This window comes from Streptomyces sp. NPDC002795 (assembly GCF_042888725.1).
Classification (GTDB): Bacteria; Actinomycetota; Actinomycetes; order Streptomycetales; family Streptomycetaceae; genus Streptomyces.
In genome coordinates this window covers 57,672-172,297 of record NZ_JBIAQB010000001.1, presented here as the reverse complement: position 1 = coordinate 172,297, position 114,626 = coordinate 57,672, and the positions used below count along the sequence as shown (strand labels likewise).

Annotated in this window: 100 protein-coding genes (2 of these 100 cut by a window edge); 55 read left to right on the top strand and 45 right to left on the bottom strand. The window is 71.5% G+C overall.

Features of this window, described 5'->3' with window-relative positions:
• Window positions 1-152, top strand: partial view of a hypothetical protein gene (locus ACFYWS_RS00715; RefSeq protein ID WP_389267999.1) — the end only. 1,849 nt of this gene lie to the left of the window's left edge; only the last 152 of its 2,001 coding nucleotides appear in the window; its start codon lies beyond the left edge, outside the window; its stop codon occupies window positions 150-152.
• A 40-nt stretch (window positions 153-192) separates the two neighbouring features.
• Here the strand turns inward: ACFYWS_RS00715 and ACFYWS_RS00710 are convergent, their stop codons facing one another.
• From ACFYWS_RS00710 to ACFYWS_RS00700, 3 genes are read right to left on the bottom strand one after another with little or no spacing between them, the layout of a single operon-like run.
• Entirely contained in the window at window positions 193-1,842 is a 1,650-nt protein-coding gene (locus tag ACFYWS_RS00710; protein WP_389267997.1) for an acyltransferase, read from the bottom strand.
• On the bottom strand, window positions 1,802-3,142 hold the full coding sequence (locus ACFYWS_RS00705) for a glycoside hydrolase family 28 protein (RefSeq protein ID WP_389267995.1): 1,341 nt from the start codon (window positions 3,140-3,142) through the stop codon (window positions 1,802-1,804). The genes ACFYWS_RS00710 and ACFYWS_RS00705 overlap by 41 nt, the downstream gene beginning before the upstream one ends.
• Window positions 3,142-4,539, bottom strand: coding sequence for a glycoside hydrolase family 28 protein (locus ACFYWS_RS00700; RefSeq protein ID WP_389267993.1), 1,398 nt, complete (start codon window positions 4,537-4,539; stop codon window positions 3,142-3,144). The genes ACFYWS_RS00705 and ACFYWS_RS00700 overlap by 1 nt, the downstream gene beginning before the upstream one ends.
• 104 nt (window positions 4,540-4,643) lie before the next feature.
• Here ACFYWS_RS00700 and ACFYWS_RS00695 point away from each other — a divergent pair, with 104 nt between their 5' ends.
• From ACFYWS_RS00695 to ACFYWS_RS00680, 4 genes are all read left to right on the top strand, one after another.
• Window positions 4,644-5,126: a hypothetical protein gene (locus tag ACFYWS_RS00695; protein WP_389267991.1), complete on the top strand. Its 483-nt coding sequence runs from the start codon at window positions 4,644-4,646 to the stop codon at window positions 5,124-5,126.
• 21 nt (window positions 5,127-5,147) lie between these two features.
• On the top strand, window positions 5,148-5,462 hold the full coding sequence (locus ACFYWS_RS00690; protein WP_389267989.1) for a hypothetical protein: 315 nt from the start codon (window positions 5,148-5,150) through the stop codon (window positions 5,460-5,462).
• A 434-nt stretch (window positions 5,463-5,896) separates the two neighbouring features.
• Window positions 5,897-8,551: a family 78 glycoside hydrolase catalytic domain gene (locus tag ACFYWS_RS00685; protein WP_389267987.1), complete on the top strand. Its 2,655-nt coding sequence runs from the start codon at window positions 5,897-5,899 to the stop codon at window positions 8,549-8,551.
• Entirely contained in the window at window positions 8,548-10,068 is a 1,521-nt protein-coding gene (locus ACFYWS_RS00680) for an alpha-L-fucosidase (RefSeq protein WP_389267985.1), read from the top strand. The genes ACFYWS_RS00685 and ACFYWS_RS00680 overlap by 4 nt, the downstream gene beginning before the upstream one ends.
• Before the next feature lie 318 nt (window positions 10,069-10,386).
• Here ACFYWS_RS00680 and ACFYWS_RS00675 read toward each other — a convergent pair whose 3' ends face one another.
• Both ACFYWS_RS00675 and ACFYWS_RS00670 read right to left on the bottom strand, forming a co-directional pair.
• The gene (locus ACFYWS_RS00675; protein ID WP_389267983.1) at window positions 10,387-11,745 is read right to left on the bottom strand and encodes an MFS transporter; all 1,359 of its coding nucleotides are present in this window, start codon (window positions 11,743-11,745) and stop codon (window positions 10,387-10,389) included.
• Between the two features lie 150 nt (window positions 11,746-11,895).
• Entirely contained in the window at window positions 11,896-12,561 is a 666-nt protein-coding gene (locus ACFYWS_RS00670) for a TetR/AcrR family transcriptional regulator (RefSeq protein ID WP_389267981.1), read from the bottom strand.
• Between the two features lie 124 nt (window positions 12,562-12,685).
• Here ACFYWS_RS00670 and ACFYWS_RS00665 point away from each other — a divergent pair, with 124 nt between their 5' ends.
• Together ACFYWS_RS00665 and ACFYWS_RS00660 are read left to right on the top strand one after the other, a co-directional pair.
• Window positions 12,686-13,588: a shikimate dehydrogenase gene (locus tag ACFYWS_RS00665; protein ID WP_389267979.1), complete on the top strand. Its 903-nt coding sequence runs from the start codon at window positions 12,686-12,688 to the stop codon at window positions 13,586-13,588.
• 118 nt (window positions 13,589-13,706) lie between these two features.
• On the top strand, window positions 13,707-15,515 hold the full coding sequence (locus ACFYWS_RS00660) for a TIM barrel protein (protein ID WP_389267977.1): 1,809 nt from the start codon (window positions 13,707-13,709) through the stop codon (window positions 15,513-15,515).
• A 79-nt stretch (window positions 15,516-15,594) separates the two neighbouring features.
• On the opposite strand, the gene ACFYWS_RS00655 is transcribed toward ACFYWS_RS00660, so the two are convergent.
• Window positions 15,595-16,173 (bottom strand): DinB family protein, encoded by a 579-nt coding sequence (locus ACFYWS_RS00655; RefSeq protein WP_389267975.1) that lies wholly within the window; start codon window positions 16,171-16,173, stop codon window positions 15,595-15,597.
• Between the two features lie 83 nt (window positions 16,174-16,256).
• On the opposite strand from ACFYWS_RS00655, the gene glsA reads away from it, so the two are divergent.
• Entirely contained in the window at window positions 16,257-18,059 is a 1,803-nt protein-coding gene (gene glsA, locus ACFYWS_RS00650; protein ID WP_389267973.1) for a glutaminase A, read from the top strand.
• A gap of 15 nt (window positions 18,060-18,074) precedes the next feature.
• Window positions 18,075-19,295, top strand: coding sequence for a 4-hydroxybenzoate 3-monooxygenase (locus tag ACFYWS_RS00645; RefSeq protein WP_389267971.1), 1,221 nt, complete (start codon window positions 18,075-18,077; stop codon window positions 19,293-19,295).
• A 58-nt stretch (window positions 19,296-19,353) separates the two neighbouring features.
• Here the strand turns inward: ACFYWS_RS00645 and ACFYWS_RS00640 are convergent, their stop codons facing one another.
• From ACFYWS_RS00640 to ACFYWS_RS00595, 10 genes are all read right to left on the bottom strand, one after another.
• Complete coding sequence (locus ACFYWS_RS00640; RefSeq protein WP_389267969.1) at window positions 19,354-20,088, bottom strand: dienelactone hydrolase family protein; 735 nt, start codon at window positions 20,086-20,088, stop codon at window positions 19,354-19,356.
• A gap of 112 nt (window positions 20,089-20,200) precedes the next feature.
• Window positions 20,201-20,713, bottom strand: coding sequence for a hypothetical protein (locus ACFYWS_RS00635; protein ID WP_389267967.1), 513 nt, complete (start codon window positions 20,711-20,713; stop codon window positions 20,201-20,203).
• A gap of 151 nt (window positions 20,714-20,864) precedes the next feature.
• Window positions 20,865-22,442, bottom strand: coding sequence for a glycoside hydrolase family 13 protein (locus ACFYWS_RS00630; protein WP_389267965.1), 1,578 nt, complete (start codon window positions 22,440-22,442; stop codon window positions 20,865-20,867).
• Window positions 22,439-23,662 (bottom strand): Gfo/Idh/MocA family protein, encoded by a 1,224-nt coding sequence (locus tag ACFYWS_RS00625; RefSeq protein ID WP_389267963.1) that lies wholly within the window; start codon window positions 23,660-23,662, stop codon window positions 22,439-22,441. The genes ACFYWS_RS00630 and ACFYWS_RS00625 overlap by 4 nt, the downstream gene beginning before the upstream one ends.
• Complete coding sequence (locus ACFYWS_RS00620) at window positions 23,659-24,738, bottom strand: glycosidase (RefSeq protein ID WP_389267961.1); 1,080 nt, start codon at window positions 24,736-24,738, stop codon at window positions 23,659-23,661. The genes ACFYWS_RS00625 and ACFYWS_RS00620 overlap by 4 nt, the downstream gene beginning before the upstream one ends.
• An 8-nt stretch (window positions 24,739-24,746) precedes the next feature.
• Window positions 24,747-25,577, bottom strand: coding sequence for a carbohydrate ABC transporter permease (locus tag ACFYWS_RS00615; RefSeq protein WP_389267959.1), 831 nt, complete (start codon window positions 25,575-25,577; stop codon window positions 24,747-24,749).
• 1 nt (window position 25,578) lies between these two features.
• Entirely contained in the window at window positions 25,579-26,478 is a 900-nt protein-coding gene (locus ACFYWS_RS00610; protein WP_389267957.1) for a carbohydrate ABC transporter permease, read from the bottom strand.
• On the bottom strand, window positions 26,475-27,767 hold the full coding sequence (locus ACFYWS_RS00605) for an extracellular solute-binding protein (RefSeq protein WP_389267955.1): 1,293 nt from the start codon (window positions 27,765-27,767) through the stop codon (window positions 26,475-26,477). Before ACFYWS_RS00605 ends, ACFYWS_RS00610 begins: the two co-directional genes overlap by 4 nt.
• A gap of 119 nt (window positions 27,768-27,886) precedes the next feature.
• A complete protein-coding gene (locus ACFYWS_RS00600; protein WP_389267953.1) occupies window positions 27,887-28,909 on the bottom strand; it encodes a LacI family DNA-binding transcriptional regulator in 1,023 nt (340 codons plus the stop codon).
• A gap of 166 nt (window positions 28,910-29,075) precedes the next feature.
• On the bottom strand, window positions 29,076-30,311 hold the full coding sequence (locus tag ACFYWS_RS00595; protein ID WP_389267951.1) for an MFS transporter: 1,236 nt from the start codon (window positions 30,309-30,311) through the stop codon (window positions 29,076-29,078).
• Window positions 30,312-30,445: 134 nt separating this feature from the next.
• On the opposite strand from ACFYWS_RS00595, the gene ACFYWS_RS00590 reads away from it, so the two are divergent.
• Window positions 30,446-31,339 carry a LysR family transcriptional regulator gene (locus ACFYWS_RS00590; protein WP_389267949.1) on the top strand — a complete coding sequence of 298 codons (894 nt, stop codon included), beginning with the start codon at window positions 30,446-30,448 and terminating at the stop codon, window positions 31,337-31,339.
• A gap of 343 nt (window positions 31,340-31,682) precedes the next feature.
• Here the strand turns inward: ACFYWS_RS00590 and ACFYWS_RS00585 are convergent, their stop codons facing one another.
• Both ACFYWS_RS00585 and ACFYWS_RS00580 read right to left on the bottom strand, forming a co-directional pair.
• A complete protein-coding gene (locus ACFYWS_RS00585; protein WP_389267947.1) occupies window positions 31,683-33,335 on the bottom strand; it encodes a thiamine pyrophosphate-binding protein in 1,653 nt (550 codons plus the stop codon).
• 2 nt (window positions 33,336-33,337) lie between these two features.
• Window positions 33,338-34,141, bottom strand: coding sequence for a cyclase family protein (locus ACFYWS_RS00580; protein WP_389267945.1), 804 nt, complete (start codon window positions 34,139-34,141; stop codon window positions 33,338-33,340).
• A 69-nt stretch (window positions 34,142-34,210) separates the two neighbouring features.
• On the opposite strand from ACFYWS_RS00580, the gene ACFYWS_RS00575 reads away from it, so the two are divergent.
• Window positions 34,211-35,197, top strand: a complete 987-nt coding sequence (locus tag ACFYWS_RS00575) for a zinc-binding alcohol dehydrogenase family protein (RefSeq protein WP_389267943.1) — start codon at window positions 34,211-34,213, stop codon at window positions 35,195-35,197.
• Window positions 35,198-35,244: 47 nt separating this feature from the next.
• Here ACFYWS_RS00575 and ACFYWS_RS00570 read toward each other — a convergent pair whose 3' ends face one another.
• The 7 genes from ACFYWS_RS00570 to ACFYWS_RS00540 all read right to left on the bottom strand — a co-directional run bounded on the left by ACFYWS_RS00570 (window position 35,245) and on the right by ACFYWS_RS00540 (window position 43,356).
• Window positions 35,245-35,790: a DinB family protein gene (locus tag ACFYWS_RS00570; protein ID WP_389267942.1), complete on the bottom strand. Its 546-nt coding sequence runs from the start codon at window positions 35,788-35,790 to the stop codon at window positions 35,245-35,247.
• A gap of 93 nt (window positions 35,791-35,883) precedes the next feature.
• Window positions 35,884-37,422: a PucR family transcriptional regulator gene (locus tag ACFYWS_RS00565; RefSeq protein WP_389267940.1), complete on the bottom strand. Its 1,539-nt coding sequence runs from the start codon at window positions 37,420-37,422 to the stop codon at window positions 35,884-35,886.
• A complete protein-coding gene (locus ACFYWS_RS00560; RefSeq protein WP_389267938.1) occupies window positions 37,419-38,510 on the bottom strand; it encodes a DUF917 domain-containing protein in 1,092 nt (363 codons plus the stop codon). The genes ACFYWS_RS00565 and ACFYWS_RS00560 overlap by 4 nt, the downstream gene beginning before the upstream one ends.
• Window positions 38,511-38,574: 64 nt before the next feature.
• Complete coding sequence (locus ACFYWS_RS00555) at window positions 38,575-39,693, bottom strand: DUF917 domain-containing protein (protein WP_389267936.1); 1,119 nt, start codon at window positions 39,691-39,693, stop codon at window positions 38,575-38,577.
• A gap of 36 nt (window positions 39,694-39,729) precedes the next feature.
• A complete protein-coding gene (locus tag ACFYWS_RS00550; protein WP_389267934.1) occupies window positions 39,730-41,283 on the bottom strand; it encodes a hydantoinase/oxoprolinase N-terminal domain-containing protein in 1,554 nt (517 codons plus the stop codon).
• A gap of 12 nt (window positions 41,284-41,295) precedes the next feature.
• Window positions 41,296-42,711 carry a purine-cytosine permease family protein gene (locus ACFYWS_RS00545; RefSeq protein ID WP_389267932.1) on the bottom strand — a complete coding sequence of 472 codons (1,416 nt, stop codon included), beginning with the start codon at window positions 42,709-42,711 and terminating at the stop codon, window positions 41,296-41,298.
• A 114-nt stretch (window positions 42,712-42,825) separates the two neighbouring features.
• Complete coding sequence (locus tag ACFYWS_RS00540) at window positions 42,826-43,356, bottom strand: TIGR03086 family metal-binding protein (RefSeq protein WP_389267930.1); 531 nt, start codon at window positions 43,354-43,356, stop codon at window positions 42,826-42,828.
• Window positions 43,357-43,460: 104 nt separating this feature from the next.
• On the opposite strand from ACFYWS_RS00540, the gene ACFYWS_RS00535 reads away from it, so the two are divergent.
• Window positions 43,461-44,270 carry an SAM-dependent methyltransferase gene (locus ACFYWS_RS00535; protein ID WP_389267928.1) on the top strand — a complete coding sequence of 270 codons (810 nt, stop codon included), beginning with the start codon at window positions 43,461-43,463 and terminating at the stop codon, window positions 44,268-44,270.
• 21 nt (window positions 44,271-44,291) lie between these two features.
• On the opposite strand, the gene ACFYWS_RS00530 is transcribed toward ACFYWS_RS00535, so the two are convergent.
• The 6 genes from ACFYWS_RS00530 to xsc form a co-directional block, all read right to left on the bottom strand.
• On the bottom strand, window positions 44,292-44,576 hold the full coding sequence (locus ACFYWS_RS00530) for a cupin domain-containing protein (protein WP_389267926.1): 285 nt from the start codon (window positions 44,574-44,576) through the stop codon (window positions 44,292-44,294).
• A gap of 67 nt (window positions 44,577-44,643) precedes the next feature.
• On the bottom strand, window positions 44,644-45,072 hold the full coding sequence (locus ACFYWS_RS00525) for a VOC family protein (RefSeq protein WP_389267924.1): 429 nt from the start codon (window positions 45,070-45,072) through the stop codon (window positions 44,644-44,646).
• A 90-nt stretch (window positions 45,073-45,162) separates the two neighbouring features.
• A complete protein-coding gene (locus ACFYWS_RS00520) occupies window positions 45,163-46,623 on the bottom strand; it encodes a sodium:solute symporter (protein WP_389267922.1) in 1,461 nt (486 codons plus the stop codon).
• Complete coding sequence (locus tag ACFYWS_RS00515) at window positions 46,620-46,904, bottom strand: DUF3311 domain-containing protein (RefSeq protein WP_389267920.1); 285 nt, start codon at window positions 46,902-46,904, stop codon at window positions 46,620-46,622. Before ACFYWS_RS00515 ends, ACFYWS_RS00520 begins: the two co-directional genes overlap by 4 nt.
• A complete protein-coding gene (locus tag ACFYWS_RS00510; RefSeq protein ID WP_389267918.1) occupies window positions 46,901-48,580 on the bottom strand; it encodes an amidohydrolase in 1,680 nt (559 codons plus the stop codon). The genes ACFYWS_RS00515 and ACFYWS_RS00510 overlap by 4 nt, the downstream gene beginning before the upstream one ends.
• A gap of 82 nt (window positions 48,581-48,662) precedes the next feature.
• Window positions 48,663-50,489: a sulfoacetaldehyde acetyltransferase gene (xsc, locus tag ACFYWS_RS00505; RefSeq protein WP_389267916.1), complete on the bottom strand. Its 1,827-nt coding sequence runs from the start codon at window positions 50,487-50,489 to the stop codon at window positions 48,663-48,665.
• A gap of 233 nt (window positions 50,490-50,722) precedes the next feature.
• On the opposite strand from xsc, the gene ACFYWS_RS00500 reads away from it, so the two are divergent.
• Window positions 50,723-51,493 carry an IclR family transcriptional regulator gene (locus ACFYWS_RS00500; RefSeq protein WP_389267914.1) on the top strand — a complete coding sequence of 257 codons (771 nt, stop codon included), beginning with the start codon at window positions 50,723-50,725 and terminating at the stop codon, window positions 51,491-51,493.
• 3 nt (window positions 51,494-51,496) lie between these two features.
• On the opposite strand, the gene ACFYWS_RS00495 is transcribed toward ACFYWS_RS00500, so the two are convergent.
• Entirely contained in the window at window positions 51,497-52,969 is a 1,473-nt protein-coding gene (locus tag ACFYWS_RS00495; RefSeq protein ID WP_389267912.1) for a PLP-dependent aminotransferase family protein, read from the bottom strand.
• 231 nt (window positions 52,970-53,200) lie between these two features.
• Here ACFYWS_RS00495 and ald point away from each other — a divergent pair, with 231 nt between their 5' ends.
• From ald to ACFYWS_RS00475, 4 genes are all read left to right on the top strand, one after another.
• Window positions 53,201-54,316 carry an alanine dehydrogenase gene (gene ald, locus ACFYWS_RS00490; protein WP_389267910.1) on the top strand — a complete coding sequence of 372 codons (1,116 nt, stop codon included), beginning with the start codon at window positions 53,201-53,203 and terminating at the stop codon, window positions 54,314-54,316.
• On the top strand, window positions 54,313-55,731 hold the full coding sequence (locus ACFYWS_RS00485; protein WP_389267908.1) for an aspartate aminotransferase family protein: 1,419 nt from the start codon (window positions 54,313-54,315) through the stop codon (window positions 55,729-55,731). The genes ald and ACFYWS_RS00485 overlap by 4 nt, the downstream gene beginning before the upstream one ends.
• 149 nt (window positions 55,732-55,880) lie before the next feature.
• A complete protein-coding gene (locus ACFYWS_RS00480; RefSeq protein ID WP_389267906.1) occupies window positions 55,881-57,320 on the top strand; it encodes an amino acid permease in 1,440 nt (479 codons plus the stop codon).
• Between the two features lie 17 nt (window positions 57,321-57,337).
• Complete coding sequence (locus tag ACFYWS_RS00475) at window positions 57,338-57,646, top strand: hypothetical protein (RefSeq protein ID WP_389267904.1); 309 nt, start codon at window positions 57,338-57,340, stop codon at window positions 57,644-57,646.
• A gap of 12 nt (window positions 57,647-57,658) precedes the next feature.
• Here ACFYWS_RS00475 and ACFYWS_RS00470 read toward each other — a convergent pair whose 3' ends face one another.
• The gene (locus ACFYWS_RS00470) at window positions 57,659-58,315 is read right to left on the bottom strand and encodes a GntR family transcriptional regulator (protein ID WP_389267902.1); all 657 of its coding nucleotides are present in this window, start codon (window positions 58,313-58,315) and stop codon (window positions 57,659-57,661) included.
• A 283-nt stretch (window positions 58,316-58,598) separates the two neighbouring features.
• Between ACFYWS_RS00470 and argH the strand changes: the two genes are divergently transcribed.
• The 11 genes from argH to ACFYWS_RS00415 all read left to right on the top strand — a co-directional run bounded on the left by argH (window position 58,599) and on the right by ACFYWS_RS00415 (window position 71,273).
• Window positions 58,599-60,035 carry an argininosuccinate lyase gene (argH, locus tag ACFYWS_RS00465; RefSeq protein WP_389267900.1) on the top strand — a complete coding sequence of 479 codons (1,437 nt, stop codon included), beginning with the start codon at window positions 58,599-58,601 and terminating at the stop codon, window positions 60,033-60,035.
• Window positions 60,036-60,088: 53 nt separating this feature from the next.
• Window positions 60,089-61,003, top strand: a complete 915-nt coding sequence (locus ACFYWS_RS00460) for an ABC transporter permease subunit (protein WP_389267898.1) — start codon at window positions 60,089-60,091, stop codon at window positions 61,001-61,003.
• Window positions 61,003-61,785 (top strand): amino acid ABC transporter ATP-binding protein, encoded by a 783-nt coding sequence (locus ACFYWS_RS00455; RefSeq protein ID WP_389267896.1) that lies wholly within the window; start codon window positions 61,003-61,005, stop codon window positions 61,783-61,785. The genes ACFYWS_RS00460 and ACFYWS_RS00455 overlap by 1 nt, the downstream gene beginning before the upstream one ends.
• A gap of 23 nt (window positions 61,786-61,808) precedes the next feature.
• On the top strand, window positions 61,809-62,681 hold the full coding sequence (locus tag ACFYWS_RS00450) for an ABC transporter substrate-binding protein (RefSeq protein ID WP_389267894.1): 873 nt from the start codon (window positions 61,809-61,811) through the stop codon (window positions 62,679-62,681).
• A 3-nt stretch (window positions 62,682-62,684) separates the two neighbouring features.
• Window positions 62,685-63,557, top strand: coding sequence for a polysaccharide deacetylase (locus tag ACFYWS_RS00445; protein WP_389267892.1), 873 nt, complete (start codon window positions 62,685-62,687; stop codon window positions 63,555-63,557).
• A complete protein-coding gene (locus ACFYWS_RS00440; RefSeq protein ID WP_389267890.1) occupies window positions 63,554-64,450 on the top strand; it encodes a polysaccharide deacetylase in 897 nt (298 codons plus the stop codon). Before ACFYWS_RS00445 ends, ACFYWS_RS00440 begins: the two co-directional genes overlap by 4 nt.
• Window positions 64,447-65,802, top strand: a complete 1,356-nt coding sequence (locus tag ACFYWS_RS00435) for an MmgE/PrpD family protein (RefSeq protein ID WP_389267888.1) — start codon at window positions 64,447-64,449, stop codon at window positions 65,800-65,802. The genes ACFYWS_RS00440 and ACFYWS_RS00435 overlap by 4 nt, the downstream gene beginning before the upstream one ends.
• 152 nt (window positions 65,803-65,954) lie before the next feature.
• Window positions 65,955-67,403, top strand: a complete 1,449-nt coding sequence (locus ACFYWS_RS00430; protein ID WP_389267886.1) for a CehA/McbA family metallohydrolase — start codon at window positions 65,955-65,957, stop codon at window positions 67,401-67,403.
• Entirely contained in the window at window positions 67,400-68,404 is a 1,005-nt protein-coding gene (locus ACFYWS_RS00425) for an extracellular solute-binding protein (protein WP_389267884.1), read from the top strand. The genes ACFYWS_RS00430 and ACFYWS_RS00425 overlap by 4 nt, the downstream gene beginning before the upstream one ends.
• Before the next feature lie 21 nt (window positions 68,405-68,425).
• Complete coding sequence (locus ACFYWS_RS00420; RefSeq protein WP_389267882.1) at window positions 68,426-70,117, top strand: ABC transporter permease; 1,692 nt, start codon at window positions 68,426-68,428, stop codon at window positions 70,115-70,117.
• A gap of 16 nt (window positions 70,118-70,133) precedes the next feature.
• On the top strand, window positions 70,134-71,273 hold the full coding sequence (locus ACFYWS_RS00415; protein WP_389267880.1) for an ABC transporter ATP-binding protein: 1,140 nt from the start codon (window positions 70,134-70,136) through the stop codon (window positions 71,271-71,273).
• On the opposite strand, the gene ACFYWS_RS00410 is transcribed toward ACFYWS_RS00415, so the two are convergent.
• Window positions 71,218-71,907, bottom strand: coding sequence for a FadR/GntR family transcriptional regulator (locus tag ACFYWS_RS00410; protein ID WP_389267878.1), 690 nt, complete (start codon window positions 71,905-71,907; stop codon window positions 71,218-71,220). The two genes, ACFYWS_RS00415 and ACFYWS_RS00410, sit on opposite strands and share 56 nt — an antisense overlap.
• Window positions 71,908-72,084: 177 nt before the next feature.
• Between ACFYWS_RS00410 and ACFYWS_RS00405 the strand changes: the two genes are divergently transcribed.
• The 10 genes from ACFYWS_RS00405 to ACFYWS_RS00360 all read left to right on the top strand — a co-directional run bounded on the left by ACFYWS_RS00405 (window position 72,085) and on the right by ACFYWS_RS00360 (window position 86,366).
• Window positions 72,085-73,251, top strand: a complete 1,167-nt coding sequence (locus ACFYWS_RS00405) for an aminotransferase class V-fold PLP-dependent enzyme (protein WP_389267876.1) — start codon at window positions 72,085-72,087, stop codon at window positions 73,249-73,251.
• A gap of 30 nt (window positions 73,252-73,281) precedes the next feature.
• Window positions 73,282-74,787 (top strand): APC family permease, encoded by a 1,506-nt coding sequence (locus ACFYWS_RS00400; protein ID WP_389267874.1) that lies wholly within the window; start codon window positions 73,282-73,284, stop codon window positions 74,785-74,787.
• A 285-nt stretch (window positions 74,788-75,072) separates the two neighbouring features.
• Window positions 75,073-76,404, top strand: a complete 1,332-nt coding sequence (locus tag ACFYWS_RS00395) for an ABC transporter substrate-binding protein (RefSeq protein WP_389267872.1) — start codon at window positions 75,073-75,075, stop codon at window positions 76,402-76,404.
• On the top strand, window positions 76,401-77,381 hold the full coding sequence (locus ACFYWS_RS00390) for a carbohydrate ABC transporter permease (RefSeq protein ID WP_389267870.1): 981 nt from the start codon (window positions 76,401-76,403) through the stop codon (window positions 77,379-77,381). Before ACFYWS_RS00395 ends, ACFYWS_RS00390 begins: the two co-directional genes overlap by 4 nt.
• A gap of 29 nt (window positions 77,382-77,410) precedes the next feature.
• Window positions 77,411-78,223 carry a carbohydrate ABC transporter permease gene (locus ACFYWS_RS00385; RefSeq protein ID WP_389267868.1) on the top strand — a complete coding sequence of 271 codons (813 nt, stop codon included), beginning with the start codon at window positions 77,411-77,413 and terminating at the stop codon, window positions 78,221-78,223.
• Window positions 78,224-78,259: 36 nt separating this feature from the next.
• Entirely contained in the window at window positions 78,260-81,430 is a 3,171-nt protein-coding gene (locus tag ACFYWS_RS00380; protein ID WP_389267866.1) for an alpha-mannosidase, read from the top strand.
• 48 nt (window positions 81,431-81,478) lie between these two features.
• Entirely contained in the window at window positions 81,479-83,149 is a 1,671-nt protein-coding gene (locus ACFYWS_RS00375; protein ID WP_389267864.1) for a class I mannose-6-phosphate isomerase, read from the top strand.
• A complete protein-coding gene (locus ACFYWS_RS00370) occupies window positions 83,146-84,075 on the top strand; it encodes an ROK family protein (RefSeq protein ID WP_389267862.1) in 930 nt (309 codons plus the stop codon). Before ACFYWS_RS00375 ends, ACFYWS_RS00370 begins: the two co-directional genes overlap by 4 nt.
• A gap of 110 nt (window positions 84,076-84,185) precedes the next feature.
• On the top strand, window positions 84,186-85,145 hold the full coding sequence (locus tag ACFYWS_RS00365; RefSeq protein ID WP_389269423.1) for a LacI family DNA-binding transcriptional regulator: 960 nt from the start codon (window positions 84,186-84,188) through the stop codon (window positions 85,143-85,145).
• A gap of 45 nt (window positions 85,146-85,190) precedes the next feature.
• Window positions 85,191-86,366 (top strand): damage-control phosphatase ARMT1 family protein, encoded by a 1,176-nt coding sequence (locus ACFYWS_RS00360; RefSeq protein WP_389267860.1) that lies wholly within the window; start codon window positions 85,191-85,193, stop codon window positions 86,364-86,366.
• A gap of 4 nt (window positions 86,367-86,370) precedes the next feature.
• On the opposite strand, the gene ACFYWS_RS00355 is transcribed toward ACFYWS_RS00360, so the two are convergent.
• On the bottom strand, window positions 86,371-87,753 hold the full coding sequence (locus tag ACFYWS_RS00355; RefSeq protein ID WP_389267858.1) for a sugar porter family MFS transporter: 1,383 nt from the start codon (window positions 87,751-87,753) through the stop codon (window positions 86,371-86,373).
• Window positions 87,754-87,888: 135 nt separating this feature from the next.
• Between ACFYWS_RS00355 and ACFYWS_RS00350 the strand changes: the two genes are divergently transcribed.
• From ACFYWS_RS00350 to ACFYWS_RS00340, 3 genes are all read left to right on the top strand, one after another.
• Window positions 87,889-89,091 carry an ROK family protein gene (locus tag ACFYWS_RS00350; RefSeq protein ID WP_389267856.1) on the top strand — a complete coding sequence of 401 codons (1,203 nt, stop codon included), beginning with the start codon at window positions 87,889-87,891 and terminating at the stop codon, window positions 89,089-89,091.
• 61 nt (window positions 89,092-89,152) lie between these two features.
• A complete protein-coding gene (locus ACFYWS_RS00345; RefSeq protein WP_389269421.1) occupies window positions 89,153-90,628 on the top strand; it encodes a sulfatase-like hydrolase/transferase in 1,476 nt (491 codons plus the stop codon).
• Window positions 90,625-91,533 carry a formylglycine-generating enzyme family protein gene (locus ACFYWS_RS00340; RefSeq protein ID WP_389267854.1) on the top strand — a complete coding sequence of 303 codons (909 nt, stop codon included), beginning with the start codon at window positions 90,625-90,627 and terminating at the stop codon, window positions 91,531-91,533. Before ACFYWS_RS00345 ends, ACFYWS_RS00340 begins: the two co-directional genes overlap by 4 nt.
• Here ACFYWS_RS00340 and ACFYWS_RS00335 read toward each other — a convergent pair.
• Together ACFYWS_RS00335 and ACFYWS_RS00330 are read right to left on the bottom strand one after the other, a co-directional pair.
• Window positions 91,521-92,225 (bottom strand): B3/4 domain-containing protein, encoded by a 705-nt coding sequence (locus ACFYWS_RS00335; protein ID WP_389267852.1) that lies wholly within the window; start codon window positions 92,223-92,225, stop codon window positions 91,521-91,523. The genes ACFYWS_RS00340 and ACFYWS_RS00335 overlap by 13 nt on opposite strands.
• A 66-nt stretch (window positions 92,226-92,291) precedes the next feature.
• Window positions 92,292-93,128 carry an EamA family transporter gene (locus ACFYWS_RS00330; RefSeq protein WP_389267850.1) on the bottom strand — a complete coding sequence of 279 codons (837 nt, stop codon included), beginning with the start codon at window positions 93,126-93,128 and terminating at the stop codon, window positions 92,292-92,294.
• Between the two features lie 146 nt (window positions 93,129-93,274).
• On the opposite strand from ACFYWS_RS00330, the gene ACFYWS_RS00325 reads away from it, so the two are divergent.
• The 4 genes from ACFYWS_RS00325 (at window position 93,275) to ACFYWS_RS00310 (ending at window position 97,662) form a co-directional block, all read left to right on the top strand.
• Entirely contained in the window at window positions 93,275-93,847 is a 573-nt protein-coding gene (locus ACFYWS_RS00325) for a helix-turn-helix domain-containing protein (protein WP_389267848.1), read from the top strand.
• A gap of 136 nt (window positions 93,848-93,983) precedes the next feature.
• Window positions 93,984-95,408, top strand: coding sequence for a C4-dicarboxylate transporter DctA (gene dctA, locus ACFYWS_RS00320; protein ID WP_389267846.1), 1,425 nt, complete (start codon window positions 93,984-93,986; stop codon window positions 95,406-95,408).
• Between the two features lie 90 nt (window positions 95,409-95,498).
• Window positions 95,499-96,404 (top strand): LysR family transcriptional regulator, encoded by a 906-nt coding sequence (locus ACFYWS_RS00315; RefSeq protein ID WP_389267844.1) that lies wholly within the window; start codon window positions 95,499-95,501, stop codon window positions 96,402-96,404.
• Window positions 96,405-96,579: 175 nt separating this feature from the next.
• On the top strand, window positions 96,580-97,662 hold the full coding sequence (locus ACFYWS_RS00310; protein WP_389267842.1) for a tartrate dehydrogenase: 1,083 nt from the start codon (window positions 96,580-96,582) through the stop codon (window positions 97,660-97,662).
• A 129-nt stretch (window positions 97,663-97,791) separates the two neighbouring features.
• On the opposite strand, the gene ACFYWS_RS00305 is transcribed toward ACFYWS_RS00310, so the two are convergent.
• A complete protein-coding gene (locus tag ACFYWS_RS00305; RefSeq protein WP_389269419.1) occupies window positions 97,792-98,868 on the bottom strand; it encodes an endonuclease/exonuclease/phosphatase family protein in 1,077 nt (358 codons plus the stop codon).
• Window positions 98,869-98,969: 101 nt separating this feature from the next.
• Here ACFYWS_RS00305 and ACFYWS_RS00300 point away from each other — a divergent pair, with 101 nt between their 5' ends.
• The 8 genes from ACFYWS_RS00300 (at window position 98,970) to ACFYWS_RS00265 (ending at window position 106,074) form a co-directional block, all read left to right on the top strand.
• Window positions 98,970-99,674, top strand: coding sequence for a response regulator transcription factor (locus tag ACFYWS_RS00300; RefSeq protein ID WP_389267840.1), 705 nt, complete (start codon window positions 98,970-98,972; stop codon window positions 99,672-99,674).
• Complete coding sequence (locus ACFYWS_RS00295) at window positions 99,667-100,749, top strand: sensor histidine kinase (RefSeq protein WP_389267838.1); 1,083 nt, start codon at window positions 99,667-99,669, stop codon at window positions 100,747-100,749. Before ACFYWS_RS00300 ends, ACFYWS_RS00295 begins: the two co-directional genes overlap by 8 nt.
• Window positions 100,750-100,808: 59 nt before the next feature.
• A complete protein-coding gene (locus tag ACFYWS_RS00290; RefSeq protein WP_389267836.1) occupies window positions 100,809-102,317 on the top strand; it encodes an MFS transporter in 1,509 nt (502 codons plus the stop codon).
• Window positions 102,314-102,871 carry a helix-turn-helix domain-containing protein gene (locus ACFYWS_RS00285; RefSeq protein WP_389267834.1) on the top strand — a complete coding sequence of 186 codons (558 nt, stop codon included), beginning with the start codon at window positions 102,314-102,316 and terminating at the stop codon, window positions 102,869-102,871. The genes ACFYWS_RS00290 and ACFYWS_RS00285 overlap by 4 nt, the downstream gene beginning before the upstream one ends.
• A 126-nt stretch (window positions 102,872-102,997) precedes the next feature.
• Entirely contained in the window at window positions 102,998-103,714 is a 717-nt protein-coding gene (locus ACFYWS_RS00280) for an MIP family channel protein (RefSeq protein WP_389269417.1), read from the top strand.
• A 94-nt stretch (window positions 103,715-103,808) separates the two neighbouring features.
• On the top strand, window positions 103,809-104,423 hold the full coding sequence (locus ACFYWS_RS00275; protein ID WP_389267832.1) for a DNA polymerase ligase N-terminal domain-containing protein: 615 nt from the start codon (window positions 103,809-103,811) through the stop codon (window positions 104,421-104,423).
• Entirely contained in the window at window positions 104,420-105,424 is a 1,005-nt protein-coding gene (ligD, locus tag ACFYWS_RS00270) for a non-homologous end-joining DNA ligase (RefSeq protein ID WP_389267830.1), read from the top strand. The genes ACFYWS_RS00275 and ligD overlap by 4 nt, the downstream gene beginning before the upstream one ends.
• 2 nt (window positions 105,425-105,426) lie before the next feature.
• On the top strand, window positions 105,427-106,074 hold the full coding sequence (locus ACFYWS_RS00265; protein ID WP_389269415.1) for an endonuclease: 648 nt from the start codon (window positions 105,427-105,429) through the stop codon (window positions 106,072-106,074).
• Window positions 106,075-106,125: 51 nt separating this feature from the next.
• On the opposite strand, the gene ACFYWS_RS00260 is transcribed toward ACFYWS_RS00265, so the two are convergent.
• The 5 genes from ACFYWS_RS00260 to ACFYWS_RS00240 all read right to left on the bottom strand — a co-directional run bounded on the left by ACFYWS_RS00260 (window position 106,126) and on the right by ACFYWS_RS00240 (window position 111,071).
• On the bottom strand, window positions 106,126-107,124 hold the full coding sequence (locus ACFYWS_RS00260; RefSeq protein ID WP_389267828.1) for a transketolase family protein: 999 nt from the start codon (window positions 107,122-107,124) through the stop codon (window positions 106,126-106,128).
• Complete coding sequence (locus tag ACFYWS_RS00255; protein WP_389267826.1) at window positions 107,121-108,044, bottom strand: transketolase; 924 nt, start codon at window positions 108,042-108,044, stop codon at window positions 107,121-107,123. The genes ACFYWS_RS00260 and ACFYWS_RS00255 overlap by 4 nt, the downstream gene beginning before the upstream one ends.
• On the bottom strand, window positions 108,041-109,378 hold the full coding sequence (locus ACFYWS_RS00250; RefSeq protein ID WP_389267824.1) for an MFS transporter: 1,338 nt from the start codon (window positions 109,376-109,378) through the stop codon (window positions 108,041-108,043). The genes ACFYWS_RS00255 and ACFYWS_RS00250 overlap by 4 nt, the downstream gene beginning before the upstream one ends.
• A 62-nt stretch (window positions 109,379-109,440) precedes the next feature.
• Entirely contained in the window at window positions 109,441-110,325 is an 885-nt protein-coding gene (locus ACFYWS_RS00245) for an NAD(P)-dependent oxidoreductase (RefSeq protein WP_389267822.1), read from the bottom strand.
• Window positions 110,326-110,342: 17 nt separating this feature from the next.
• A complete protein-coding gene (locus tag ACFYWS_RS00240) occupies window positions 110,343-111,071 on the bottom strand; it encodes a FadR/GntR family transcriptional regulator (protein ID WP_389267820.1) in 729 nt (242 codons plus the stop codon).
• Window positions 111,072-111,258: 187 nt separating this feature from the next.
• Between ACFYWS_RS00240 and ACFYWS_RS00235 the strand changes: the two genes are divergently transcribed.
• Both ACFYWS_RS00235 and ACFYWS_RS00230 read left to right on the top strand, forming a co-directional pair.
• Window positions 111,259-111,915, top strand: coding sequence for a GntR family transcriptional regulator (locus ACFYWS_RS00235; RefSeq protein WP_389267818.1), 657 nt, complete (start codon window positions 111,259-111,261; stop codon window positions 111,913-111,915).
• 48 nt (window positions 111,916-111,963) lie between these two features.
• Window positions 111,964-113,241: an MFS transporter gene (locus ACFYWS_RS00230; RefSeq protein WP_389267816.1), complete on the top strand. Its 1,278-nt coding sequence runs from the start codon at window positions 111,964-111,966 to the stop codon at window positions 113,239-113,241.
• Here the strand turns inward: ACFYWS_RS00230 and ACFYWS_RS00225 are convergent.
• Entirely contained in the window at window positions 113,219-114,178 is a 960-nt protein-coding gene (locus tag ACFYWS_RS00225; protein ID WP_389267814.1) for an Lrp/AsnC family transcriptional regulator, read from the bottom strand. The genes ACFYWS_RS00230 and ACFYWS_RS00225 overlap by 23 nt on opposite strands.
• Window positions 114,179-114,323: 145 nt before the next feature.
• A protein-coding gene (locus ACFYWS_RS00220; protein ID WP_389267812.1) for a DHA2 family efflux MFS transporter permease subunit crosses the window boundary here: on the bottom strand, window positions 114,324-114,626 show its final stretch. The gene runs 2,040 nt beyond the window's last position; 303 of the gene's 2,343 nt are visible here — the last part of the coding sequence; its start codon lies off the right edge, out of view; the stop codon is at window positions 114,324-114,326.

Below are 114,626 nucleotides of genomic sequence, written 5' to 3'. Positions count from 1 at the left end.
GGCCGGGGGAGTGGGGCTTCCAGGGGGTGGGCGAGCAGGCCGAGGCGTTCTTCCCCACCAACTGGCAGGAGCGCGGCACGAGCAACACCTGGAACCCGTCGTGGGTGACGGCCCAGGTGCTGTCGCAGGCCCTGCGGATGCGCCAGGGGTGAGGAACGGCCGTGGCCGAGGCGCCGAACGCGACGCGGCGCCTCAGCCCTGTGCGGCCGGCGACGGCCTGTGTACCCCGCGAGGCCGGTACCCGAGGGCCTCCGACACTCCCAGGTGCTCCGCCAGCAGCCACGTCACGGCAAGCCACATCTCCGTACCCTGAAGCCCGGGTCGGCGATCGGGGCGGCCGCCCGGCTCCAGGGCGAACGAGAAACCGGCGCCGTCGTGCCAGCGGCCGTCCAGGATCCGGTCCAATTGGCCGCGCGCCCAGTCCCGACCCTCGGCGAGCCGGTGGGACGTCTGCCGCGCGCACAGCCACAGCGGATGGATCACGTCCAGGACATCGCACGCCGTCCCGCGGTCCGGGCCGAACCAGGCCGGGTCCTTGCCGTGGGTCAGGACGGTGTCGACGGTGCGCTCCGGGTACGGCAGCGGCAGGCCGAACTGGGCGTACGTGCCGCGGGTCGCCCGGTAGAAGCCGTTCACCGGCTGCCGCAGACCGTCCTCGGCGCGGCGGGCACCCCACATGCCGGACGCCGGATCGGCCCGCGTCAGCAGCCAGCCGAACAGGGTGTCCGTCAGAGGGGAAGGTGCCGAGGAGAAGTGCAGCGCCGTGCCCACGCCGTCGACCCAGTGGCCACTGCGCCACGCCTCGGTGCGCCAGGGCAGCGCGTCCAGGCGGCGCACCAGCTCGTCGGGCGCCAGCTCCGTCACGGCGCGTACCGGGTGCGGGAAGTGGGAGCCGAGCAGGTCGAGCGCGTAGCCGACGGAGAGGATGTGGTACATCGCGTCGGGATCGGACCAGGAGGCGGTCGCGCGGCCGGTCTCCGGGACCAGACCCGTGGCGGAGTCCTGCGATGCAGCGAGGCGGGCGGCCAGTTCGGGGCCGCTCTCGCCCGGCGGCGGGCCGTCCAGGAGCAGCGCCGCGATCTCCACGGCGTCGCACACCGCCCGCACCGTCGGCGCGGCGCCCGGCCGGTCCCTCCAGACCCCGGTGTCGTCGCGGCAGCGTTCGAGGAGCGTCGGCGCCTGCTCCCGCGCCCGCCGCCCGAACCGTTCGAGACGGGCGTCGAGACTGCTCGCCCGGCGCGGCTCCGCACCCGTCTCCCGTCGGTCCCGCAGGCGCCGCGCCGGGTTCCCCGCGGCCACCGACCACGCCGGCAGGTCCTTGGTGACGACCGCGCCCGCCCCGATCACGCAGTGATCGCCGATGGTGACACCGTCCACCACGACCACGTGCGAACCGATCCACACATCGTCGCCGACCGTGATGCCCCGCGACGTCAACGGCTGGCGGTGCACGGGTGTGTCCGGCGCGAAACCGTGGTTGAAGCCGAGCAGCGAGGTGTGCGCGCCCACTCGTACCCCGTCGCCGCAGGTCACCCTGCCGCGCACGGTCGCGTACGGATTCACGGTGCAGTTGTCGCCCATCCGCACCTCGTCCGTGACGACGGCGTGGCCGCCGATGTAGGAACGGTCGCCCAGGTGCAGCGCATCGGCATGGACCGCCGCCCACGACGACACGAACACCCGCTCCCCGAACGAGGCGTCCCCGACCCGCTCCAACAGTTCTTTCTGGTAGGCGAGTTGGCGGGCCTGCTGCGCCGCGTCGCTGCTGCTCCAGAACTCCCAGGGGCAGTGGTCGAACCGTTCAGGCCGAGTCGTTCGTGGCTGCGTCGTTTCGGAATCCACCGCTCACCCCTTCCCGTACGAGGCCTTCGACATGCTCGACCCGGTCGGCCTCGCCCAGCACGCCGAACGTGACCTCGGACAGGCGGAGTTCGCGGATCGGCGCGTGGGCGTAGCCGCGGGCGAGGACGGCGCGGCGGGCGCGGGCCACCGTGGTGTCGCTGACGCTGATGTCCCGCACCCGCGGCGGGTGGTCGCCCGTGTCACCCTCGCCCCGGTGGAAGTCGCAGGTCACGAACTCCTTGGTGAGGTTCGTGACGGTCAGATCGGTGAGGTGCACGTTCTCCGCGAAGCCGCCGCGCACCGAGTTCGTCTTGATGTAGAGACCGAAGTACAGCCCGGGCCCGCCGATGCGGCAGCGCCGGACGTAGACATTGCGGATGCCTCCGGTCATGTCGCTGCCCAGCGTGACGGCGCCGTAGCGGTGTCGCAGCACGCAGTCCTCGATGACGATGTTCTCGCTGGGCGTCGCGACCCGCCGCCCGTCCGCCTCCCGCCCCGACTTGATCGCGATGCAGTCGTCGCCCGCCGTGATGTCGCAGCGGCGGATGACGACATCGCGGCAGCACTCGGGATCGATGCCGTCGTTGTTGGGGCCGATGCTGTCGATGGTGACATCCTGGATCAGGACGTTGGTGCACAGCACCGGGTGGATCTCCCACATGGGGGAGCGGACGATGGTGACACCCTCGACGAGCACCCCGTGACAGCTCTGGAACTCCAGAAAGTTCGGGCGGAAACGGTGGCCGTCCGCGTAGACGCGGGACTCGACCGGGTCACCGTCCTCCGCCTGGCGCCACAGCGCGGGCCAGTCCTCCTCCTGATGGCGGATCCCGGGCCGCCACCCGAACTCCTCCTGTCCCGACCAGGGCCACCAGTGCGCGTCGTCGGCCTGCCCGTCGAGGACGCCGCGCCCGGTGACCGCGACGTTCCGCTCGCCCTGCGCGTACACCAGCGGCGAGTAGCCGAAGCACTCCACGCCCTGGAAGCGGGTGAGCACCGGGGGCAGATACGCGGCCGGGTCCCGGTGGAAGCGCAGCGTGGCGCCCTCCTCCAGGTGCAGCTCGACATGGCTGCGCAGCCGGACAGGGCCGGTGAGATACGTGCCCGGCGGTACGGTCACCCGGCCGCCGCCCGCGGTGTGGCAGGCGGCGATCGCCCGGCGCAGCGCCGTGGAGCAGTCGGTGGCGCCGTCGCCCACCGCGCCGTACCGAGTGACAGGGAAGTCACGGTCGGGGAAGCGGATCCGGGGCACCCGCGCCACGATCGCGTCCGCCTCCCGCCAGGGGCGCTTGGTGTCCATCAGGCCGTCGCCTCCTGGCCGTTGATGGTGACTCGTTCGAGGACGAGGCCCTCGACGTCACGCAGTTCGTTGGGTCCTGTCATGCCGTCGAAGGCGCAGTCCACGAGGCGTACGTCGCGGATCGGGTTGCCGGGGTTGCCGAACAGGGTCCAGGCGCGCGGTCCGCTCGCGGCGGTCAGACGGCGTATCTCGATGCCGCGTACGTCGGGGAAGTACGGTCCGGTGTCGATGTTCTCGTAGTTGAGCGCCACCTCGATGACGACGTCGCCGACCTGTCCCACCTCGATGTCCGTGCACAGCACGTCGCGGACGTAACCGCCGCGCACAGGGCTCGACTTGACGCGGATCGCGCGGTCCAGGTCCGGGCTGGACATGCGGCAGTCGCGGGCCACGATGTCGGCGACCCCGCCGGTCGTCTCGCTGCCGATGGTGACGCCGCCGTGCCCGTCGCGCATCTGGCAGCCTTCGACGAGGGCGTGTTCCATGGGTACGTTCACCCTGCGCCCGTCGGCGTTCTTGCCGGCCTTGAACGCGACGCAGTCGTCACCGGTGTCGAAGACGCAGTCCTTGATGTGGACGTAGGAGCAGGACTCGGGATCGACGCCGTCGTTGTTGGGGCCGTTCGGGCTGTCGACGGTGACACCGCGCACGGTGACGTTCTTGCACAGCACCGGATGGATGTTCCACATCGGCGAGTTGCGGACCGTGACACCCTCGACGAGCACGTCACGGCATCGGTAGAACTGGATCAGATTGGGCCGCAGATGGTGGCCCTCGCCGAACACCCGCTCCTCGACCGGCACCCCGGCCTCCGCCCACGCGAGCAGCCGCTGCTTATCCGGCGACTCGGGCGACGGCCCGCCGTCCACGCCCTTCGTCCAGTCCCACCAGTGCGTCGCGTCGGCCTGCCCCTCCAGGACCCCGGCGCCCGTCACGGCGATGGTCCGGCAGCCGTACGCGTACACGAACGGCGAGTAGTTCACACACTCGGTGCCCTCGTACCGGGTGTACACGGCGGGCAGATACGCGGCCGGGTCCTGACGGAAGCGCAGCGTGGCGCCCTGCTCCAGGTGCAGGTCGATCCGGTCGCGCAGATGCACCGCGCCGGTCAGCCAGTCGCCGGCCGGGACCACGACGCGCCCGCCGCCCGCCGCGGCGCACGCCTCGATGGCGTCGCGGATCGCGGCGGTGCAGTCGTGCACGCCGTCGCCGACCGCGCCGTGATCGGTGACGGACACCGTGCGGCGCGGGAACCGCGGGACGCGGATCCCCGCGAGGATCCGCTCCGCGCGCCGGTCCGCCGCCGAGGACTGTGCTCGGGCGACGCCGGGGGAGAGCAGCAGCGCGGCGCCCGCGCCCGCCGCGGCGAGGAAGGTTCTGCGGCCGGGGGCGCTCACCAGGACCACTCCTCGCCCGGGACGTACAGGGTGTGCTCGCGCAGCGGCGCGTGCGGCTCGATGGTGCGGGCGGTGTACATGGGGTGGGTCCTGCCTTCCGGTCGATGCCGATGATGTCGTCGCCGCGCCGGCGCACGCGGTACGCGCGTCCGGCCGCGGTCTCCTCGGTGACCCGCTCGGGCAGCGGGAATGTGACGGTGGCGCGCTCGCCGGCGCGTGGCGCGGCCAGGCGCAGCATGCGGTCCGGCGCCCACAGGCCCGGCTCACCGCCGTGCGCGGTGCGCCTGGAGTGCTCGACGCGCACCTGCGCGTACCCGGCCCAGTCGGGCACCCGTATCCGCAACTCCGCGCGGTCGGCGCGCACATGGAGGTCCACGCGGCCCTCGTGCGGCAGATGGGGCGTCCAGCCGTACGCCGTGTACTTGGCGATCCCGTCGAGCGTGCCGAGACGAGTGTGGAAGTGGCCGCTGCGGTGGGCGAGCGCCGCGTTGAACGAGCCGTCCTCGCCGAACACCCCGCTGTACTCGCTGATCAGGCGGACGAACCAGCCGCACGGCTCCAACGCCTGCGTGTTGCCGGTCAGTTGATACCGGCGCAGCAGCGGCATGATGAGGTGCCCGCAGAACGACGCCGGGTCCGGCGCCAGACGCAGCTGCGCCGCGACCTGCCGGTCGGCCACCGCGGCGACCTCCGGATCCCCGCTCTCCTGGTACGAGGTGGTGAGCGCGAGCAGCGTGGCCCGCTGGTCGATCAGTCCGGCCGTCGCCTCCCAGCGGCCGCGCGGATGGGTGCGCCGCCAGGTCAGGCCGTCCGGGCCGAGCAGGTCGATGAGCGTCTTCTTGTACGCCTTCTCGGTCGGCGCCCACCAGTCCGCGCCGGTCGTCCGGCGGGCCGACACGCAGGCGTCCGTGAGCCGGCCATGAATCGATCCGTAGTCCCAGTCGCCGTGCCGCGGTTCGGCCGGGTCGGCGAGCAGGTCGGCCATGAAGAAGAGGATGCCGTCGAGATCGGGGTCGGCCGGCTGCACAGCGGCGTTCATGGCGAGTTCGGCGCGTTCTTCCAGGAGCAGAGTTGCTGGTATGCCAGTCATCTGTGTCTCGCCGTCTCGGAGGCGAAGGGGCGGTGCTCGGGGCGAACGCCAAGAACGCTAAGCGTGGCCGGTCAGGAGCGTCAAGAGGTCAGAAAGCGCAGGACAAAGCCAAGTGGTCGTCAGGCGCGGGGTGTTGACGCCCCGTGGCGGCGCGCTTACCGTTCCGGAAATCCGCCGATGAAGAGTGGCATGCCACCCGAGGGCGGCTGGGACTCAAGGGGGAGACCTGATGCGCACGGCCGTACCGACGCAGGTGGAGGCCGCACCATGACCCGACGACCGCCCCACACCCTGCGCACCGCCCACCTCGCCGAACCGCTCGGCCTCGACGAGCAACACCCGGACCACGCCTGGCAATTGGGGCAGGGTCGACAATCGGCCTACCAGGTGCAGGCCGCCACCACGGCCGCCCTGCTCGCCGACGGCGCCTGCGACCTGTGGGACAGCGGACGCGTCGCAAGCGGCGCCCACACCGGCGTCCGCTACGACGGCAAGGCGCCCGGAGCCCGGCAGCGCGTGTGGTGGCGGGTGCGCGTGTGGGACCACCGCGTGCGGAGCGGCGAGGACACCCCGACCGCCTGGAGCGCGCCCGCCACCTGGGAGACCGGCCTCCCCACGCCGCACGACTGGGCCGGCGCCGAGTGGATCACCGCACCTGACCCGCGCCCCGGCGACCCGCTGCCCCTCCTCGCCCGCGACCTCACCCTCCCCGCCGCCCCGGCACGAGCCCGCCTCTACGCCACCGCACTCGGCGTCTACGACGCGTACGTCAACGGCGCACCGGCCGGCCGCGCCCGCCTCGAACCCGGCTGCACCGCCTTCGACACACGCCTGCTCTACGCCACGTACGACGTCACCGACGCCCTGCGCCCCGGCGCCAACACCATCGGCATCGCCCTCGGCAACGGCATCGCGCGCGTCCTCGACACCGACGGCCGCTACACCAAACTGCGCGCCGACCACGGCAGCCCCCGCGCCCTGGCCCTCCTGTACGTCGAGTACGCGGACGGCACCTCCACCACCGTGGTCACCGACCCGGCCTGGCACACCCACCCCGGACCGGTCACCGTGTCGGCGTGGTTCGGCGGCGAGGAGCACGACGCCCGCCTCGAACCCGCCGACTGGCACCGCCCCGGCGCCGACCGTGACGGCTGGCGGCCCGCAGCGCCCGCGCCCCTGCCCACCGGCGTCGCCCTGACAGCGCGCGCCCATCCGCCGGTCGAGGTCGTCGACACCCTCACGCCCGTCGCCCTCAGCGAACCCCGGCCCGGCGTGCACGTCTTCGACCTCGGCACGAACATCGCGGGCCGGCCGCGTCTCGACGTGACAGGACCCGCGGGCACCTCCGTGGTGATCCGGCCTGCCGAACTCCTCGCACCGGACGGCACCGTGAACCAGCGGTTCACCGGAACACCCTGCTTCGACCGCTACACCCTGCGCGGCGACCCCGACGGCGAACGCTGGCAACCCGCGACCGTCTACCATGGCTTTCGATGGCTCCAGGTCGAAGGCCTGCCCGCGCCGCCCACGCAGGACACGGTGCGCGGTGAGGTGATGCGCGCCGCCAACACACCAGCGGGCGGCTTCCGTTGCTCGTCCGATCTGTTCAACGGCATCCACCGGCTGGTCGACCGCGCCGTCCAGAGCAACATGTACAGCCTGCTCACCGACTGCCCGCACCGCGAGAAACTCGGCTGGCTCGAACAGGTCCACCTCGTCTTCCCCGCCGTCGCCCACGGCTACGACGTCGCCGCGCACTACCGCAAGCTGGTGCGCGACATGGCCGACGCACAGACCGAAACCGGCCTCGTCCCTGACATCGCCCCCGAGTACACCGTCTTCGAGGACAAGTTCCGCGACGACCCCAACTGGGGTGGCGCCATCGTCCTCGCGCCATGGTGGCTGCACCGCACATACGGCGACACCAGCACGCCGCGCGCCCACTACCGGAACATGCTGCGCTACCTCGACCATCTGCGCTCCCGCTCGCCCGACGGGCTGATCCTCGAACACGGGCTCGGTGACTGGATGGCCTTCGACACCTCCACCCCGAAGGCCGTCACCGCGACCTTCGCCCACCAGCGGATCGCCGCCGCCCTCGGCGACATCGCCGAGGCCATCGGCGAACACCGTGACGCCGCCGCCCACCGCCGCCTCGCGGACGACATCGCCCACGCCTTCCACCTGCGGTTCCACGACGCCCGCCGGCACACCTACGGCAGCGGCAGCCAGGCCTGCGACGCCCTCGCCCTCGCGGCGGGAGCCGTACCTCCGGAGGAGACGAAGGGCGTCCTCGACCACCTCGTCGCGGGCGTCCGCGCCGCGGGCGACCATGTCACCGTCGGCGAGATCGCGCTCCCCTCGCTGCTGCGGGTCCTGTCCGACCACGGTCGCGACGACGTCGTGCATGACCTCCTCAGCCGCACGGACAACCCCAGTTACGGCTACCAACTCGCCCACGGAGCAACCGCGTTGACCGAGCGCTGGGACGGACCGACCCGAGGCTCCTCGCAGAACCACTACATGCTCGGCGCGGCCACCGAGTGGCTGATCGGCTCGCTCGCAGGCCTGCGGCAGGCCCCGCACTCGGTCGCGTACGAGGACATCGTGGTGCGGCCCGCACCGGTCGGCGACCTCACCTGGGCGAGTGCCTGGTACGACACGCCGCGCGGCCGGGCGTCCGTGGCCTGGCACCGGAGCGCGGACGCCTTCCGCCTCACGGCCACACTGCCGCCCGGGACCGACACCCGCGTGGAGCTTCCCCTGCCGGACGGCAGCCGTGACGTACGCCAAGTGTCGCCCGGCAGCCACGAGTTCACGGTGCCCATGACCTCTCGGCAGCGTCTCCTGCGGCCCGCGCCCGCTGAACCGCCACCAACTACGCCCCCGAAAGCGCCCGCACCAGGAGAGGCCACCGCATGAGCAGCGTCGAAGAACTCCGCTCCACACCCGCGGCGACCGGCCGGGCGCCCTACACCCCCGACTGGGCGTCCCTGCGCCGGCACCGCGTCCCCGACTGGTTCCGCGACGCCAAACTCGGCATCTGGTCCCACTGGGGCCCGCAGTGTGTCGCCCGCCGAGGCGACTGGTACGCGCGCCACCTCTACGGCCCGTACGCCGGAACCGAGGACTTCGAACGGGAGCGCACCGACCGCCAGACCACCCACCACCGCGCCACCTACGGACACCCGTCGCGCTTCGGCCACAAGGACCTGTGCCACCAGTGGCGCGCCGAACGCTTCGACCCCGACGCCCTGATGGACCGCTTCCGCCGCGCGGGCGCCCGCTACTTCGTCTCCCTCGCCGCGCACTGCGACAACTTCGATCTGTGGGACTCCGGCCACCAGCCGTGGAACTCCGTCAACGTCGGCCCGCGCACCGACATCGTCGCCCGCTGGGCCACCGCCGCCCGCGCCGCCGACCTGCACTTCGGCATCTCCATGCACGCCGGGTCCTGGACCTGGCGCTGGCTCGACGCCGCCTACGGCGAGGACACGGACGGCCCCTACGACGGGCACCTCACGGCCGCCGACGGCCGCGGCACCTGGTGGGAAGGGCTCGACCCGCGCGCCCTGTACGGGCCGCCCCGAGTGCCCGGCGACGTACCCACCGCCGCGTTCGTCGACGACTTCTACGCCCGGCTGCGCGACGTCACCGAACGCCACGACGCGGAACTCGTCTACCTCGACGACTCACGGATGCCCTTCGACGAGGGCAGCGTCTGCGTCGCCGAAGGACCGAGCCGCCGCCGCGGCCTGGAATTCCTGGCCGACTACTACAACCGGACACCGGACGGCGCGGTCAGCATCAAGACCATCGCCGACGAGGACCGCGGAGCCGTCCTCCTCGACGTCGAACGCCACCAGCTCAGCGACATCGACCCGCACCCCTGGCAGTACGACACCAGCATCGGCGACTGGTTCCACAGTGTTGGCGAGCAGTACAAGTCCGCCCAGGAGCTCGTCCATCTGCTCGTCGACACCGTCAGCAAGAACGGCTGCCTGCTCCTCAACGTGCCGCAGCTGCCCGACGGCACCCTCGACGACGAGGTCAGCAGCGTCCTCGACTCCCTCGGTGCCTGGATGCGGGTCTGTGGCGAGGCCCTCTACGGCACCCGCCCCTGGACCGTGCACGGCGAGGGCCCCACGAACGTGCGCGGCGCCAAGGCCCGCGAGAGCCGCCTCGCGTACACCCCGCAGGACCTCCGCTTCACCCGCACCCCCGACGAAGAGGTCGTCTACGCGTTCGTCATGTCCTGGCCCGACGACCGCAGGATCCGCGTCCACAGCCTCGCCGGCTCCGCCCCGCCCCGAGATGTCACCCTGCTCGGCTCGCCGGAGCGGCCCACCTGGACGGCGGGACCCGAAGGACTCGACATACGCCTTCCCGACCGGCCGCCGACCCCGTACGTCCAGGTCCTCCGCCTCGCCTGGACCTGAACTGGCGCACCGAGACCGACGAGCCCGACTGGACCCAACACGCCCACCAGGTACGGGTGATGGGCGAGGGGGGAGGTGCCATCGTGGACTCCGTCCTCGTGGACTGGCTGGGCCCCGCGCTCGCCTCCCGACGAGCCGGCCGCCGCCCACCACGCCCTGGCCGCGCGGCCCAACACGGCGACGTGCGTGGACGCGTTGGGCCCGACGCGCGTGATGTTCGGCAGGGACTGGCCCGTGTCCACCCTCACCGCGGCCACCGGCTCTGAGCGGACCCGCGGACGAGTGGCGCCCGGCCGAAAGGACCGGGCGCCGCGGTTCTCAGATGGCCGCCTTGCTCACGTCGCCGACGGAAGCGGGCGCCGCGTCCCGCTCGCCCAGCTGCTCGGTCGGCACCTTCGCCGTCTCGCGGGCCGTGAGCGCCGCCACCACCGGCAGCACGCACAGCGCAGCCGTGAACAGAGCCACCGCGACCCAGTTGTCGCCGTCAGGGCCCGCGATCTGCGCCGCGAACGTCACCGCGAAACCGGAGATGGCGAAGCCGATCTGGGTGCCGATCGCCATTCCCGAGAGGCGTACGCGGGTGGGGAACATCTCGCCGTAGAAGGCCGGCCACACGGCGTTGGCCGCGCTGTAGACGACGCCGAACGCCAGGATGCCGAGCACGAACGTCAGCGCGTACGAGCCCGTGGAGATCGCCCACAGGTAGCCGAACATCAGCAGCGCGCTGCCCGCGGCGCCCGTCAGGAAGACGGGGCGGCGGCCGATGCGGTCGGCGAGGTGCGCCCACAGCGGGATCGCGGCGAGCGCCACGAGGTTGGCGAGTGCGCCGACCCACAGCATCGCGGAGCGGTCCATGCCGACCGCGTCGCTCGTCGCGTACGACAGGGCCCACACCGTGAAGATCGTGCTCACGGAGGCGACCAGCGCGCCCCCGATCACGCGCAGCACGTCCACCCAGTGGTCGCGGAAGAGCACCGCGAGCGGCATCTTGGCGACCTCGCCGGACTCGGCCTTGCGGGCGAACTCGGGCGTCTCGTCCAGCGAGCGCCGGATGACGTAGCCGGCGACGGCGACGCCGAGGCTCAGCCAGAACGGGATGCGCCAGCCCCAGGACAGGAGCTGGTCCTCGGGGAGCGCCGCGATCGGCAGGAAGACGAGCGTGGCCAGGAGCTGCCCGGCCTGCGTCCCGTTGAGCGTGAAACTGGTGAAGTACGCGCGCCGGTCCGCCGGAGCGTGTTCCAGGGTCATCGAACCGGCGCTCGACTGCTCACCGGCGGCCGAGATGCCCTGCATGATGCGGCAGAGCACGAGCAGCAACGGCGCGAATCCGCCGACCTGGTCGCGGGTGGGAAGACAGCCGATCAGGAACGTCGACAGGCCCATCAGGACCACCGTGAACACCATGATCTTGCGGCGGCCCAGGCGGTCGCCGATGTGGCCGAGGAAGAACGCGCCGACGGGCCGCGCGGCGTACGCGACGCCGAACGTGGCGAGCGAGAGCAGGGTGGCGTCGGCCGGATCCGACTCGTCGAAGAAGACCTTCGGGAAGACGAGTGCGGCGGCGCTGCCGTAGATGAAGAAGTCGTAGTACTCGAGGGCGCTGCCGCTCCAGGCGGCGAATGCCGCCTTGCGGGGCTGGCCCTGTGGTGCGCGCGGTGATGCTGCGGGGACGGACACGCGGGCTCCTTGCGGGCTGGGCGGATCAACCCGGCGGACCTGGATCGGCCGGATTAATTAACCCACTGGATAGTTAGTAGCTGATGGCCAGCGATGTTGCGCCCGTGTTTCCCGCCTGTCAAGAGGTTGCGACGAGGACGTACGGGCCGGTCAGCGCTCGCCGCCGGCCGTCGTCAGGTACGCGATCACCATGTCGCCCAGCATCGTGCGGTAGTGCTCGCGGCGGTCCTGCGCCGTCAGATCGCGGCCGAACAGGGCGCCGAACGTATGCCGGTTGGAGACCCGGAAGAAGCAGAACGAGCTGATCATCGCGTGCAGATCCACCGCGTCCACATTCGCCGTGAAGACGCCCTCGGCCCGGCCCGCCTCCAGGATCCGGCCGATCACGTCGATCGCGGGCGAGTTGAGCGAGCCGATCGTCTCCGACGCTGTGATGTGCTCGGCGTCGTGGATGTTCTCGATGCTCACCAGTCGGATGAAGTCCGGATGCTGCTCGTGGTGGTCGAAGGTCAGCTCGGCGAGCCGGCGGATCGCGGCGACCGGGTCGAGCCCCTCGACGTCGGCGTCCTGTTCGGCCTCGCGGATCACCGCGTAGCTGCGCTCCAGGACGGCCGTGAACAGTTGCTCCTTGCCGCCGAAGTAGTAGTAGATCATCCGCTTCGTGGTGCGGGTGCGGGCCGCGATCTCGTCGACGCGGGCACCCGTGTACCCGGCGCGGGCGAACTCCTCGGTGGCGACCTTGAGGATCTCGGCCTTGGTGCGGGCCGCGTCGCGGATGCGCCCCTGGCGGCGGGCCGGCTCTTCGACAGTGGTCATCCGGCGATTGTAGGAGCCGCGCCGGGCCCGGTTCCGGTCAGTCCCTTCCCAGGAGGGCGTCGGTCTTGATATGAGTAACGAACCAGTTCGTACATTAAGCGTGACGCTCGGCCAGGAGGACCCCGTGCCCAAGGACTCATATCTCGTCGGTCTGATCGGCGAGGGCATCGGCCCCTCGCTCTCCCCGGCACTGCACGAGCGGGAGGCCGACCGGCAGGGCCTGCGGTATCTGTACCGGCGCCTCGACATCGGCGACCTCGGCGTACGGCCCGAGAACGTCGGGGAGCTGCTGCGGGCCGCCCGCACCGTCGGGTTCGACGGCCTGAACATCACGCACCCCTGCAAGCAGCTCGCCATCGAGCACCTCGACGAATTGTCGCCGCAGGCCGCCGCGCTCGGCGCGGTCAACACCGTGGTCTTCGACGGCGGCCGCGCCATCGGCCACAACACCGACGTGACCGGGTTCGCCGCCTCCTTCGCCCGGGGACTGCCCGAGGCCCGCATGGAGCGCGTCGTCCAGCTCGGCGCCGGGGGAGCGGGCGCCGCCGTCGCGCATGCCGTGCTCACCCTGGGCGCCGGCCGCATCGTGCTCGTCGACGCACTGCCGGAGCGGGCCGCCGCCCTCGCCGCATCCCTCAACCGGCACTTCGGCGAGGGCCGCGCGGTACCCGCCACGCCGGACGCGCTCGCCGCACACGTCGCCGAGGCCGACGGCATCGTGCACGCCACCCCCACCGGCATGGCCGCCCACCCAGGCCTCCCGCTCCCCGCCGCACTGCTGCACCCCGGCCTGTGGATCGCCGAGGTCGTCTACCGGCCGCTGGACACCGAGCTCGTACGCACCGCACGCGGCCTCGGCTGCGCCGTCCTCGACGGCGGCGGCATGGCCGTCTTCCAGGCCGCCGACGCGTTCCGCCTCTTCACCGGGCGCGAGCCGGACACCACCCGGATGCTCACCCACTTCGCCGAACTGGCGGGGACGGAGGGGGCGCTGCGAGCAGCCACATCAAGCCCCAGCGCCGATTGAGCAGATTGAGCCCCGCCTCTGGACGAGAGCCAGCGGGGTACGGGGCAGAGCCCCGATCTTTTCAACCCCCGCTGCCGCCCGCCCCGCCCCGCCGACCCGCCCCTCCGGAAGGAGCCCCGTGCGCACCTCCATCGCCACCGTCTCGCTCAGCGGATCGCTCACCGAGAAGCTCACCGCCGCCGCCCGCGCGGGCTTCGACGGCGTTGAGATCTTCGAGAACGATCTCCTCGCCAGCCCCCTCACCCCCGAGGAGGTCCGCGACCGCTGCGCCGACCTCGGCCTGAGCATCGACCTGTACCAGCCGATGCGCGACATCGAAGCCGTGCCCGACGACGTGTTCGCCCAGAACCTGCGGCGCGCCGAGCACAAGTTCCGGGTCATGCAACGCCTCGGCACCGACACCGTGCTGGTGTGCTCCAGCGTCTCGCCGCTCTCCGTCGGCGACGACGCGCTCGCCGCCGACCAGCTGCGCCAACTCGCCGAGCGCGCAAGCGACTTCGGTGTCCGCGTCGCCTACGAGGCACTCGCCTGGGGCCGCCACGTCAATACGTACGACCATGCCTGGCGCATCGTCGAGGCCGCCGACCACCCGGCGCTCGGCACCTGCCTCGACAGCTTCCACATCCTCGCCCGCGGCGCCGAGGGCAAGGACCTCGAAGGCATCGAGGACATCCCCGGCGACAAGATCTTCTTCCTTCAGCTCGCCGACGCGCCGCTGCTCGACATGGACGTCCTGCGCTGGAGCCGTCACTACCGCTGCTTCCCCGGCCAGGGCGACCTCGACGTCGCGGGCCTGCTGCGGCACGTGCTGCGCGCCGGGTACCGGGGGCCGCTGTCGCTGGAGATCTTCAACGACGTGTTCCGGCAGGCCGAGGCGGGACCCGCCGCCGTGGACGCGCTGCGCTCGCTGCTCGCCCTCCAGGAGGCCGTGGGTGTCCAGGATGTGGTGGGGCAAGGCGAGTTGCCCGCGCCCGTCGTGCCCACCGGCGTCGCCTTCACGGAACTCGTCACCCCTGACGTCGCCCCGGCCGCCGACCTCCTCGCCGCCCTCGGCTTCACCCGCACAGGACGCCACCGCGGCAAGCCGGTCGACCTGTGGGAGCAGGGCGCGGCCCGCGTGCTGCTCAACACCGGGCCCGCCGCACGCCGCGACGGCACCGTCCTCGCCGCCGTCGGCCTGGAGTCCCCTGACCCGGACGCCGCCGCCCGCCGCGCCGAGGCCCTGCTCGCCCCGGTCCTGCCGCGCCGCCGCGGCACCGGCGACGTACTCCTCGACGCCGTCGCCGCGCCCGACGGCACGGAACTCTTCTTCTGCGCCACCGACCGCCCCGAACTCCCCAGCTGGACCAGGGACTTCGAGCCGACGGGGGAGCGGCCCGCGGACACCGACATCATCGGCGTCGACCACCTCCAGCTCACCCAGCCCTGGCACCAGTTCGACGAGGCCGCCCTGTTCCACCGCAGCGTGCTCGGCCTCGAACCGCGGGCGAGCGTCGACGTCGCCGACCCGTACGGACTGCTGCGCAGCCGCGCCGTCGCCACCGCCGACGGCGCCGTCCGCATCGCTCTCGGCGCGGGCCCTGGCCCCGGTGAGGACCAGGACCGCGCCCAGCACATCGCCCTCGCCACCAGCGACGTCGTCGCCGCCGCCCGCCGCTTCCGTGCGGCGGGCGGGGAACTGCTGCCGATGCCGGGCAACTACTACGACGACCTCGCCGCGCGCTTCGAGTTCGCCCCCGGCGAGCTGGAGACGTACCAGGACCTCGGCATCCTCTACGACCGCGACGCCCACGGCACCTTCCGCCACTGCTACACCCGCACCGTGGGCCGCGTCTTCTTCGAACTGGCCCAGCGCGAGGACGGCTACGAGGGATACGGGGCACAGAACGCCCCGGTGCGCCTCGCGGCGCAGCACGGAGCCAACTGAGGCGGCCTAGGGCCTGTCTTCAAACTCCCGTCGTCGCCCGGAGGGCGGCGCCGCGCAGGCGGGAGTTTGAAGACAGGCCCTAGCCTTTGAAGCGTGCCGCGATCTCCTCCAGCTGGGCGTGGTACTGCTTCCACTCCAGCGGGGGCAGGCTGTCGTTGTCCGGGCGGCAGCCGGCCTGGCCGTCGAGACCCTCGCGGAGGATGTCGGCCTGGCCCGTGTGGCGCTGGGTGTCGGCCAGGACCCGGACCAGGACGTGCTGGAGTGTGACCTGGCCCCGCTCCTTCGGCCACCACGGCACCGTGCCGACGGCGTCCAGGGGCAGCTCCACGACCGAGGCGTCGGCATGTGTCCAGGCGCGCCGGTAGCGTTCGATGATCTCCTCGCGGGACTCGTCGGTGGCCGCGAACATGTCGGCGTTCGCGTCCTGGGCGTCCTTGAGATCGGGCAGCGGTTCGCCGTGCGCCCGGCCGAACGTGTCGCAGAGGTAGCCGAGCTCCACCGCGGCCAGATGCTTGAGCAGGCCCAGCAGGTTCGTGCCCGTGGGGGTCAGCGGGCGCCGCACGTCGTAATCGGAGAGCCCGTCGAGCTTCCACAGCAGGGCGTCGCGGGCTTCCTGGAGGTAGTGCAGGAGGTCGTTCTTGAGCTCGGTGTCGGTCATGCGCTCACTCTGCTGCCTCGGTCGTGCGTGAACCAGGGGTTTTCGACAGGCAGTGAGGCACCTCATGGGCTTCGATGGACGAGATGGGACACGAGCCGGAAGCCTCCGCACACGATCCGCTGACCGCACTCCTCGACGGCGTGCGGCTGCGGCTGCGCGATCTGAACGACGGCGAGCCCGCTTCGTACATCCCGGAGCTCGGCCGCGTCGACCCGCGCCTGTTCGGGCTCAGCCTGTGCACCCTCGACGGGCGGGTCTACGGGAGCGGGGACACGGACGTCCGGTTCACCGCGCAGTCCGTGTCGAAGCCCTTCGTGTTCGCGCTCGCGCTCGCCGACCACGGCCTGGAGAACGTCCTGGCGCGGGTCGGCGCCGAGCCGAGCGGCGAGGCGTTCAACTCGATCCGCCTGGAGCCCGGCACGGGCCGTCCACCGAACCCGATGGTCAACGCCGGGGCCATCGTGACCAGTTCACTCGTCGCGGGCGGCACCCCCAAGGCCCGCTTCAACCGCATCCTGGACGGCCTCGGCGCCTTCGCGGGGCGGCCCCTCACCGTCGACGAGGCCGTGTACGCCTCCGAGTGCTCCACGGGCGACCGCAACCGCGCCCTCGCCTACCTCATGCACAACGCGGGCTCGCTCACCGGCGACGTCGAGTCGGAGCTCGCCGTCTACTTCCGCCAGTGCTCCGTCCTCGTCACCTGCGACGACCTCGCCGTGATGCACGCGACGCTCGCGGGCGGCGGCATCAACCCGGTCACCGGCGAACGCGTCGTCGCGAGCCGGCACGCCCAGCACGTCCTCGCCGTCATGGCCACCTGCGGCATGTACGACGCGTCGGGGCAGTGGATGCTACGGGTCGGCATGCCCGCCAAGAGCGGGGTGTCCGGCGGGATCGGGGTGGCGCTGCCGAGCCAGTTCGGGATCGGCGTGTTCAGCCCGCCCCTGGAGGAGAAGGGCAACAGTGTGCGCGGCATCGCCGCCTGCCACCTGATCTCCGACCAGTTCGGGCTGCACCTGATGCGGGCCACGGCCCCGGAGCGCAGGCCGCTGCCGCCCCGCTCCCTGCACCCCACCCCGCTGCGCTCCCTGCGCCACCGCACCCGCGCCCAGCGGGCCGCCCTCGACGCCCGCGCGGAGCGGATCCGCGTCCACGTCCTCCAGGGCGACCTCGACTTCGCCACCGCCGAGCAGACCCTGCGCGCCGCCCTCGAACTCCCGGACGCCGTCGGCTGGTTCGTGCTCGACCTCACCCGCGTCGGCCGCATCGAACCGGTCGCAGCCGACCTGCTGCGCGGCCTCGCCGACGAGCTGCGCACCCGCGATCTGCGCATGGTCCTCGCCGACCCGGACGAGCGGCAGGCGATGACCCGCACCACGGACGAGTTCCCCGACCTCGGCCGCGCCCTGGAGGCGTGCGAGGACGAGCTGCTCACCGGGATCGGGCTCGACCCGGACATCCCCGTGCCGCTCGCCGACTGCGACCTGTTCGGCACGGCCGACCCCGGACTGCGCGCCGCCCTCGCCGAGGCCTTCGACACCCTGGACCTCGCGGCGGGCGAGTCCGTCGCGCCTCCGCACACGGCGCCGCTCGACCGGATCGTCCTCTGGTACGTCGAGTCGGGCCGGCTCGCGGTGTGCGCCGACGCCGCCGACACGGTGACGACGCGCCGCACCTGGTCGGCGGGGCCTGGCGCGGCCCTCACGCCCGCCGACTTCCCGCCGCGGCGCACCCGCAAGGTCCTCGCCGAACGGGACACGCGCTGCCGTACCCTCACCGCCGCCGGTTTCCGTCGCCTGCGCGAGCGGGAGCCCGACGCGGTGGCGTTCTTGGAGCGGGCGCCGCTGGAGGGCGCGGAGACGGTGGACCGCGCGGACGTCAACTGACCCATAATGGGCCGCATGACCGACGCGGACATCGGTACCAACTCGGCGCTGTCGCAACGGAGTTCAGTGGTCATCGTCGGTGCGGGACCCGCCGGGCTGACCGTCGGGAACATCCTGCGCGCCGCGGGCGTCGACTGCGTGGTCCTGGAGTGCGAGAGCCGTACGTTCATCGAGCGGCGGCCGCGGGCCGGCGTCATCGAGGAGTGGGCGGTGCACGCCCTGGACCGGCGAGGACTCGCCGCGCAGTTGCTGGGGAGCGCGGAGCGGCACACCGCGTGCGAATTCCGCTTCGCGGGCGAGCGGCACCGCTTCGGCTACACCGAACTGACCGGGCACCACCACTTCGTCTATCCCCAGCCGCTGCTCGTGACCGACCTGGTGCGCGAATACGCCGACGTACGCGGCGGGGACATCCGCTTCGGCGTCGGCGACATACACCTCCACGACATCGACAGCGACCGGCCCTCGGTCTCGTACATCTGCGGCGACACCGGTCAACGGCGGTTGCTGCACTGTGAGTTCGTCGCCGGGTGCGACGGCGCGCGCGGTGTGACGCGCGAGGCGATCCCCGCCGGCCGGGTCCGTGTCGCGCGGCACGACTACGGCATCGGCTGGCTGGCGCTGCTCGCGCAGGCGCCGCCGTCGGCGGACCGCGTCCTGTTCGGCATGCACGAGGAGGGCTTCGCAGGGCAGATGCCACGCAGCCCCGAGGTCACCCGCTACTACCTCCAGTGCCCGCCCGGCGACGACCCCGAAGGCTGGTCGCACGAACGAGTGTGGACACAGCTGCGCCGACGCCTCGCCGCCGAGGGCGCCACGCCGTTGACCGAGGGCGAGTTGATCGAGAAGCGCGTCCTCGACATGCACGACTACGTCACCGAACCCATGACGTACGGGCGTCTCTTCCTGGCCGGGGACGCCGCGCACCTGGTCGCGCCCATCGCGGCCAAGGGCCTCAACCTCGCGCTGCACGACGCGTTCCTCCTCGCCGACGCGATCGTGGCGCACGCGGCCGGCGACAGCAGTGGCATCGAGGGTTACGGCGAGGCGTGCCTGCGGCGTGTATGGGACTACCAGGAGTTCTCGCAGTGGCTGTCGGAGGTCTACCACGGCGCTTCGTTCGGCGACCCGTTCCGCACGGGCACGACGCTGGCCAGGCTGCGCCGCCTGTTCACGTCGCGGGCGGCGGCGACGGCGTTCGCGGAGCAGTATCTGGGGGCGGCCGAGAGGTATTGAGAGAGGGCGGCGGAGGTACGGGCATCTGGTTGTACGACGCCCGTACCGTCCGGAGGACTCAGCCGGCCCGCAGGGCGCGGTCGAGGAGCGGCAGCAGCCGGTCCCAGTGGCGCTTGAGGGCGTCCGCGTCGAAGGCGGAGGTGTCGGCCATCGTGAAGCCGTGGACGCTGCCCGGGTAGAGCTCGATGGAGTGCTCGACCCCTGCGGTCTCGAAGGACTTGTTGAGCTCGGCGACGGCCTCGGGGGCCAGGTCACCCTCGGCGAGGCCCAGGTGCACGCGGGCGGCGACCTTGTCGGCCGAGAGGTGCGCGCTGTCGGGGGCGTCGGTGACGAGCATGCCGGGGTGGAACCCGGCGACGGCGGCAACCCGGTCGGGGTGGGCCGCGGCGGTGCGCAGCGCCAGGGCGGCGCCCATGCAGTAGCCGGTCGTACCGATGGGGCCCTCGGCGACCTCGGGCTGGGTGCAGAGGAAGTCGACGTAGGCCTCGGCGTCGCGCAGGGCGCGCTCGGCGGTGTGCTCCTGGAGCAGCGGCATCAGCTTGCCGAAGATCTCCGGCCGGTTCTCCTCGCTGATGTGCTCGGGAAGCTCGACGACGGGAGTGGCTCCGTGCCGGTAGTAGACGTTGGGCACGAGCACGTAGTAGCCGTGCCCGGCCAGCTCGCGGGCGAGCTCCTCGATCACGGGCCGCACGCCGAAGGCGTCCATGTAGAGCAGCACGCCCGGGTGCCGGGCGCCGTCGTCGGGGTGGGCGACGAAGGCGTCGGCGCGGCCGTCCGCGGTGGGAATCTGCACTGTCTTGCTGGTGGCGATGGCGGATCATCCTTCCTGGAACAACTGATATCAGTGCACAGTACAGTTGCCCGCTGTGATGGCCCTCCGCGCGGGTGTCCAAGAGGCGTGGTACTCAGTGGCTGTGCCGCTTGCTCGCCCAGAAGACGGCGCGGGCCGCCCTTATCCGCTCGGCCTGCCGCCCGGGATCGAGGGCCGACTCCAGGGCGGTGCGCAGCAGCCCGGGGTCGACCAGCTTGCCGCTGCCGTCCGGCGGGGTGCGCCAGAGGAACGAGTGGTGGCGCACACCCGTGATGCCGTCGGCGTCCGGGGACGGCATCGAGAGGTCCTCACCCGCGGTGAGCATCCGCACGTCCTCCGTCTCGGGCCAGGCCGGGGCGTACGCCACGTCGGGCCGCGTGAGGATGTAGAACACCGGACGCGGCTTGGCGTGCTCTTCGAGCACCGGCACGGCGTCCGCCTCCCTGCCCAGCTCCCACAGCACCGTCAGACCGAGCGGCTGCTGCACGCGCAATGCGTCCCAGTCGCGGCCCGCCGGAAGCTTCGCCAGATACGGCGACTGCTCCCATGCGGCATATGCCTCGCTCGGCTCTCGGTGACAGGAGGCCAACCACTGCGCTCCGTCCATTGGGTGACCATACGTCAACTGCCGTGTCTGGTCAGCGGATTCATCAATCCGACGGACCCGCTGAGTGAAGGTCTGGCCATGGCTGCTGTGGTGGGGCGGACTTCGCTGCTGGCACATGCCGCTACGCGGCGGGTTCGGCGGGCGGTTTCCTTCAGGCCGGGGACACCAGCCACGCCGCCGTGTCCTGCGGCAGGGCGTCCGCCGTGAGAGGGCCGCTCGCGAGGAGCGGCGGGCCGGTGAGGCCGAGGCTCGACAGGGGGAGCGGGTGTTCGGACAGGTTCACCACGCACACCAAGTTCCCGCGACGGAAGGCGAGATGGGACGCTCCGGGCGCGGAGAGCCACTGCGGGGGCGCCGCGGGATCGGGGGCCGGGTGGGTTCGGCGCAGCCGCAGCGCCCGCCGGTACAGCGCGAGCGTCGAGTCCGGGTCCGCCTGCTGCGCGGCCACCGTGAGCGGCGCCCAGTCGTCGGGCTGGGGCAGCCAGGTGGCCTCGGGCGCCCCGCCGCTGAACCCGTACGGCGCCGCCGTGCCGGACCACGGCAGCGGCACGCGCGCGCCGTCGCGGCCCCGCTCGGTGTGCCCGGAGCGTTCCCACAGCGGGTCGAGGATGCGGTCGTCGGGCACGAACGCCTGCGGCAGGCCCAGTTCCTCGCCCTGGTAGAGGTACGCGGACCCGGGCAGCGCCAGCATCAGCAGCGCCGCCGCACGGGCGCGCGCCAGGGAGCCGTGCCGGGTGACGGGCCGGGGCGCGTCATGGCTGGAGAGCAGCCAGGTCACCGCGGAACCGGGCACCGCGAACGAACCGTCGATCACCTCGCGCAGTTCCTTCGCGTCCCACGAGGCCTCCAGAAAGGCGAAGTTGAAGGCCTGGTGCATCTCGTCCGGGCGGATGTATCGGCCGAGCCGGCCCGGTTCGAAGACCGCCGACTCAGCGACCATCACCCGGTCCTCGGGCTCCACAGCGCCCGGCGGCGCGGGGTGCGTGTCGAGCAGGGTGCGCCACTCGCGGTAGAGCGGGTGCAGCTCCTCCTGGTCGTAATAGGGCATGAGGTGGTTGCGCAGGGGGTCGGTGTGCTGCCCGGGGCCCGCGTCGGGCAGGCCTTCCGCCTTGAACAGGGCGTGTGCCACGTCCACGCGGAAGCCGTCCACACCCCGGTCCAGCCAGTGCCGCAGCACGTCGGCGAAGGCGTCGCGCACCTTCGGGCTGCGCCAGTCGAGGTCGGGCTGCTCGGCGGCGTGCAGGTGGCAGTACCACTCGCCGTCCGCGACCCGCGTCCAGGCGGGCCCGCCGAACGCCGACTGCCAGTCGTTGGGCGGCAGTTCACCGTCCGCGCCCCGGCCCGGCCGGAACAGATACATCTCCCGCTCTGCCGAACCGGGTCCGGCGGCCAGCGCCTCCAGGAACCACGGGTGCCGGTCGGAGGTGTGGTTCGGGACGAGGTCGACGATGAACTTCAGGCCCAGCTCGTGGGCGCGCGCGGTGAGCGCGTCGACGTCGGCGGTCGTCCCCAGGTCCGGGGCGACGCCCGTGTAGTCGGCGATGTCATAGCCGCCGTCGGCCAGCGGCGAGGGATAGAACGGCGTGCACCACACCGCGTCCGCACCCAGGTCCTTGATGTGTTCGAGGCATTCGGTCAGCCCGGGAAGGTCCCCGACGCCGTCGCCGTTCGAGTCGGCGAAGGCCCGCGGGTACACCTCGTAGCAGACCATGTCCTGCCACCAGCTCATGCGAAGGACCCTTCCGAAGCCCACGGGAACGTGGGGATGACCGGCTGTTCGCGGCCCGTCGCCGCGGCGAGAGTGGCGGCCTCGGCGACCGCCACCGCGCCGAAGCCGCTGAGGGCGTCCGCCGCCGGCGCGGTGCCTTCGCGCACCGCCCGTACGAGGTCGGCCATCGCGGCGCGCACGCTCTGCGCGTACACATACGGCTTGCGGGCCTCGCCGCCGAGGTCGATGACGGCCCGCACGTGGTGCGGGGCGGAGCGCCGCTCGCCGCGCCCGCGGGCGGGCGCGGCAGGTCCCGCGTCTCGTTCGACGTGGACCGTGAACCGCTCGTCGCCGTGCGGCCGGAATCCGTCGACCGCGAGCAACGGGCCGATCTGGAGCGGCAGTTGCTCCCAGTGGCGGGCGCCGGCCTCGTCGGTCCACGCCGAGATCTCCGCGTACGCCGGGATCCAGCCGGTGATCCGCGTCTCCTGGAACCCGTGGTCCAGGCGCATGAGTTGGCGCTCCGCGCGGTGCGCGTGGGTGAAGGAGTGCAGGTGGGAGGCGAGGACGCCGCCGGGGTGCACGACATCCGCGCTCACCATGTCGACCGGCCCACCGGGCCGCGCCACCGCCGTGGCCCGCACGCTCACCGGGTCCGAGCCGAGCAGCATCCGCGCCGCGTCGAAGAAGTGCACGCCGTGCTCGACGAAGATGCCACCGGAGTGCGCCGGGTCCCAGAACCAGTGGCCGGGGCCGAGGTCCTCGTCGGCGGCGTCGTTCTCGAACAGGAACCGGCGGACGGGCGAGAGCAGCTCCCGCTCGGTGAGCCGCTGGACCGCCCGCAGCAGCGGGTTGTAGCGCAGCACGTGGTCCACGACCAGGACGCGACCGGCGCGGCGCGCCTCGTCGGCGACGGCCGCCGCGTCCTCGGTCGTGGTGGCGAGCGGCTTCTCGCAGAAGACATGGCGCCCCGCGCGCAGTGCCTTGGTGGCCATCGCGGCATGGGTGGCAGGCGGCGTCGCGATCAGCACGGCCGCCACGTCCTCCCGTTCCAGGAGTTCGTCGAGCGAGCCCAGCGCCGGAACGCCGTGCCGCTCGGCGAGCGCGGCGGCCCGCTCACGCGAGGGGTCGGCGACCGCCGCGAGACGTAGGCCGGGCAGCCCGGCGATCGCGTCGAGCACGAACCCGGCGAAGCCGCCGCAGCCGACCATGCCGATACCGAGCGGGGCGCCGGCGGTCATGCGGTGCGCTCCAGGAGGGCCACGCCGATGTGCGCGTCGGCCATGCCGTAGAAGACGTACAGCTCGCCGTCGATCTCCTCGATCGCCGTCGGGAAGACGACGTTCGGCACCGTGCCGGACACCTCTTCCTCGGTCTCCGGCGCCATCAGCGGGACGTCCGAGCGGGCGAGGATCTTCGACGGGTCGGCCGGGTCGAGGATCATCGCGCCCGCCGCGTACGACACCTTCTGGTTCTGCGCCCACGGGTCCTCGATGGAGCCGGAGACACCATGGTGGATGAGCAGCCAGCCCTCGGGCACCCGGATCGGGGCCGGACCGCCGCCGATCTTCAGCGACTCCCACTCGTACTCGGAGAGCGCGACCAGCGTGTGCTGACGTGGGCGGACGAGGGCGCGGATGTCGGCCTCGACCTCGGCGACCGGCACGTACGAGATCCAGATGCCGGGCCGCTCGTCGGTGACACCGGCCGGCAGGTGCACGCCCTCGCCCTCCCGGAACCAGCCGAGGTCCCACATCGGGCGGTGCAGCATCGCGTACGACATCGTGCCGTCGGGGGCCGGGACCGGCTCGGGGAAGTGGACGACGTCCTTGTTCGGGAAGAGGTTGAGGTCGGTGTCCAGGTCGGCCTGGTACGCGAACTGGATGGGGCCGAGGCGCGTCCAGTCGGTGAGGTTCTCGGACACGGCGAGCGCCGGCTTCGGGCCGAGCGGGCCGTAGGCGACGTAGGACATGACGTGCTGGCCGAGCGAGGGGACCCAGGTGATGCGGGGGTCCTCGACGCCGGCGTTGTTCTTGCCGCGCTCCCAGCCCTCGTCGGGGGCCAGGACGACGCCGCGGCGCTCGACGCCGTTCGGGACACCCGACTCGTCGAAGGTGACCTCGGCGAGGCCGACACGGGAGACGTTGCCCTCCGCGACCAGGCGGGGCAGCAGGTGCAGCGTGCCGTCGGGGGTGCGGCCCGCGGCCGGGTTGAGGACGCCCTCGACCTCGTTCGCCTCGCCGGCCAGGGGGGACATGACGACGCCCTTGCGCACCATGCGGTACGGGATGGCCGTGGAGTTGTCGGTGTTGCTCATGTGCTGATTCAGCCCTTGGTTGCGGAGTCGATGTCGGTGGAGGTGAAGTGGCGCTGGAACACGAGGAACAGGACCACCGCGGGGACGGCCAGCACACACGCGCCGGCCAGCAGGGCGCCGGCCGGGTTGGCGACCGTGCCCTGAAGGTTGGACAGGAAGCTCGCCAGCGAGACCGCGAGGGGCTGCATGTCGGCGTTCTTGGTGACGAGGAACGGCCACAGGAACTCGTTCCACGGCCCGATGAACGTGAGGAGCAGCGCGGTCAGGATGGCCGGCTTGGCCATCGGCAGCGCGATCCGCCACAGGATCCGCAGCTCGCTCGCACCGTCGATGCGCGCCGCCTCGAAGAGGGACTGCGGCATCTGCGAGAAGAACTGCCGGAACAGGAAGACGGCTGTCGAGTTGATCGCGAACGGCAGGATCATGCCGAAGTAGTTGTCGCCGAGCCCGTAGTCGCGGACCACGAGGACGTACAGCGGCAGCGTCAGCAGCTGGAACGGGATCATCTGCACCAGGAGCAGCGCGCCGAACACGGCGCCCTTGCCGCGGAACTTCAGCACCGCGAGCGCGTATCCGGCGAGCACACCGAAGACGAGGGTGCAGACCAGGACGCCGATCGTCATGATCCCGGAGTTCAGCAGTGAACGGGCCAGCGAGATCGTGCTGTTGATGGCCGCGTAGTTGGCGCCGGTAAGGCCGGAGGGGACGGCCGCCGACAGATCGCCGGCCGTGACCTTCCGCAGGGAGCCCACGACCATGTAGTAGAAGGGGAAGAGGAAGACGACCGCGCCGAGCGACAGCAGTACGTAGCGCAGGGCCTTGCCACTGGTGACTCTCATGTCAGTTGCCCCTCTCGGTGAGCTTGCGGGCGGCGAGCGACACGACCATGACGAAGGCGATGAGGACGACGCCGAGCGCGGCCGCGACATCGGGGTGCCCCTGCTCGATGCCCTTCTGGTACATGAGCAGCACCGGCGACGTGGACGCGTGGTCCGGGCCGCCGCCCCCGGTCAGCAGGTAGGGCTCGCTGAACATGTTGGCGCCGGTGATGATCGCGTAGATGACGACCAGGGTCGTCGCGGGACGCACGCCCGGCACGGTCACCGAGAAGAACTGCCGCACCTTGCCCGCGCCGTCCATGGCGGACGCCTCGTACAGCTCCTTGCCGACGTTCTGCAGCGATGCCAGGTACAGCATCACGAAGAAGCCGAGCTGCTTCCAGGTCACGAAGACGGCGATCATCGGCATCGCGAGATGCGAGTTGACCAGCCACGACGGATCCGGGGCGTGCGAGCCGAGCAGATGGTTGACGAAACCGTCCTGGCCGAAGAGGAACTGCCACACGGCGACGAGCGCGACGCTCGCGGTCACGTACGGGAGGTAGAACGCGGCGCGGAAGAACGCCCGCCCGCGTATCTTCGCGTTCAGCGCGGCGGCGAGGACCAGCGAGAGGCCCACGGTCAGCGGCACGTTGATGACCAGGAAGATCAGGATGTTCAGGAACGCCTGGCCGACCACCGGGTCGGTGAACACGTCCTTGTAGTTCGACAGGCCCACCCACGGCGCGTCGACATCCGTGCCGGGAGCCGTGAAGTAGAAGCGATGGAAGGACATCCACACCGTGTAGACCAGCGGGATCGCGAAGACCACGAGCAGGAACAGCACGTACGGCGACACGAACAGCGCGCCGACACGCGAGCGGAAGCGGGAGTGATCGCGGGAGTGGAGAGTCGCGCTCATGACTGGTCCCCGTACTCGTTCAGCAGGTCGGTGATCTCGGACGAGGCGTTACGCAGGCCCGCACGCGTGGACTCGCGGCCGAAGATGACGGACTTCGTCCACTCGTCGCGGAAGGCCTGCCAGATGTCGACCGAACCCGGCACGTTCGGCACCTCGACGACGCGCTCCGCCTGGTCGGCGAAGGCCTCGTACGTGGGGTGCTCGGCGAAGTAGTCCGCATAGCGCTTGGTCAGGCCCTCGCGCATCGGCATCTGGCCGGTCGTCTCCAGGAACCTGCCGTCCTGCGCGCCCGACGTCGCGAACTTCAGCAGGTCCCAGGCCGTGGCCCGGTTCTCGCAGGCGCTGAACATCGCCACCGACTTCTCGTCGCTGAACGAGTGCTTGCCGGCGCCGCCGTCGGCCGTCGGCACCGGCGCGACACCGATGTCCACGCTGTTCTTGTACGCGGAGACGGCCCACGGCCCGACGGTGGCCATCGCGGACTTCCCGTCGTTCAGCGCGTCGCCCGGGTACGCCTCCTGCGGCGCCAGCTTCTCGGCGTACAACGACCGCCAGAAAGAGGCGACTTGGCGTCCCGCGGCAGAGTCGAACTGCGGCTTGCCGTCCTCGATCAGCTGCTTGCCGCCGCTCTGCGCGGCGAACGCGGGATAGAAGTCGTACCAGGGCTGGAAGAAGTCACTGGACGGCGACGGCCAGATGGCGGCCTTCGCGGCGCCGCTGTGCACCAGCGTCCGGGAGGTCTTCAGGAACTCCTTGTACGTGGCGAGCCTCGGGTGCTCCGGATCGAGACCGGCTTTCTTGAACAGCTTCTTGTTGTAGAGGATCATCACCGGGTTGCTCTTCCAGGGCAGCTGGTAGAACTTCCCGTCCGGCGACTTGTACTGGTCGGCGAGGTCGCCGCTGCGCTCGGTGACGTACGACGTGCCGCCGGGGAAGTCGTCGAGCGGCACGAGCCCGTTCTGCTTCTGGAAGGTCGGCACCGCGGCGGGCGAGGTGTTGAAGGCCAGACAGGCCGTCGTGCCCGCGATGATCGAGGCGCTGATCGCCTCCTCGGACGTCTTGCCCGCAGGGATCTGCTGGGCGGTGACGTGCTGATCGGGATGGCGCTTGTTCCACGCGGCCACCATCTGCTTGCCCCACTGCACCTCTTGGGCGTTGTTGGACAGCCAGACCGTGATCGGTCCGCGCGCGTCCGCGGCGACGGTCGCGTCGGGGGCGGCCCGGCCGCAGGCTGTCGCCGTACCCGCGAGCGCGAGCACGAGCAGCGCGGACGCCGTTCTCCTCAGCATGGTGATCTCCGAACTGTTCACGCGCGGCCTCGTCGCCGTGCGCAATTCCCGGTCCGCGCGGGCGCGGCCGAAGTCTGTTGCTCTGTCGCCTTGTTGCTTTGTCGCTCTGCGATGCGGATTCAGTCGCGCGGGGCGGGGCCGATCGACGCACGCGGGATGAACTCGGCGGGCGGCAGCGCCACGTGCGCCGCGCCCTCGTCCCCGGCGAGTACGGCGTCCAGGGCGCGGGCCGCGGCCTCGCCCCAACCGCGGGCGTCCGCGCGGGCGGAGGAGAGCGGCGGATAGCTGTAGCGGGTCAGGGGCGCGTCGTCGTACCCGACGACCGAGAGGCGATCGGGGACCGGGACGCCCAGCTCCTGGGCGACCGAGAGCCCGGCCATCGCGGCCAGGTCGTTGCCGTAGACGATCGCGGTCGGCGGGGTGTCGAGCGCGAGCAGCTCACGGGTCGCCCGCGCACCGCCCTCGGCGCTGAACCCGCCGGGCAGCACAGGGCCCTCGGGAAGGCCCAGCTCGCGCAGCGTCTGCTCCCAGGCGAGGCGGCGCCGGTGCGCGTGCCGGAACTCGCGGGGCCCCTCGATGTGCGCGATGCGCTGGTGGCCGAGGTCGGCGAGGCGGCGGACCGCGGAGGAGTAGGCGGGCTCGTCGTCCAGGCTCACCGTGGGCAGGCCGCCGCCCCACTCGGGCTGGCCCACCACCACGGCGGGCAGGCCGAGGCGGCGCATCAGCGGGGGGCGCGGGTCGTCATGCCGGAGGTCCGTGAGCAGTACGCCGTCGACCTGGCGCTGGGCCGCCAGCCGTTCGTACACGCCCTGCTCCTGCTCGGGTGTGGTCACGTGCACCATCAGGCCGTCGCCGCGCTGCCCGATGACGGACTCGACGCCCGCGATGAACGCCGGGAAGAAGAGATCTGCCCCGATCTGTTCGGGTTCGCGGGTCAGGACGAGGCCGAACGCCCCGGCCTTGCCGAGCGAGAGGGCGCGGGCCTGGCGGCTCGGTGTCCACCCGAGGTCGTCGGCCGCCGCGAGCACGCGGGCCTTGGTGTCCTCCGCGATGCCGGGGCGGTCGTTGAGGGCGAAGGAGACGGTCGCGCGGGAGACCCCGGCGTGGCGTGCGACGTCCGCGATGGTGGGCTTGCGGGCCATGGCGTACGCAACTCCTTGAGGGCGGCCTCCGGATGGGCGTTCAAACCGGTTTGAACGGCCGAACGGCGTTGACTAAACCGGTTTGAACGTGGAGGCGTCAAGGGGTTGGCCACTGTGATCTGCGTCGCTGCGCGGTGGCGTTGCTCCGGTGGTGCGGTGGTGTCGCTCAACGCCCGCCGTACGAACGGCGATTGAGCACCGCGACCGTCGCCAGGAGAGCGAACAGCGCCACCGCGAACCACGTCATCGCCGACGTCGCCGTGAGCCACAGTGTGGCGAGGCCGTGGGCGGCAGCGGGACCGCTCAGTCCCAGGTACGCGACGAGGAACAGGCCCGCGAGCGCCTCGCCGCGCCGCGCGGGGGCCGCCATCGTGACCACGGCCCCGACCGCCGCCTTGAACAGCAGACCCGCCCCGACGCCCGCGACCGCGCCTCCCACCAGGAACGTGGCGAGGTCGGCGGTGTGCATCCCGGCGACGAGCGTGAGGAAGCCCGCGCCCTCCGCGAGCAGTCCCAGCGTCGACCTCGCCCGCGGCGCGAGGCGGTTGGTGAGGATCTGGGCGAGGGCCGCGCCCCCGAACACCAGGAACGAGATCGCCCCGGCCAGCAGGTGCGACGGATGGTGCAGGGAGCGCGCGACGAACCCGGCGGCGATCGACGAGAACAGGCCGAACACCGCGAAGGCCGCGAACGCGCCGGCCGCCGCGGCCACATACCCGGCCCGGTCGCCATGGTCGGCGCTCACCCGCTGCGGCCGGTAGCGCGGCCTGACCGGCAGCTCCCGCACGGTCTCCGGAGCGCGGGACAAGGCCACCGCCACGGCCGCGATGAGGACGGCGAACACGAGATACGGCAGCCGCAGCGGAGCCGTCACGTACTGCGCGAGGAACCCGGAGACCAGCGGACCGAGGCCGAGCCCGCCGATATTGGCGGCCGTCGACACCGTCTCGAACCGCCCCGGGGCAGCGGCAGGACGGTGCGCGCCGTGCAGCTCGGCCAGATGGGCGGTGGCCGTCGCACTGAGCATGCCGATGCCGAGACCGCTCACGAACCGGGCGACGAGCAGCACCGGCAGCGCCGGGCTCGACAGGAACAACAGGGCGGCCACGAACTCAAGCCCGAGCGCCGGCAGCAGGATCCTCTTGCGCCCCACCCAGTCCGACACGTGCCCGGCCAGCAGCAGGCTGACCACCACGCCCACCGCGTACACCGCGAAGACGACGGTGACCATGAACGTCGAGAAGCCGTCCCGCTCCTCGTACAGCGGATACAGCGGCGTGGGCACCGTCGAGAACGCCATCGACGTGAGGAAGGCGAGCGCCACGATCCAGAAACCGATGCCATGGCGGCGCGAACCGGCGGGGGAGTGGGGCGAGGTGCGGACGCGCGTCGGCGTGGCCATGCGGCGGAAGTCCGTTCGGCTGGAGGAGGGGCGGGCGGGCACGTCCCACTTTCCGCGCGCGCAGCCATCACGTCCAACGAATCTTCGCGCTCGTGACGATCGCGAACAGAGATGGCTGCTGCGATAGTCGACGAGTGGAACTACGTCATCTCGAGTACTTCGTCGCCGTCGCGGAGGAGCAGAACTTCACGCGCGCGGCGGCCCGTCTGCACATCGTCCAGTCGGCTGTTTCCGCTGCCGTCAAAACGCTGGAGCGCGAACTGGACGCGCGGCTGCTCGACCGCAATTCCAAGCGGGTGCTGCTGACCGACGAGGGGCGGGCGCTGCTGCCGCGCGCCCGGACCGTCCTGGACGCCGCGCGCGACGCCGCGGACGCCGTGGCCGAGGTGCGCGGCGCACTGCGCGGCACCCTGCGCCTGGGCACCCTCACGTCGATCCGGCTGATCGACCTCCCGGGGCTTCTGGGCGAGTTCCACCGTCGTCATCCGGGCATCCAGGTGCAGATCACCGTCGCGCCGACCGGGTCCCAGGGGCATCTCACGGCTCTCGCGGAACGCCGCCTCGACCTTGCCCTCGTGTCCCTGCCCGGGGCGAGCCCCGCCGAGGTCGAGCTGACGCCGCTGGCCGGTTCGACCCTCGACCTCGTGGTGCCCGCCGGTCATCCGCTCGCCGGGCGCGACAGCGTGACGATCCGCGAACTGGCCGGGCTGCGGTTCATCGACTGCCCGGTCGGCTACGGCAACCGCTCCGTCGCCGACCGCGCCTTCGCCACGGCGGGCGTCCCGCGCCACGTCACCATCGAGATCACCGACCTCGCCACCAGCGCCGACTACGTCAGGGCGGGCCTGGGCGTCGCCCTGGTGCCACGCTTCCTCGCCGACACCGCGCACGGCCTGACCGTCCTTCCGGTGACGGACGCGGACCTGGGCTGGTCGCTCTACCTCGCGGCCCCGGCCGACCGCCCGCCGAGCGCGGCGGCCCGCGCGCTCACGGACCTGCTGCGGAAATCGGCCGACCCCGTCGCATGAAAGCGCGAAGCCATCGCGCGAAGGCGCCGACAAGGGCTTGAACGCCTCTGGCATGTGCCATACGTTTGGAATTGCCGAGGGGGGTTAGCCTCTTCAACGCCCCTGGTCCCTGGGCAACTTGGCTGAAGACGCCACAGTCGCATCGCCGACAACGCGACTGTGGTTCTCCGTCTGAAGTGTGCCTGCCGGGGCTTCCTCCCGCGGTCCCGCGGCGTCACTGGACGGAACAGACGAGGAAGCGCGTGAAGGGGAGCCGTGCTTTCTCGTGGGTGACCCCCGCCGATGTTCGGATGCGATTTCCGGCGGGGGTCGCTGCTGCCCTGTCCGTGAGACCGGGCGGGCGTCAGTGGCCGAACGCCTCCTGTAGCCACCAAGAGCCCTCGTCCCGTGTCGTCTTGGCATCGATCACCATCGGCCGGTCCGGCGCGGCGAGCCACTCGGCGAGCGGGGACAGGTCCTCCGGCCCCGTCACCGTCAGGGCCGCGCAGCCGTGGCCGCGGGCGAGCGCCGCGATGTCGGTGTCGGGAAAGGTCACCGTGGACAGGTCCGCCGCCTCGCCGGGGTGGCCGAAGTGGTGGACCTCGGCCCCGTACATGGCGTCGTTGTAGACCACCACCAGGAGCGGCAGGCCGAGACGCACGGCCGTCTCCAACTCCGAGACCCCCATTAGGAATCCGCCGTCTCCGCAGGCCGCCACCGGAAGCCGCTCGGGCCGGGCGAGCGCCGCGCCGATCGCCGTCGACAGGCCGAGACCGATCGACTGGAACGCCTGCGTGAAGCACAGCCCGTACTGGTCGGGCACGTCGAGATACATGCTCGGGTAGCCCATGAAGTTGCCCGAGTCGACGGCCACCGTGCGCTCGGCCGGGAGCATGCCGTTGAGCGCCAGGGTGAGCGTACGAGGGTCGATGCGACCGTCACCCGTGCCGTCCTCGAACGGGACATGAGGCCAACTGCCCTCGGCGGCAAGGCGTTTGGCGACGCCCGGCGTGCGGTACCCGCCCGCCGCGGGACCGCCCGCCAGGAGCGAGGTGACCTCGTTCGCCGTCTCCGTGACACCGGCCCACAGGCCCAGGTCGATGTCGCGGGTGCGGCCGAGGGCGTCGCGGTCGACGTCCACCTGGACCACCTTGGCGGCGTCCGAGATGAGGCGCCCGTGCCGCATGGTCCACATGTTCAGGGCGCAGCCCCAGCCCACGATCAGGTCGGCGCCCGAGATGAGTTCGGCGGCCAGCGGTGTGGAGAAACCGCCCGCCACGTCCAGGCACCACTCCTCGCCCGGCCGCCCGTTGAACAGCCCGCGTGCCACCGCCGACGTGGCGAGCAGCGCGCCCGCCCGCTCGGCGAGCGCCGCGATCGCCTCGCCCGCCTCACCGGACCGGGCCCCGCGACCGGCCACGAACACCGGGCGCTCGGCGCGGCGCAGCAGCTCCGCGAAGTCCTCGGCGTCGGCGGCCGCCGGGCGCGGCAGGCCCGGGGCAGGGCGGCGCCTCGGAGCCACCGCGTCCTCGGGCAGCGCCTCGTCCTGTACGTCGATGGGGACGTTGAGGACCACCGTGCGGCGCTCCTCGGCGCACAGCCGGAACGCGCGGGTGACATCGTCCAGCGCCGTGCGCGCCGAGCGGACCCGCGCGGAGACCGCTCCGACGCCCTCGGCGATGGCCGGCTGATCGACGTGGAAGTTCGAGGTCCGCTCGGTCGCCTCCGCCGTCACGACCAGCAGCGGCGTACGGCTCTTCGCGGCCTCGGCCACACCGGTCAGGGCGTTGGTGTAGCCGCAGCCCTGGTGCACGGTCAGGACGGTGACCTCGCCACTGGTGCGGGCATGGGCGTCCGCCATGACCGCCGCGCCGCCCTCGTGCCGCGCCGCGATGAAGCGTGCGCCCGCGGCCACGAGCGCGCCCGTCACATGAAAGTTGCCGCTGCCCACCACGCCGAACGCGGTGCGCACACCGAGCCGGTGGAGTTCGCGGCCGATGGCTTCCCGTACGAGCATGCTCACTTGCCTTCCGTGGCGGGCGTCAGCGCCAGGATCCGCGCGGGGCTGCCGGAGCCGCCGACGATGCGCAGCGGCGCGACGACGAGCACCGCGCCGACCGGCGGAAGCTCCCCGACGTTGCGCAGCTGTGTCACGCCGTACTTGCCGTTGCCGAGCATGAAGTGGTGCACGGGGAAAGGCGGTTCGAAGCGGAACGCCTGCCCCGCGTCCGTGCCCACGGTCTCCACGCCGATGCCCACGATGCCGGTCTCCTCGGCCAGGTAGCGCGCGCACTCCGCGGTGAGGCCCGGCGTGTGCGGACCGTTGTCGTCTGCGTTGAGGAAGGCTGCCTGGTCGTCGGAGCGGGCGTCCCAGCCGGTGCGGTACACCAGCCAGCCGCCCTCGGGCAGAGCGCCGTGCTCACGCTCCCACGCCTTCAGTTCATCGAGCCCGAGCAGATGGTCGGGGTCCTTGGCACACTCCGCCGACTTGTCCACGACCGCGGCGGGCCCCACGAGCCGCGCCGCCGGCACACTGCCCACGTCCTCCAGGTCACGCCCCGACGACCAGTGCACCGGGGCATCGAAGTGGGTGCCCACGTGCTCGCCCGTGTGGATGTGGTTCTGGAAGGAGATCTCACCGGGATCGTCCCAGTCGTTGAGCCGCTCCAGCTCGAAGCGGGGTATCGGGTGCATCGGCTCGGGCAGCGGAAGGATCGGGGTACCCGACGACAGCGGGGCGGTGAGATCGACCACGCGGAGCGAACCCTCGGCGAGCGAGGCGATCAGGTCGGTGGAGGCGGAGGTGTGCGGACGTGATGTCATGGCGGACATCATCAATCCTCCGGGTGCCGGAGCGATACCTCCCCCCACACGGAAGTACGGAGTACGGACATGAGCAACGAGCCCGCGCCCGCACCGGCCTCAGCGGCAGCGCCCGTCTCGCGGGCCCTGCTGCTCGAAGAGTTCGGTGTGCTGCCCCGGCTCGTGGAACGGCCCGTCCCCGAGCCGGCGCCCGGCCACACCCTCGTCCGCATGAAGGCGGCGACCGTCGCACATCTCGACCTGAACGTGCTCGACGGGCAGTTCGGCATCCTGCCCGAGCTGCCCTCCGCCCCCGGCACCGAGGGCAGCGGCGTCGTCCTCGCCTCCACGGTCCACCCCGAGGGCGCCCTCGTACGGGTGCGCGGCGAAGGGCTCGGGCTCAGCCGCGAAGGCGCGTGGGCGCAGCACATCCTCGTGCCCGACGGAGCCGTCGAGGTCATGCCCGAGGGCATCGACGCCACGCTCGCGTGCAGCTACTTCTCGCCGGTCGGCACCGCGTGGGCCGCCGTGCACGCCGTCGGCCGGATCGAGGCGGGCGAGCGGGTCGTCGTCACCGGGGCGTCCGGCGCGGTCGGCGCCATGGCCGTGCAGCTCGCGGAGCGGGCCGGGGCCGAGGTGATCGGGGTCGTCGGACGCGCCTCCAAGCTCGGCCATGTGCCCGGCGCCGCGAAGGCGGTCCTCGCCGACGACCTGTCGCGGGAGACGGTGGGCGGCACGGTCGACGTCCTCATCGACACCGTCGGCGGCGCCGTGCTGCGCGACGCGCTCGCCCTCGTCCGCCCCCGCGGCCGCGCCGCGCTCATCGGCTACACGGCGGGCCGCGAATTCACCGTCGACCTCGCGGACTTCCTCCTCGCGGACGTCGCCCTGCTTCCCGTCAACATGATCCACCGTGGCCCGGAGGTCGCAGCCGACGTCGACCGACTCCTCCCGGACCTCGCTTCCGGCGCGCTGTCCCTGCCGTACGAGCGGTACGCCATGGGTGAACTGGGCGAGGCGGTGCGGCGGTTGCGTGCCGGTGAGGTCGTCGGGAGGGCGATCCTCGACCTCGGCTGATCCCGCGACACCGGCGGGATCACCCGAGGACCGTCCTCAGCCCATGGTCAGCCCATGCTCTTCGCGCCGTCCAGGGACTCGCGGATGATGTCGGCGTGACCCGCGTGCTGCGCGGTCTCCGCCACGATGTGCATCAGTACCTGGCGCACGGACCACTCCGCACCGGGCTCGTTCCACGGGGCCTTCGGCAGCGGCCACCTGCGGTCCAGATCGGGCAGCGTCGTCACGAGCTCGTCGGTCCTGGCCGCCGCCTTCTCGTACTCGGCGAGCACACCGGCCAGCGTCTCGTCGGGCAGCAACCGGAAGTCGTCCGCGCGGGCGGCCCAGTCCTTCTCCGTCATGGCCGTGAAGTCCGGCATGCCGGACGGGCCTTCGAGCATGAATTGCACCCATCCCTGCTCCACTCCGGTGACGTGCTTGATCAGACCGCCGAGACACAGCTCGCTCGCCGTCGTCCGCTGCCGGGCCTGATCGTCGGTCAGGTCCCGTGTGGTGAAGGCCAGGAAGTGCCGCTGCTTGGCCAGCGCTGCAAGGAGATCGGCGCGCTCGCCGGTGACGATGGGGGCGTTGGTGGTCGACTCGTTGCTGGTCATGGTGTCCGCCTCTCGCGGGGGAGTGCCCGGTTGGTGTTCGCTGCGGTCACAGTAGCCAGCAAGTAGGACAGATCGTGTCCTACTTCGTGCCCCTCATCCGTCCATGGCAGTCCGGCACGCCAGATGCAGCGCCAGGCGCTCGTCCGGATCCGCGAGGTCCACGCTCAGCAGCTGCTGTACGCGGGCGATCCGCGCCGCGACCGTGTTGCGGTGCACACCGAGGACCGCGGCGGTCTCGGCCGTGGAGGACTCCGCGTCGAGGTACGCGGTCAGGGTGCGCACCAGATCGCCGGGCTCACCGGACAGTGGTTCCAGCAGGGAACGGGCCGCGGGCTGAAAGGTGTCCGTGCGGGTCCAGGCGAGGAGGAGCTGGGCGAGGCCGAGGCGGTCGACGTGGAAGAAGCGGCCGCTCGCCTCCCGGCCCTGCGCCAGGCGCGCCGCGTCGGCCGCCTCGCCCAGGCTGCGGGCGATGCCGGTGGGACCCGGATGGGCGCGGCCCACCCCCACGTGCGCGTGCAGCACCTCGGGCAGTCGGCGCTGCACGCGGCGCACGGCGGCGGCGTGCCGCTCGATGTCGCTGGTCGACGGTTCCTGGTCGGTGCTCGTCCAGGCGGACCAGCCGTCGCCCTGCTCGACGACCTGCGCGCCGAGCCGCTCCGCCGCGAACGCGTCGGTGACCTCTGAGCGCAGGCCCGCCACATCCACGTCGGGCCCGGTGCCGATGCGGACACCGGTGTGCCAGCCGTCGAGGCGCCAGCCGAACTCGACCGCGTGCCGCCGCACCGCGTCCGGGATCTCGCCGCCCGCCGGGCGCAGCAACTCCCCGAGCAGGGAGGTGCGGTGGCGGGCGCTGCGTTCCAGGTCCAGCCGGCGCAGCGCGAGCCGTTCCCGTACGGCTCCCGAAGCGACCTCCAGTGCGGCCGCCACCGCGTCGGCCTCTGGGGCGAGCCGGGCGGGCAGGCGCACGGCGAGGCGGGGGCGGGCGCGTTCGGTGCCGACGGGGTGGGTGAGGAGGCGGGCGCCGCTGGGGAGGTCGAGCGGGCGGGGGAGCGGCGGGCCGGTCAACTGCCGTGCCACGGTGTCCTGTTCGGCGGCCGGCACGGTGGCCGGGTCGCCCGCCAAGTGCCGGGCGTCTGCGGTGAGCAGGGCGGCCGGGCGGTGCAGCAGCGCGCCCAGGTCGGTGAGCAGCGCGTCCACGGACTCCTCCGCGCGGGCACACACCTGCGCGGTGCGCAGGGCCGACTCGGCGCGCAGCAGCCCCGGTTCGGCGGTCATCCGCTCCAGGGCGAGGTACGCGGCGAGCGGGTCGGGGGAGCCGAGGACGGGCAGCCGCAGCCGCTCGGCGAGCAGCGTCGACGACATGCGCAGCGCCGTCGCCCCCGGAACCAGCAGTGCCGTGACACCCGCGCCGTGCGCACGGCGCAGCAGCGCGTCCAGCCGCCAGTCACCACGGTCGGCACCACCGAGCAGTACGAGGAGCCTGCCGGCGGGCTCCTCGGGAAGCGGGTGCGTCAAGTCCTGGGCTGCTACGGGGTGTTGGACGATGCGGTCGTCCTCGGGGCCCGCGAGGAGGGCGACGTCGTGCCATGTGGGATGGGCGAGCATCGCGGAGAGGGAGACACCACGGTTCATCGGGTGACCGCCGGGTCGTGGTGGTGGGTCTGCGCCTCGAATCCGACGACCCCCGAGTCCAGGCCGAAGGCGCGGGGTGACACATACGGCTCCGTGTCAGGACTGCGCCAGAACTCGGGGCCCGGCAGGGTCGCCGCGATGACCTCCTGGCCGGGACGTACCTGGTCGATGGCGAGGGGCAGCGCGGTGCGGCGGTCCAGGAGACAGATGACGTCGGGTACGGTCGCGGCGACCTCGCCGTCGCGCAGCGCTAGCAGGATCTCGTTCTCGGTCTCCAGGCGGACGACCGCCCCGGCCGCGGCGTCGGTGACCGTGACGCTGCCCCGCCCGAAGCCGGGGCCCTCGCTGCGCGCGACCTCCCGGATCCGGCCCGCCGCGAGCACCCTGCCACCGAGCGCGGCCTCCACGGCGCCCCTGTCCGGGCGGTGCGGGAGCTCGGCGTGGCCGCGGCCCAGGGCGAGAGCCCTGGTGAGGGAGCCGTGGACGCAGGCGTCACGCACCTCGCTCAGCCGGACCGGCGCGAGGGCGAGCGCGGCCCAGCCGCCCGCCGCCGTGAGGAATCCGCGCACCGTACGTTCCAGGCCGCGCGCGTCCGTGCGGTCCACCACCAGGATCTGGCCGCCCGGTTCGGCCAGCGCGCACGGGGTGACCGGGAGGCCGCGCACCGCCCAGCTGAGCTGGTCGAGGCGGGGGAGGGCGCGGCCCATCAGGTCGACGTCGATGACGGGGAGGCCGAGGTCGAGTGCGGCCAGCAGCACGGTGAGCGCGTTGGGGCCGCCCGCCTCCACGGCCATCAGGGCGTCGGGGGCCGGGCCGCCCGACCAGCGGGCGACCGCGCCGACCGCCTCCCGGAACTCCTGCCCGTTCGGCAGCTTCTCGCTCAGTACGTTCACCGCGCCCACGACGCCGACCGGGACGATGACGGGGTCGTGGGATCCGGCCTCGTGCCAGCTGACCGTGCCGTCCTCGCCCAGTGAGCGGCGCAGCATCGAGGCGAAGGCCGCGGCGTCGCCGCCTCCGCCGCAGCCGAGGACGTTCACGCCGGTGACCAGTGGGGGGACGTCGGCGGAGGTGATCGTTTGTGGCACGTCGCCGATTCTCGCAGCGTGAGCCACTCCCTGCGCCTCGGGGCTCCGCCCCGGACCCCGCTGCTCAATCGCCGCAGGGGCTTGAGGTGGGCAGCCGGTCCTCCAGCGGGTGGAAGGTGTACGGGAGGCCGAAGCAGGCCGGGCCGAAGACCGCCAGGGCCTCCGGGGTGCGCATGATGGCCGGTGCCGCGATGCCGATCACCGTGACCCGCTGGCCGTAGCGGAGCGCCTCCGTGGTGATCGGTTCGCCCGTGTCCGCCTCCAGGACGCACACCAGGTCCGGGACCACGCAGATCGGCTCGCCGTCGCGGAGCGCCGCCAAGTGCTCGTTCTGGAAGCGGAGTTCGAGGCCCGAGTCACCCTCGAACGCCGCGAACGTGGCGCGGCCCCGCGCGAAGCCGCCCTCCGTACGCCGCTCCACATCGGTCACCTTGCCGCGGAACAGCACCCGCAGATGACCGTAGATCGTGCCGGCCACCGCCTCGCCGAGCGCCTCCACCGGGTCCCGGTGTGCCTCGCGCGCCTCACGGACCGCTCGGCCGAGCGACAGCGCGAGGGACAGCGTGCGCGGCACCGCGGTGCGCTTGAGCTGCTCGCCGGTCATCGAGTACTCGGCTATCGCGGCGCCGCCGCCGAGCCCGACCGTGACCCGGCGGGCCAGGTCCTCCAGGCGCTTGGTGTCCTTGCCGGTGTCGAACACGCAGGTCTCGCCGTGTTCGCCGGCCATCGCGAGCGGCGAGGCCGGGATGCCGTAGACGTGGAACGTCTCCATCTGCAACTCGGGGAAGGCGCGGCCCATGCCGTCCGCGTCGACGACCGGCAGCCCCGTGCGGGCCGCGACGATCAGGGGGATGAGGGAGTTGCTGCCTCCGCACTCGATGGGCATCGTCGCGTCGGCCTTACAGCCCGTGAACGCCTCCAAAGCGCGCAGCGCGGCCACGGGCTCGTCGCCGCCGGGCAGCTTCTCGACCATCACGGTGGGCGCGCCCATGCACGCGACCGGGACGACGAACGCGTCGTCGGCGACCTCGTCCGGGTCGAGGACGGTCACCGGGCCGTGCTCGCGCATCGCCTCGCGCACCAGCAGGCGGCCGATGGTCGGGTCGCCGCCCCCTCCGGTGCCGAGGATCGCGGCGCCGCGCGCCAGGTCGTCCAGCTGATCGAGGCCCAGGGTCCAGCTCATGTGCTCGTGCTCTCCTTACGTGGGTGGGGGCGGGGCTCAGTCGACCTGTTGCAGGTCGCCCACGGCCTTGCAGCGGATACGGGTGGCGTTGCCGGGCAGGTAGGGGACGGGCACCTCGTCGAACTCGACGATCCGCACCCCGGAAGGGTTCGCTCCGGCCGCGACGGCCCGGTCGACCGCCTCCTGCCGCGCCTCGTCGAGCACGGACTCGCGGCGCCCCGCGTCGATCGCGTAGACCCGGTCGACCTCGCCGCCGACCTGCGCGATGGCCGCGCCGATCGCGTTCGCGACCGCGAAGTGGTCGGGGCGGTGGACCGTTCCTGAGCCCGGCAGGGTGTCCGGGAGGAGGACCGAACCGCCGCCCACCGCGACCACCGGCAGCGGCTCGGGCGACGTCCGCATCGACTCGACCGCGCGCGCCACGTCGGCGGCGATCGTGTCCAGCGCCTCCTTCACGAGCCGCGCGTCGAGGTGGGCGACGGCCGAGCGGTCACCGATGTCGGTGAGCCCCGCCGCGACCGCGACATCGGTGGCGGTCAGCGTGGAGCCGCCGAACACCAGAGCGTCGTCGGTGAGCCGGTAGCCGACCGACCGCGGGCCGACCGTGACCCGGCCGCCGTCCTCGACGACCAGCGAGCCGCCGCCGATGCCGATGCTGTGCACGTCCGGCATACGGAAGTTGGTGCGCACCCCCGCCACGTCCACGGCCGTCCCCGCCTCGCGCGGAAAGCCCTGCGTGAGGACGCCGACGTCGCTGGTGGTGCCGCCGACGTCGACGACCGCGCAGGTGTCGAGACCGGACAGCACCGCGGCGCCGCGCATCGAGTTCGTCGGCCCTGAGGCGAACGTGGCGACCGGGTAGCGGCGCGCGTACTCCAGGTCCATCAGCGTGCCGTCGTTCTGGCTCAGATACAGCGGCGCGGTGATGCCGAACCCGGCGACCGCCCCGGCAAGCCCGTCGACGATCCCGGCGGCCAGCTCGCGCAGCGCCGCGTTCACGGCCGTCGCGTTCTCCCGCTCAAGCAGGCCGATGCGGCCGATCTCGTGGGAGAGGGAAAGGGCCACGTCGGGGCCGAGCTCCTCGGCCAGGATCTCCGCCGCGCGCACCTCGAACTCGTCGCTGACCGGCGAGAACACCGAGGAGATCGCCACCGACCTGATGCCGTGCGCGGCCATGTCGGCGGCGTGCCGGCGCAGCTCGTCCTCGTCCAGGTCGGCGATCTTCCGCCCGTCGAACTCGTGCCCGCCGTGTGCCAGATACGGCCGTCCGGCGACGGCCCGCGTGAGCCGCTCCGGCCAGTCCACGAACGGGGGCAGCGCGGACGTCGCGGGCAGGCCGAGCCGGAGCGCCGCCGTCGGGGCGAGGCCGCGGGCCTCGACGAGCGCGTTGAGGAAGTGGGTGGTGCCGATCATCACGGCGCCGACCGCCGCCGGGTCGAAGGCGTGCTGCGCGCGCAGCGCCTCAAGCGCGGACACGATGCCCGATGTGACGTCCTGGCTGGTCGCGGACTTGGTGGTGGCGAGCACCCGCGGTCCTTCGAGCAGGACGGCGTCGGTGTTGGTGCCGCCGACATCGATTCCGATACGCACGGAACTCTCTCCTTAGCGGGAGGCGCCGCTGGGCGCGGCGGGGGCGTGAGGGGTGGTCAGGGAGGCGGGGGTGTCGTCGCTCGCGGCGACATCACTCTCATCGGACACCGGCGCACCGGCTCCCATGTCGCGGGACACACCGACGCCGCGCACCAGGCCGAGCCGGCCCAGAACGACGTAGGCGACGAACGCGAAGACGACCGAGTTGATGCTGGGCAGTCCCCAGTCGACGAATTCACCGACGCAGAAGGCGAGCACCCACACGACGAGCGTCGCCGGGACCCAGGTCGGCGCGGTCGCGGGCAGTGTCCCCGCGGCCCGCGAGGCCTCCAGGTCGCCGCGCCAGCGCTTGACCACGAAGTACTCGGCGATCATCACGCCGGCGATGGGCGGGAAGGCGACGCCGAGCAGCGTCAGGAAGTCGGCGAACCGGTCGAGGATGCCGGCCGCCGCGAGCAGGCTGCCGACGAGGCCGAGGAGGACGGTGACGGTGGCACGGTTGACCTTGCGGCCGAAGACCGACTCGATAAAGTTCACGACGCCGAGGCCCGAGCTGTACAGATTCCAGTCATTGATCTTCAGCGCGCCCATGATGACGACGAGGGTGCCGACCCAGCCCACCGAGGACACGGCGATCGCGGTCACGTCGGCGGACCGGGTGGCGTGCGCGAGGAGCACTCCGGCGAGCCCGACCACGTACTCACCGAGCGAGATGCCCACCACGGTCTGCTTGACGACGTCGGCGGTGGACCGGTTGAAGCGGGTCATGTCCGGCGTGATGATGGCGCCCGCGATCGCGCCGCCCGCCACGAGCGTCGTGCCCTGGACGAGGGAGAGGTGCGGTCCCGGCGGCGCGGAGGCGACGAGGTGCCCGATGTCGTACCGGACCAGTTCGTGCACCGTGGACCAGCCCACGAGCAGCAGGAACGCGGGGACGGTGATGTACGCGGCCCAGTTCATGGAGCCGAAGCCCCACAGCACGACGGCCGTCACACCGAGCCCGAACAGGACCGACCACACGGGCGCGGGGAACACCCCGACGAGCCCGGCGAGCGCGTCGGCCGATATCGCCGACTGGATGCCGAACCAGCCGATGAGGCTCAGCGCGATGGCGAGTCCGATCAGCGAGGACCCGACGCGCCCGAACCCGGTCCAGCGCGCCAGCACGGACGTCGGAAGCCCTTCCCGTACGCCGATGATCCCTATGAAGATCGAGAGCACCTCGACGATCACCGAGCCGAGCGTGAGCGCCCAGAACGCCGTCCAGAAGTCCATTCCGAAGCCCAGCGTCGCGCCGAGCACGAACTGGCTGAGCCCGGAGATCTGCCCGAAACGCTGCAGGGCTACGGACCACCAGCCGTAACGGGCGGTGCTGGGCACTCTGGTCAGGGCGTGGTCGTCGACCCCGACGGCGCGTGCGGCTGCCATCGAACCTCCAAAGCGACTGCGGTTGCCCGCACGCTACGGCGGCCGCCGGAGGGGCGGGATGGGCGCAGTGCCCGGTGAGGCGGAGGTGGCTGTGCAGAGTGCACGGGGGTGGGTTCAGGGGCGGCGCCCCGTGAAGCCCACGATGCGGTCCATCAGCGGCGCGTCGGCGGGTGTCTCGACCGGCGGGCCCCACAGCTCGGGCAGGGGCGCCGCCGTCACGAAGCCGCTGACGTGGTCGTGGCAGGCGCGCAGCGTCTCCTCGGGCAGGTCGAAGGGCTGCCCGGTCGCCTGGGCGAGGTCCCAGCCGTGCACCACCATCTCGGTGAGCGCGACCTTTCCCCACGTGTCGTTCGGCAGCGCGAACCCCGGCCCCTCCGTCTCGCCCCGCCAGGCCTCCGGGTCGTCCCAGGCGTCACCGAGCGCCCGCACGCTCTTCGCCGTGCTCTCCCGCCAGTCGCCCGGCTCCGCGGGCAGCGGCGCTTCCTTGCGGGCGAAGCCCGTGAACGCCCGCGCAGCCTCGTCGACGTGGGCGATGAGCTCGCGCACGGAGTACTCGGAGCAGGGGGTGGGCCGAGGCAGCTGCTCTTCGCTGACGCCGGTCAGTACGTCGATCATCCGGCCGCAGGCCGGCTTCAGGTCGATCACGGAAAGTCCTCCTCGGGTGGCATGCCGTGGTGATACTGATGCAGACCGCGTCCAGGGTCCGAACTCATCGGCGCACCCGGCGTGTTGTGTGTGAAGCTGGGCCGATGGACCACACGCATGGCGAACTCCGCGACAGGCTGCAGACCGACCGCCCGCACTCCGCCCGGGTGTGGAACTACCTGCTGGGCGGCAAGGACAACTACCCCGTGGACAGCGAGGTCGGCGAGGCCATCCTCGCCACGTTCCCCGAGTTCGCGGCCGTCGCGCGGCTTCAGCGGCAGTTCCTCGTGCGCGCCGTGCGGTACCTGGCGGGCGAGGCGGGCGTCCGCCAGTTCCTCGACATCGGCACCGGCCTCCCCACGGCCGACAACACGCACGAGGTGGCCCAGCGCATCGCCCCGGACAGCCGGATCGTGTACGTCGACAACGACCCGCTGGTGCTGACCCACGCGCGGGCCCTGCTCACCAGCAGCCCCGAGGGCGCCTGCGCCTATCTGGACGCCGATGTACGCGACCCGGAGCGGATCCTGGCCCAGGCGGCTCAGACCCTGGACTTCGACCGGCCGATCGGGCTGACCCTGCTCAGCATCATGGGGCAGCTGTCCGACGACGACCGCCCCGCCGAGGTGGTGTCCGCGCTGCTCGACGCGCTGCCGCCCGGCAGCTACCTCGCCCTGACCGACGGAACGAACACCAACGACGCGCTCAACAGGGCGGTCACCGGCTACAACCAGCAGTCGGTGCACACCTATCACCTGCGGTCACCGGAGCGGATCGCCGCGTTCTTCGACGGCCTCGACCTCGTCGAACCCGGGGTCGTCCACACGTCGGCCTGGCGCCCGGACCCCGACGCGCCGCGTCCCGAGGACGCGGCGGTCGAGGCGGCGATGTGCGGGGTGGCGCGCAAGGTGTGAGAACGCCGTGGAGGTGGGGCGCTACTTGCGCTCCACCTCCACGAAGGCCAGCGGGGCGGTGCCCGCGTTGACGACCTCGTGCTCGCTGCCGGCCGATCGCGCGTAGGAGCGACCCGCGTACAGCTCGTTGGGCGTGACCGTGCCGTCCGGAGTGATGACATCGGTCAGGCCGTCCGTCACCGGGACCACGACGTAGTCGTACTCGTGCACGTGCCGGCCGGTGCTCTGCCCCGGCTCGAAGTCCCAGCGGGTGACCCGCGTGCGCTCGTCCTCGTGCTGCACGGTGGCGCGGGCAGTGGTGGTCATGTTCACGGCTCTTTCCTTGGGTGAAACGGTGGCGACGCGGATCGCCGCAGGTGGCACGCTAACCGGCTCAGACAGCGAAGAGCTGATCGAGGTCCGCGAAGGCCTTGAACTCCAGGGCGTTGCCCGCCGGGTCGAGGAAGAACATCGTCCACTGCTCGCCCGGTTCGCCCTGGAAGCGCACATAGGGCTCGATCACGAAGTCCGTTCCTGCGGCCGTGAGGCGCCCGGCGAGGCGCTGGAACTCCGGCACCGGGAGCACCAGGCCGAAGTGCGGCACCGGCACCTCGTGCCCGTCGACCGGGTTGGTGCCCGCGCGCCTCTCGCGGGGTGTGCCGTCGCCGACCTGATGGGTGACCACTTGGTGGCCCCCGAAGTTCCAGTCGATCCACCGGGTGTCCGAGCGCCCCTCGGCGAAGCCGAGCGCCTTGCCGTAGAAGTCGCGGGCGGCCGCGAGGTCGTCGACCGGAATGGCGAGGTGGAAGGGTGCGAGCGGCATCGGGAACTCCTTGTGCGGTCGGTGGGGCGGGGCCGAGTGATCCCTGTCCCGGTGGCGCGCCGGTATGCGTGCACCCGCCCCGCTCCACCGTCAGCGCAGCCCCGCCGGCTCCTCGTCCGGGGTGTCGGCCGCTCCCGGCCGGGGCGCGGGCACCGACACCAGCGGCGGTTCCGTCGCACACGGCCGCGACCGGGCCAGGGCGCTCAGGCCGAAGGTGAGCGCCGCGTTCAACGCCACCGTGAGCAGGCCCGCGTTGACACCGCCGAGGTCGGGCTCGGCCACGTACAGCGCCAAGGACGCGGCGACACCCGCGATCATGCCGGTCGCCACCGCCCACGCCCGCACCCGGCGGAAGAACAGCAGGGCGAACCAGCCGGGGATCAGCTGCCCGAGCAGGTAGTACGTCAGGTTGAGCACGGTCAGCATCAGTGACGACGCGGTCAGTGTCAGGACGGCGGCCGCGACGAGGAACACCGCGACGGCCAGCGTCGTCCACCGGCGCTGGACCTCCGGGCGCAGGTTCGGCGCGAGGTTGCGGGAGACGATGCCGCCGATCGACAGCGCCGTCACCGCGAGGACCAGCACCCCGGACAGACCCGCGCCGCCCGCGACGACACCCACCAGCCAGTCGGGCAGCACGTCCCGCACGACCTCCATGAACACCGTGTTGGGATCGGCGACATGCTTGCCGGCCGTGTACGCGAAGTAGGCGGTGGCCACCAGGAACGGGTACATCAGCATGTACGAAGGCATCCACACCGTCGAGGACTTGATGGCCCGCTCGGAGCGCGCGGTGAAGATGTAACCCGCGGAGAAGCCCAGATAGAAGGTGACCGCCTGGAAGACGATGGTGGTCAGCGCGAACACCATCGGACTGCCCGCCATGGTGACCTGCGCGCGCGGCACCGCCGCCGGATCGGTGACCGCCTCGATGCCACCGCCCGCGACGAGCGCGGCGACACCCGCGGCCACCACACCCACCACCATGAGCCCGTCCTTGAGGATGGACACGAACGCAGGGGACCGCACCCCGGACACGGCGACGTACAGGAACGCCATCACGCCCGCGAGGATCACCGCCTGCACCGGCGTGATCGGCAGGCCGAGCGCGGTGAGCACCACCTGCATGCCGATGAACTGGTACTGGCCCCACGGCACCAGGGCCACCAACAGGGCGAGCGCCGTGATGAGTTCGAGGCCGCGGCTGCGGAAGTGGCGGCCGAAGACGTCGGGGATGGTCATCGCGTCGTAGCGGACACCGGCCCGCCAGATCAGCGGCGCCACGTAGTAGCCGAGCGGATAGGCCAGCAGGATGTAGCCGAGGAACCAGACGCCGTAGCTCGCGCCCTTGGCGTAGATCCCGGCCGGGAAGCCGATCATGGTGCCGATGCTGTAGACCTCGCCGACCGCGAGGAAGTACAGCAGCCACGGCGGGAACGAACGGCCGCCGACCAGGTACTCGCTGATGGACACCTTGCGGATGCCGCGCCGGGCGCTGAACGCGACGAGGACCGACAGCACCATGATGACGAAGAAGACGGTGGCGATCACCCGGAAGTCCCTTCTGTGGAACCGGATGTGTCCTCGGGGTAGTGCTTCTGGTCCATCCGCCACGCCAGCCGCAGACACAGGGTGGTCAGCGGGAAGCAGGCGAACACCCACAGGAACAGCAGCGGGATCCCCGCCACGTACACGTCCGTGTTCGCGAGCAGTGGCATGACCACGAGGAGCGCGAACGAGGGGACGCCGAGGCCCAGCCACAGGCTGCGCGGCAGCCGACGAGTGGGCTCGGGCGATGGTGAAGGTGAAGGTGAAGGTGGTGGTGAAGTCATCGTGCACCTCCGGGAGTTCGCTCCCAGACGACGTCGCCGCCGATGACCGTCGCCTCGACCGTCAGATCGCGCAGGCTGCGCTCGCCACCGGCGGTCGGGTCCTCGGACAGGACCGTGACATCGGCCAGCTTGCCCGGCTCCAGGGTTCCCTTGCGGTCCTCCTCGAAGGCCAGTTTGGCGGCCTCGCTGGTGTAGGCGCGCAGCGCCGTCTCCGCGTCGACCCGCTGCTCGGGCCCCAGTCGATGGCCGTCGCGTGTCATCCGCTCGACCGCACACCACATGCCCTCCAGTGGTGGCACCGGCACCACGGGGGTGTCCGAGTGGAGGCCGAAGGTGACACCGTGGCGGCGGGCCGAGGCCAACGGGTCGATGCGGCTCGCCCGTTCGGGCCCGAGGAAGCGGTCGCGGTGCCGGTCGCCCCAGTAGTAGACGTGCTTGACGAAGAACGAGGCGTGCACGCCCGCCCGTGCCATGTCCGCGAGCTGCCGCTCTCCCGCCATCTGGCAGTGCTCGATGCGGTGGCGCCGGTCCGCGGACTCCGGGTCGAGGCCCAGCTTCTGGTACGCGTCGAGGATGGCCTGGATGGCGCCGTCGCCGTTGCCGTGCACGGCGACCTGCCAGCCCGCCTCGTGCAGCGTCGCGATCCGCCGGGACAGGTCGTCCGGCGGGAAGATCAGCAGCCCGTGCTTGTCCGGGGCGCACGCGTAGCCGTCCGAGACACACCCGGTCAGGCCCTGGATCGAACCGTCCGCCCACATCTTGACGCCTGCCACCCGGAACTCGTCGTCCCCGAGCCCCGCGACGGCCGACTCCACCGGGCTCAGGCGCCCCTCGGCCAGCTCAGGGAACAGGTCCTGCACCAGGTACGCCTGGATCCGGTTGCGCAGCCGGCCGGTGAGCCGGGCTCTGCGGTAGGCGTCGAGTTCGCCGGGGCCGCCCATCAGGCCGAGCCCGGTGTCGTGCACGGTGGTGACACCCGCCGCCAGATACGCGTCACCGGCCCGGCCGATCGCGTCGGCGAGGTCGTCCACGCCCGGGTTCGGCATGCCCGCGTACGCGGCGAACGCGGCGGTCTCCGCGAGCACACCGGTCGGCTCGCCCTTCGCGTCGCGGACGACGGCGCCGCCGACCGGGTCCGGGGTGTCCCGGTCGATTCCCAGGCGAGCGAGGGCCGCCGAGTTGAGCACGCAGAAGTGGCCCGAGATGTGCTGCAGACACACCGGGTGGTGCGGCGAGACCGGGTCCAGGTCGCTGCGGGTGGGGTGCCGGTCGTCGGCGAGCAGCGTGTCGTCGTAGCGGTAGCCGCGGATCCACGCGCCCCGCTCGGTGTGCCCGGCGGCCTGCTCGACGCGGGCCACGATGTCCGCGATCCGGTCGTTCGGCGGGCTGCCCGCGTCGACCTCGGCGGCGAGGGTCAGGCCGAAGAACGTCGGGTGGTTGTGGGTCTCGATGAACCCCGGCACGGCGCAGGAGCCCCGCAGATCGCGGAGCGTGGTGGCGGGACCGGCGAGGGTCAGGATGTCGGCGTCCGAGCCGACGGCGAGCACCTTGCCGTCGCGCGCGGCGAGCGCCGTGCCGGTGTGCCCGGCGCGGTCCAGGGTGCGCACGGTGCCGCCGTACAGGATCGTGTCGGCGGCGTGCAGGGGATCGGCGGGGCGGGGGAGCGGGCTCGGCACGGATGATCACCACCAGGGGAGGGGGACGGAGGGCGGGGCGCCCGCACCGACCGCGGGCGCCCCGGACGTACTCGTACAGCGATCAGACGTAGTCCTGGTACTTGTCCAGGTGCCTGACCGGCTTGGACAGGGCGTCGCGGCGGAACGGGTCGCCCAGCTCACGGGTGGTCATGACCTCGATGACGGTGGTGCGTCCCTCGTTCATCTGCGCCGAGACCGCCTTGCTCAGCGCCGGGCCGACGTCTTCGAGGCGGTCCACGATCACGCCGTCCGCGCCCATCGCGTGCGCGATCCCGGCGAAGGACTCGCTCTCCAGCTCGCCCGCGACGAACCGGCGGTCGTAGAAGTCGACCTGGTTCTTCTTCTCTGCGCCCCACTGCCGGTTGTGGAACACCACGGCGGTGACCGGGATGTCGTGCCGCACCGCCGTCATGATCTCGCCCATGCTCATGCCCCACGCACCGTCGCCCGCGTAGGCGACCGCGGGGCGCTCGGGTGCGGCGAGCTTGGCGCCGATGATCGTCGGCAGTGCGTAGCCGCAGTTGCCGAAGGACATCGGGGCGAAGAAGGACCGCGGTTCCTCGAAGCGGAGGTAGCTGTGCGCGATTGAGTTGATGTTGCCGATGTCGGTGGAGACCATCACCCGCTCCGGCAGCGCCTTCTCCAGCTCGCGCAGCACCTGACGCGGGTGCAGCCAGGAGCCGTCCTCGCCGTCCTGCTCGGTGATCATGTCGAGGCTGTACTGGTCCGTCTCGTGGATCCAGCCGTCCAGCTCCTTCTCCCAGGCGTCCTTCTCCGCCTGGATGGTCGCCGAACGCCGGGCGCGGGTCTGCTCGCAGACGAGGTCACGGCCGTCGAGCCGCTGCACGAGGGAGCGCGCCGCGGCGCCCGCGTCGCCGCAGATCCCGACCTCGATCTTCTTGACGAGGCCCAGCATGCGGTGGTCCGCGTCGATCTGGATGATCTTCGCGTCCTTGGGCCAGTACTCCATCCCGTACTGCGCCAATGTCCCGAACGGGCCGAGCCGGGTCCCGAGCGCGACCACCACATCGGCCTGCGCGAGCAGCTTCATGCCCGCCTTGGAACCCTGGTAGCCCAGCGGGCCGCACCACAGCGGGTGGCTCGCGGGGAACGAGTCGTTGTGCTGGTACGAGTTGACGACCGGCGCGCCGAGCCGCTCGGCCAGCGCCTTCGCCTCCTCGACCGCGTCGCCCATGACGACACCGCCACCGGAGATGATCACCGGGAACTCGGCCTCGGCGAGCAGCCGCGCCGCCTCCTCCAGGCTGCGCTCACCGCCCGGCCCACGGTCGAGGCGGGACGGGCGCGGGATCTCCGCCTCGATGTCACCGTAGAAGTGGTCGCGCGGGATGTTGAGCTGCGTCGGGCCCATCTCGCTCATCGCCCGGTCGAAGGCACGGCCCGTCAGCTCCGCCATCCGGCGCGGATTGTTCACGTGCGCCTGGTACTTGGTGAACTCCTCGAACATCGGGAGCTGATTGGTCTCCTGGAAGCCACCGAGCCCGATGCCCATCGTGCCCGCCTCGGGCGTGACGACGACGACGGGGGAGTGCGCCCAGTACGCCGCCGCGATCGCCGTGACGCAGTTGGAGATCCCAGGACCGTTCTGGCCGATCACCACTCCGTGGCGGCCGCTGGCCCGGGCATAGCCGTCAGCCATGTGGCCCGCGCCCTGCTCGTGCACGACCGGGATCAGCTGGATTCCGGCCGGCGCGAAGATGTCCATCGCGTCCATGAAGGCCGAACCCATGATGCCGAAGATGTCTTTGACGCCGTGCGAGACGAGGGTCTCCACGAACGACTCGGAAGGGGTCATCCGCTGCACGCCGGCGGCCACCTGACGGCCGTCCTCGGTCGTGAACTGCGGTTGGGGCGCACTGCTGGTCATGGATTTTCCACCCTTCGACGTGCTGTCGGTGCTGGTGCGGGGTGGCGCATGTTCAGTGGGGGAGAGCGGGTTCCGGGATCCGGTACGCGGTGTTCCTAAAAGCGGGACACGTCGAGGACCGTAGAGCGGGTGTCTCGGCAGCGTCAACCATGCGTACCGAAATCCGGGACGTGCTGCTACGTTCAGACGCCCGGCAACTGGCAGGTATCGCAAGCGAGTTGAGGATGGTGCACATGGACGACGGAACCCCGGCCCTGCGCCTGTTCGCCCTGCTGGAACACATCGCCCGCACCGACCGCCTGGTCACCCTGACCGAGCTGGTCGCCGAGACCGGCCTGCCCAAGCCGACCGTGCACCGGATGCTCGGGCAGCTGGAGGGCGCCGGCCTCCTCGACCGCCAGGGCGACGGCCGCCGCTACGGCGCGGGCGGCCGGCTTCGCGCGTTCGCCGAGGACCTGCTCACCCACGGCACCCACCACGCGGCCCGGCACGCGGTGCTGCGCCACCTCGTCGACGAGATCGGCGAGACCTGCAATCTGACCGCGCCCGCCGGACCGGAGGTCGTCTATCTCGATCGCGTCGAGACCCCCGAGCCACTGCGGTTCGCCCTGCGGCCCGGCTCCCGCGTCCCGGTGCACTGCAGCGCCAGCGGCAAGCTGATCCTCGCGTTCCTGCCCGCCGCCCAGCGCCGCAAGATCCTCACCGCGGCCCCGCTGAAGGCGTTCACCGCGCGCACCCGCACCGACCCCGACGCCCTGGAGGCCGAGCTCGACCAGGTGCGCAGGGACGGATTCGCCCTGGACGACGAGGAGTTCCTGCCCGGCCTCGTGTGTGCCGCCGTGCCCGTGCCCCGCAACCCCGGTGAGGACACGGCGGCGTCGCGGGTGCGCCAGTGCGTGGCACTTCAGGCGCCCGTCGTACGGGTGGGCCTTGAGCAGGCGGTGAAGCTGGTGCCGGTGCTGCGGCGGGCGGCCGAGCGGATCGCGCGGATCGAGGCTAACTGAGCGTCACTCGGGTGGCAGCAACTCCCGTACGACTTCGCCGAGGATCGCGATCCCCGGCTCGATGACGTCGGCCCGTGGCGCCGCGAAACCGATCCGGAAGTGCCGCAGCGCGCCGGGGTCAGGGCCCGCCAGGAAGAAGATGTCACCGCGCTCGATCAGCACGCCCCGCTCGCGCGCACGCCGCACCAGCTCCCGGCAGTCGAGCCCTTCCGGCCCGGACATCCACAGGCTCACGCCGCCCGGCGCGGGTGAACTCACCCACGGCAGTGCCGCGTTCACCGCGTCCCGCATGAGCCGCCACTTCATCCCGAGTCGCGCACGGCTGCGCCGCACGGCCCACTGGTAGTCGCCCGACTCGATCAGCAGGCCGAGTGCCCGCTGGAGATGCCCGGACGGGTGGCGCACCGAATAGCGTCGCAACTCCCGCAGATGTGCGACAAGTTCGGCGGAACCGACGAGATAGCCCAGCCTGAGACCTGGCGCGAGGAACTTGGAGAACGTGCCCAGGTACACCACCTGCCCCGTGGTGTCCTGCGACTTGAGCGCGGGCGTCGGACTGCCCTCGTAGCGGAACTCGCTGTCGTAGTCGTCCTCCACGACGACCGTGCCCGCCTCCCTGGCCGCCGCGAGCAGCGCGTGCCGTCGCCCCGTGCCCAATGTCGCATTGGTGGGGTGATGGTGACTGGGCGTCACATGCAGCAGGTCGACGCCGCGCAGGGTGTCCGGCGGGCGCAGCCCGTCCGCGTCGACCGGCAGAGGGTGCAGGCGCGCCCCGGCCCGCAGGAAGATGTGCCGTGCGTCCAGGTACCCCGGATCCTCCACAGCAGCCACCGAGCCCGGCCCGAGCAGCGCCCGCCCCAGCAGATCGAGACCCTGCTGCGAGCCGATGGTGATCAGCACCTCGTCCGCCTCCACCGCCACACCGCGAGCGGGCAGCAGATGGGAACGGACCATCTCCACCAGCAACGGATCGTCGTCCGCCACACAGTCCTGCAACGACCAGGCCGCGTGCGGCCGGTCGAGCGCCCGGTTCAGCGAGCGCACCCAGGCCCGCGCCGGGAAGGCCCGCGGATCGACCTGCCCCGCGGGGAACGGATACGGGTAGCGCGCCCAGTCATGAACCTTCTCGATGTGCGGAAGCCGGTCCCCTTCGCGGCCGCGCAGCCGCCCCGACCAGTCGAACGCATGCTCCTGCGGGGGCGTCGGATCCGGCTCCGGGCGGGGCGGCATCCGGGGATTGACGAACAGCCCCGAACGGGCCCGGCTCTCCACGAATCCCTCGGCCACCAGCTCCTCATAGGCGGCCGTGACCGTGTTCCGGGACACCCCCAACTCCTGGGCGAGCAACCGTGAGGAAGGCAACCGGCCACCCGCGTCGAGCCGCCCCGACGCGATGCCGTGCTCGATGGCCCTGCGCACCTGCCGGTACAGCGGCTCCCCATGACCCCGCTCGATCTCGATCAACGTACGTGGCACGTATCGCCTCCGCCTCACGGTCGGCCTGGCACCCTCAGCGTGCGCGCAACTGGACCTGTTGCGATCGCCGCCCTCTTCGGCACGGTAGCCGTGGTGGCCTCGCCGCACGAGGGTGCGATGCCGACGCCACGGACCGCCGCCTGAACCCCAACTCGTGTCGAGCGCGCCCACCCACGCCTGTCGCACCGCGTCCGCGCCGCAATCAGGGCCGGGCCAGAGGGGAGTCGAATCGTGAGGATCGGTATTCCGCGAGAAGTCAAGAACAACGAGTTCCGCGTCGCCCTGACCCCGGCAGGGGTCCACGAACTGACCGCACACGGACACACCGTCACCGTCGAGGCCGGTGCGGGAGCCGGTTCCGCGCTGCCCGACGCCGACTACGCCGAGGCCGGCGCCCGCGTCCTGCCCGCGGCCGACGACGTGTGGGCCGAGGCCGACCTGGTCCTCAAGGTGAAGGAACCGGTGGCCGAGGAGTACCACAGGCTCCGCCCCGACCAGGTCCTCTTCACCTACCTCCACCTCGCAGCGTCCCGCGCGTGCACCCAGGCACTGCTCGACGCCGGCACCACCGGTGTCGCCTACGAGACGGTGCAGGCGGCGGACGGCTCGCTGCCGCTGCTCTTCCCGATGTCCGAGGTCGCAGGCCGGCTCGCGCCGCAGGTCGGGGCGTACCACCTGATGCGCGGCGGTGGCGGGCGCGGCGTCCTGGCCGGTGGTGTCTCCGGCACCCGTCCCGCCCGCGTCGTCGTCATCGGCGCGGGAGTCGCGGGCATGAACGCGGTCGCCGTCGCCACCGGCATGTGGGCGGACGTCGTGCTGCTCGACACCGACCTGAACAAGCTGCGCGCCGCCGACCGCATGTACCAGGGCCGCATCACCACACTCGCCTCGAACCGGCTCGCCCTCGAACAGGCCGTCCTCGACGCCGACCTGGTGATCGGAGCCGTTCTCGTCCCCGGCGCCAAGGCACCCCGCCTCGTGAGGAACGACCTCGTCGCCCGCATGAAGCCCGGCGCCGTCCTCGTCGACATCTCCGTCGACCAGGGCGGCTGCTTCGAGGACACCCGCCCCACCACTCACGCCGACCCCGTGTACCGGGTCCACGACACCCTCTTCTACTGCGTCGCCAACATGCCGGGCGCCGTCCCGCACACCTCGACCCACGCCCTCACCAACGTCACGCTGCCCTACGTCCAGGCCATCGCCGACCACGGTCTTCGCGCCGCGGCGGCGGCCGACCCGGCGCTGAAGCGGGGCATCAACACGCTCGGCGGGCGGCTCACCTACCGTCCGGTGGCCGAGGCCCACGACATGAAGCACGCCGACGTGGACCAAGCCCTGCTGTGAACGCCAACGCCAACACCAACGCGAACGTGACCGCGAAGGAGCGCACCGTGCCCCAGGACCTCACCCTGCGTGCCAAGGCCCAGCGTCACCTCGGCCCGCACTTCACCCGCCGCAGCAGCTGGTACGACACCCCACCGCCGGTCTACGTCCGTGGCGAGGGCTGTTACCTCTACGACGACGAGGGCAACCGCCACCTCGACGGACTCTCCGGCCTGTTCTGCGTGAACATGGGCCACGGCCGCGGCGACGTGGTGGCCGCGGGCGCCAAGCAGATGGAGACCCTCGCGTACTCCACCAACTGGGGCGCGGCCCACCCGCCCGCCATCGAGGCGGCGACCCTGATCGCCGAGCTGGCTCCGGGTGACCTGGACGTGACGTACTTCGTCAACTCCGGCTCGGAGGCGGTCGAGACGGCGATCAAGTTCGCCCGTCAGTACCACCGTTCGCAGGGTCAGCCGCAGCGCACGAAGATCATCAGCCGGTCGATGGCGTACCACGGTGTCACCCTGGGCGCCCTGTCCGTCACCGGCCTCCCCAAGATCCGCGAACCCTTCGGACCGCTGCTCCCGGGCATCCGGCACGTCCCCAACACCCTTGGTTTCACCGGTGATTGCGGCCCGGCGGCGGAACTCGACTGCGTCCGTGCGATCGAGCAGGCCATCACCGAGGAGGGCCCGGAGACCATCGCCGCGGTCTTCGCCGAACCCGTGCAGAACGGCCGCGGCGCCCTCGTCCCGCCCGACGGCTACTGGCGCGAACTGCGCCGCATCTGCGACGAACACGGCATCCTGCTCGTCGCCGACGAGGTCATCTGCTCCTTCGGCCGGCTCGGCCACTGGTTCGGCAGCGCGGCCGAGGGCGTCGTCCCCGACCTGGTCACCTTCGCCAAGGGAGCCACCTCGGGCTACGCCCCGCTCGGCGGCGCCATCGTCCGCGAGCCCCTGGTGCGCGGCCTGTACGACTCGCCGCTCGGCGGCACCTTCACACACGGCGCGACCTGGGGCGGGCACCCGGTGTCCACGGCCGTCGCCGTCGCCAACATCGGCGCCATGCGCGACGAGAACATCCCCGGTCACGTACGGGAGTTGGGCCCTGTTCTCAGGGCCGGACTCGACGAGATCGCCGCACGCCACCCGGTCGTCGCCGATGTCCGCGGCACCGGCTTCTTCTACGCGGTCGAGTTCACGGCCGACCGGGACAGCGGCCGGGAGCTGACCGAGGATCAGTCGGCGCGGATCCTGCGCGAGGTGCTGCCGGACGCGATGCGCCGCACCGGCGTGATCCTGCGGCCCGACGACCGCGGCGCGACGATGCTGATGGTGGCTCCACCGCTGGTCGCGGACCGGGCGGTGCTCGGCGAACTCCTCGAAGGTGTCGACGAGATGGTGGCTTCGGTCGCCCGCGCCGTGGCCTGAGACGCCGTTCGTTTCGACCGTGTGAACGGTTCGTTGAACGCGCCCGGCGGGCCTTCGGGCGTGCCAAGACTGTCCGACGGCGCCGCATGATCATCACGTGTCGGCGCCGCCGGACAGGCCCACGTCAGACGTACGGAGAAGAGGCGGACGTGACGGACACCAGCGACAGATCCCTGCGGGACGACGGCGCGACCGAGCCCTCCGGCGGCCCCGGACTGCGCAGCTCCCTCAAACAGCGCCACATGACCCTGATCGCGATCGGCGGTGTCATCGGGGCCGGACTCTTCGTCGGCAGCCGCGTCGTCATCCAGGACACCGGACCCGCCGCCGTGATCTCCTTCGCGCTCGCCGGCGGCCTGGTCATCCTCGTGATGCGGATGCTCGGCGAAATGGCGGTGGCCCGCCCGGCCGTCGGCTCCTTCCACGCCTACGCCCGACTGGCCCTCGGCCCGATGGGCAGCTTCACCATCGGCTGGCTGTACTGGTACTTCTGGGTCAACGTGGTGGCCCTCGAAGCGGTCGCGGGCGCCGAACTCGTCCGCGCCTGGCTCCCCGGCATCCCGCTGTGGACGATCAGCCTGTCCCTGATGCTGATCCTGACGGCGGTGAACATGCTGTCGGTGAAGACCTTCGGCGAGTTCGAGTACTGGTTCTCGTCGATCAAGGTGGCCGCGATCACCGTGTTCCTCGTCGTGGGCCTCGTCTTCGTGGTCGGCCTGTGGCCGGGCGCGCACGACGCGGGCGGCGTCGACAACCTGACCGCGCACGGCGGCTTCCTGCCGATGGGGGTGGGACCGGTCCTCACCTCGATCATCCCGGCGGTCGGCTTCTTCACCGGCGCGGAGATCGCCGCGCTCGCCGCCGCCGAATCCGCCGAACCCGGCCGCAACGTCGCACGGGCGACCCGCTCCGTCGTCCTGCGCGTCCTGCTCTTCTACGTGGGCTCGATCTTCCTGGTCGTCGCGATCGTCCCGTGGACCTCGGACAAGCTGAACGGCGGACCGTACATCGCGGCGCTGGAGGAGATCGGCATCCCCGGCGCGGACACCCTGATGCGCATCCTGATCCTGATCGCGGTCCTCTCCTCGCTCAACGCGGGCCTGTACTCGGCGTCCCGCATCGTCTTCGCCCTCACCCGCGAGGGCGAGGCACCACGCGGCCTCACGAAACTCAGCCGCAGCGGAGTCCCACGCCGAGCCATCCTCCTCGCCACGGTCCTCGGATACGTGGCCGTGGTGTTCGCCTACGTCTCCCCGGACACGGTCTTCTCCTTCATCGTGCACTCCTACGGAGCGGTCGCCCTCTTCGTCTACCTCCTCGTCGCCCTCTCCCAACTCCGCCTGCGCAAGCGCCTGGAGCGCGAGGACCCCGACTCCCTGACCCTGAAGATGTGGGGCTACCCATACCTCAGCTGGTTCACGATCGGCGCGATGGTCGTCGTCATCGCCGCGATGGCGATCCTCCCGGCAACCCGCGCGGACTTCGCCGCCAGCCTCCTCACGGTGGTGGTCGTCCTGGCCTCCTACGCGGCGCTCCGCAGACGTCGCCGCGCGCGGGCGCAGGCGGGGGTTGACCTCACGTCGGATTGAGCTTCTAGGTTCGCCCCATGAAGACACTTGTGCTGGGAAGGACGCCCGCCAGGGTGACAGAGGTACTGACCACGCTGCACGCGGACGGTTTCGACGCGGAGGGCGTGAGCACGGACGACGAGGCCCGCGGGCTCCTTGAGACCGAGGAGTTCGCGGTGCTGATCATCGGCGGCGGAGTGGAGCCCGTATCCCGCGCGGCGCTCAAGGAGTTCGCGGCGGTGCACGGAGTGCGCCGGGTCATCGACGGCGCGCTGACGGCGCCGTTCGACGCCTATGTACGGCGGGAGTTCGAGCCGTTGATCCGGGAGGCCGCGGCGACGGAGTGAGGGCCCGGCCGGTCAACCGGCTGTCGGCATGAACGCCTTGGCGTGCGCGAGGTGTGCCTCAAGCAGCCCGGCCGCTTCCTCGCCCTTCGCTTGACGCAGCAGCGACACGATCTCCCGGTGCTCCTCGACCTGCGCCGGGAGATCGTCACTGGTGCGGTCCGTGGTGGCCACCGCCAGCTTGATCTCCGACATGAGGTCGCGGGCGGTCGCCGTCAGGCGCGGGCTGCCCAACAGCCCCACGATCGCCACATGCACGGACAGATGAGCCTCCGTGACGACACTGGCGGCGGCCGACGAGACGACCGCCTCCTCGAAGTCGCGCTGGGCCGCGCTGAGCGCCACGAGGTCGGCGCGGGTGGCCTGCACCACCGAACGCGCCGCCGCCGTCTCGAGAACGCGGCGCGCCTTGAAGATGTCCTCGATCTCCTCCTCAGTGAGCCGCCGCACCTCGACCCCACGGTTCGGCCGCCGCACCAACAGGCCCTCGGCGGTGAGGATCTGCAGCGCCTCGCGCACGGTGCTGCGGGAGACACCGAGGCTCTCCGCGACGTTGCTCTCGCGCAGCGACGTGCCGCCCTCGATGGTGCCCCGGTACATCTCCTCGCGCAGTGCGTGGGCCACCCGGTCCACCGTGCTGGAGCGATCGATCTCTATGGGCCCTAGCGCCATCACGTTCTCCCTCGGGGCGTGCGTCTGATTGCCGGACAATTCTTGCCGACACTCTACTGGCAGCCTATTGCCAGGCCGCGACGGGGAGTTGGGCGGCGGAATGCCCCGGTCCGACTCTTGACGGTCATCCGGCGTTGCTGAAATTGTCCGACAAGCAGTCAGTCCGGCGAGACCCGTCGACAACTGCCGTGCTCAGCCCTGCCTTGGCCTGCCTTGCCCGGCCTCGCCCCGCCCTGCCGCCCGCGGCTGTCGAGCTGCCCTTTTCCTCCCAGGGAGACCGTTCATGACCGGTACCGCCGCTGCCACCACACGCCTATGGGGCGGACGCTTCCGCAACGCCCCCGACGAGGCGCTGACCACGTTGTCGCGTTCCGAGCCGAGCTACTTCGACATGGCGCCCTACGACCTCGCGGGTTCCCGCTCCCACGCCCGCGAACTGCACCGTGCGGGACTGCTCGACGACGCCGAACTGGCCACGCTGATCGAGGCCATCGACGTACTCGACGGCGAGTACGCACGCGGGGAGGTGCGGCCGATCCCCGAGGACGAGGACGTCCACACCTTCCTGGAGCGGGTGCTCAGCGAGCGGCTCGGCACGGTCGGCGGCAAGCTGCGCGCCGGACGCTCCCGCAACGACCAGGCCGCCAACGACCTGCGGCTCTACCTCCGTGACCAGGTCCGCCACCTCGCCGAGGCCGCCGCGGACCTGGAGGACGCCCTGCTCGCCCAGGCCCGGCGGCACCGCGCCACCCCGGCCCCCGGCTTCACCCACCTGCAGCCCGCCCAGCCGATCACCTTCGGCCACCAACTCCTCGCGCACACCCACGCGCTCAGCCGTGACATCGACCGGCTGCGCGACTGGGACCGCCGCAGCGCACGCTCCCCGCTGGGCGCCGCCGCCCTCGCCGGATCGGCCATCGCGCTCACCCCCGAGCACGCCGCGCGCGAACTCGGATACGAGCGCCCCTGCTCCAACTCCATCGACGCGGTGGCCAGCCGGGACCACGTCGCCGAATTCCTCTTCGTCGGCTCGATGCTCGCCGTCGACGTGTCCCGGCTCGCCGAGGAGATCTGCCTCTGGGCCAGCCGCCAGTTCCGCTGGATCGCGCTCGACGACCGCTTCGCCACCGGCTCGTCGATCATGCCGCAGAAGAAGAACCCGGACATCGCCGAGCTCGCCCGCGGCAAGGCAGGCCGCCTCGCGGGCAACCTGATGGGCGTCATCGGCGCGCTCAAGGGGCTCCCGCTCGCCTACAACCGCGACCTCGCGGAGGACAAGCGCGCCGCCTTCGACACCGTCGAGACCCTGCTGATGGTGCTGCCCGCGATGGCCGGCATGGTGCGCACCTTCGTCGTCGACGAGGCCGAGCTGCGTACGCAGGCCACCGCCGGATTCACCCTCGCCACCGAGATCGCGGACTGGCTCGCCCGCAGTGGTGTGCCGTTCAGCGAGGCCCATGAGATCACCGGCGCCGTCGTGCAGCTCTGCGAGGAGCGCGGCGTCGACATGGAGGAGCTGAGCGACGCCGACTACGCGGGCGTCGACGCCCGCCTCACCCCCGAGGTGCGCTCCGTGCTCACCGTCGAGGCCGCGCTCGCCGCCCGCAGCGGACAGGGCGGCACCGCGCCCGCCCAAGTCGACGCGCAGATCGGCGAGTTGGAGACGCTCATCGCCGAACAACGTACGTGGGCCTCCTCCTACCAAGGGCCCCGCGCATGAGCACGCCACCATCCTCGACCCGCACGACAGCCTCCGGAGAAGAGAGTCACGTCATGTCCGAAGCCGTAGCGGAGACCTCCGCACCCGCGGACACCGGCGACCTCGTCGCGGTGCCGCGCACACACTACGGACGCTGGGTCGGCGCGCTCGTGGTCGTCGTCTTCCTGGGCTGGCTGGGCTACGCCTTCGCCCACGCGGCCATCGACTGGGGCGTCGTCAAGGAGTACCTGACGATGGGGGTGCTCCTGAAGGGGCTGCTCATCACCCTGGTCCTCACGGTCGTCGGCATGGTCCTCGGCATCGTCCTCGGTGTCCTGGTCGCCGTGATGCGCCTGTCCCGCAACCCGGTCACCTCGGGAGTCGGCTGGCTGTACGTGTGGGTGTTCCGCGGCACCCCGGTCTATCTGCAACTGCTCGCCTGGTTCAACATCGGGCTGCTCTTCCCGTACGTGTCGCTGCCCGGCGTGGGCGGCGCCCGCACCGTCGACCTCGTCACCCCGTTCGTCGCCGCGGCCATCGGCCTCGGCCTCAACCAGGGCGCGTACACCTCCGAAGTGGTGCGCGCCGGCATCCTCTCCATCGACGAGGGACAGACCGAGGCGGCCCAGGCGCTCGGCATGTCACGCCTGCGCACCATGGGCCAGATCGTGCTGCCGCAGGCGATGCGGGTGATCCTGCCGCCCATCGGCAACGAGACCATCGGGATGCTCAAGACGACCTCGCTCGCCTCGGCCATCGGCGTCAGCGAGATCCTCTCCGAGGCGCAGCACATCTACTTCGTCAACAACCGGATCATGGAACTGCTGATCGTGTGTGCCATCTGGTACCTGGCCGCGGTCTCGATCCTCTCGGTCGTCCAGTACTACCTGGAACGGCACTTCGCCCGGGGCAGCAGCAGCCGCGCGCTGCCCGCGACGCCCCTGCAGCGGCTGCGCAAGGTCCTCCAGCAGAAGAAGGCGGTCTCCTGATGAGCGTCACCACGGACACCGAACGCGCCCTGGTGCGCGCCGAGTCGGTGCACAAGAGCTACGGCGACCTCCAGGTCCTCAGGGGCATCGACCTCGAGGTGAACCCCGGTGAGGTGGTGTGTCTGCTCGGCCCCTCCGGATCCGGCAAGAGCACGTTCCTGCGCTGCATCAACCACCTGGAGCAGCTCAACTCGGGCCGCATCTGGGTGGGCGACGAAGTGATCGGCTACCGGCAGCAGGGAAACAAGCTGCACGAGCTGAACGAGCGGGCCATCGCCCGGCAGCGCCGTCGCATCGGCATGGTCTTCCAGCGGTTCAATCTGTTCCCGCACATGACGGCGTTGGAGAACGTGGTCGCGGCGCCCGTCGGCGTCAAGCGGGTGGGTCGCGCCGCCGCCCGCGAGCGCGCCGTGGAACTGCTGGCCCGGGTGGGGCTGAAGGACAAGGCGGACGCCTACCCGCGCCAGCTGTCCGGCGGTCAGCAGCAGCGCGTCGCCATCGCCCGCGCCCTTGCCATGGAACCCGACCTGATGCTCTTCGACGAGCCGACCTCCGCGCTCGACCCCGAGCTGGTCGGCGAGGTCCTGGAGGTGATGAAGGACCTGGCGAGCAGCGGCCTGACGATGATGGTCGTCACGCACGAGATCTCCTTCGCGCGTGAGGTCGCCGACCGCGTGGCGTTCATGGACGGCGGCGAGATCCTTGAGGTCGGCCCGCCGTCCGAGGTACTCGTCAACCCGCGACACCCGCGCACGCAGTCGTTCCTGGCCCGCGTCCTGTGAGCCCCGAGTCCGCAGGAGACGCCATGTCCCGTCCGCTCCGCGCGCTCACCGCCGTCGCGGCCTGCCTCGCCGCGACGGCCGCGCTCACCGGCTGTGTCAGCACGAGCATGCCCGCGTCGGCTGCGGGCAAGGGCGGCCTGCCGCCCTCCATCACCGAGGACAAGCAGCTCAAGGTAGGCCTGTCACCCGACTTCCCGCCGATGGAGTACCGCGACGAGAAGACCAACCGGGTGGTGGGTGTCGACGTCGATCTCGCACGGGCGCTCGGCGCGGAACTCGGCCTTGAGGTCACGTTCCAGGAGCAGAAGTTCGACCAGCTCATGAACTCCGTGACCACCTCCCGCGTCGACATGGTGATGTCCGGGATCTCCGACACCGTCGACCGCCAGGAGACCGTGGACTTCGTCGACTACTTCGACACCGTCGGCCGCTTCTACACCCTGCCGGGCCGTGCCGGCGATTTCCGTGACGGCGACGATGTGTGCGGCCGCAAGCTCGCCGTCAGCAAGACGACGGACTACTACGGCCAGGCCCTCGACTACAACAAGCGGTACTGCACCGGAAAGGGCAAGCCCGCCATCCGCGTCCTGCCCACCGACTCCGGAGCGGCGGCCCGGCTGCAACTGGAGCAGAAGCGCGCGGACGTCGCCATCCAGGGCGGAGAGAACCTGGCCTTCTTCGACCGGACGGAGCCCGGACGGTTCAAGGCGGTGCTCGATCCGATCCCGGCGAAGCCGTTCGCCGCTGTGGTGAAGAAGGACGACAAGCCCATGGCGCGACTCGTACTCAAGGGCTTCCGGCAGCTCCGCGCCGACGGAACGTACCAGCGGATCCTGAAGAAGGCCGGCATGGCCTACGGGTCGATGGCGCCCAAGATCAACGGAGTTGAGGACTGACTCATGCACACCCCTGTCGATCCGAGCCCGCCGCGCTGGCCGCACGGGCACCGCGCCGCGGTCGCCCTCGCCTTCGACCTGGACGGACCCACCGGCGGCGCCATGCTCGACGGCACCCTGTGGGACCGGCCCGGCTACTTCGCGCTCGGCGGCTACGGACCCCACCGGGCGCTGCCCCGGCTGCTCGACCTCCTCGACGACGCCGGGGCCCCCGCCACCTTCTTCGCCCCGGCGTGGGTGGTGGAGCACTGGCCCGAGGCCTGCCGCGCCATCGTCGAGCGCGGCCACGAGGTCGCCCACCACGGCTACCGGCACGAGTGCTATTACGACCTGACCGTCGACGAACAGCACGCCGTGATCACCCGCAGTCAGCGGGTGTTCCGCGACGTCCTCGGCGTCGAGGCCACCGGTTTCCGCTCCCCGTCGGGCGACTGGCACCCCGAGACCCCGCGCATCTTGCGCGAGCGCGGCTTCCGCTACTCCAGCTCGATGCGCGGCGACGACCGCCCGTACCGGCACACCCTCGACGGCGCCACGACCGAACTCGTGGAGATACCGGCCCGCTGGGACATGGACGACTACGCCTTCCTCGCCTACCACCGCAACCCCGACTACCCCGGCGGCCAGGACCGGATCGCGAGCTATGCGCTGACACTCGACAACTGGAAGCGCGAATTCGACGGATACCGCGCCGAAGGGCTCTGCCTGACGACCCTCTTCCACCCGAAGGTCTCGGGGCGCCCCGGCCGCCTGCTGCTCCTGGAGGAACTCATCGACCACATGCGCGCACACGACGACGTCTGGTTCGCGACCTGCCACGACGTGGCCGACTGGTGGATCGAGAGCGGGCAGGGGACGGAGGTGGCCGCCGCGTGAGCGACACCCACGGCCGGTGGCCGAACGGCGCCCGCGCCGCCGTCATGATCACTGTCGACCACGATGCCGACCTCGCCCTCCTCAGCGGCTCGCCCGCCATCGCGGACCGCGGCAAGACCCTGTCCGTCGGCCGCTACGGCACCGACCGCGGCATCGACCGACTGCTCGCTCTGTTCGACGAACTCGCCGTTCCCACCACGTGGTTCGTGCCGGGACGCAACGCGGAGCGGCACCCCGAAGCAGTGCGCCGCATCACCGCCGCCGGACACGAGCCGGCCTGCCACGGAGACGCGCACGAGGACTTCCAGCCCCTGACGCTCGACGAGCAGATACGCGCTGTGCGCGACGGAGCCGACCGGCTGCGGCAGGTCACCGGGGCACCCGTGCGCGGCTTCCGCACCCCAGCCGGGGAATGGAAGCCGGGGCTCGGCTCCCACCTCGCCGACGCGGGCCTCGACTGGTCCTCCTCGTCACCCGGCGACGACCTGCCCTACCTCCACCCCGGTACGGACGGTGTCGTCGAGATCCCGGTCCAGTACGAAATGGAGGACCACCAGTACTTCTTCTTCAACCTCGAACCGCCCTTCCCCACGGGCCAGTCACGCATCGCCTCCTACGCGCACGTCCTCGGCAACTGGACACAGGAGTTCACGGCACACCACCGCTTCGGGCTCTGCTACGTCCTGCGGCTGCACCCGGAGGTGACGGGGACCCCGGGCAGGATCGGACTCGTGCGGGACCTCATCACACACATCCAGGCCCACCCCGACGTGTGGATCACGACCGGTTCGCGGATCGCCGACTGGTGGCGGACGAACCACCCGGACAACGACCCCGGCCACCCGGCGGACCTGTTCGCCCGGCTCCGGGCGGAAGGGGAGCCCGCCGTATGACACCGAGCCCACTCACCCGGCTCGCCCGCCTGGTCACCGACACCACGTACGACCAGCTGCCGGACGCCACCACGCGCAAGGCGACGCTCCACCTCCTGGACACCCTCGGGGCCGGCCTCGCGGGCGCACACAGCGAGGAGACCGCGATCGCCCTCTCGGTGCTCGGCGGGGAACGTGGCGAAACCCCGGTGTGGGGGACGCGCGAACGGCTGACACCACGGGCCGCGGCCCTGGTGAACGGCGTCTCCAGTCACGCCTACGAGGTCGATGACACCGGCGGATGCGACCACTCGGGCGCGGTCGTCGTGCCCGCCGCGCTCGCGGCCGTCGCCGCCGCGCCCGCTCCGGTGAGTGGCGCCCGGCTGCTCACCGCGATCGTCCTCGGGTACGACGTGGGCCGTCGGATGCTCGAAGCGTTCGGCGGCTACGAGGCGCACAACGGAGCCGGTTGGCACTCCACCGGGACCTGCGGCCCCTTCGGATCGGCGGCCGCGGCCGCCCATGTCCTCGGCCTCACCGTCCGGCAGACGGAGGCGGCCCTCGGCCTGGCGTCCAGCGGCAGCGCGGGTCTTTGGGCCTTCGTCCACGACGGAGCCATGACCAAGCGGCTGCACGCGGGCCGCGCGGCCGAGAGCGGCCTGCTCGCGGCGCGCATGGCGGCAGCAGGGATGACGGGCCCGTCGGCGGTCTTCGACGACACCTGGGGCGGTGCGCTCGCCACCTACGCGGGGGCGGCGGCCGAACCGGGCGCGCTGACCGCGGAGTTGGGGCGGAACTGGAAGATCATGCGCAGCTCCCTCAAGCCGTACGCCTCGTGCCGCGGCACCCACTCGTCGGTCGACGCCCTGCTCGCCATCATGGCCGACCACACACTGCACGCGGACGACATCGCCACCGTCCACGTGAGCATGAGCCCGTTCCTGTACGGCATGTGCGGGGGCCGTGAGGCCACGACGTTGGCGGCGGCGCAGCTCAGCCTCCCCTGTGCGCTGGCCGCCGTCATCACCCATGGCCATGCGGGACTTGAGGCCTACGTCGGCGACAGCAGGGGTGGGGCTTCGTCGCACGCCGCCATGGAGCGCGTCGAACTGGAGGTGGACGACGCCATGCCGGCGGACGGGGAGCCGGTCGTCACCGTGACCAGCACTGACGGGCGACGCTGGTCGCTTCGGGTCGACGAACCCAGTGGCTCACCGGGGAACCCGCTCACCGAAGCGGCCGTCCGGGAGAAGTTCCGTGGTCTCGCCGCGCGGGCGCTCCCCGCGGACCGGGCCCGGGTGCTGGAGGAGTCGGTACTCGGCCTGGCGGAGGCCGTGGACGCGAGCGCGCTGGGGGCGTCCCTCACCCCGTAGCGATCCCACCGGACAATCCTGCGCACTCGCTGGCGCGTCGCGACGAAGCATGCTCAACTATGCGCACGTTCTTGCAAGTTGGTGAGCGAGTCTGCGCAGCCGGGGTGATCGCCCGGGCCGGTGGCGCTCGTGGTGCGCTTCAAGGAGGCCGGGTGAGCAGCCGCCGTGTTCTGCGGGAGACCCGCACCATCGACCCCGCGTCGATCACGGAGCAGTATCTGGACCGTGTCCTCGCCCTCCCGGAGGGCGTCGGCACGCTCCGCGTCGAGTTGGACTTCGAGAAGGTCACCGACTGCTTCCAGCTCTACGCGGCCGCCCTCGACCCCGACGGGTTCCTGCGCGGCCACGTGCAGTGCCCCGGTGATCCCGGGCCCCGACGACTGTCCTTCGAGGTGGGGGAGGGGCACGCCGACCTCGGGTGCCATCCGGGGCCGTTGCCGGCCGGCGAGTGGACCATCCGCATCGACCTCGACCGGTTCACGCAGGGCGGGAGCTACGAGCTGCGGGTGTACGTGGCCGATGCGGGCCTCCGTGGTGCTGTAACCGCCGTAGCGCGTACGGGAGTTGAGCGCGAGGAACCGGTCCCGTCGTCGTCACCCACCTGGCTCCGCGGCGAGCTCCACTCGCACTCCCTGCACAGCGACGGCTCCGCCGACCTCCCCGCCCTCCTCGACGCCGCGCGCGCCGCCGGCCTCGACTTCCTCGCCGTCAGCGACCACTTCACGTCGAGCCACTGGGCGGAACTCGCGCGCCTGGAGGAGCAGGGAGCCGCCGAAGGACTCGTCCTGCTCCGGTCCATCGAGCTGACCTCCCACTTCGGCCACGCCAACCTGCACGGCCTGTCCCGCTGGCCCGGCACGTACGTCGACGCCGACGGCTGGGACTTCGCCGACGCCGCCCGCGACGTGCATGCCCAGGACGGGCTCGTGGGTGTCAACCACCCCTTCAGCGGCCGCCAGGCGTGGCGCAGGGACGACCACACCTGGGACGACGTCGACCTCCTGGAGATCGACAACTTCGGCCAGGGCGCCAACAACGACGCGGCCGTCGGACTGTGGGACCGGCTGCTCGGCTCGGGGCACCGCGTCACCGGCGTCGCCGGCACCGACTGCCACCACCCCCAGAAGCCCGAACACCGGATGGGCCAAGTCACCACCGTCGTACGGGCGGAGCGCAGCCGCGAAGGCATCATCGGCGCGCTGCGGGCGGGCGAGGCGTATGTGTCGCGCGGGGCCGGGCTGCGGCTCTCCGCCCGGACCGATGCCGGGGAGTGCGGGATGGGCGGGACGGTGCCCGTGTCCCCGGGCCGGCCCGTCCACCTCGACGTAGAGCTCGACACACCTCGCCCCGCCGTGCTGTTCATCCTGCGCGGCGGACTGCTCTGGCACATGGAACCGGTGGAGGCCGCGGGGCCCGCGCACATCCGGGTCACCGACCCGCGCCCGCTCCCCGGCCACTACCGCGCCGAGCTGCACGCCTCCAGCGACGACCCCTACTTCTGGGCCTCGTGCAATCGCTCGCACGCCTCCTCGCTCGCCGTCTCCAACCCCGTGTGGGTCGCCGCCACGTCCCCGCGGGAAGCAGAAAGGCACTCCGCATGAGATCCGTACGTGTCTGTGTCCTCGCCGTCACCGCGCTCGCCCTCACCGCGTGCAGCTCCGTCGTCGGCGGGCAGAAATCCGGTGACGGCAAGGGACTCGTCGTCTACACCTCCTCCGGGCCCGAGGTGACGCGCCCCATCGTGAAGGCCTTCGAGAAGGCCCACCCCGACATCAAGGTGACGCTCACCGCGATCTCCGGCACCGGCCCGCTGATGAGCCGTATCCAGGGCGAGAAGGCCAACCCTCTCGGTGACGTCGCGTGGGGCGGGTCCGTCGAGAACTACAAGGCCGTCGCGGGCAAGGGGATCTGGGCCGCGGCCGAACTCGGCCAGGACAAGCACATGGTGGCCACCGACCCCAAGCACCAGTGGCACGCCACTGACCTGCTCTACCAGGCCATCGCCGTCAACACCGACCGCGTGAAGAACCCGGCCGACCACCCGAAGACGATGAAGGACCTCGCCGACCCGAAGTGGAAGAAGCAGGGCGGCATCGGATTCGCCAACCCCCGTTCCTCCGGGACCGGTTACTCGGTCCTCGCCGCCATGGTGAGCAAGTACGGCTGGGACTACGTCGACAGGTTCCTCCCCAACGCCAAGGTCACCGACAGCAGTGACGCCATGTTCAAAGGCGTCCGCAACGGCGAGTTCCCCGTGGCCTTCATCAACGAGGACCTGGGCAACGCCTGGGTGAAGGCCAAGGCACCGCTCAAGCTGATCTATCCGACCGACGTCGTCTCCAACCAGATCGGCGCCGCGGCCGTCATCAAGGACGCGCCGCACACCGCCAACGCGAAGACCTTCGTCGACTACCTCATGTCCGCCAAGGGACAGCAGGTCATGAGCGACGCCGTCGGCCGCCGCTCCGCCCGCACCGACCTGCCCGCACCGACCGGCCTCGCCGAGGGCAAGAGCCTCCATCTGGCCACGTCGCCCGAGGAGTTCGTCAGCGAGCAGTCGAAGGTGCTCGACACGTTCGACGACGCGTCGGGCGCCAAGTAACGGCGGGGCGCGGAACATCACATGACCACGACCGACACCCCGCCCGAGCAGCGGACCACGGCCGCCGCCGGACGGCCGCGCCGCCGCCCCGGCATCTGGGTCCTCATCGCCGTCCTGCTCACCCTGCTGCTGCTCGCCATCATCGTGCTGCCCCAACTGCGCATCGTGACGGCCGCGTTCAGCGACGGGCACGGCGGAGCGACCCTCGCGCACTTCGCGGAGTTCTTCACGACCGCCCGCTTCACCGAGGCCCTGTGGCACTCGGTCGTCGTGTCCCTCGCCGCCGGGCTGCTGTCCTGCCTCGTGGGGATCCCGGCGGCGTACCTCCTCGCCCAGTACGACCTGCCGCGGCGCAGTCTCTTTCTCACCCTCGCGACGATGGCGACGGTCTCGCCGCCGTTCCTCGGCGCGTACGCCTGGGTCATGCTGCTGGGACGCGGTGGCATCCTCACCGATGTCGTCCCGCTGCCGTTCGACACCATCATCGGTCCTGGCGGCATCATCTGGGTGACGATCTGGGCCACCCAGTCCATGACGTTCCTGATCGCCTACGACACCTTCCGGTCCATCGACCCGAGCCTCGACGAGGCCGCCGCGAGCGTCGGCAGCAACCCGTGGCGCACGCGGCTGCGCATCATCCTGCCGCTCGCCGTTCCGGCCCTCGTCACCGGCTTCTACACCGCCGCGATGAAGATCTTCGCGGACTTCGGCACCCCGCTCATCATCGGCGGCGGCTACCGCATGCTGCCGGTGCAGGTCTACAACGAGTTCCTCAGCGAGGTCAGCACCAACCCCGCCCTCGCCTCCTCCGCCAGCCTGGTCATGCTCGCCGTCGCCGGAGCCACCCTCGCCGTGCAGCAGTGGGCGCTGCGGCGCAGGACCTACGCGTCGGTGGGCGTGCGCACCCGGCCGCTCCAGCCGGTCGGCCGGGCCCAGAAGCTCCTCATGACCGGCTGGCTCTGCCTCGTGTTCTTCCTCTCCTTCGTGCCCCACCTCGTCGTCATCGGGACCAGCTTCCTGACCTGGCGGACCGGCATCCTGACGTGGACGCCCACCCTCGCCAACTACCGGCAGCTGTTCGCCGAGGACCTGGGCACGATCCTCACCAGCTTCGTCCTCGCCGGCATCGGCTGCGTGCTCTGCATCCTCGTCGGCGTCCTCACCGCCTACATCACCGTGCGCCGCCGCTACCGGGTGCTCGCCCCGGCGCTCAACGTCATGGTGATGATCCCGTACATCCTGCCGGGCACCGTCCTGGCCATCGGCCTCATCCTCAGCTTCAACAGCGCGCCGCTCATCCTCACCGGGACGGCGACCATCATCGTGCTCGTCTATCTGACCCGGCGCCTGCCGTACTTCATGAAGTCGGTCGAGGCCGCCATGACCCAGGTGCACCCGGCCCTCGAAGAAGCCGCGATCAGTGTGGGGGCCAAGCCGCTGCGGGCGTTCCGGCAGGCGACGCTGCCCGCGATCCGGCCGGCCGTGGTCTCCGGAGGCACCGTCGCGTTCCTCCAGATGATCACCGAACTGAGCGCCACGATCATGGTCTACGCGGTCCCCTTCGTCACGATGACCGTCGTGATCTTCAACAACGCGGTGCAGCCCGGCAGCCCGTTCGGCGTCGCCTCCGCGATGACCGTCGTCCTGATGGTCAGCGTCTACGTGCCCCTGTACTTCGTCCGGCGCCGCTTCTCCGACCTCAGAACCTCCTGACGGGATCCCACCCACCATGGCCACAGACCTGCCCGCTTCCGGCGCCTCCGTGGGCGTCACCATCTCCGGTGTCCGCAAGCAGTTCCCCAAGCACCTCGCGCTGGACGGCATCGACCTGTCCGTCCCCGCCGGGTCCTTCACCACCCTGCTCGGGCCCTCCGGCTGCGGGAAGACGACACTGCTGCGCATCCTCGCCGGGTTCGAGACGGCGACCAGCGGTTCGGTGCGCTTCGGGGACCGTGACGTGGCGGCCGTCGCGCCGTGGAAGCGGGACGTCGGATTCGTGTTCCAGAACTACGCGCTGTGGCCGCAGATGCGGGTGAGCGAGAACGTCGCGTACGGACTGAAGCTCCGCAAGCTGTCGAAGGCCGAGATCGCCCGCCGTGTGCACGAGACCCTGGACCAGGTCGGCCTCGCCCAGCGCGCCGACGCCTTCCCCGGCCAGCTCTCCGGCGGCCAGCAGCAACGTGTGGCGATGGCCCGCGCCCTGGCGCTGCGCCCGACCGTGCTGCTGCTCGACGAGCCGCTGTCCAACCTCGACGCGAAGATGCGCGTCGACATGCGCCACGAACTGCTCACCCTCCAGCGCGAGGCCCAGATCACCGCCGTCTACGTCACCCATGACCAGGAGGAGGCGCTGGAGATGTCCGACGTCGTCGCGGTCATGAACAACGGCCGTATCGAACAGGTCGGTTCGCCGTCCGACATCTACGAGCGCCCCGCGACCTCTTTCGTGGCGTCCTTCGTCGGCCAGGTCACGCTGATCGAAGGCCGGTGCACACCGACGGGCTTCGTGCCCGACCTGCCGTCCGCCAGGCCGCTGCCCGGGGTCACCGACGGCGGGCACGGGACCGGAGAGCGCCGTCAACTGGCTGTGCGACCGGAGGACTTGACGATGGTGGAGTCCGGTCACACCGAGTGCCACTGGGAGGGGACCCTGGAGCGCACCACGTACCACGGCAGGGGACGCACCAGCGCGGTCCGCCTCGCCGACGGCACCCGCTGCCTGGTCGCTCATCGCGCGCCGCTGACGGCCCGCCCCGGGGACACCGTCGGACTCCGCGCGCTCGGCGGCTGCCTCGTCCCGCTCGACCCCGGCGTCAGCCCGGCTGCGGCTCCGGGCGCAGCTGCCGCAGCCACCTCTCCGTCCGGGTGAGGTGTGCGCCGGCGGCCGCTGCCGCCGAGGTGGGGTCGTGGGCGGCCAGCGCGTCGATGAGCGCCTCGTGCCCCTGGTCGCTCGCGGCGCGCACCGCTGTGCCCTGCGAGGAGCCGTACACGTTGTAGTGGCGGCCCCGGGAGCGCAGGACGCCGGCGAGCGCGGCCAGCGTCTCGTTGCCGGAGGCCGCACAGATCGTTGTGTGGAACTCGTGGTCCAGGTCGTGGAGTTCCTCCTCGTCCTCGGTCGCGCTCAGGCGTGCCTGGAGTTCCCGCAGCCGCGCGATCACCTGCCCGTCGGCGCGGGCCGCCGCCAGTGCGGCGGCCTGGCACTCCACGGCGCGGCGGGTGTCGAAGAGTTCCAGGATGCCGTCCAGGGAGAGTACGTCGACCATCGCGGCGAAGCCCGCCAGCATGTGCGCCGGACGCAGCGCGGAGACGAACGTGCCCGCGCCGTGCCGGGGTTCGAGCATCCCGAGCGCCGCGAGCGAGCGCACCGCCTCACGCAGCGAGCCGCGTGACACACCGAGTCGGGCGCACAGGTCCGGCTCCGGCGGCAGCCGAGCGCCCGCGGCCAGTTCCCCGCTCGCGATCATCGCCCGCAGTCCCGCCGCCGCCGTGTCGGTCGCCGTCATCGGTATGCCCCCTTTGCCCTCGCATGGTCCGAGGAGTCGTCTGATGAATCCAGTCAAAGGCCGTGAGGAAGATTCGCGCGATTCTGAACCACCCCCTGTTCAGCTCGCAATTTACCGCCTACGGTCCTGCGGGTACTACCCGTTCGGACACAGTCATCGGATGACTCGCGGAGTGACATGCCTTCCCACCCCCTCGACGCCTGGGCCCTCGACCCCGACGTACGCCACCTCAACCACGGCTCCTTCGGCGCCGTGCCCCGTGTCACCCTCGACGAACTGAGGGCGCTGCGCACGGAGATGGAGTCCAACCCGTGCCGGTGGTTCCGGGGACTCCCGGAGCGCGTGGCGCGGGCCCGCACCGACATCGCCCGATACCTGCGCGTCGCCCGGGACACACTCGCGCTCGTGCCCAACGCCAGCGCCGGGGTCAGCACGGTGCTGGGATCGCTCGAACTGCCGCCGGGCAGTGAGGTGTTGCTGACGGACCACTCGTACGGCGCCGTCACCATGGGAGTGGCACGGGCCGCCGAGCGTGCGGGCGCGCACGTACGGACCCTGCACATCCCGCTCGACGCGACACCCGAGGAGATCGGCGCGCTCTTCGCCGCCGCTCTCAGTGACACCGGCGCGCCGACCTCCCTCGTGGTCGTCGACCAGGTCACCTCCGCCACCGCCCGCCTCTTCCCCGTCGCCGACATCGTCACGCACGCCCACGCGGCAGGCGCCCTCGTGCTCGTCGACGGAGCGCACGCGCCGGGCATGCTCGCCGACCCCCTCGCCGACGCGGGCGACGCCGACTTCTGGGTGGGCAACCTGCACAAGTGGCCCTGCGCGCCCCGCGGCACGGCGGCCCTCGTGGCACGGGGCGACCGGGCGCAGCGGCTGTTCCCGCTGACCGACTCCTGGGGCGCGCCGTTCCCGTTCCCTCAGCGATTCGACCAGCAGGGCACGGTGGACCTCGCGCCGTGGCTCGCGGCGCCGCGCTCCCTGGACTTCGTCGAGGAGCGTTTCGGCTGGGACGCCGCGCGCCGCGACATGGCCGAACTGGCCGGGGAGGCCCAGCAGTTGCTCGCCGACGCGCTGGGCGTGGACACCGCTTCCGTCGGCGGCAGCCCGGCCCCCGCCATGCGCCTCGTGCCGCTGCCCGAGGGTGTGGCGGCCGACCAGGACGCCGCGCACGCGCTGCAACGCCACCTCGCCGACACGATCGGCTGCGAGACGGCCGTCACGACCTGGAACGGCCGCGGCTTCCTCCGCCTGTCCGCACACCTCTACAACGACCGCAAGGACTACGCGTACCTGGCCGACCAACTGCCCACGGCACTGGCCACGACCGCCTCGTAACCCACGACCCCGCTCGAAGGACCAGTCAGCGTGCGCACCAAATCCATCGAGGCGACCCTGCGGGACGCCGAACGCCCCACGACCCGGCTCGCCCGTACCCTGGGGCCGCTCCAGCTCACCATGATGGGCGTCGGTGTCACGATCGGCGCGGGCATCTTCGTGCTCACCGGCACCGCGGCCGCCAACTACGCGGGTCCCGCCATCGCCCTGTCCTACCTGCTCGGCGCCATCGCCTCCGCCCTGGTGGCCCTCTGCTACATGGAGTTCGCGTCCACCGTGCCGGTCGCGGGCAGCGCGTACACCTTCGCGTACGTCTCGCTCGGTGAGCTGGTGGCGTGGCTCATCGGCTGGGACCTGATCCTCGACATGACGATGGGCGCGGGGGCGGTGGCCAGTGGGTGGTCCCAGTACGTCGCGGACTTCCTCGCCACGTTCGGTGTGCACCTGCCGTCGTCGATCGTCGGGCCCGACGCGGTGGTCAATGTGCCGGCCGTCCTGATCATCCTCGTCCTCACCGCGATCCTGTCCTCCGGTGTCCGCACGACCGCCCGCGTGAACACGGTCATGACGCTCGTCAAGCTGGCCGCGATCGTCGTCTTCCTGTGCGTCGGCGTGTTCCACATCGACGTCGCCAACTGGTCGCCCTTCATCCCCGATTCGCGCCCGCCGGGCGGTGACGGCGACTTCTGGGAGCAGCCGCTGCTCGGCTGGGCCGGCATCAGCACCAACGCCACGTTCGGCTTCGCGGGCATCCTCACCGGAGGGGCGATCGTCTTCGGCGCGTACTCCGGTTTCGACATCATGGCCAGCAACGCGGAAGAGGCCAAGCGGCCCCAACGCACGCTCCCCATCGCCCTGATGGCGACCGTGGCCGTGTGCGCCACCCTGTACGTCGCCGTGTCCCTCGTCATCACCGGCATGCGCGCGTATCCGCATCTGAACACCGGCGCCCCGGTGACCGCCGCGCTCGCCTCCGTCGGTGCGGACTGGGCGGTGCGCGTCGTCGGCATCGGCGCCATCTGCGGGCTCACCACCGTCGTCATGATCATGCTGCTCGGGCAGAGCCGGGTCTTCCTCGCGATGAGCCGCGACCGACTGCTGCCCGAATGGTTCTCCCACGTCCACCCGGCCACACGCAGCCCGCGCCGCATCACCTGGACGCTGGGCCTGATGGTCGCCTTCATGACGGCGGTCCTGCCCATCCAGGACCTCGCCGAACTCGGCAACATCGGCATGCTGACGTCGTTCGTGGTCGTCTGCGTCGGCGTGATGTACCTGCGCCGTACCCGCCCCGACCTGCCGCGCGGCTTCCGCACACCATGGGTCCCGGTCGTCCCCGTCGTGGCACTGCTCCTGTGCCTGCTCCTCGTCGGCAGCCTGCCGCTGATCACCTGGGTGCGGTTCCTGGCGTGGATGGCGGTGGGCCTTGTCATCTACGTGGTGTGGGGGCGCCGCAACAGCCGGGTGGGGTCGGGGGAGTTGGCGGACGAGGCGGTGGATCGGTCCCCGGAGCCCGGGGAATCCCTGCGCAAGTAGCCGAAGTAGCCGAAGTAGCCGTCCGCCACCAGAGCCGGACATGCCGCCCGTTCCCCGCGCGGCATGTCCGGCTCTGGTGTGTCGCCGGACGCCCCCGCCGCGGACGCCCCGCCGCAGACGCCCCTCCGTCGACCCACGCCAATTCGCGCGGGAACACCACGTCACACCCCCGCCCAAAGATTCGCCCTGACGCGCCCATTGACGCCCCGCGCGTGCAGGCGCCATGCTCCCGGCATCGCGTGTTATCGATAACACGATCTTGAGTCCGCTTGAGGGAGCCGCCCCATGACAGGCCGTCACCCGTCCAACGGTCCAGCTGTTCCGGCCGCGAGGCCCGGCAGACGCGCCCTCCTGCGGGCGGCCGCCGCCGGCGCCGTCGCCACCGCGTCGGCGCCGCTCCTCACGGCGTGCGGCACCGCCTCCGGGCAGCCTCCCGGCAAGGTGGCCCTGCACGGGGACAACCAGACGTGGGCGCCGCCGATCAAGGCGGCGGGGGAGGCCATGCGCAAGGTCGACGGGGTCGAGCTCGTGCCCGAGGTCATCCCGTCCCTGGAATCCTTCGAGCAGGTCGTCAAGTCCTCGCTGCGCACCAACAAGACACCGGACATGCTCAAGTACTGGTCCGGCTACCGGCTGAAGGACCTCGCCCGCACCGGCGGCATCGAGGACCTGTCCGACCACTGGGCGGGCGCCGTCCGCAAGGGCTGGGCCGACCCGGCCCTGCGGGACGCGCTCAGCTACAAGGGACGCGTCTACGGACTGCCGATGAACCTCGCCTACTACGTCTTCTTCTACAACCCGGATGTCTTCCGGGCCAACGGCCTCAAGAAGCCGGAGACCTGGGACGACTTCCTGCACGCCGCCGACCGCCTCAAGCGCGCGGGCATCACACCGCTGCACGCGACGACGGCCGGCCGGTGGCCCGCGTTCATCTGGTTCCAGGAGATCCTCACCCGGCAGAACCCGCGGTTCTACGAGGACCTGCTGAACGGGCGCGCCCGCTACACCGACGAGCCCGCCCAGCAGGCCATGCGCACCATCGGATCCTTCGCCGACAAGCACTGGTTCACGTCCCTGGACATGGACCACTCGATGGCCGCCGCGCGTGTGGTGCACGGCAAGGTCGGCATGGTGGCCTGCGGGTCATGGCTCGGCGGCACCTTCGCGGGCGTCGGCGGCAAACCCGGCAAGAACGTCGACGCGTTCGTCCTGCCGATGCAGAACACCCGCGTCCGCCCCGCCGTGGTCTTCGAGAGCAGCGCCCTGGTGTGCACGGTCCGCGGACCCGACCGCGCGGAGGCGCTGCGCGCCGCGGGTGCCTGGACACACCCGCGGGTCATGAAGGCCTTCTCGCACGCGCTCCAGGACGGCTGCCCCAACCCGGCGGTCCCGCCCGCGAACGTGACCATCGAGGGTGTCACCCGCACCGTGCGCGAGACCAAGGCCCGCAAGCTCAACCGCTTCTGGGAACTGGGCCCGCCCGAACTCGTCGAGTCCACGGTCGACGACCTCGCCGCCGCCCTGATCAACCCGTCCTCGTACCGGTCGGTGCTGCGCACCATGCAGGACCGCGCCGACGAGGCATGGCCGGTGTGGCGGGAGGCGGAGGCGGCATGACCGAGACCGTGCGGACGACCGCGCCCGTCGAAGCCACCAGGGTGACACCGCCCCGCCGTCGGATCCCCACCCGCACACCCCATCAGGCGGGTGGCGGCGGGAAGGGCACGGGCCGGCTCGGCGGCCCGCTCTCCGGGGTCCCGTGGGCGCTGCCCGCCCTGCTGTTCGTGGGCGTACTCCTCGTCTACCCGTTCCTGCGCAGCATCTACGGCAGCTTCTTCGAGGACAACGGCTTCACCAGCCACTTCACAGGCCTCGACAACTTCACGCGGCTCGCCGCCGACCCCATCTTCGGCCGCTCGCTGCTCAACACCGTGATGTGGGTGGCGGGCACCCTGCTGCTCCCGGTCCTCGCGGGACTCGCCATCGCCGTGGCCACACACCGGATGCGCTTCGGGCTCATCGCGCAGACCGTCATCGTGCTGCCGTACGCGGTCTCGGGCGCCGCCACCGCCGTGCTGTGGAAGTTCATCCTCACCTCGGAGGGCTCCCTCAACCAGGTCCTCGACGCCATCGGCCTCGGCTCGCTCGCCCAGGCCTGGCTCCTGGAGTGGCCGCAGAACACCCTCTCCATGATCGTGGCCAGCACCTGGCAGGCCACGGGACTCAACGTCGTCCTCTTCGCCATCGGCCTGCGCGCCATCCCGCGCGAGACCATCGAGGCCGCCGAACTCGACGGGGCGAGGGGCTGGCGGATGTTCCGGCACATCACGCTGCCCCAACTGCGGTCCGTGACAGTGGTGGTGGTCGGCATGGCCATCGTCAACAGCCTCAAGGCCTTCGACATGATCTGGGTCCTCACCCAGGGCGGCCCGGCCCGTTCCTCCGAGACCCTCGCACTGACCATGTACCGCGAGGCCTTCCGGCTCTTCCACATCGGCTACGGCTCCGCGATCGCCCTCGTCCTGTCCGTCATCGTCGTCGCCTCCTCGTGGCTGTATCTGCGCCGGCAGCTGCCCGAGACGTCCCCGCGCTGACCCGAGCCGTTCGACAAGGAGTGACACCCGTGGGAAAGACCTTCCGCAATCTCTTCGTCGCCGGCTGCGTGGTGCTCTGGCTGGTGCCTCTGTACCTGCTGGTCGTGAACGCGCTGACCCCCGTCGGCTCGTACAGCGGAAACGCGGACTGGACGCCGAACGGATTCGCGTTGTGGGACAACCTCGTGACCGCCTGGACCGACGCGGGCATCGGCGAGAGCTTCGCCAGTTCCCTGCTGTACGCGGTGGTGTGCGGGGCGGCCGCCGTGCTCGTCGCCGCCATGGCCGCGTTCGCCGTCGTGGTGCTGCCGATCCCGAGGCCCACCTTCTGGTTCTGGCTCATCTACTCCGGGACCCTCTTCCCGCTGCAGATGTTCCTCGCGCCGCTGTTCGGCATGTACGCCGACGGCAACCTCTACGACACCCGGCTCGGCCTCATGCTCATCTACGTGGCGTGGTCGATCCCCTTCGCCTTCTTCCTCATCCGCAACCAGATGACCACGATGCCGCCCGAGGTGACCGAGGCCGCGATGATCGACGGTGCCTCGTTCCGGCGGATCTTCTGGCGCATCCATGTGCCGCTGATGGGCTCCAGCCTGGCGGCCGCGTTCATCTTCCAGTTCACCGCGGTCTGGAACGACCTGCTGTTCGGCATCACCCTCAGCCGCAGCCCCGAGGTCCAGCCGGTGATGGCCGCCCTCACCGGCCTCAACAACGCCTACGCCTCGTCAGGTCCGCCCGTCATCCTGGCGGGCGCGCTGATCGTCTCCCTGCCCACCCTCGTCGTCTTCCTGACGTTCCGCGGTCTCTTCCTGCGCGGTGTCACCGCCGCCACCCGCTGAACCCCCGCACCCGCACCCAGAGTTGGAGAAGTCCGCATGACCACACGGGCCCTCGTCCGCACCACCGACTGGGACAACGACCGCATCCGGGAGAGCCTGCGCGGCTCCGTCGTGAGCGCCGAAGGCAGCCTGTCCGGCGGCCCCTTGAGGCTCACCGTCGAACCACTGATGCGCCGCGCGCAGGACGGCGGACTGCTGCAGTCGCTGCGCGTGGAGGCGGTGAACGGCGCCGCGATACCGGCCGAACTCACCGTACGCACCGAGTCCGGCACGGCGCTGCCCGCTGAGCGCATCGCCGGGCCGAACGGCTCCGTACGCCTGCTGCTGCCCGCCGTCGACACCGCGCAGCGCGTCACCGTGGCGTCGACGGACGGCGACGGCATCGACGTCACCCTCACCCCGCAGCGCGAGTGGACCATCCACCTCGTCCACCACTCGCACCTCGACATCGGCTACACCGACCCGCAGGGCCGCGTCCTCGCCGAACACCTCTCGTTCCTCGACTCCTGCCTGGAACTGACACAGGCCACCGACGACTGGGAGCCCGAATCCAAGTTCCGTTGGTGTGTCGAGTCACTGCTCTCCTTCCAGCAGTGGGCGGACGCCCGCCCCGCCGAGCAGGTCAAGGAGTTCGTACGACGCGTGCGGGAAGGCCGCATCGAGCTCACCGCGATGCCGTTCAACCTGCACAGCGAGACCTGCTCCACCGACGAGCTGCACGAACTGCTGCGCCTCGCCCACCAGGTGCGCGACGAGCACGGTGTCGACTTCACCTCGGCCATGCAGACCGACGTGCCCGGCCACGTCGTCGGCCTCATCGACGCGCTCAGCGCGGCAGGCGTCAAGTACTTGTCGGTGGCGCACAACTGGGCAGGGCGCTCCGTGCCCCACCTGGTCGGCGGAGAGAAGCTGCCGCGCCTGTTCCGCTGGCAGGCGCCCAGCGGCAACAGTGTGCTCGTCTGGGTCACCGACACCCCGCACGGCCTCGCCTACATGGAGGGCCCGCTGCTCGGCTTCGACACCGACTACTCCTCCGTCGACGACCTGCTGCCCGCCTACCTGACCTCCCTCGCCTCCCATCCGTACCCGTACCGCGGTGGTGTCTTCGGCTGGGCCATGGACGAGCGGGAGATCAAGCGCGAGCCCTACCCGTGGGACATCCTGCACCTGCGCGTCCAGGGCAAGTTCGGGGACAACGCGCCGCCGCGCCGCATCATCGCCGACACCGTGCGCCGATGGAACGAGACCTGGGCCTACCCGCAGCTGCGGCTGTCCCGCAACGAGGACTTCTTCACCGACGCCGAGAACCGGCTCGGTGACGAGATCCAGACCTTCGAGGGCGACTGGACGGACTGGTGGGTCGACGGCGTCGGCTCCGGCGCCCACCCGCTGTCGATGGCCCGCACCGCCCAGTCCGTCGTCGCCGACGCGCAGACCCTCGGAACCTTCGCGGGCGTCCTCGGCGCCCCCGGAGCGGCCGACGACACACGTGACTCGGCCGGTGTGTACGAGGCGGTGTCCCTCTTCGACGAACACACCTGGGGCGCGGGCGACCCCTGGACCCACGGCCACGACCACGGCCACTCCGGCGAGCAGCAGTGGCACTGGAAGTACGGACAGGCCGTGCGGGCCCGCGACGACGGCCAGTCCCTCCTCAACCGCGCGAACGCCCGCCTCGGCCAGCGCCTCGCCCGGCCAGCGGACACCCCGGCCGCGTACCACGTGGTCAACACCTGCTCCTGGCCGCGCACCGAGGTCGCCGAGATCTTCCTCCCCGAGTCGAGCGTCCCGCTCGAACAGACCGTGACCGTCCACGACGCCCGCACCGGCGCCGCGTTGACGCACGAGGAGCGGCCGCAGGCCAACGAGGAGCACCGCGACGCGGGCCGCTTCCTCCTCGTCCGCGTCGACGACGTTCCTGCCGCCGGCTCCGTACGACTCGACATCCGCGCCGCCGACACCACGGGCGAAGCCTCCGAGGGGACGACCGCCGTCAAGGCCGCCACCGGCTGGAACCCCACCGGCGGCAGCGAGCGCGAGAACCCCGCCGACACCGCCGCAGCGGCCCACGCCCACACCGACCCGCTGCTCCTGGAGAACGAACACCTCACCGTCCGCGTCGACCTGGCCCGCGCCTGCGTCGCCTCCGTCATCGACAGGGCGACCGGCCGCGAACTCGTCCGCGCCGACGCCATCACCGGCTTCAACGCCTACATCCACGACAGATACACCACGTCCGGAGGCTTCAACCACAACTCCAGCCGCACCACCGCCTCCGACCGCCTGGAACACCTCGGCAACCGGTCCGTGGCCCCGCCCGCCGCGCTCATCGCCCGCCGCACCACGGCCACCGCCGAGACCCTCACGTACGAGACCCGCCCGCCGGGCGCCAATCGGGTGCGCACCACGCTCACGCTGCCGCACGGCATCGGCCGCCTCGACATCGAGAACCAGGTCGACAAGGACGCCACCCTCGGCAAGGAGAGCGCCTACTTCGCGTTCCCCTTCGCCTTCGAGACACCCACCGTGCGCATGGAGGCCTCGGGCGGCGCCACCGGCACCGACCTCCCCGTGGTCCCCGGCTCCGCCCTGCACATGCGGGCCGTACGCCGCTGGATCACGCTCCGGGACGACGAACTCGCCGTCGGCTGGGCCACGCAGGACGCGCCGCTCGTCCAGTTCGGCAACATCGCCCTGCCGTACGCGCCGTTCCCCAAGACGATGAACCACGACGAACCCGCCACCGTCTACTCGTGGATCCACAACAACCTGTGGGACACCAACTTCCCCAGCGAGCAGGCCTTCGAGTTCACCTTCCGGTACTCGCTGTCCTGCGCCACCGGCGCCGACATCGAAGGACTCGGCCCGCGCACCGCCGCCGGCACCTCACGACCGCTGCACGCGGTACGGGCCCGCGGGGCCGTCAGCGCGGACGCCGCCGACCAGCTGACCTTCGCGACCGTCGGCGACCCGCGCGTACGACTCGTCGGAGCCACCACCCCGGACGCCGAAGGGGCCGTGCTGCTGCGCCTCCAGTCCTTCGCCGAGGAGCCCGTCGCCTGCCCGGTGCGCGCGCACTTCCCTGTGGCCTCGGCGCGGCTCGCGGACTATCACGGCCGGGCAGGGGACGAACTGGCGCTTGACACCGGTGAGGTGACCGTCGACGTCCCCGCGTTCGGCACCATCGCGGTGCTCTTCCGACGTTGACGGCGTGGGTGACGCCGACGCGGCTCACCTCTGCGTAAAGGAGACTCTGTGTACCGGCACGACCCGCGTTACGCCCCCGCTCCCGACGCCGTCCTCGCGGCCGGCTGGGAGCGGGTGGCGGCTCAACTCCCGTCAGCGTCAGCCGTATTGGCCATCGACGGGCCGCCGTCCGTCGACTGGGGCGCGCTCGCCGCACACCTGTCGGGCGCGACCCTGCTCGACGTACGGGACCACTACGCGCCACCCGCACGGATCCGCGCCCGCGTCGGCCACCCGGAGGGTGCGGACGACCCCTACTTCCGCAAGCTCGCCGAGAACCCGATCGACGACCTCTTCGACACGGTGCCCACACCCGAAGCCCCCACCGAGGGACTCCTCGTCGTGTACGGGCCCGGCGCCGCGCTCGTCGCACACGACCTGCTCTGGTACGCCGACGTGCCCAAGCGGTACGCGGAGGCGGCCACCGTCGCGGGCACCCCGGGCACGAACCTCGGCCTCCCCGGCGAGAAGCCGGACCTGCGGCGGCTCTTCTACACCGACTGGCCCATGCTCGACCGGCACCGCGACACCCTCGCGCCGCGCCTCGACGGCTGGCTCGACGTCCAGGATCCCGACAACCCGACATGGCTCGACGGTCCGGGCCTGCGCGCGACCTGTACCGCACTCGCCCGCAGGCCCGTGCGCACCCGCCCCTTCTTCAACTCCACGCCCTGGGGCGGGCATTGGGCGCAGCACGAACTCGGCTTCAACCCCGGAGCACGCAACACGGCGCTCGGCTACGAACTCATCGCACCCGAGGCCGGCATCCTCGTCGGGACCGGGCCGCAGGACCAGGTCGAGGTGCCGTTCCAGCTGATGTGCGCACTGGAGCCGGACCGTGTCCTCGGCGAGGAGGTACACGCCCGCTTCGGCACCTCGTTCCCCATCCGCTTCGACTACCTCGACACCGTCGGGGGCGGCGACCTCTCGCTGCACTGCCACCCCCAAGAGACGTACATGCGCGAGAAGTTCGGCTGGCACTACACCCAGCACGAGACGTACTACATGACCATCGGCAGCCCCGACACCAAGGTGTTCCTCGGCCTGCGCGAGGACACCGACGTCGACGCCTTCCGCAAGCAGGTCGAGGCGGCAGCCACCCAGGGCACACCCATGGAGGTCGAGGACCACGTCCACGCCTTCCCCGCCGAACAGGGCCGGCTGTTCCTCATCCCGGCAGGCACCCCACACGCCAGCGGCGCCGGCAATCTGGTCCTGGAGATCAGCGCCACCCCGTACCTCTACAGCCTGCGCTTCTACGACTGGCTCAGGCCCGACGCCGAAGGCAACCCCCGCCCCCTGCCGTACGAACACGGCTTCGCCAACCTGGAGACCACACGGCGCGGCGAGGCCGTCGCCCGCGACCTCGTCCAGCAACCGCGCACCCTGCGCCAGGGCGACGGCTGGCGCGAGGAGGTCATCGGCGCACTCGACGAGATGTTCTACGAGGTCAGGAGGTACGCGCTCGACGCGGGCGCCGAGGCGCAGGACGACACCGCGGGGCGCTTCCACGTACTGAACGTGGTGGAAGGCGACGGCGTGACCCTGCACACCGAGGCCGGTGACACCCACGAACTGGCCCACGCGGAGACACTCACCGTGCCCGCCGCCGTCGGCCGGTACCGGCTGCGCGCGGCCGACGGAGGCCCCGTACGGGTCGTGAAGGCGCTCGTCCGGTGATCCCGGTCATCGAGGTCGGCGGCACCCATGTCACCGCCGGCCTCGTCGACCTGACGGACGGCAGCGTCGAGCGGCGCACGCACAGGAAACTCGACCCGCACGGCCGCGCCGAGGACATCCTCGGCGCGGTGTGCCGCTGCGCCGACGCCCTGGACACCCCCGCGGGGACCACCTGGGGCATGGCCCTGCCCGGTCCCTTCGACTACGCACGCGGCATCGGACTGTTCAGGGGCGTCGGCAAGTTCGAGGCGCTGTACGGGGTGGACGTGCGGGCCGCGCTCGTCGACGGAATGGCGCGGCGGCCGGGCGGCATCGCCTTCCTCAACGACGCGCACGCGTTCCTGCTGGGGGAGTGCGCGGTGGGAGCCGCCATCGGGCACACCCGCGTCGTGGGTATCACCCTCGGCACGGGCGTCGGCTCGACCTTCGTCGCCGACGGCCGGATCCTCGACCACGGCCCCGGAGTTCCGCCCGAGGGCCGTATGGACCTGACGTCCGTCGACGGCGGGCCGCTGGAGGAGTCCGTGTCCCGCCGCGCCCTGGTGGCCCGGTACGGCGAGCGGGGCATCGACGTGCGCGACATCGCCGAGCGGGCCCGCGCCGGGGAGCGGACCGCCCGCCGCGTCCTGGACGAGGCGTTCGGGACGCTCGGCGCTGTCCTCGGCCCGCGCCTCGCCACGTTCGAGGCGACCGCCCTCGTCGTCGGCGGCTCGATGGCAGGCTCCTGGGACCTCGTCGCACCGGCGCTGCACACGGGACTCGCCAAGGGCGGCTGGACACCCGACGCGGCCGACGTGAACCTGCGGCACCCCACCCGGCATACTCGTGCGATGCGCCCCGCCGCCCTCGCCGGTGACGCGGCGCTGCTGGGCGCGGCGCGCGCGGTCGTGGCCCGGGACGGAAACCGAACAGGGCCGGGGTGGTAGCCACCACGAGGACCGGCAAGGGGGAGACATTGGGCACGTCCGCGGCCGGTGCCGCCAAGGACCCGCATCCCACGGTGCGGGACGTCGCACAGCGGGCGCGGGTGAGCGCCATGACGGTCTCGCGTGTGCTGCGCGACGACCCCAAGGTGCTGCCCGCCACCGCGGAACGGGTGCGCGCCGCGGCCGCCGAACTCGGCTACCGGCGCAACGAGATGGCGCGCAGTCTGCGCCTGGGCAGCGGCACCGGCCTCGTCGGACTCGTCGTCACCAACCTCGCCAACCCCTTCTACTCCCGGCTCGCCCTCGGCGTCGACGCCGTCGTCGGCGGGCACGGACTGAAGACCGTCATCGGCAACACGGGACACGACCTCGACAGTGAGCGCGGACTCGTAGAGGACCTCGTGGCCCGCCGCGTCGACGGCATCATCGTGGTGCCCGCCGACGACGACCAGCGCCATCTCGCCGCCGCCGCGGCCGGTGGCGTGCCCGTCGTCGTCGCGAGCCGCCCCCCGAACGGCTTCGACGCCGACTGCGTTCTCGTCGACGACCACGGCGGCGCCCGCACCGTCACCCGGACACTCCTCGACGCAGGACACCACCGCATCGGCTTCCTCGGCTCGCCACCTGCCGTCTACACGGGCGCGGAACGTCTGCGCGGCTTCACCGACGCGCTCGCCGAGGCGGGCATCGACCGCGAGCCGCACTACGTACGCCTCGGACAGCAGCAGACGGCCGAGGCGACCCGCGCCGCGGCCGATCTCCTCGCCCTTCCCGAGCCGCCGACCGCGCTGTTCTGCTCCAACAACCGCAACACCATCGGCGCCTTCCGCGCCATCAGAGCCGCGGGCGCCGCCACCGCGCTCGCGGGTTTCGACGACTTCGAACTCGCCGACGTCCTCGGCCTGCCGCTGACCATCGCCGCGTACGACAGTGACGAACTCGGCAAGGAGGCGGGCCGGTTGCTCGTCTCGCGGCTCGGTGAGCGCGCGGCGGCGGGCGGCGGACAGGGCGGCACCCCGGCCGCCGCGCGGCGCGCCGTGGTGCCCACGACCCTCGTCCACTACGGCTAGGGTCGAAAACCCGCCCCGCCCCACCCCGTGAAGGACCCACCACCGATGCCGCACACCTCACCCGCCCCCGTCATCCACGGCAACGTACCCGGCTCCTTCGCGCGCAGTGTCCTCGCCGAGCGGCACCCCGCGCTCATCGAGAAGGTGCGGGCCGCCTTTCCGTACGGACCCGAGCAGCACCGCGCCCTGGACGCGCTCCTGCGGAACACGGCGGACGGCGTGATCGAGCCGCTGGGCGAAGAGGCGCACGACCGGGAGCGCTGGGACGCGTGGGGGAGCGAATGGTTCGGGACGTCGTGGTTCGACGCGCCGTTCCTGTGGGCGGAGAGCTACTTCTACCGCCAACTCCTCGACGCCGTCGGCTACTTCGGGCAAGGGTCCTGGCAGGGCGTCGATCCCTTCCGGCCGTTCAAGCAGGCCGAGCTCGACACCCCCGAGACCGACGCCGAGCTGGGTGCCGTCGACTGGCTCGGCTCCGTGTCCCTGGCGGAGCAGGAGCGCGGGCTGTTGCTCGGGTCGCTCTGGGGCAACCGCGCCGACCTCGGCTTCCGCGTCACCGCCGACGGCGCCGAACCGGGCGCCGACCCCCAGCTCGTCGCCGACGACTCCGAGGCGTTCTGGGCCGCGCTGCCGCGGGGAGGCGGCGCCACGCTGAGTCTTGTCGCGGACAACGCGGGGCGTGAACTCCTCGCCGACCTGCTGCTCGTCGACCACCTGCTCGCACACGGCCGTGTGGCACGCGTGACCGTGCAGCTCAAGCCGTACCCGTACTACGTCTCGGACGCCATGACCGCCGATGTCGTCGACTGTGTGCGGCGGCTGTACCGGGCGGGCGGCGCGGCGGCCGAGGCCGGCGGGCGGATCTGGGCGGCGCTGGGGGACGGCCGGATCGCCCTCCGCGCACACCCCTTCTCCTGCGCGCCGCTGCCGTACGCCGAGATGCCCGACGACCTGCGCGCCGAGTTCGCGGCGACGACGCTCACCGTGCTCAAGGGTGACCTCAACTACCGCCGCCTGGTGGGGGACCGCCTGTGGGAGCCCACCACGTCGTTCGCCGAGTGCACCGCGTACTGGCCGAACCCGGTGGTCGCGCTGCGCACACTCAAGTGCGACGTGATCACGGGCATCGAGCCGTCCACCCGGGACGCACTGGACGCCGCCGAACCGCACCAGAAGTGGCGGGTCAGCGGCGCCCACGCGCTCGTACAGGCCCGGATCTGAACCCTCAGGCCGCCGCGCGTTCCAGCGTCTCCAGGGACCGGCCCGCCGTCTCCCGGACGAACGCCGCCGTGAACGCGAACGCGAGGACGCAGATCCCCGCGAACAGCGCGAAGGCGACACCCGCCCCGGCCGTGAGCAGCACCGGGAAGACCAGCGAGACGGCGAAGTTGGCGGCCCAGTTCGTGCCCGAGCCGACACTCACGCCGACGCTGCGCACCCGCAGCGGGAACAGCTCCGGCAGCATCACCCACAGCAGCGGCGCCCAGCTCAGCGAGTAGGCCACCTTGAACACGGCGAGGCTCGCCACGGCCGCGACCTGGCCGAGCGTCTGGTGCAGCAGACCGAGCGAGAACACCGCGCACAGCGTGCTCATGCTGACGACCATCAGGACGAGCCCGGTGAGCAGCAGCGGCTTACGGCCGACCCGGTCGACCAGACGCCCCGTCACAAACGTCGTGACGATCGATAGGATGCCGAGCCCGACACTGTTGAGCAGCGCCGCCGAGTCCCCGAAACCGGCCGCCTTCAGGATCGTCGGCGCGTAGAAGACGATCGTGTTGGAGCCGATGATCTGCTGGATCACCGCCATCGCCACCGCGATGCACAGACCGCGCCGCACCCGGCGGTCGGCGAGCAGCTCCCGCAGGCGGCCCCGGCTCTCGTGCGCGCCGTGCGCGGCGGCGCTGATGTCCGCGAGTTCCGCCTCGGCCTCGTCCTCGGTGTGCAGGCGCAGCAGCACGGTGCGGGCCTCGTCGTCGCGGCCGTGTGCGACGAGCCACCGTGGTGTCTCCGGCTGCGTCCACATCCCGGCGAACAGCACGGCCGCGGGGACGATCGCGAGCCCCAGCATCCAGCGCCAGGCGCCCGCGTCGGACAGCAGGTAGGCGATGAGGTACGACACGAAGATGCCGACCGCGATCATCATCTGGTTGAGCGTCGACACCCGGCCTCGGATGGCGGTCGGGGCCAGCTCGGAGAGATAGCTGGGGATCACGGACGAGGAGAGGCCGACGGCCACACCCGTGATGACACGGAACGCGATGAGCGTCCAGGGCCCCGTCGCCACCGCCATACCGAGCGCCCCCGCGCCGAAGACCACGGCCGTGCAGAGCATGACCGGGCGGCGCCCCCAGCGGTCGGTGGCGGGTCCCGCCGCGAAGCATCCCGCGATGGCGCCGATCATCAGCGAACTGACGAACGCGCCCTGCATCCACGCGCTCAGACCCAGATCACGGGTGAGGAACAGCTGGGCGCCCGCCACGATCCCCATGTCGTACCCGGACAGCAGACCGCCGAAGGCGCCACAGAGATAGAGCAGAAGCGTGCGGCGTGAACGGACGTCCGCGCCCGGTGCGTCGGACACCGAGGTCCGGGTGACGGCAGGCATGACGAGCTCCCTTGCTGTTCGGCTCCGCCTCATTAGCGTCAAGACTCCGACGAAAATCAAGGGGTGGCGACCAGCGCTTTTGATTTCTGTCGCGAGTCTTGACGTAAATGCGGGAGGCGGGGGAGTATCCGACCCATGGCAGTGGTCAAACACCCCACCGGGAACCCCACAGTGCTGCGCCAGTTGCGGTACGGGAACGTGGAGCGGGTCCTCCAGGTGCTGCGCAGGCAGGGCCCCATCAGCAGGGCCGATGTGGCCACCGTCACGGGACTGTCCCGCACCACGCTCTCCGGCATCGTCGGACAGCTGATCTCCGACGGCGTCGTGACCGAGGAGCCCGCGGGCCCGCCCTCGGGCCGCGGCCGCCCGGTGCACCGGCTCACGCTCAACCCGCGCTCCGCGCAGGCGGTCGGCATCGAGGTGGGCCGCGAGCGCATCACGGTCGCGATCGCCAACGCGGCGCACGAGGTCACCGCCTTCGCCGGCACCCACCACGCGCAGCGCTCCACAGCCCGCGAGCAGGCGGCCGCCGCCCTCGACCTGCTGCGCGAACTCGCCGCCCGTGAAGGCATCGACCTCGCGGGACTCGGCGGCGTCGGCATCGGCACACCGGGTCCCGGAGACACCACCGAGCGACGGCAGACCGTCGCCGACGCCGTCGCCGAAGCCCTCGATGTGCCCGTCCTCGCCGACAACAACACGCGGCTCGCCGCGCTCGGCGAGGCCATCTGGGGCGCGGCCCGCGGCGCGGGCGACGCCCTGCACCTCACGCTCTCGTACGGCATCGGCGGCGGCCTCGTCGCCGGCGGCCTGCTGTTCCGTGGCGCGCGGGGCGCGGCGGGCGAGCTCGGACACATCAGCGTCGACGCCGAAGGGGCGCGCTGCTGGTGCGGAGGGCACGGCTGCCTGGAGCAGGTCGCCGCCGTGCCCGCGCTGCTGCGGGCGGCCGGGCGGCGCAGCTGGGACCGGTTCACGCAGGCCCTCGCGGCCGGCGAGGACACCGAGTGCGCCGTCGTCGAACGCGCGGCCCTCGCCGTCGGCCGGGCCCTCGCGGCGGCCTCCAGCACCGCCAACCCGCGCCGCATCGTCCTCGGCGGCGAGGTCGCCGAGCTCGGCCCGGTCTTCCTCGGCCCCGTCGAGGACGCCTTCCGGCGGTACACCGCGACCCGCGTCCACCGCGGCGTGGAACTCCTGCCGGCCGCGCTCGGCGAGCGCTCCGGCGCGCTCGGCGCGCTCGCCCTCGTCTTCCACGAGTCACCGCTGCTCGCGGGGTACGCGGTGGCCGACGCGGCGCCCGGTGCCGAAGCCGCGGGGGAAGCCGCCACCCACGCCTCGTAGTACCTGTCCTGACCCGAACCACCCCTCGTACGATCCGAAAGGCACCGCCGTGCGCCACAACATGCTCTTTTTGATGACCGACCAGCACCGGGTCGACACCCTCGGTGCCTACGGCAACCCGCACGTGCGCACCCCGAACCTCGACCGGATCGCCGCCGAGGGCACCCGCTTCGACAGCTGCTACACACCCACCGCCATCTGCACCCCGGCCCGCGCCAGCCTGCTCACCGGAGCGGCCCCCTTCCGGCACAAGCTGCTCGCCAACTACGAGCGGAACGTGGGGTACTTGGAGGACCTCGCCGACGGCCAGTTCACCTTCGCCGAGCAACTGAAGGGCGACGGCTACAACCTCGGCCTGATGGGCAAGTGGCACGGCGGCGTCCAGCGCACCGCCGCCGACTACGGCTTCGAGGGACCGAACCTGGAGGGCTGGCACAACCCCGTCGACCACCCCGACTACCTCGACTACCTCAAGGAGCGGGGCCTGCCCGAGTACGCGATCAGCGACCGGATGCGCGGCACCACCCCCAACGGCAGCCCCGGCAACCTCCTCGCGGCCCGCCTCCACCAGCCCGTCGAGGCCACCTTCGAGTACTACCTCGCCACCCGCACCATCGAAATGCTCCGCCGGTTCGCCGAGGACGAGCGCGGCGGCGAGGGCGACCCGTTCTTCCTCGCCACCCACTTCTTCGGCCCGCACCTGCCGTACATCCTGCCGAACGAGTACTTCGACATGTACGACCCGGAACTCGTCGAGCTGCCCGCCTCCATGGCCGAGACGTTCGCCAACAAGCCGCCGGTGCAGAGCAATTACAGCCAGCTGTGGGCCTTCGACACCATGCCGCTGGAGGACAGCCGCAAGCTGATAGCCGCCTACTGGGGCTATGTCACCCTCATCGACGAGCAGATCGGCCGCATCATGCAGGCCGTGCGTGACCTCGGCCTCGACGAGCGCACCGCCGTCTGCTTCACCGCCGACCACGGCGAGTTCACCGGCGCCCACCGCCTGCACGACAAGGGCCCCGCCATGTACGAGGACATCTACCGCATCCCCGGACTGCTCCGCGTCCCCGGCGGCGAGGCGGGCCAGGTCCGCGACGAGTTCGTCTCCCTCACCGACTACACGGCGACCATCCTGGAGCTCGCCGGAGCCGACGCCGCCCCGGCCGTCGACAGCCGCAGCCTGCTGCCGCTGGCCCGCGGCGAGCACCCTCAGTGGGACGAGCACCACCTCGCGGAGTACCACGGCCACCACTTCCCGTACCCTCAGCGCATGCTGCGCACCCGCCGCTACAAGCTCGTCGTCAACCCCGAGTCCCACAACGAGCTGTACGACCTCCGGGCCGACCCGGACGAGCTGCAGAACCGCTACGCGCACCCCGAACTGCGCGAGGTGCGCACGGAGTTGATGCACCGCCTGTACCACCTGCTGCGCGACCGCGGCGACAACTTCTACCACTGGATGACACCGATGTACGACGTGCCGACCGACTACGACACGACGCTGTCGGCGTTCGAGTCGGAGGGCGTGGCGTGAAGAGCTGCTGCTCGCCCTCGCGTGAGGGCGGCCCGGAGGCCACCGACGGGGGACCGGTCACCCTCACCCTCACGCCCAGCGACGAATCGGCCTACGCCACCCGCGTCGACCTCCCCGGCGGCACCTTCCGCATGGGCAGCGAGGACTCCGACGCGAACCCCGGGGACGCGGAAGGGCCGGTGCGCTCCGTCCGTGTGAAGGCCTTCGCCATCGACGCGTACGCCGTCACCACCGCCCGCTTCGCCGCGTTCGTCGAGGCGACCGGGCATCGCACCGAGGCCGAACGCTTCGGCTGGAGCTACGTGTTCGCGAAGTTCCTCCCGGGCCACCTGCGCAAGATCTCACCGCGCCCCGACGCCACTCCGTGGTGGTGCGGGGTGGAGGGCGCGACCTGGTGCGCCCCGGAAGGCCCCGGAAGCGACCTCGAAGGCCGTTGGGACCACCCGGTCACCCACGTCGGCTGGGCCGACGCCGCCGCCTTCGCGGAGTGGGCGGGCGGCCGACTGCCCACCGAGGCCGAGTGGGAGTACGCGGCGCGCGGCGGCCTCGACCAGGCCCGCTACGCCTGGGGCGACGAACTGACCCCCGGGGCTGAGCACATGTGCAACATCTGGCAGGGCACCTTCCCCACCAAGAACACCGCAGAGGACGGCTACGCGGGCACGGCCCCCGTCCACGCCTACCAGCCCAACGGCTACGGCCTCCACAACGTCGCCGGCAACGTGTGGGAGTGGAACGCCGACCTGTGGGAGCCGGGCGGAGACACCAACACCCGCGTCATGCGCGGCGGCTCGTACCTCTGCCACCACTCGTACTGCAACCGCTACCGCGTGGCCGCCCGCACCTCCAACACGGCGGACAGCACATCGGGCAACACGGGTTTCCGGGTGGTCTACTCCGCCTGAGCCCCGGCGGCGACGTACTCCACCGTGACCTGCTCGGCGTGCGCGGCGAGCAGGTCACGCAGGTCCTCGGCCGCCGCCTTGAGAAGATGCCCGTCGCGCTCCGCGTGCAGCGTCTCCAGGAGGAACGCGACGCGGGTCGAGTCCTCGGTGACACACGTGCGGTGGGCGTCCCGGTGGTTCCAGTGCCGGGTCAGTACGCCGGTGGAGTCGACGTAGATGATCTCGCCGGGCTTGGGGTGCTCGACGGTGTCGGGCTCGCCGAGCGGCGTGAACTCCTCGGTGCCGTCGGCGTAGCGGATATCCACCACGTCGCCGGTGACGTGGTCCAGGTCGAAGGCTCCGGCGGGCAGGCCGTGCCGTACGGAGACGACGTTGTAGGAGTCGACCGCCGGGTTGATGCGCGGCAGCGCGCCCTTCTTCGCCATGCGGCGGCCGAGCGCGTCGACGCTGGGCCGGATGCGGCGCGGGTTGGTGCCGAAGGAGCGGTACGCGGTGTGCCACGCCTCAATGCGGGGGTCGGACTCGTCGGCGGGCTGCCAGGAGCCGTCGGACAGCTCGCGCTCCAGGTCGTCGACGGAGGTGACGGTCTGTGGCCAGGGCTCGCGCCCGCGCAGACCGGTGGCCGTGACGACGGCGATGCGGGTGTCCGGGAACGCGTCGGCGACGGCCGGGGTGAGGTGGAAGACGGGCATCGGATGACTCCGTATCTGGGTGTGCGAGCTGTCTGGGTGTGCGAGCTGTCTGGGTGTAAGAGCGGTTCAGGTGAGGGCGAGGAGGCTGACGGCGACGGCGGCCGTGCCCAGGCCGACCAGCTGCCCACGGTGGATCCGTTCCGCCAGCACGCCGCGCGCCAGCAGCACCGTACCGGCCGGGTAGAGGGCGGTGATCACGGCGACGACGGTGAGGTCTCCACTGCGCGCGGCCAGCAGGAACAGCAGGTTCGCGATCGAGTCGAGCACGCCCGCGGCCGCCGAGATCCCGTACGCGGGCTTCTCCGCCCCGAGCCGCCGGTGCAGCACCGCGGCGGCGCCCAGCGTGACGGCCGACGACACCGCCCGGCCGACGATCAGCGGCGCCACGCCGCTGTCCGACGGCGCCTGGTGCAGACAGACCAGTTGCAGCGCGATGGCCGCGCCCGCCCCGAAGGCGAGCAGCAGCGCCGTGCGCGAAGGGCGGGACGAGCCGGCGCCGCTCCCGGCGCTGACCAGCACCACGGCGATGAGCGCGAGCGGCAGCCCGACGAGCCCCGCGGTGGCGAGGTGCTCGCCTTGAAGCAGCCCCACGGTGACCGGCAGTGCGGCGGACACCAGCGCCGTCACGGGGGACAGCACGTTCATCGGCCCGATGGCGAGGGTCTTGTAGAGCAGCGCGAACGCGGCGGCCGACGCCACACCGGAGGCCACGCCCCAGCCGACGGCGCCGGAACTGAACGAGGCGCCGAGGAACGGCCAGAGCAGCAGCTCGACCGCGAGGCTGGCGGGCGCCGCGACCATCACGGTGCGCAGTACATGCGCCTTCCGGGCGCCGAGGCCGCCGAGGAAGTCGGCGCATCCGTAGGCGAGAGAGCTGCCCAGGGCCAGCAGCAGAGCGATCACGAAACGATTCCTTGCCATCTTTGTAAGTCGTGTTTGTGCTTCAGTGGAACGACCAAACCGTACAGTGGACCGACCGTGATGTGTCAACCGAACGACCGCGCGGTACATTCCACTAGCCAGTCGGTGGTGAAGCGGAAGGTGGTCAGGTGACCGAGACAGAGGCAGCCCTGCGCTCGCTCGCGCACAACGTCAGAACGGCCCGCACCCGCGCGGGACTCTCCCTGGACGAGCTCGGCCGCCGCGCCAAGGTCAGCAAGGGCGCCCTGGTCGGCCTGGAGAAGGCGCAGGGCAATCCGAACTTCGCCACCCTGGTCCGGCTCGCCGACACCCTCGGTGTCTCGGTGTCCGCCCTGATGGAGGGCCCGGCCGAAGGGCGTGTGCGCGTCGTGTCCGCAGGCGAGGTCATGCCGCTGTGGGCGGGGGAGCGGGGCGGGGAGGCCCGGCTCATGCTGACCACCACGGGCCAGGCCCCGGTCGAGGTGTGGCGCTGGCTCCTCGAGCCGGGCGAGGAGTATCCCAGCCACCCCCACCAGGCCGGCGTCGTCGAGACGGTGAGCGTCACCAGCGGCCGTATGGTCCTCGTCGTCGACGGCGCCGAACATCCCGTGGCGGCCGGCCAGACCGCCACCTTCGACGGGGACGCCGCACACACCTACCGGGGTGCGGGCGAGGAGACCTGTCGGCTGATCATGACGGTGCAGCTGCCGCCGGGGTCATAGGCGCCACCTATCCGGGGCATCGATTTTTGGTCGTGGACCTCCGTGCGCGCAAACCGCTTCACTGACGCGGTAGTTGGGGTGGCGCCGGACGGGCCCGGTGTCAGCGGATCCCAGCCGTGCCCGGATGGAGGTTGCAATGACGCATGCCCCGGACGCCGCCGCAGGCGCCACCACTGTGGTGAAGGCCAAGCCGTGGTACCGGCAGCTCTATGTGCAGGTGCTGGCGGCGATCGTCGTCGGCGTCGTGCTCGGCTGGCGGTGGCCCGACCTGGGCACCGCGATGGAACCGGTCGGCACGACCTTCGTCACGGCGATGAAGATGCTGATCGGCCCGATCGTCTTCCTGACCATCATCGGCGGCATCGCGGGCGTCGCCGACCTCAAGAAGGTGGGTCGCACGGGCGTCAAGGCGCTCGTCTACTTCCAGGTCGGCACGATCGTGGCGCTCGGCTTCGGGCTCCTCGCCATCAACCTGTTCCCGCTCGGCGACGGCGTGCACGCGGATGTCGGCGGCCTTCAGACCTCGGGCGAGGCGAGCAAGTACGTACAGGAGGGCGAGACCCAGCACTGGTGGGAGTTCCTCACCCACCTGGTCCCCGACAGCTTCTTCGGCGCGTTCGTCGAAGGTGACATCCTCCAGGTCATCTTCCTCGCCGTGATCTTCGGGATCGCCCTCAAGATGGTCGGCCCGGTCGGCGAGCCGATCATCGCGTCCGTCAACCGCCTCACCGAGGTGGTCTTCAAGGTCCTGTCGTTCGTGATGAAGGCGGCCCCGCTGGGCGCCTTCGGCGCGATGGCCTTCGCGATCGGCAAGTTCGGCCTGTCCACGCTGACCAGCCTCGGCTCGCTGATCCTGCTGTTCTACGTCACGTCCATCGTGTTCGTCGTCGTGGTCCTCGGTGCCGTCCTGTCCCTGTACGTGAAGCTGAACCTCTTCCAACTGCTGCGCCACTTCAAGGAAGAGCTGCTGCTCGTCCTCGGCACCTCGACGGCCGAGCCCGCACTGCCGGGCCTGATGCGCAAGCTGCAGTTCATGGGAGTCGACCGCTCAACGGTCGGCCTGGTGGTGCCGACCGGCTACAGCTTCAACCTCGACGGCGCCGCGATCTACCTCTCGCTCGCCTCGCTCTACATCGCCCAGGCGACCGACACGACGCTCTCCTTCGGTCAGCAACTCGGCCTGCTGGCCGTCATGTTGCTGACCTCCAAGGGGGCGGCCGGGGTCGCGGGCGGCGGGTTCATCGCACTGACCGCGACCCTGTCGACCGTCGGACATGTGCCCGTCGCGGGCATCATGCTGATCTTCGGCATCGACAAGTTCATGTCCGAGTGCCGCGCCCTGGTCAACTTCTGCGGAAACGCCGTCGCCACCCTCGTCGTCGCCCGCTGGGAGAACGCGCTGGACCTGAAGCGGGCACGGCGGGTCCTGGCGGGGGAGAAGGTCGAGGAGCTCCCCGCGGAGGCACCTCCGGTCGACGCGCCTGTGGCCGACGCGCCCGTGGCCGATGCGGCGACGGAGCCCCTGCGGAAGGCGGTGCCGGCGCCCGCCCCACCGGCCTGAACCGCGGCCGCCCGTCCCACCCCTCCCCGCAAGAGAGCCCTGTCGACCTGTCGATAGGTTGCCCTGATGGCAGCAGGCGGAGGAGGCAGAATGGACGCGCGGCAACTGCAGTACTTTCTCGCCATCGTGGAGCACGGCGGCTTCAGCAGGGCCGCCGCCGCGCTTCACGTGGCGCAGCCGTCGTTGTCGCAGGCGATGGCCAACCTGGAGGCCGACCTGGGCGTCTCCCTCTTCCACCGGATGGGCCGCGGCGTCGTCCTGAGCGAGGCAGGCGCCGAACTCCTGGAGCCGAGCCGCCGCGTGCTGCGCGACCTGGCCGCCGTACGCGAGCGGGCCGCGGCCCTCACCGGACTCGGCAGCGGCACCGTGGAAGTGGCCACCATGCCCTCACCCGGCATCGAGCCCATGGCCACGCTGATCCACCGGTTCGCCCAGCTGCACCCCGACGTCACGATCAGCACCCGCGCCGCCTTCACGCCCGAGGAGACCGTCGAAATGGTCCGCAGCGGCGCCTGCGAGCTGGGGCTGCTCGGCGCCGACAAACCGGTGACCGCGCCCGGCATCGACATGCTGCCGGTGGAGGAGCAGCCGTTCGTCGTCGTCGGCGCGGCCGACGGGCCCTTCTCCGACGGCGCCGTGCTGCACCCCCAGGACCTGGCCGGACACAAGCTGATCGCGTCCCGGACCGGCAGCCTGATGCGCAGCATCGTCGACGACATCACCGCCCGCGGCGGGGACACCGAGATCGTCGCCGTCGTCGACCACCGCACCTCCATCCTTCCGCTCGTGCTCACCGGCGTGGGCGTCGCCGTGCTGCCCGCCGCCTGGACCCGCCTCGCCCGCCGCTGCGGCCTCGCGGTCGCCTCACTCGTACCGACCGCGCACCTGCACGTCGCCATGATCAGCCTGCCCGCGCACCTGACACCCGGGGCGCGCGCCTTCCTTGAACTGACCCGCTCCCTGGCAGAGCGCCGAGCGCGAACCCCGTCGACGTAACGCCCCCGGGCCGGACACGGCACCTATCAGTCGCGCCTATGTGTCGCATCGGAACCATGTCTTGGACGCCCCGCGGACCGGCCTGTTGACTCGGGATCACACCAACCGCCGCCCGGCCAGGCGCTCTTGAGCACCACCTTGAGCACGGGCGTTTCCCGTACACCTGGAGGCCCTCGTGTCCGAGCTCCGCACCTTCCGCATCGCCGCCATCCCCGCCGACGGCGTCGGCACCGAGGTCGTGGCGGCGGGGCGCGCCGTCCTCGACGCCCTCGCCGCCGGCTCCGACGGCACCTTCGCCTTCGACTGGCAGGAGTTCGACTGGGGCTGCGAGTACTACGCCCGTACCGGCAAGATGATGGCCGACGACGGCCTGGAGCAGCTGAAGGACTTCGACGCCATCTACTTCGGCGCGGTCGGCTGGCCTTCGGTCCCCGACGACGTCAGCCTGTGGGGCCTGCGCCTGAAGATCTGCCAGAACTTCGACCAGTGGGCCAACGTCCGCCCCGTGCACTTCCTGCCCGGCGTTCTCAGCCCGCTGCGCAAGGCCGACGACACCGAACTCGACTGGGTCGTCGTCCGCGAGAACAGCGAGGGCGAGTACGCGGGTCTCGGCGGCCGCAACCTGTCCGGGCGCGGCCCCGGCGGCGAAGTGGCCGTCCAGTCCTCCCTGTTCACCGAGGTCGGCTGCGAGCGCATCATCCGCTTCGCCTTCGACCTGGCCCGCACCCGCAGCCGCCGCAAGGTCTCCTCCGTCACCAAGTCGAACGCCCAGCAGTACGGGATGGTGCTGTGGGACGACGTCTTCAAGCGGGTCGCAGCGGAGTACCCGGACGTGGAGACGGAGAGCGTGCTGGTCGACGCCATGTCCGCGAAGTTCGTGCTCAAGCCCGAGGACCTGTCGGTCGTCGTCGCCTCGAACCTGAACGCCGACATCCTCTCCGACCTCGGCAGCGCCCTCGCCGGCAGTCTCGGTCTCGCGGCCAGCGCCAATCTCAACCCCGAGCGGCGCTTCCCGAGCATGTTCGAGCCGGTGCACGGCTCCGCGCCCGACATCGCGGGCCAGGGCCTCGCCAACCCGATCGGCGCGGTCGGCAGCGCGGCCCTGATGCTGGAGCACTTCGGCCTGCCCGACCAGGCGGCCCGCCTGCACAAGGCAATCGAGACCGTCACCGGAGCCGGGACCCTCACCCGTGACGTCGGCGGCACCGCCACCACCGAGGACGTCACCAAGGCACTGATCGACGCGCTGGGCAACTGACCCCGCACGACGGCACCACGATCGTCCCGGCCGGTCCTCGGGTCGCGCCGACCGGCCGGGACGGCCGCTCCGAAGCGGCCACCCAAGTGCCGGGCCCTCCTCATGGCAGGGCCCGGCACTCGCCGTTGCCTACCAGCTGACCCCGGCCGCCACCGGCCGGTGGTCACTGCCGGTCGCGGGCAGCACCCAGGAGCTGTCCGCCGTGACACCCCGGACCAGGATCTGGTCGATGCGCACCACTGGGAAGCCCGCCGGATAACTGAAGCCGAAGCCTTCGCCGGCCTCCTCCTGAGCCGAGTCCAGCCGCGAGGTGAGACCGTCGAAGGCGCGGTCGTCCGTGCTGCCGTTGAGGTCGCCGAGCAGCACCACCCGCTCGTTGCCCTCGGCCGCGATCGCCTCGGCGAGGGCCCGCGCGTTACGGTCCCGGCTCTCCGTCCAGAAACCGGTGCGGGGCATGACGCGTACCGAGCCGAGGTGGGCCACGTACACGGCCACCGGCCCGTCGTCCGTGGTCACCGTGGCGCGCAGCGCCCGGTTGGATGGCAGCTTCTCGGCGGCCGACTTGGTGGCACCCAGCGGCCCGACGTCCTGCTGGAGGTCGACCGTCGCGGTGTCCGACAACGGCAGCCTGCTCCACAATCCGACGGTGCCCCGCACGGTGTGATGCGGATACGCCTCGGCCAGCTCCTTCTCGTACGTGCCCCGGGCCTGCGCCGTGATCTCTTCGAGAGCGAGCACATCGGCCCCGGAGGCCGCCAGATCATGGGCGGTGCCCGCGGGGTCACGGTTGTCGGCGCCGACGTTGTGGCTGACGACGGTGAGGTCACTGCCGTCCGCGTGTGCCGTGCCGGCGAGCACACCGCCGAAGAGCCCCGTCCACACCACGGCCGGCAGCAGCACCGCCAGCACGGCGGAAGCGGAACGCCGCCCCAGTGCTCCGGCCAGCAGCACCGGCACGAAGAGTCCGAACCACGGCAGGAAGGTGTCCACCAGACTGCCCAGGCCCCCGCGATCCGTGACCCACCCGTGCAGCAGCAGAAGCAGCCCGAGCAGCAACGCGAGGGCCGCGAGCACCCGGCCGCGCTTCCAGGGGCCGGGCCGACGTAGAACGTGACTCCGTCGGCGGAGGCGTCCGTCGCCGCCTGACGGAGGGTTTTGAGCAGGTCCGCCGATGGCGGGGAGCGGCGGGTTCTTCCGGCGAGTCATGGGGATGCGAGTCATGCCGCCAGTCAAGGCAGCGCGATGTTGCCGGAACGTCTGCGCTTTTCGATATGCCGACGATATGGGGCGACTTCTAGCATCGAGGCATGCGAGTGCTGATCGTCGAGGACGAGCCCTACATGGCTGAGGCCATCCGCGACGCCCTGCGTCTGGAAGCGATCGCCGCCGACATCGCCGGCGACGGCACCACCGCTCTCGACCTGCTCGGCGTCAACACATACGACATCGCCGTCCTCGACCGCGACATCCCCGGCCCGTCCGGTGACGACGTCGCCCAGCACATCGTCGAGTCCGGCAGCGGCATGCCGATCCTGATGCTGACCGCGGCCGCCCGTCTCGACGACAAGACCACCGGCTTCGAACTCGGCGCCGACGACTACCTCACCAAGCCCTTCGAGATGCCCGAGCTCGTGCTCAGACTGCGCGCCCTCGACCGCAGACGTGCCCACAGCCGTCCTCCCGTACGAGAAATCGCGGGCCTGCGCGTCGATCCGTTCCGCAGAGAGGTGTACAGGGACGGCCGCTTCGTCGGGCTCACGCGCAAGCAGTTCGCCGTTCTTGAAGTGCTCGTCGCCGCCGAGGGCGGAGTGATCAGCGCCGAGGAGCTGCTCGAACGGGCGTGGGACGAGCACGCGGATCCGTTCACCAACGCGGTGCGCATCACGGTCTCGGCCCTGCGCAAGCGTCTCGGCGAGCCGTGGATCATCGCGACCGTGCCGGGAGTCGGCTATCGCATCGAGGAGGCGCGGAGCGGGGGAGACGGTCGTGCACAGGGAGGCGGTCGTGCCTAGGGAGCCGGGGCCGAGCGTCCGGCTCAAACTGACGTTGAGCTACACCGGTTTCCTCCTGCTCGCCGGTGGCGTGCTGCTCGTCGCCATCGGAGTGTTCCTGGTACGGCAGAATTGGTTGCAGACCAACGAGCAGGGTGCTTGGAGAGCCACTCCGGGCACCAGTTTCGTGCGTGGTTTCGCGCCAACGGCAGCCGCGGTCATGGGGTTTCTCCTGATCTTCGGCCTCGTGGGCGGATGGTTCCTCGCCGGCCGCATGCTCGCTCCTCTGGACCGGATCACCCGTGCCACGCGCACGGCCGCGGCTGGATCGCTCTCGCACCGGATCCAACTGCCGGGTCGCCAGGACGAGTTCCGTGAACTCGCCGACGCGTTCGACGCGATGCTCACCCGGCTTGAGGCACACGTCGACGAACAGCGGCGCTTCGCGGGCAACGCCTCCCACGAACTGCGCACCCCGCTCGCGATCTCGAAGTCCCTGCTCGACGTGGCCCGCGCTGATCCCACCCGCGACACCGGCGAACTCATCGACCGCCTCACCACCGTCAACACCAGGGCCATCGACCTCACCGAGGCGCTGCTCCTGATGAGCCGCGCCGAGCAGCGCTCTTTCACACCGCAGGACGTCGATCTGTCCCTCATGGCGGAGGACGCCACCGAATCACTGCTGCCGCTCGCGGAGAAGCAGCGCGTCGCCCTGGAGACCAGGGGCGACATCGCGCCGACGACGGGTTCCCCGGCGCTCCTGCTGCAGTTGGCCGTCAACCTCGTGCACAACGCGATCGTCCACAACGTGCCCAGCGGCGGCACCGTGCGGGTCACCACGCAGGTCCGTCCCGGGCGCGTCGCCCTCGTCGTCGAGAACACCGGCGAGCGGATCACCCCGGAGCAGGCCGCCACGCTCACCGAACCCTTCCGGCGCGGCACCGAACGCATCCACGCCGACCAGGTGGGATCCGGCCTCGGCCTGGCCATCGTCAAGACGATCGTGCAGGCCCACGACGGCACGCTCACCCTCACCCCACGCCCCTCCGGAGGCCTGCGCGTCACCGTGGAACTCCCGGCAGCCGCCCTGTGAGGTAGGCCACCGGCGACGTATCGAGGGTCAAGAAGCCCTGGTCACCGTGTCATCATGCGATGACATCGCTTGATGACATGAACGGGAAGAACGTGCAGCCCTCCATACCGACGCCCGCCCCTGCCCCTGCCCCGCTCCGCCACCCCCGCGCGCTCGTACCGGTCCTGGTCGGCCTCGGGATGCTGGTCGCCGTCGTCAGCAGCCTCGGCGCGCCGCTGATCCCCACGATCGCCGCGGAGGACCACGTCGCCGTCTCCACCGCACAGTGGGCGCTGACCGTCACCATGCTGGTCGGAGCCATCGCGACCCCCGTCATGGGACGGCTCGGCGACGGACCGCACCGCAAGCGCGTCATCCTCGGCGGGCTCGCCGCCGTCTTCGCCGGCAGCCTGCTCGCGGCGCTGCCGGTCGGGTTCGCCTGCCTCCTGGTGGGCCGGGCGTTGCAGGGCGTCGGCATGGGGCTCGTGCCGCTGGCCATCGCCACCGCGCGCGACGCGCTGCCGCCCCAGAAGGCGCGGGCCGCGGTGACGACTCTGTCGTTGACCACCGCGGCGGGCATCGGCCTCGGCTACCCGATCACCGGGCTCTTCGCCGAGTACCTCGGCATGTACGCCGGATTCTGGTTCGCGCTCGCCACGGCCGCCGCCGCGTTCCTCGCCACCCTCCTCGTCGTGCCCAAGCCGCCGCACCGGCCCAGCACCCCGATGGACGTACCCGGCGCTCTGCTGCTCGCCGGAGGCATGGCGGCGCTGCTCCTCGCACTCGCCGAAGGGGAACGGTGGGGCTGGCTCTCCGCGCGCCTGCTGACGCTCGCGGTCGCGGCGGTGGTGCTGCTCGCCGGGTGGATCGCGCACTCGCTGCGTTCCACGCACCCCCTCGTACGCGTCCGCCTCGTCAAGGACCGCGGCGTCCTCGTCGCCAACCTGACCACCATGGTCGGCGGCGTCGGCACGTATCTGCTGATCTCCCTGGTGACCCGTTACGTGCAGACCCCCGAGTCCGGCGGCTACGGCTTCGGCGCGTCCATCGTCGTCACCGGCCTGCTGCTCGTGCCGTTCTCCGCCGCCAGCCTCGTCACCGGGCGCCTGGTACGGGCGATGGGCCGGGCCGCGACGCCCGCCAGGATGCTGCCGCTCGGCTGCCTGCTCTCGCTCGCCTCGCTCGTCTGCTTCCTGCTCGCCCGCTCCAGCCTGTGGGGCATCGGCGCGATGATGGCGCTCGCCGGACTCGGCGTGGGCGTCACGTTCGCCGTCACGCCCGGCCTCATCGTCGGCGGCGTGCCCGCCGCGGAGACCGGCAGCGCGATGAGCTTCAATCAGGTCGTGAAGTACATCGGTTACTCGACCGGCAGCGCACTCAGCGCCGTCGTCCTGCAAGCCTCCACCGCGCCGGGCACCGCGCTCCCCACCGACGACGGCTACCGCGACGCCGGCCTCGTCGGCTGCGCCGCCTTCCTCGCCACGGGAGTCATCGCCGTGGCACTCACCCGCGCGGGCGCCCTCCCGCGCCCCTCACTCGTCGCAGCGGGCGCGGCCACCGAGGCCCGCACCGAACCGAGCCGTACATGAGCGGCGACGCCCCCGACAGGCGCCGCAGCAGCGCCCGCAGCCGCGAGGCACTGCTGCGCGCGGCGACCGAACTGTTCTCCGAGCGCGGCTACGACCGCACCACCATCCGCGAGATCGGCGAACGCGCCGGCGTCGACGCCGCCCTCATCTCCCGCTACTTCGGCTCCAAGGCGCTGCTGTACGTGGCCGTGCTGCGCGCCGAACACGGCGACACCGCCCCGGACGACCTCCTCACCGGCCCCCGCCTGCGCGAGGTCGCCGAACGCGCGGAGCGCCGCGGCCCGGTGCCGCTGCTGCGCGTCGCCGTGCAGTCCTCCAGCGACCAGGCCGCGCAGGACGCAGCCCGCGCCGCCCTCCAGGCCCGGCTCGTCGAGCCGCTGCGCGCCCGCTTCACCCGCGAGGGCCGCGACCGGCCGGGACTGCGCGCCGACGTCCTGGTCGCCTCGGTCGCCGGAGTGCTCCTCGCCCGCCACTCCGGCGCCTTCGACGACCTGGCGGACGCGGACCTCGACGCGATCGTCGACGTACTCCTGGAGGCGTGGGGCGGCGCCTGACCCAGCACCTTTCACCCGAACGGCGGTATTCAAACCGCCTCGCTCTGCGCCGACCGCCGGGGCGCGTGAGCCTCGCAAGTAACTGACCGTACTTTCGAGGAGGTGGAGATGCAGGACACGCAGGAGATGCAGACGCGAGCTGTCATTTCGGAATTTCTCGGTACGTTGCTGCTGGTGTTCTTCGCCGTCGGATCAGCGGTCCTGGGAGCCCAGTTCATCGGCACCCTCGGCATCGCCCTCGCCTTCGGCTTCACACTGCTCGCCCTGGCATACGCCCTCGGCCCGATCTCCGGCTGCCACGTCAACCCGGCCGTGACGCTTGGCATGCTGTGCGCCCGCCGCATCGACGTGGGGACCGCCGTCCGCTACTGGATCGCCCAGTTCGTCGGCGGCATCGTCGGCGCGGCCCTGCTGTTCCTGCTCGCCAAGCAGGTGCCGGGCCTCCAGACCAAGGGGGCCTTCGGGTCCAACGGCTACGGTGACCGCTCCGACGTGCACATCAACATGGGCGGCGCGTTCCTCGCAGAGGTCGTGCTGACCTTCCTGCTCGTGTTCGTGGTGCTCGCCGTGACCCACCGCGTGGCCGTCGTCGGCTTCGACGGACTGCCCATCGGCATCGCCCTCGCCGTGATCCACCTGGTCGGCATCCCGCTCACCGGTACGTCCGTGAACCCGGCGCGCAGCCTCGGCCCCGCGATCTTCGCCGGTGGCGACGCGCTGTCCCAGCTCTGGCTGTTCATCGTGGCGCCCCTGGTCGGCGGCGTGATCGCGGCCCTCGTCCATCGGCTCACGCACCCCGCGGGCGAGGAGCGCACCATCGCCGACGAGGCGTCCGCGGCCTGAGCGAACCGCCGGCGTGGCGGGCGGGTACCCGTGATCGTTGTCGGGTACCCGGCCCCGGCGGAACAGGCAGCGGCGCCGACCGAAGGGAGCGGCCGTGAGCGAGAAGGACCGGCTGCGGACCTATCGCGGCAAGCGGAACTTCGACACCACCGCCGAGCCGTCCGGCGATCACACCGCGGCGCGGGACGACGAAGAGCCCGCGTTCGTGGTGCAGATCCATGACGCGAGCACGATGCACTTCGACTTCCGCCTCGAGGTCGACGGCGTGCTCAAATCCTGGTCGATCCCGAAGGGGCCCTCCACCGACCCCCACGACAAGCGGCTCGCCGTCCCTACCGAGGACCACCCCCTCGACTACCGCGACTTCGAAGGCGTGATCCCGCACGACGAGTACGGCGGCGGCACCGTCATCGTCTGGGACCGCGGCACCTACCGGCCCGCCGGCCACGACAAACGCGACCGGCCCGTGCCGTTCGAGGAGGCGCTGGAGAACGGCCACGCCACGTTCGACCTGCACGGTGAGAAACTGCGCGGCCGGTACGCACTCACCCGCTTCAAGGGCCACGAGGACAAACCCACCTGGCTCCTCGTGCGCAAGGGATCGGGCGGCAGCGGCGGCACCCCCGACCCCCGGCGCGCCCGCTCCGCCCGCAGCGGCCGCACCCTGCGCCAGGTCGCCGAAGAGGCCGAAGGCAGCGACGGCACATGACCGGCCTCCTCGACACACTCCCACCCGAACTGGCGAACCGCGTCCGCGACGCTGCACCCGGCGTCGAACTCGCGGCCTCGCCGATGCTGGCGACGCTCAGCGACCGCCGCGAGTTCGCCGAGGGCTGGATCTTCGAGCGGAAGCTCGACGGCATCCGCGTCCTCGCCGTCCGCGAGAACGGCCGCACCACGATCCGCTCCCGCTCGGGGCGCCGCCTCGACGCCACGTACCCCGAGATCGTCGAAGCGCTCGACGCGCAGGACGCCGCGGACTTCACCGTCGACGGCGAGATCGTCGCCTACGCGCACGGCCGCACGGACTTCTCGCGCCTCCAGCAGCGCATGGGACTGACGAAGCCCCGCGACGTCGCGGCGAGCGACGTGGCCGTGAAGTACTACGTCTTCGACCTGCTGCGCGCCGACGGCACGGACATCCGCCGCCTCCCCCTGCGCACCCGCAAGTCCCTCCTCCGGCAGGCCATCACCTTCACCGACCCCCTCCGCTTCAGCGCCCACCGCAACAACGGCGGCGCCGAACTCCTCGCCGACGCCTGCGAGCGCGGCTGGGAGGGACTCATCGCCAAGCGGGCCGACAGCACGTACCAGCCGCGCCGCTCCGGCGACTGGCTGAAACTGAAGTGCGCCCACGGGCAGGAGTTCGTCATCGGCGGCTTCACCGAACCCACCGGCAGCAGAGAGGGCATCGGCGCGCTGCTCATCGGCTATTACGAGGGCGATCTGCTCCGCTACGCGGGCAAGGTCGGCACCGGCTTCGACCGCCGCACCCTCCGCGCCCTGCGCGAACGACTCGACGCACTCCAGCAGCCCCGCTCACCGTTCACCGACCGCGTCGCGGAACGCACCGCGCACTGGGCGCGGCCCCGGCTCGTCGCACAGATCGAGTTCTCCGAATGGACCCGCGACGGCATGCTCCGCCACCCCCGCTACCAGGGACTACGGGACGACAAGGACCCGACCGATGTCGTCAGGGAGCACACGTGACCATGCCCGGCGACAAGAAGCTGCTACGAGTACTCCTCGACAGCCAGGGGCAGACCTACGCCGCCGAGGCCGACATCCGCCTCAAGAACACCCCGCAACCCCTGTACCGCACACTCGTCCTCGCGAGCCTGCTCAGCGCCCGCATCCGGGCCCCGGTCTCGGTGGCCACGGCCCGCGCCCTGTACGACGCGGGCCTGCGCGACCCGCGCACCATGGCCGAAGCGACGTGGCAGCAACGCGTCGACGCGCTGGGGGAGGGCGGCTACCGCCGCTACGACGAACGCACCGCCACCCAACTCGGCGACGGCGCCCGCATGGTGCTCGACGACTGGGGCGGCGACCTGCGCAGGATGCGCGAGCGGGCGGACGGCGACGAGAACGAGATGCGCGCCCTGCTCCGCCGCACCCCCGGCCTCGGCCCGACCGGAGTGAGCATCTTCCTTCGGGAGGTCCAGGACATCTGGCCGGAGTACGCCCCCTACCTGGACACCAAGGCCCTCCAGGGCGCACAGCGCCTGGGCCTCCCGGAGAACCCCACCACCTTGGCCCGCCTCGCCGGCGACACCCCGCGAGCCGAACTGTCCGCGGCCCTGGTGCGGGCCGCGCTCGACAAGAGGGTGGTGGAGGACTGCCTGGAGCGGGCCGCCTGACGACGCGCTGAGGTGCCCGGCGCGCGGCCGGGCACCTCACCTCACCACGGATCAGAGCGCCGCGAGCACCTTCTCCACCACACGGTCGGTGGCGAGCCCGTAGCGGTCGTGCAGCGTCGGCAGCGCGCCCGCGTCGATGAACTCGTCCGGCAGCGCGATCGGCAGCACCTGCTTGCCGAGCCCGGTACGGACAGCCGCGGACGCCACCGTCTCGAAGAGGCCACCGACCACGGTGTGGTTCTCAAGGGTCACCGCGAGCCGGTCACCGGCCAGCTCGCGCAGCACGGTCCCCTCGTCGAACGGCTTGAGCGTCGGCGCGTGCACGACCGCCACGTCCACCTTGTGCGCGGCCAGCTTCTGAGCCGCCTGCAGCGCCCGCATCGTCATCAGACCGCTGGAGACGAACACGACATCGCGCCCGTCCCGTACGACCTTCGCCTTGCCCAACTCGAAGGTGTAGTCGTACTCGTCGAGCACCATCGGCACCTTGCCACGCAGCAGCCGCAGATACGTCGGACCCTCGTGCGCGGCGAGCTGCGGCACCGCCTGTTCGATGTCGAGCGCGTCGCACGGGTCGACGATGGTGAGATTCGGCATCCCGCGGAAGATCGCCACGTCCTCGGTGGCCTGGTGGCTGGGCCCGTAGCCGGTGGTCAGGCCGGGAAGGCCGCCGACGACGTTGACGTTCAGGTTCGGCTCGGCGATGTCGAGGCAGATGAAGTCGTACGCACGGCGGGCCGCGAACACCGAGTACGTCGAGGCGAACGGCACGAGGCCTGTCTCCGCCATACCGGCCGCCGCACCGAACAGCAGCTGTTCGGCCATGCCCATCTGGAAGAACCGGTCCGGGTGCGCCTGCGCGAAGACGTGCATGTCGGTGTACTTGCCGAGGTCGGCGGTGAGGCCGACGATCCGCCGGTCCTGCTCCGCCGCCGCGGCGAGGGCCTTGCCGAAGGGGGCCGGGGAGGTGCGTTGGCCGGGGTCGGCGAACGACGCGATCATCGCGGACGTGGTGAGCCGCTTGGCCGGGGTGGGGGTAGTGGTGCTCATCGTGCCGCTTCCGTTTCCTTGTTCTCGCCCGCCGGGACGTCTGCCCCGTGCCCCGCAGTCAACTGCTCACGGCACACCGCCCATTCGTGCTCGTCGATCCGCATGAAGTGCGCCTTCTCGCGCGCCTCCAGGAGCGGCACACCGCGCCCGATACGGGTGTCGCAGAGGATCACCGATGGCTTGCCCTCCGCCGCCGAGGCCTCACCGGCCGCGTCCAGGGCGTGCAGCAGCGCCTCGATGTCGTTGCCGTCCACACGCTGCGTGAACCAGCCGCAGGCCTGCCACTTCTCCTCGGCCGGCTCGATGGAGAGCACGGTGTCGGTGGCGCCGTCGGCCTGCAGGGCGTTCATGTCGACGAGGGCGGTGATGTTGCCCAGCCGGTGGTGGTGCGCGCCCATCGCGGCCTCCCACGTCGAGCCCTCGTCGAGCTCGCCGTCGGACAGGAAGTTGAAGACACGGGCGCCATTGCCCTGGAAACGCAGGCCGAGCGCCATTCCGACCGCGACGGTCAGACCGTGCCCGAGCGAGCCGCCGGAGATCTCCATGCCGGGTGTGTACGAGGCCATGCCGGACATCGGCAGCCGCGAGCCGTCGGTGCCGTAGGTGGACAGCTCCTCGACGGGGACGGTGCCGGACTCGACGAGCGCCGCGTACAGGCCGATCGCGTAGTGGCCGGTGGACAGCAGGAAGCGGTCGCGGTCCGCCCACTCGGGTTCCTCGGCGCGCAGCCGCAGCTGGTCGACGTAGACGGCGGCGAGCATGTCGGCGACGCCGAGGGCCTGACCGACGTAGCCCTGGCCCTGTCCTTCGCCCATCGTCAGGACGTGGTGGCGCATGCGGTACGCGGCGTCGCGGACACGGCTGACGCGCTCGGGAGATGCGGCCTCTGTGGGGGCCTCGGTCACGGATATCGCTGTCATGAGACTTTCTCGGTGGTGAGGGGAGTGGACGAGGTGGCGTCGCTGGGCTTCCGGGTCCTGGCCGGGGCGGTCTCCGGGGTGACAAGGGCCGCGGCGACGGAGACGACGCCCAGCAGGCAGAACAGGACGGCGGGCCCTGTCCAGCCGATCCACCCGTAGAGGGCGGTCGCCGCGAAGGGCAGCAGGCCGGCGACGAGGGACGCCAGGTTGTAGCCGAGCGAGATGCCGGAGGAGCGGACCTCGCGGGGGAACTGCTCGGAGAACCAGGAGGATTCGACGGCGAAGATCGGGTCGTGGCTGAGCACGAGGCCCAGTACGACGGCGATCACGATGAACACGGTGGTGCCGGTGTTGACCAGCAGGAACATCGGGAAGCCGAAGACGATGGTGAACACCGCGCCGATGAGGAACACCGGCTTGCGACCGATCCGGTCGGACAGTGCGCCGAAGAACAGATGACTGCCGAGACCGATCACCGAACCGACGATCGTGCCCAGCAGGACATCGTTGCTGGTGCCCAGGTCGGCAAGGCCCACGTAGGACAGGACGAAGCTGGTCGTGACGTAGTAGCCGCCGGTCTCGGCGAGCCGCAGCATCGTGATCTTGAGGACGATGCGCCAGTCGCTGCGCAGCACGTCGAGGGCCGGCGCCTTGCGGATCTCGCCCTTCTCCTTCATCTGCGTGAACTCGGGCGACTCCTTGATCCGCAGCCGGATGAAGAGGCCGACGACGACCATCACGATGGAGAAGAGGAACGGCGCTCGCCACACCCAACTTCCGCTGAACAACTGCTCGCTGAGAAGAAAGGTGCCATTGGCGAGGAGCAGTCCGGCGGGAATACCGATCTGCGGGACGGCCCCGTATCGGCCGCGCCGGTGCGGCGGCGCGTGCTCGACGGACATCAGGACGGCGCCGCCCCACTCCGCCCCGAACCCGATGCCTTGCAGGATGCGCAGCAGGATCAATAGGACCGGGGCGATGACGCCGACCTGTTGGAAGGTGGGCAGCGCGCCGACGAGGACGGTCGCGACGCCCATCAGCATCAGCGAGGCGTTCAGAACGGTCTTGCGTCCGATGCGGTCACCGAAGTGGCCGGCGAGATAGCCGCCGAGGGGGCGGAAGAAGAATCCGACGGCGAGGGTGGCGAAGGAGGCCAGGACGCCGACGAGCTGGTTGTCGGTGTGGAAGAACTCAGCTCCGAAGTACGCGGCGGAGGCGGTGCCGTAGATGAAGAAGTCATAGCTCTCCACCGCGGATCCGACCATCGAGGCCAGGGAGACCTTGGTGGGACTGTCGCGGCGGGGCGCGTCGGCGGCTCTGCTGACGGCGCTCATGGGCGGCTCCTTGTTCTGCCGCGCGCAGGGGCGGGATCGTCGCCGCGCCCCTGCGCGCGGGGTCAGGGGGTCTGGTACGTCTCGATGACGCGGGAGTCGTCGCGCGCGGCGAGACCGCGGTCCGCGGCGGCCAGATAGCGGTCGCGGGCTAGATCGAGCAGGGGAGTGGGGGCGTCGGCGGCGCGCGCCGCGTCGGCGACCAGGCCGCTGTCCTTGACGAAGATGGAGACGGCGCTGGTGACCTCGACGTCGGTGCCGCCCAGCATGCGCGGCCCCCGGTCGGCGAGCATGAAGGAACCGGCGGCCCCGCCTTCGATCAGGCCGAGGACCTGTGCGGGGTCGAGGTCGAGGGACGAGGCCAGGTTCAGCGCCTCGGCGGCGGCGACGATGTGCACCGAGCACAGGTGCTGGTTGACCACCTTGATGGCCTGCCCGTCACCGGCCCGCTCGCCGACGCCGCGGACCGTGCCGCAGGCGCTGAGGACCGGGGTGACGGCGGCCACGTCGTCGGCGGCGCCGGCGGCGAAGATGGTCAACTCGCCGGTGCGGGCACGGGCCACACCACCAGTCACGGGGGCGTCGACCACGTGCGCACCGGCCGCGCCGAGCCGCTCGGCCTGGGTGCGCACGGCGTCCGGACCTACCGTGCTCATGATCACCCAGTGCCGCCCGCCCTGGTCGGGGCGGGCCGAGAGCGCGTCGTCGACGAGCGTGGCGAGCTGGGCGGGAGTGGCCACCATGACGATCGTCGTGGCGGCGTCGCCGGGGGCGTCACCGATGGCCGTGACGGCACCGGCAAGTCCGGCCGCCTTCGCGCGGTCGGCGGCACCGGGCGCCGGGTCGACACCCGTGACGGTGTGTCCTGCGGCGGCGATGCGGGAGGCCATGGGCAGGCCGATGGCGCCGATGCCGACGAAGACGAGCGGGCCGAAGGGGGAGGGGTTCATCTGGTGTTCCTTGAAGGTCAGCAGCCGGCGGCGTCGTCGCTGGGGTGGTGTGCGCAGGCGTCGGTGAAGGAGGACCACACCTCGAAGTGGCGGCGCATCGCCGCGCGGGCGCCCTCGCCGTCGCGCCCGTCTATGGCCTCGACGATGCCGTAGTGCACGGTGTCGATGACGAGGCTGCGGCCGGGCGGCAGCGGGACCCGCATGGCGAGCTCTCGCCGGTCCACCAGCTCGCTGCGCAGGGCGTGGCTGAGGGCCTCGTGCATGAGGTCGAACACCGGATTGCCGACGATCTCGCACAGCCGCCGGTGGAAGTCGAGGTCCGCCTCCAGCGCGACGGCCGACTCGCCCGCGGTGGTGGCGCGCACCATCTCGTCGACCAGGCCACGTAGTTCGTCGACGTCATCGGCGGTGGCACGGCGGGCGGCGGCCTCGGCGAGCGCCGTCTCCAGGATCTCGCGGGCGGAGCGGAACTGGGGCTGCGTCAGGTGCCCGAGCTGTCCGGCCATGTCGAAGTACAGCTGGAGGAACGTCGCGTCGGGTGCGGTGAGGAAGGAGCCGCGGCCCTGCGTGCGGTCGAGGAACCCGAGGTGCTCGAGGATCGACAGCTGCTCGCGCAGGGCGCCCCGGCTGATCTCGAGGCGGGCCACCAGCTCCCGCTCGGTGGGCAGCCGCAGCCGCCCGCCCTCCGTGTCCGGCGTGCTCTGCTCCGAGAGCGCGCGGACCAACTGCGGCAGATCAAGCGCCACGGCGGTCTCCCAGGTTCGGGTCAAAAGGTCTCGTTCACCGGTCGAACCCGCTTTGGTTCGACCAATGTGGTGAGAGTAGAACCGTCAGATCAAGCAGGTCAATGCTTTGATCGGACCAATGTTGCGCCGGCTTTCCGCGAGTGAGCCATAGATACAAGCTTGTATCTATGGCTGCTAGGGTCGAGCCATGCCTCGGACCCACCCCCAGCAGACGAAACCCGCCTCGGCGGCCACCACGGTCTACGCCGTCACCAAGGAGCTGATCCTCACCGGGGAGCTCCCCGGCGGCAGCCTCATCAGCGAGGGGGAGATCGCCGAGCGCGTGCAGGTGAGCCGGACACCCGTGCGGGAGGCCTTCCTGCGGCTGGAGACCGAGGAGTTGCTGACGCTGCATCCCAAGCGCGGCGCCGTCGTCGTGCCCGTCCCGCCGGGGGAAGCGGCGGACGTGCTGGAGATGCGGCAGGCCGTCGAGCAGTCCGCCGCCGAACGCATCGCGCGCGTCGGCCTCGCCCCCGAGCGCGAGGAGCGGCTGCGTGAACTCATCGCTCGCCAGAGGGAGTTGGCGAGCGCGGAGGACGTACGTGCTTTCGCCGTCGCGGACGAGGCCTTTCACCGCGGTGTCGTCGAGGCCTCGGGCAACGCCATCGCCGCCCGCTTCTACGAGACCCTCGGCGACCGGCAACGCCGCATGAGCGTCTCCGCGCTTGGCCACCGGCCCGAGCGGCTGCCCGGCCTCGCCGACGAGCACGAGGCGCTGCTCGACCACCTCGGCGCACGGGACGGCGCCGCGTTCGCGGAGGCACTGCGCGCCCACCTGGCCGCCACACACGGCCCCCAGCACTGAACCACCCCCGCACCCCCCCCACACCCCTGAAAGAGCCCTGCCCTCACGATGCTCGACACGCACACCACCCAGCAGCCCGCCGAACCCGCGGCCGCTCCCGTCCGGCCCGGCCAGTGGCGAACCGTCGCCGCGGCGATGTTCGTCTGCGGCTGGGGCGGCAACCAGTTCACTCCGCTCCTGCTCATGTACCGCGAACTGGGCGGCTATTCGACGCTCAGCGTCGACGCCTTCCTCGGCGCCTACGTCGTCGGCCTGGTCCCCGGCCTGCTGCTCGCCGGGCCGATATCCGACCGGCGCGGACGACGCCCCGTGATGATCGCGGGGACCGTCGCCTCCATCCTCGCGAGCCTCGTCCTGTGCTTCGGCGAACACAGCGCCTGGCCCATCTACGGAGGACGCCTGATGACCGGCGTCGCCGTCGGGATCGCCATGGCGGTGGGCAGCAGCTGGGTCAAGGAGCTGTCGACAGGGGCGGACATCGGCGCCGCCGCGCGCCGCGCCTCCCTGTGCCAGACCGCCGGCTTCGGCCTCGGCGCGGGCGTCGCCGGAGCCCTGGCCCAGTGGGGCCCCTGGCCGATGGTGACGCCCTACGTCGTCCACATCGTGCTCACCGCCGCCGTCCCCGTGCTCCTGCTGCGCATCCCCGAGACGCGGACCGCGCTGCGCGGCGCGGCCGGCTCGCTGCGGGCCCTGCTCGGTGAACTCGCCGCCGACCTCCGCATCCCCGCCCCCGCCCGCCGCCGCTTCCGCTGGGTGGTCCTCCCGATGGCGCCCTGGGTGTTCGGCGCCGCCGGGCTCGCCTACGCGGTCATGCCCCAGCTCGTCGACAACCAGGTCGGACACTGGGGCCTCGCCTACGCGACCGCGCTCACGGTACTGACCCTGGGCACCGGCGCCGCCGTGCAGCCACTGGCCAAGAAGCTCGACAACCGCAAGGGCCCCCGCGGCGGGCGGGCGCCGGTCGCGGCCATGTCGGTCATGCTGCTCGGCACCGTGCTGTGCGCAGTCAACTCCGCCGCGCTGTCACCCTGGCTGGCAGCGGCCGCCGCCGTCGCGCTCGGCGCCGGATACGGCATCGCCGTCGTCTCCGGGCTCCTGGAGATCCAGCGGATGGCGGGCCCCGACGACCTCGCGGGACTGACCGGCATCTACTACACGCTCGCCTACGCCGGGTTCCTGCTGCCCACCGTCCTGGCGACGCTGTCGGCGTGGCTGCCCTACTCGGTGATGCTCAGTGCGATCGCCGTCGTCGCCCTCGCCTGTCTCGTGCTGGTCACCGTCGGCGGGCGCACCACGCGGGAGGTCAGCGGCCCGGCTCGTACGTGAGCTGCTTGACCTGTCGTACGAAGAGGGCGCTCTCCACGGACCGGACACCGCAGAGCGCCCCGATCCCCTCGCTCACGTACGAGTACAGCTCGCGGGTGTCACGGTGCACGGTCGCGGCGAACACCCCGGCCACCCCGGTCACCGCCGCCGCGAACCGCACCTCGGGATGCGCCGCGAGGGACTCGCCCACGGAGGCGAGCGCGGACGGGGCGACGGTCAGCCACAGCGCCGCCATGACCGACCGGCCGAGCAGCTCGTGGGTGTGCTGCACGTCGAGGTAGAGGACCCCGCTCGCCCGCAGCCGGTCCAGGCGGCGCTTGACGACCGACTCCGACTGGCCGGTGGCCGCCTGGAGTTCGGTGAGCGCCACCCGCCCGTCCCGGCGGAGCAGGGCCAGCAGGGTCTCGTCGACCTCGTCGAGCACCGGGGGCGGAGCGGACGGCTCGACGACCGGTGCCCGCAGGGCCGCCTGCTGGTCCGCGTCGAGCGCGTTTATCTTGTTGAGCCAGCCGACCGGGCCACCGTAGAACGGATGCAGCACGCACTGCGCGGTAGCCGACGTGACGAGCGGCGTGCGCTGAAGACGGGCCAGGAGCAGCTCGTCCTCCTGGCCGCCGCGCGGCCTGATCGAGCACAGCACTTCCGTGCCGCCCGAGAGCAGACCCACGTACGACGTGTCGGGGCGCCGCGCGAGCGCGCCCGCCAGCTGCTCCGCGCCGTCCGGGGCGCAGCGCAGCCGGACCAGCCAGCTGCTGCGCCCGAGCAGCGCCTCGTCGGTGACACCGATGACCCGCAGGCCCACGCTCCCGCGCAGCCGCCGGAACCGGCGGGCGACGGTCTGGTCGGAGACACCGAGGACGGCCGCGATCCGGCTGAACGGCGCCCGCCCGTCGAGCTGCAAGGCTTGCAGCAACTGCAGGTCGAGTGCGTCGAGCACGTGGGGCTCCGGTGGGGGCGAGGTCATGGTGGGTGGGCCTACGCGTGATCGTAAAGGAGCCGGGAGGAGCGGCGGGAAGCGGCACCGTTCGCAAACGCGTGAGCCCGGGACCGCCTGATGCGGTCCCGGGCTCGTCGCCATTCCCTCAGCCGTGCGGGTGCGCGAGGTCCAGGTCGAGTGCCTCCACCGCCCGGCCGTTCACGGACACCGCCCGGGTCGAGGCCGGGTATCCGGTCGCGACCAGTGAGTACTCGCCCGCGTCCAGGTCACCGAAGGCGTACGCGCCGTCCGAGCCGGTGGTCGAGGTGCCCACCACGTTCCCGGCCGCGTCGAGCAGTGTCACGCGCGCGTCGGACAGCGGCCGCAGCTCCGCCTTCGTACGGATCTGTCCCTGAAGGCGGACGCCCGGCCGCAGCGCGATGTCCGGCTGGACGGTGGCGGACTTGGC

What these genes read in the sequence shown, in the direction of transcription:
- ACFYWS_RS00705 (WP_389267995.1), bottom strand. Translation starts at nt 3,142, where the DNA reads ATGGACACCAAGCGCCCCTGGCGGGAGGCGGACGCGATCGTGGCGCGG.
- ACFYWS_RS00695 (WP_389267991.1), top strand. Translation starts at nt 4,644, where the DNA reads ATGCCGATGATGTCGTCGCCGCGCCGGCGCACGCGGTACGCGCGTCCG.
- ACFYWS_RS00690 (WP_389267989.1), top strand. Translation starts at nt 5,148, where the DNA reads ATGAGGTGCCCGCAGAACGACGCCGGGTCCGGCGCCAGACGCAGCTGC.
- ACFYWS_RS00685 (WP_389267987.1), top strand. Translation starts at nt 5,897, where the DNA reads ATGACCCGACGACCGCCCCACACCCTGCGCACCGCCCACCTCGCCGAA.
- ACFYWS_RS00680 (WP_389267985.1), top strand. Translation starts at nt 8,548, where the DNA reads ATGAGCAGCGTCGAAGAACTCCGCTCCACACCCGCGGCGACCGGCCGG.
- ACFYWS_RS00670 (WP_389267981.1), bottom strand. Translation starts at nt 12,561, where the DNA reads ATGACCACTGTCGAAGAGCCGGCCCGCCGCCAGGGGCGCATCCGCGAC.
- ACFYWS_RS00655 (WP_389267975.1), bottom strand. Translation starts at nt 16,173, where the DNA reads ATGACCGACACCGAGCTCAAGAACGACCTCCTGCACTACCTCCAGGAA.
- glsA (WP_389267973.1), top strand. Translation starts at nt 16,257, where the DNA reads ATGGGACACGAGCCGGAAGCCTCCGCACACGATCCGCTGACCGCACTC.
- ACFYWS_RS00645 (WP_389267971.1), top strand. Translation starts at nt 18,075, where the DNA reads ATGACCGACGCGGACATCGGTACCAACTCGGCGCTGTCGCAACGGAGT.
- ACFYWS_RS00635 (WP_389267967.1), bottom strand. Translation starts at nt 20,713, where the DNA reads ATGGACGGAGCGCAGTGGTTGGCCTCCTGTCACCGAGAGCCGAGCGAG.
- ACFYWS_RS00630 (WP_389267965.1), bottom strand. Translation starts at nt 22,442, where the DNA reads ATGAGCTGGTGGCAGGACATGGTCTGCTACGAGGTGTACCCGCGGGCC.
- ACFYWS_RS00625 (WP_389267963.1), bottom strand. Translation starts at nt 23,662, where the DNA reads ATGACCGCCGGCGCCCCGCTCGGTATCGGCATGGTCGGCTGCGGCGGC.
- ACFYWS_RS00620 (WP_389267961.1), bottom strand. Translation starts at nt 24,738, where the DNA reads ATGAGCAACACCGACAACTCCACGGCCATCCCGTACCGCATGGTGCGC.
- ACFYWS_RS00615 (WP_389267959.1), bottom strand. Translation starts at nt 25,577, where the DNA reads ATGAGAGTCACCAGTGGCAAGGCCCTGCGCTACGTACTGCTGTCGCTC.
- ACFYWS_RS00610 (WP_389267957.1), bottom strand. Translation starts at nt 26,478, where the DNA reads ATGAGCGCGACTCTCCACTCCCGCGATCACTCCCGCTTCCGCTCGCGT.
- ACFYWS_RS00605 (WP_389267955.1), bottom strand. Translation starts at nt 27,767, where the DNA reads ATGCTGAGGAGAACGGCGTCCGCGCTGCTCGTGCTCGCGCTCGCGGGT.
- ACFYWS_RS00600 (WP_389267953.1), bottom strand. Translation starts at nt 28,909, where the DNA reads ATGGCCCGCAAGCCCACCATCGCGGACGTCGCACGCCACGCCGGGGTC.
- ACFYWS_RS00595 (WP_389267951.1), bottom strand. Translation starts at nt 30,311, where the DNA reads ATGGCCACGCCGACGCGCGTCCGCACCTCGCCCCACTCCCCCGCCGGT.
- ACFYWS_RS00585 (WP_389267947.1), bottom strand. Translation starts at nt 33,335, where the DNA reads ATGCTCGTACGGGAAGCCATCGGCCGCGAACTCCACCGGCTCGGTGTG.
- ACFYWS_RS00580 (WP_389267945.1), bottom strand. Translation starts at nt 34,141, where the DNA reads ATGACATCACGTCCGCACACCTCCGCCTCCACCGACCTGATCGCCTCG.
- ACFYWS_RS00575 (WP_389267943.1), top strand. Translation starts at nt 34,211, where the DNA reads ATGAGCAACGAGCCCGCGCCCGCACCGGCCTCAGCGGCAGCGCCCGTC.
- ACFYWS_RS00570 (WP_389267942.1), bottom strand. Translation starts at nt 35,790, where the DNA reads ATGACCAGCAACGAGTCGACCACCAACGCCCCCATCGTCACCGGCGAG.
- ACFYWS_RS00565 (WP_389267940.1), bottom strand. Translation starts at nt 37,422, where the DNA reads ATGAACCGTGGTGTCTCCCTCTCCGCGATGCTCGCCCATCCCACATGG.
- ACFYWS_RS00555 (WP_389267936.1), bottom strand. Translation starts at nt 39,693, where the DNA reads ATGAGCTGGACCCTGGGCCTCGATCAGCTGGACGACCTGGCGCGCGGC.
- ACFYWS_RS00545 (WP_389267932.1), bottom strand. Translation starts at nt 42,711, where the DNA reads ATGGCAGCCGCACGCGCCGTCGGGGTCGACGACCACGCCCTGACCAGA.
- ACFYWS_RS00535 (WP_389267928.1), top strand. Translation starts at nt 43,461, where the DNA reads ATGGACCACACGCATGGCGAACTCCGCGACAGGCTGCAGACCGACCGC.
- ACFYWS_RS00530 (WP_389267926.1), bottom strand. Translation starts at nt 44,576, where the DNA reads ATGACCACCACTGCCCGCGCCACCGTGCAGCACGAGGACGAGCGCACG.
- ACFYWS_RS00525 (WP_389267924.1), bottom strand. Translation starts at nt 45,072, where the DNA reads ATGCCGCTCGCACCCTTCCACCTCGCCATTCCGGTCGACGACCTCGCG.
- ACFYWS_RS00515 (WP_389267920.1), bottom strand. Translation starts at nt 46,904, where the DNA reads ATGACTTCACCACCACCTTCACCTTCACCTTCACCATCGCCCGAGCCC.
- xsc (WP_389267916.1), bottom strand. Translation starts at nt 50,489, where the DNA reads ATGACCAGCAGTGCGCCCCAACCGCAGTTCACGACCGAGGACGGCCGT.
- ACFYWS_RS00500 (WP_389267914.1), top strand. Translation starts at nt 50,723, where the DNA reads ATGGACGACGGAACCCCGGCCCTGCGCCTGTTCGCCCTGCTGGAACAC.
- ACFYWS_RS00475 (WP_389267904.1), top strand. Translation starts at nt 57,338, where the DNA reads ATGAAGACACTTGTGCTGGGAAGGACGCCCGCCAGGGTGACAGAGGTA.
- ACFYWS_RS00470 (WP_389267902.1), bottom strand. Translation starts at nt 58,315, where the DNA reads ATGGCGCTAGGGCCCATAGAGATCGATCGCTCCAGCACGGTGGACCGG.
- argH (WP_389267900.1), top strand. Translation starts at nt 58,599, where the DNA reads ATGACCGGTACCGCCGCTGCCACCACACGCCTATGGGGCGGACGCTTC.
- ACFYWS_RS00460 (WP_389267898.1), top strand. Translation starts at nt 60,089, where the DNA reads ATGTCCGAAGCCGTAGCGGAGACCTCCGCACCCGCGGACACCGGCGAC.
- ACFYWS_RS00455 (WP_389267896.1), top strand. Translation starts at nt 61,003, where the DNA reads ATGAGCGTCACCACGGACACCGAACGCGCCCTGGTGCGCGCCGAGTCG.
- ACFYWS_RS00450 (WP_389267894.1), top strand. Translation starts at nt 61,809, where the DNA reads ATGTCCCGTCCGCTCCGCGCGCTCACCGCCGTCGCGGCCTGCCTCGCC.
- ACFYWS_RS00445 (WP_389267892.1), top strand. Translation starts at nt 62,685, where the DNA reads ATGCACACCCCTGTCGATCCGAGCCCGCCGCGCTGGCCGCACGGGCAC.
- ACFYWS_RS00435 (WP_389267888.1), top strand. Translation starts at nt 64,447, where the DNA reads ATGACACCGAGCCCACTCACCCGGCTCGCCCGCCTGGTCACCGACACC.
- ACFYWS_RS00425 (WP_389267884.1), top strand. Translation starts at nt 67,400, where the DNA reads ATGAGATCCGTACGTGTCTGTGTCCTCGCCGTCACCGCGCTCGCCCTC.
- ACFYWS_RS00420 (WP_389267882.1), top strand. Translation starts at nt 68,426, where the DNA reads ATGACCACGACCGACACCCCGCCCGAGCAGCGGACCACGGCCGCCGCC.
- ACFYWS_RS00415 (WP_389267880.1), top strand. Translation starts at nt 70,134, where the DNA reads ATGGCCACAGACCTGCCCGCTTCCGGCGCCTCCGTGGGCGTCACCATC.
- ACFYWS_RS00410 (WP_389267878.1), bottom strand. Translation starts at nt 71,907, where the DNA reads ATGACGGCGACCGACACGGCGGCGGCGGGACTGCGGGCGATGATCGCG.
- ACFYWS_RS00405 (WP_389267876.1), top strand. Translation starts at nt 72,085, where the DNA reads ATGCCTTCCCACCCCCTCGACGCCTGGGCCCTCGACCCCGACGTACGC.
- ACFYWS_RS00395 (WP_389267872.1), top strand. Translation starts at nt 75,073, where the DNA reads ATGACAGGCCGTCACCCGTCCAACGGTCCAGCTGTTCCGGCCGCGAGG.
- ACFYWS_RS00390 (WP_389267870.1), top strand. Translation starts at nt 76,401, where the DNA reads ATGACCGAGACCGTGCGGACGACCGCGCCCGTCGAAGCCACCAGGGTG.
- ACFYWS_RS00380 (WP_389267866.1), top strand. Translation starts at nt 78,260, where the DNA reads ATGACCACACGGGCCCTCGTCCGCACCACCGACTGGGACAACGACCGC.
- ACFYWS_RS00365 (WP_389269423.1), top strand. Translation starts at nt 84,186, where the DNA reads ATGACGGTCTCGCGTGTGCTGCGCGACGACCCCAAGGTGCTGCCCGCC.
- ACFYWS_RS00360 (WP_389267860.1), top strand. Translation starts at nt 85,191, where the DNA reads ATGCCGCACACCTCACCCGCCCCCGTCATCCACGGCAACGTACCCGGC.
- ACFYWS_RS00355 (WP_389267858.1), bottom strand. Translation starts at nt 87,753, where the DNA reads ATGCCTGCCGTCACCCGGACCTCGGTGTCCGACGCACCGGGCGCGGAC.
- ACFYWS_RS00350 (WP_389267856.1), top strand. Translation starts at nt 87,889, where the DNA reads ATGGCAGTGGTCAAACACCCCACCGGGAACCCCACAGTGCTGCGCCAG.
- ACFYWS_RS00345 (WP_389269421.1), top strand. Translation starts at nt 89,153, where the DNA reads ATGCTCTTTTTGATGACCGACCAGCACCGGGTCGACACCCTCGGTGCC.
- ACFYWS_RS00335 (WP_389267852.1), bottom strand. Translation starts at nt 92,225, where the DNA reads ATGCCCGTCTTCCACCTCACCCCGGCCGTCGCCGACGCGTTCCCGGAC.
- dctA (WP_389267846.1), top strand. Translation starts at nt 93,984, where the DNA reads ATGACGCATGCCCCGGACGCCGCCGCAGGCGCCACCACTGTGGTGAAG.
- ACFYWS_RS00315 (WP_389267844.1), top strand. Translation starts at nt 95,499, where the DNA reads ATGGACGCGCGGCAACTGCAGTACTTTCTCGCCATCGTGGAGCACGGC.
- ACFYWS_RS00305 (WP_389269419.1), bottom strand. Translation starts at nt 98,868, where the DNA reads ATGACTCGCCGGAAGAACCCGCCGCTCCCCGCCATCGGCGGACCTGCT.
- ACFYWS_RS00300 (WP_389267840.1), top strand. Translation starts at nt 98,970, where the DNA reads ATGCGAGTGCTGATCGTCGAGGACGAGCCCTACATGGCTGAGGCCATC.
- ACFYWS_RS00290 (WP_389267836.1), top strand. Translation starts at nt 100,809, where the DNA reads ATGACATCGCTTGATGACATGAACGGGAAGAACGTGCAGCCCTCCATA.
- ACFYWS_RS00285 (WP_389267834.1), top strand. Translation starts at nt 102,314, where the DNA reads ATGAGCGGCGACGCCCCCGACAGGCGCCGCAGCAGCGCCCGCAGCCGC.
- ACFYWS_RS00280 (WP_389269417.1), top strand. Translation starts at nt 102,998, where the DNA reads ATGCAGACGCGAGCTGTCATTTCGGAATTTCTCGGTACGTTGCTGCTG.
- ligD (WP_389267830.1), top strand. Translation starts at nt 104,420, where the DNA reads ATGACCGGCCTCCTCGACACACTCCCACCCGAACTGGCGAACCGCGTC.
- ACFYWS_RS00265 (WP_389269415.1), top strand. Translation starts at nt 105,427, where the DNA reads ATGCCCGGCGACAAGAAGCTGCTACGAGTACTCCTCGACAGCCAGGGG.
- ACFYWS_RS00260 (WP_389267828.1), bottom strand. Translation starts at nt 107,124, where the DNA reads ATGAGCACCACTACCCCCACCCCGGCCAAGCGGCTCACCACGTCCGCG.
- ACFYWS_RS00255 (WP_389267826.1), bottom strand. Translation starts at nt 108,044, where the DNA reads ATGACAGCGATATCCGTGACCGAGGCCCCCACAGAGGCCGCATCTCCC.
- ACFYWS_RS00250 (WP_389267824.1), bottom strand. Translation starts at nt 109,378, where the DNA reads ATGAGCGCCGTCAGCAGAGCCGCCGACGCGCCCCGCCGCGACAGTCCC.
- ACFYWS_RS00245 (WP_389267822.1), bottom strand. Translation starts at nt 110,325, where the DNA reads ATGAACCCCTCCCCCTTCGGCCCGCTCGTCTTCGTCGGCATCGGCGCC.
- ACFYWS_RS00235 (WP_389267818.1), top strand. Translation starts at nt 111,259, where the DNA reads ATGCCTCGGACCCACCCCCAGCAGACGAAACCCGCCTCGGCGGCCACC.
- ACFYWS_RS00230 (WP_389267816.1), top strand. Translation starts at nt 111,964, where the DNA reads ATGCTCGACACGCACACCACCCAGCAGCCCGCCGAACCCGCGGCCGCT.